Genomic DNA, 101,295 nt, shown 5'->3' with positions numbered 1-101,295 from the left:
TCCGCCACTACGGCGTGTTCGGGACTTTCACCCGTTAGTCCGATGCGCTGCCAAGCGCACAAAAAATAAACTACTATCCTGTAGTAGTTTATTGGACAATCTATTATCTATTTTTGTGTTTGAAGTACCATTTCGTACATTTGTTTTGTTGGTTGCATTGGCTCTACTCCTAGTTCTTCCTCTAATGCCGCAACACATTTTCTATACCACTTGATTGCTTGGGGACGGTTGTTTTTATGATAGTAGCAAAACATCAATAATCGATATGCTTCTTCCCATGTACGATCCTTTGCTAGAATTTGTTCACACCAATAAATGGCTTCTTCAAATTCTTCCGTTTGAACAAAGCCTTGCGCAATGCGTTCAGCACCACGTAAAAATAATACTTGGAGCCTCTCCCTCTCACCCAAACACCAATCTTCATATCTTCGGTTTGGTAAATAATCACCTTCATAGTATTCTAATGCCCGCCGTAAGCATTTGATAATCTGGTCCGTATCCTTTTCATGCAAACCTACATGGATCCATTCTTCAAATTCGATAATATCTAACTGATAGCCAGCTTCCTGATTCAATCCATAAGATGATCCAATCCGTTGGATAAAAAACGGAGTCGATCTAGCGACACGGTTTGGCTCTAATGCATTGTTTAAGGCATTTAAAGCAACTTTAAAATCTCTCGCTGCTGCTGCTTCTTCATGCTCTGGCCAAAGCATCGCAAATATTTCTTCGCGTGCAATCATTCGATTTCGCATCGTTACAAAAAGCTCAAGCAACTCCTTAGCCTTTCCACGCTGCCAATCAGATTCTTCCACCTCTTGACTGCCAAGCCACACTCGAAATTTACCTAAAGTTTGAATTCGTAATGTGTAACCAGGATGAGATGTGATATTTGAATATCCTAGGTCATTTAGCAATTGATTTACATACGGAAGATGAATTCCTTCCTTCTGAGCTTCCAGTAATAAAGGCACAATATTATATAAATCTAGCGGTCCAAAAGTCGTTCGTTTTGTAAGGATAAAATCATATCCTCCGACCTGCAGTTTCTTGAGAAAGTTCGTAATGAAACCTTTAAAAGCTTCTCGGTTCTTCTGATGAAAATAGAGAAATGCAAACCAAAGCTGCGTTAGTACAATTCCATACTGGTCACCACAATTTGTATACAAAGCCTCGCATCTTGTTAAATATTGTTCAGCTTCCTCCCATTTTTCATTATGAACAGAAGATATTCCCATGCATAATAAAATTAGTGCAGAAAGCCATGCGTCCTTTACCTTTTCTGTCTCATCTAAGGCCCTATTGCCATATTCAATGGCCCGGTCATATAATCCTCGATTTCCATTTAAAAGACATAAGCCCATCAAGGGTTCTGCCTTTCCTCTTGATACATTTATTTCATCCATAATTTCAAGAGCTGTTTCATAGCATTGTAATGCTAATGAAGAATCATATTTATCGAGTAATTGCACCGCATGTCCCATGCGCATCCAGCCACAAGCCTCAACAAATGGTGCTTGAAATTGAACTCCTTGCTTTATCCCGGATTCTGCGAGCTCTTTTGCCGCTTGACCATTGCCCATAAAGGCTTCAATTAAGGATAACAGTAGATCTGTTTCGCGATGAGATTGCTGTAAATGAATGGTTTTCTGATTACTTTCAACCACTTTCTTTTGTGTAAGAATTTTTTTCGCTTCTACAAGTTTACCAGTTCGTAAATAAAGCCTAGATTCCAAGTTTCCATCTAATAGTGGAATATTTAAGCTTCTCCCTTTTTCAAACCATTTTTTCGCTTTATTTGCTTGGCCCGCATTTGCAAGGTTTTCAGCCATTAATTGGTATAATTTACTTTTATCTTCATTAGAGGAGGACTCATTTTCTTCAAGAGCCTCAATCGCCTGTAATAAATAGCGCTCGGCTTTACCCGGTTGGATTGTATCAAGATAGATTCTCGCTTGTCCCTCATATGCCTTGCTTAAACTCAGAAGGTCTCTCGCAGACTCTGCCAGGTGTATTGTTTTTATGTAACAAGCCTCAGCCTCTTCATAGGAGCACCGGTACCTCAATGCTTCCCCCTTATATAGCCATAATAGGTAATAATGATTCATAAGAGATTCTGGAATGTTTTTAATCCGGTCCAACAAACCCTCAAGTTGCCCGTTTTGAATCATTTTCTCTCCATAATGGTGGAGAATTTCTGCTATTCTCTCAAAATCTCGAATTGCCTCAAGATGATATATTGCTTGATTAAAATCACCAATTCGTTGATAATATCTTGCAGTTTGAATATGGAGGTTATAAAAGTGCCGATCATTCGTCGAGAATAACCTTTGCTCAAGAAACTCCTTAAACAAAGCATGGTAGCGATACTGCCCTTCTCCAATCGAAAGTAAAAAAAGATTATGGTCAGAAAGCTCTTTTAACATTTCTGCTGAACTTCGTATTCCTAATACCTCATCACATACTTTTCCATTTACTTCTTCAAAAATGCAGGTGTTCTCTAGAAATTGCTGGATCATTGGAGGTTGTTTCATAAACACTTCCATTGCAAGAAAACGAAATAACTCATCAAGTGATTTTGATTTATTATTGAGAATTGATTCCAATCCACCGTCAGAAGTTAGCTGTTGGCGAATCATGCCAATCGCGATAATCCATCCTTCTGTTAGTGAAAAGATTCTTTCAATATCTTTCTCAGTCATATCCCCTTCGTACATATCACTTAACAGGACTTCAACCTCATCATACGAAAACATAAGGTCGCGCTGCCGTATCTCTAAGAGTTCTTCTTTCACAATCATCGAAGTCAGAAAAGCCCAGGAAGGTTTTTTCCTACTTGAGATTACAAGATTTAGATTGGGTGGAAGATGTTGAATCAACCATGTCATCCACTGGTCAATTGAAGAAGAATGCTGAATCAAATGGTAATCATCGATGACAAGCATAATATCCGAATCTAGTATGGTAATTTCATTGATAAATAACGAGCAAAGGGTACGTATTTCTTCATCACGCACATACCGTTCAATATTTTCAACATAAAGCAGGAGTTCTGTTCCAAAACCTTGGTGATTTTTCCGTATAGCATAGACTACATATATTAAAAATGGAATAATGTCATCATCATTTGGTCCTACACTATACCAACACGACAACTTTTTTTGATCACGAATAAAAGATGCCAGTGCAGTTGTTTTACCATATCCCGCTCCAGAATGTAGAATGGTTAGTGGATACCTTGGAATCGTTTTCATTTTTTTCATTAATGTAGGTCTTCTTAATACGGTGTCCTTTAAGTTCGGTGGAGTAATTTTTGTTTGTAGAACTTGTATCTTGGTACCCATCCCAAAACCTCCCTTCTTCTAAAAATTGATAATTTTGGTACTATTTTATCATATCCAAGCTAAAAAAGAACTCGAATTTCGACTGAGTTCTTTGTGATGTTATAGATGATTTATTAAGTTCTTCTTAGTTTAATAGTTCCATTTTGTCGAAAGGCCAGTATTTAATATTAACCTTTCCCACAACTTGTTCCATCTTTACAAAACCAAAATGGCGACTATCCCAACTGTCTATACGATTATCGCCAATAACGAAAATATGATTTTCGGGAACTGTTGATTTTCCTGCCACTTCTTCAAGGGTAAAGTCACCGGTTAATTGCCCAACGAATAGTTCCTTTTTAAACGTATCTAAAAATGGTTCGGAAACACTCTTTCCGTTTACATAAAGTACATCGTCACGATACTCGATATGATCCCCTGGCAATCCAATAACCCGCTTAACAAAATCTTCTTCTTTATTTTTATGGAATACAACAATATCAAAGCGGTCAAGCTCCCCAATTTTCATCCCAATCTTGTTGACCATTAGGAGGTTTCCATCCTCGAGGGTTGGCATCATTGATTCACCCTCGACTATGTAGTTTGTAAAAAAGAAGGTTCGCAAAAAAACTACAATAACCAAACTGATTCCTAAAGATTTAACAAAAGAAAAATGATGTTTATTCTTTGCTGGGGTTTCCTCCACCAAAACTCCACCCTTCGCTTTAGCATTTTACGCCTCATCTTCTTTAAGACGAGTCGGCTTTACTTTTAACCTTGCTTCTACTCTTTTACCTACAATCCATAGGACAAATATAATAATAACTACAATTATCGTTCGAACTGGTTGTTGAAAAAGAGCTCGTATATCATAGCCTATGAAGCTAATAGTGAATATCATTACTAATTTTCCACTTAAAACTGCTAAAACAAATTGAGGTGTACTTACTCTTGAAAGCCCGGCTACTAAATTAATTGCCGCTGATGGGGTAAATGGAAAACATAATAGGAGGAAAATTGGACCAAATCCGTGCCGTTCAACCCAGTTAATAAGACCTTTCACCTTTTTATGGCGACTGACAAAAGAAAAGAATCTTTTTTGACCATACTTGCGAACTAGGAAAAAGACAAGGAGAGAACCACCAATTGCCCCTACCCATGAATACAAAAACCCAAGCCAAAGTCCAAATGCATTCGCATTCGCTACGACAAATGCAACAAGTGGTAGAAACGGGAGAAACGCTTCTAACATTGGAAGAAAAATTCCAGGCAATGGACCGAATGACCGATAATCCTTTAATAATTCTTCAATATTTTTTAGTGTAATGAGTTCTTTAATTGCTTCTATGTCCATAAGAATCTCCTTGTTAACTTACTACCCTTATTGTACACCCAATTGGGCATTACTACCAAAAATAATTTTCACATAGAAAAAGACACTAGCATTAAGGTCTAGTGTCTTTCCAATTCTTATACGAGATATTCTACAAACCAATCTTTTATATGGTCAAGGCGGGCCACTCTTAATTTTGGATTTCCGCTTCTAGATAATTCATGGTTTGCACCTGGGAAACGAACAAATTTTGTTGGTTTCTTTTGGTGTTTCAAAGCAACATAGAACTGCTCTGCCTGTTCGATTGGACAACGGAAATCACGTTCACCATGGATAATTAATAAAGGAGTTTCTACATTCCCAACATATTTGAGTGGTGAGTGATTCCATAACTTTTCAGGATCTACAAGGAAATTCCCTTTTAACTCCCATTCAGTAAAGAAGTATCCAATATCACTTACCCCATAAAAACTAAGCCAGTTTGAAATCGAACGCTGCGTAACCGCGGCTTTAAATCGATTTGTATGACCTACGATCCAATTCGTCATGAAACCACCATAGCTGCCACCTGTTACACCAAGCTTTATTTCATCAACAAAGTCAAAATGCTCTACAGCATAATCAGTTGCTGCCATCACATCTAAATAGTCCTTGCCGCCATAATCACCTCGAACAGCATCAACAAATTGTTGCCCATAGCCATGACTTCCACGTGGATTTGTAAAGACAACAACAAATCCCTTGCTAGTTAACACTTGAAACTCATGGAAATACGTATTGGCATACATCGCATGAGGACCACCATGTACTTCAATAATTGTTGGATACTTTTTACCTTCTTCATAACCAAACGGCTTCATCACCCAACCATTAATTTCCCAGCCATCTGGAGCATTAAATGTAAAGCTTTGCGCATCTGCTAATTCAATATCCTGTAAAAATACTTCATTTACATTTGTGAGTCGATTTATATCGCCAGTACTTAAATCTAAATAATATAGATCTCCTGGTTCTGTTGGTTTACTGATACCAACAACTGCCTTATGATTTTTTACTGTTAGTGCGTATACATGCTGGTTCTCGAATAAGGACGGATAGATTTCACCCTCAATTGAACCATAATAAACTCCTGTGCTGCCATGATTACTTAACAGAAAGTAGAAACTTCTGCTATCTTCATTCCAAATAACACCAGGATTTGAACCACCTAATTGGAAGTCGGCAGCAACACAATCCCCTACATATGCATCTAACTCACTTGTTAGACAAGAAAGCTCGGCACTATCATTTGAATATAACCAAATCTTTGGTAAAGTAGCCCCTACAAATTCTTGTTCATGTCCAATTAGTGCAATATATTTGCCATCCGGTGACCAAGAAGGGGTACTAAAATTGCCTGTGCTGTTCGTAATCTTTTGATAACTCTTATCTTGAAGCGACATCACATAGACATCAGAAATCAAGTTATAATCTGAATCCTCACTGATATCTCCTACAAATGTAAGTTTAGATCCATCTGGAGACCAACATCCTGCCGTATAATCATGTTCCCCTGATGTTAATTGCTCCACTACACCAGTAGCCACATCTACCAATGCAAGATGTTGACTTTTATTATCTAAAAATCCTGCTACATCAGATTTATAACGAACTCTTTCGACAACCATCGGTTCAAGTTTTTTCTCGTCTTCATCCTTCTTCTTCTTTTCTTTATCCGTGACGCTCTCGTCATGTGCTAATGAAGTAGTAAATAAGATCTTTGAACCATCCGGTGACCAGATCGGATTTCGTGCCCCGTTTGCACAATATGTAATTTGTTTTGGTTCACCACCGTTTGTATGTAAGCAATAGATTTGCTGTTTTCCTGAACGATTCGATACAAATGCAATTGATTCTCCATTCGGGGACCATCGTGGCGAACCGTCTTTCACATCGCCAAAAGTCCATTGAGTAACCTTACCTTCAACAGTACCAACATATAAATGTGAGTTATACTCGTGCTTATCCTTATTAATTTCAGTCTCCACAAACACATATTTGCTTCCATCTGGAGAAAACTGTGGATCATTGACTGTTTTTAATTCATATAAATCCTCTGCTACGATGCCTCTGCGTTTTATCTCTGTCATTCTTCTCCCGTCCTTTATTACGAATTGTCAAAGTAGTACCTCTTACATTATGCACTACTATTAAAAGTATTTCGACACTGGAAATAAATTTTCCTTCTCTCTTCTTGATTCTTCTAAAAATATGTTTTATTATATATACAAACATACGTTCTAAAAAAAGAGGGGTAATCATGACAAGAATACCTGAGGATGACCGAGCTATTTTTGAAAAAGCTGTCTTTTTACCAATGGTTCTTACCATCCTTAATCGTGATCTGACAGCAATAGAAACCGCTGGCTTTAAGTTAAAAAAGCCTTATCTCCATTTACTTGAACATACAATGAAGAAGGTTCAAAAAGACCTCTATACAATTAAACTACAAATGAAAAAGAAAAATATGAAGGTATGGGAAAAACAAAGAGATGAGGCATTCACATTATTTTCATTCATGTATCGAGGCTATGAAGAGGAACATAACTACTTTAACCCACGGATTCGAAATGAAGTTCAACAGTTGCTTGAATCTTATTTCATTGAAAAAAACGACAATGATTAAAAATGAACAAATGTAAGGCTGGGAAAACCAATTCATTATTGGCGATCTGTTTGATTTGGTATACTTTCATTGTTTTGAGGATTTAGTACAAAATTTATGCGTTTATTTGGTTTGTCCATTCTATTGGTAACAATCGTTCGCAGTTGTGCAGTTCTATGGAGTTGGTTTTGGAAGGATCCTTTCGAGATTTGCAATTTAATGGCTTGCTTATTTGTAAAAATAACAGTTGTGTTCTCATTCACACTATATCTACAATCTGAAACATAGTTATGAGATAGCCATGCGCAGTCTTGCTTTGTTGGCGATGCGGTTGGAAATAAAAAAATCTTATTAGACGCTTCAACAATAATCGGTGCTTTATGGGTCACTCCCATGATTTCACGTGTCCCTTCTTGCCTGCCCTTAAGTGAGCTTCCAAAATAACGGCAGCTTCGGTCGACGATCTCAGTCGGCTTCATGGCTACAACATATTCACCTTCAACTTCCAGTACCCTTGAGCAAGTATTTTTTCCTATTTCAATAGGTAATACTGCCATTGTGTCTGGATTAATTTCATATTCCATCAAATAATTCGTTTGCGTAACTTCCATCTATTCATCCCCTTCAAATTATTATAATATTTTACTAATGAAAGCACTTTCATATTATCACTTCTAGGTATTTATAACTATACAGTTCACAAAAAGTTCACAAAAAAAAGAGTGGAATTCTTAATCAAATACGCCTTGGCGTATTTGCGTCCGATTTTTTTCGAGCATGCTCGAAAACTTACCTTTGAAAAATCGTGACATCCGCCGGAGGCTTTAACTTATTCAGACGGGGTACCAACCCCGACTGTATATAGTTAAAATGCTCTTTTGAATGCAAAAACATTTTTAAAAGAAGACCACCAAATTCATTTCTATGAATTTTCATTTATTTGTCCAAGTTCTTTTTCGGCTAGATAGGAGTTTGCTTGTTCTAATTTCGTATGCTCATCAACCGAATTACCCGCATAGTCAGATTCAGAAAGAAAAGGATTATTTGTGTCTAGGGCGTTTGACATTCCGAATACCGGATTTAATGGTGTATTCTTTGGGATATCGTGATTTGAACCCTCATTTAAATTATTTTTCATATTTTTCCACCTCCATTATTATCATGCATGTAAATACAACTTATCATTCAAGAAATTACCTTAGTCAGTTGAAGTTTTCCTAGAAAAGATTAGTATTCCAAATAAATTTTTAAAAAGTCTAAAAATTCGGTTGATTTTACGTGTCCACCTAAATATACTATTAAAAAGGATTAGGAGTGAGCTTTCATGAAAAAAAGAAAAACATACTCTGAGATCATGAAGTCACGGGATACAAAAAATTTCAAAGCACCAAGGGAATCGGTATTAGACATATATATTCAAATGATTATCGATGAGAGCCTATTTAAACGAAGAAAAGAGCTATTGGAAACGAGGGTTAATGAAGCAATTGATTCAAACAATGAGGGCTTGTTTATGGAAGCTTCAGCAGAGTATCGGAAATTATTTAGCAAAACGTCATAATATACAATTGTAAAGTACAAAAAAACTGACTAACAATTTGTTAGCCAGTTTTTTATGAGCCGTATTATTTTGAAAACTGTGCTTCTTCAGTTGAGCCTTTTAAAGCGGTCGTAGAAGATGTTCCTCCTGTAATAACCTGTGCCACTTCATCGAAATATCCTGTTCCTACTTCACGTTGATGTCTTGTAGCTGTGTAACCATGCTTTTCACTTGCAAATTCAGCCTCCTGAAGCTCTGAATATGCCCCCATTCCTCTTTCTTTATAGCCTCTAGCTAACTCAAACATGCTGTGGTTTAGAGCATGGAATCCAGCTAACGTAACAAATTGGAATTTGTAACCCATTTTTCCGATTTCTTTTTGGAAATTCTCAATCGTCTTTTCATCTAGTTTCTTCTTCCAGTTAAAAGATGGAGAACAATTATAGGCTAATAGCTTACCAGGAAACTTCTCATGAATAGCATCTGCAAAACGCTGTGCTTGTTCTAAGTCTGGCTCAGACGTTTCACACCAAATCAAATCAGCATATGGTGCATATGCCAGACCGCGTGCAATTGCTTGGTCAATACCTGCCTTTGTCCGGAAGAACCCTTCTGGTGTTCGTTCACCTGTAATGAATTCCTGATCAACAGGATCGATATCACTTGTTATTAAGTCTGCAGCGTCAGCATCAGTTCTAGCTATTAAAATCGTAGGAACTCCCATTACGTCGGCAGCAAGTCGAGCGGAAATTAAGTTTCGTACGGCTGTTTGTGTTGGTAATAAAACCTTTCCACCTAAATGGCCACATTTTTTTTCTGACGAAAGTTGGTCTTCAAAATGTACACCAGCAGCACCCGCTTCGACCATGCCTTTCATTAATTCAAATACATTCAACTGTCCTCCAAAACCTGCCTCTGCATCTGCCACAATAGGAGCAAACCAGTCAGTGTCTCCTTGGCCCTCTAAATGTTGAATCTGATCTGCACGTTGTAGCGCTTGGTTAATACGCTTTACAACACTTGGTACACTGTTGGCTGGATATAGACTTTGGTCAGGGTACATGTGCCCTGAAAGGTTCGCATCAGCAGCTACCTGCCACCCACTTAAATAGATTGCCTTTAAACCTGCTTTTACTTGTTGAACAGCTTGATTGCCAGTTAATGCTCCTAGTGCATGAATATAATCCTCTGTATGAAGAAGGTTCCAAAGCTTTTCAGATCCTCTACGTGCCAATGTATGCTCGATATCAATTGAACCACGTAAGCGAATAACATCCTCAGCACTATAAGGCCTTTCAATTCCGTTCCATCTAGAATCCATTTCCCAGCTTTCTTGTAGTTTTTGAACTCTTTCGTTTGTCATTTTAATTTCCTCCTTGTATTCTACTCATTTTTTAATCTATAAGATTTCATATCCAGGTATAGTTAAAAATTCAACAAACTCATCATTCGTCACTAAGTCCTCAAACAGACGAGTTGCATCCGCAAACCGACCTGTTTCAAATGCTTCTGTCCCGATTTCTTGTTTAATGTTTTCAAGCTCTTCTTCTTTCAGTTGATGAACTAGCTCAAGTGTGACCTTTCTTCCATCCGTTAGTATTCCTTTTGGATGGCGGATCCACTGCCAAACCTGAGCTCTAGAGATTTCAGCTGTCGCTGCATCCTCCATGAGATTATGAATCGGTGCGGCACCATGCCCACGAAGCCATGATTCAATGTATTGAATGCCAACATTGATATTCGTACGAACTCCTTGCTCTGTAATAGCTCCTTCTGGAACAGCAATGAGTTCCTCGGCCGTCACTTGAACGTCTTCACGTTTTTTATGAATTTGGTTAGCTCCAAGCATGACTGTATTAAATACTTCCCTAGCAACCGGCACGAGACCTGGATGAGCCACCCAAGTGCCGTCATGACCATTGTTCGCTTCACGTTCCTTATCTGCTCTTACTTTATGAAAGGCTTCCTCATTAGCTTTTGTGTTATTTTTTACAGGTATTTGGGCAGCCATCCCACCAATAGCATGAACATTGCGTTTATGGCAGGTCTTAATGACATGCTGTGAATAAGCACTCATAAATGGGGCTGTCATCGTGACCACCGAGCGGTCTGGTAATATCACATCTTCTACATTCCGAAATCTTTTTAAATAGCTAAAAATATAATCCCATCTGCCACAATTTAGCCCTGCTGAGTGTTCTTTTAGTTCATATAAAATTTCATCCACTTCAAAGGTTGCTAAAATCGTTTCGATTAAAACCGTTGCCTTTATCGTTCCTTGAGGAATTCCAATCTCATTTTGTGCAAAGATAAAAACATCATTCCAGAGTCTTGCTTCAAGATGGCTCTCCATCTTTGGCAAATAATAATACGGTCCACTTCCATTCTCAATCAAATATTGCGCATTATGATAAAAATAAAGACCAAAGTCTAGTAAACTTGCAGAGACTCGGTTTCCATCAAGTTGTATATGTTTCTCTTCTAAATGCCAGCCACGTGGGCGGACAACAAGTGTTGCAGTTACATCGTGAAGCTGATATTTCTTTCCGTTTGGATTTTCAAATGTGATGGTCTTTCTTACGGCATCTCGTAGATTGATCTGCCCTTCGATAATGTTATTCCAAGTAGGAGAGGTAGCATCCTCAAAATCAGCCATAAATACTTTTGCCCCTGAATTTAATGCATTAATGATCATTTTTCGATCGACTGGGCCAGTAATTTCAACTCGCCGATCCTCTAGGTCTTTTGGAATCTGCGCAACTGTCCAATCTCCTTTTCGGATATGCTCTGTTTCAGGCAAAAATGTTGGCATCTTTCCATTATCGATTTCGTTTTGTCTTTGTTGTCTCTTTTCTACTAGTTGTTTCCTTCTTTCTCCAAAGTTTCGCTCTAGTTTTTCAATGAAGTTCAATGCCTGGGGTGTCAAAATTTCTTCATACTGCTCATTCATCTTTCCCAAGATCTGAATTCCTGAGGTTTGTGTCGTCATTTTGTCCCTAACACCTTCCTTGTATTGTTATAATACAGATTATTAATTCTAAAAGTATTATATAACACACTTTTCAAAATTGGAACATTTTTCTGTAAGTTTTTATATAACAATTAAAAAATAGTAATTCTGTACTATAACAACACTATAATAAAAAAAGCCTTGTTAACAGATTGCACTCTGAAAACAAGGCTATTTAGGTTATTTCTCACTCTTTTTAAATTCGTTCGTATACGTAATTCTTTCAAGCATTGTTGGGTGTCCATATCTAAACATCTTCACTAGGAATGGTGGATTCACTTGACTTAAACCAGCTTTTGATAATTCCTGGAATGACGAAACTGCTGCTTTGTTATCCTCCGTCATTTCAAGTGCGTACAGATCAGCTGACTTTTCCTGGTGTCTTGAAACAGCATTTGAGACTGGGTCAGAAACAAAACTTAAAACAGAGATTAATAATAGAAACACTGGAAGAACGGCAATATCTTTTACACTTGATATCTTAAACAAATAGCCCCATTTTCTAACCATAAAGGTCATAAGCTTGCTAATAATAAAGAGTCCTACTAAGGTTATAAGCAAATAGCCGGCAATGCCAATATAAATATGTTTCATTACGTAATGCCCCATCTCATGGGCCATAATAAATAAAATTTCATCTTCATTCAGACGTTGAAGTGTTGTATCCCATAGCACAATTCGCGAATTAGAGCCTATCCCCGTTACATATGCATTAAGGGCATTTGTTTTTTCAGACATATTTACTTCAAATACATGGTCCGCAGGAATTTCCGCACGATCTGCCATCTCAAGAATTTTTGTTTCTAACTCTTTATTGGTTAATGGAAAAAAGTCGTTGTAAAGTGGGTCTATAATAACTGGTTGTACAAACATGAGAAACATGGAGAATGGGATTGATAGAAGCCATGCATGGAACCACCATCTTTTCTCATTTCTTCGAATCAACCAGAACAAGACGCCCACAATTACAATCATTAACGCATAATTCACCCAAAAATCAATCAATAAATCCTTCATCCAGCCTTGAGTCGACTGTACAGTGATATTATATGTTTTTGAAACATTGTAGCTAATCCATGATAGTGGAAATGATAAAACTTCTACCAACAAGGAAAGCCAAAATAAATAAATCGCTGTCTGTAGGATTGAAAACTTAGCTGATACTTTTGACCAATCACGGAACTTTGCTGAAATCCCAATCACAAGGACGAGTATATAAATCAGCCATTCAAACGGTACTGACAGGAAAAACAATAGGTTTCTAATTTGTGAATACTCCTGACTTAATAAAAGCTCACGATCATTCATAAATGTCTGTGGGTCCGCTGGGCTCCCTTTTAGCTGTGCAGGGATGTCCGTATTTGCTCCAAAAAATAAATACCATGCTATAAATAAACCAAAAACGAGATAAATTCCAAGTGACCATCCGATTACTTTTTTCACTATGCTGTCCCCCTTTATGTACAACCCTCTTACTAGTATTTTAGTTTAAAGGAGGGCCAGATAGAACAATGACTTTCCTCATATCTTCATTTTTGACAATATAAGCGTATAAAAAACTCATTGATTTCTAATTCATAATTAGTTATCATGAATGAAATATAATCGAAATTCTGTGATGAAGAGAGTAGTCCTGATGTAACCGTTAGCGAGTTGGGGATGGTGAAAGCCCGATGGTGAAATCAAGATGAACCGCACTTCTGAGAAGCCCACCTGAAATAAGTAGGGTGTGCCGGGGGAACCCGTTACATATTAAGTTAGGTTCATCGTGAACAATTGGAGTGGTACCGCGGGTAAATCTCGTCTCTTTTATAGAGACGGGATTTTTTTTATCTTTAAAGGAGGGTTAGAAAAAATGAATGTTATACAAGTGTATGCCGAAGCTATATCAAAGCAACTACAAGATGTTTTATCATATGAAGAAGTAATAAAACTTATTGAAAAACCAAAATTTCAGGAACAAGGTGATTTAGCATTTCCTTGTTTTGCCCTTGCCAAGCACTTGCGAAAATCACCTGCTGTTATTGCACAAGAAATGGCACCTTTAATTCAAGGCTCCCTTTTTGAGGAGGTTGTTGCCGAGGGGCCATATATAAACTGTTTTCTAAACAAGCAAGTAGTGAGTAAACATATTCTTCAAACCATCCATGCCAAAGAGTCAAATTACGGAAGCCACAACTTTGGTCAAGGAGCGACAATTACCATTGATTTTTCTTCACCAAATATCGCAAAGCCTTTTTCGATGGGGCATTTGCGTTCCACTGTTATCGGTAACGCGCTTGCCAAGATTGTGGAGAAATGTGGCTATCAGCCACTCCGAATTAACCATCTTGGAGATTGGGGTACACAATTCGGAAAACTCATTGTTGCATATAAACTTTGGGGTAATGAAGAGGCCGTTAGAAACAACCCGATAACGGAGTTGCTCAAGCTTTATGTGCGTTTCCACGACGAAGCCCAGACAAATCCTCAACTTGAGAATGAGGCAAGAATGTGGTTCAAATGGCTTGAAGAAGGAAACGAAGAAGCCTTAAACCTTTGGCGCTGGTTTAGAGAGGAATCATTAAAGGAGTTCTCACGAATTTATTCCCTGCTAGATGTTGAATTTGATTCCTATCATGGAGAAGCATTTTATAATGACAAAATGGAAACTACAGTTGCAATGTTAAACGAAAAAAATCTTTTATCTACGTCAGAGGGTGCAGAGGTAGTCGATTTATCTGAACAAAATCTCCCTCCTTGCCTGATTAAAAAATCTGACGGTGCAACCCTTTATGCAACTAGAGATGTTACAGCAGCCATCTATCGGCAGGATCACTACCATTTTGCTAAAGCTATCTATGTAGTAGGACATGAGCAAAGCTTGCATTTTAAACAAATATTTCTAGTACTTGAAAAAATGGGTTATCAGTGGGCGAAGGAAATGGTCCATGTTCCATTTGGTTTTATCCTTAAAGATGGAAAGAAAATGTCGACACGAAAAGGAAAAATAGTTCTGTTGGAAGAGGTTATGAAGGAAGCAATCGAGCTCGCAAAGCAAAACATTGAACAGAAAAATCCAAGTCTCGTAAACAAAGACGAAATCTCGAAAATGGTCGGTTTGGGAGCAATCATCTTCCATGACTTAAAGAATGAACGACTCAACAATATTGAATTTTCACTAGAAGAAATGCTTAAATTTGAAGGAACTACCGGACCTTACGTTCAATATACTCATGCAAGAGCTTGTTCTATTTTACGAAAGGCGAAGCTTTCAGGGGAAACAACAAATGGACTTTCCGATTCGTATAGCTGGTCAATTGTGAAGCTTTTGATGGATTTCCCGGCAACCATCCAAAGAAGTATGCAGCAGTACGAGCCTTCAGTAATTGCAAAATATGTAATAGAGCTCTCTCAAGAATTCAACAAGTATTATAGCCATGTAAAGGTTCTTCAAGTGGATGAAGAAATGAATGATCGAATTGCATTGGTCCGTTCCGTTACCATTGTACTGAAAGAAGGATTACGATTGCTAGGAGTTAAAGCACCCGAGGAAATGTAGTAGGCCCAGGACGTTGTGTCCCGGGCTCTTATTCTGGATGATACTGATATTTTTTCAGGTCAATTATACCGTTTACAACCTCTATCCCTTCATCCTTAAGAAAGATGACTTGAGCAGCACGTGTTTCCTCATCTGCGATCGCAATTTCACCCTTGGAGTTGATAATCCGGAACCAAGGAAGGTTATATTTCTTACTCATCGAATGAAGGATCCTCACAACCTGCCTTGCACCTCTTGGACTTCCCGCGAGTTTTGCAATCTGTCCATAAGTCATAACCTTTCCAGACGGTATTTGCTTAATGATTCTAATAACACTTTCGGTAAATGGTTTCATATTAACTTTATCCTAACACTAAAAATAATTATTGTGAGCTCACTAAACTTATTTCCCTTTATAGTTCGGTTTTCTTTTTTCATTAAAGGCAGCTAGCGCTTCCACCCTGTCCTCCGTTGGGATGATCACTTCATACGCTTTGCGTTCAATCTTAAAGCCTGTATGTAGGTCCGTGTTTAACCCTTGCTTAATAGCAAATTTAGCTTGCTGTAAGGCAAGAGGACCGTTCTTTAACATATCATTTGCTAGCTTCATGGAAGCTTCCATTAGTTCTTCACGCGGTACAACACTTGATACAATCCCATATTCTTTCGCCTCTTCGGCGCTAATTCGTTTTGCCGTTAAAATTAGCTCCATTGCTTTTGTTTCACCAATAAGGCGGGGAAGTCGTTGCGTTCCACCCGCTCCAGGAATGATTGCCAGACTTGTTTCTGTCAACCCTATCTGTGTATTTTCAACCGAAATTCGGAAATCACAAGCTAGCGCAAGCTCCATTCCACCACCAAATGCATAGCCATTAATTGCAGCAATAGTTGGCTGTGGTAAATCTCCGATACTAGCAAAAACCTGACCTATTTTATATACATTTCTTCTAACCTGTGCTTCATTTAATGTTTTTCGTTCCTTTAAATCTGCACCCACACTAAATGCTTTTTCACCTGTTGCAGTTATGATAACAGCGCGAACACCGGCATTTGTACGGATATCCTCGACAACCTCATCAAGTGTTTTAAGCATCTCATAATTAAAGCAGTTCAACGCTTCTGGGCGATTCAATGTGACAGTTGCAACGTGATTTTCAACTTGGTATAAAACTGTAGTCATAGTTCCACCTCTTCTATAATTTTAATATCGCTTACATCCTATTTCGCTTCAAACTAAAAAATTCCTTTAACAATTTTTATCAGCGTCGACATACTAAAAAGAACAGGCCGTTTGACCTGTTCGTCTACCTTATTTATTCGCAACTAAATCCTTTAAGGCACGACGGAGAATCTTTCCGGTCGTATTTTTAGGAAGTTCTTCTAGGAATTCTATTTTACTAGGAAGCTTGTATTTAGCTAAATGCTCACGACAATAATCAAGAAGATTCTCTTCTGTTAGCTCTTCTACCTTCTTCACAACATAACAGACAACTGCCTCACCCAGATTCGGGTCTGGCACCCCAAAAACAGCAACTTCAACAACACCAGGATGATTATAAAGGACTTCTTCTACTTCTCTTGGATAAACATTATATCCACCAACATTGATCATATCTTTCTTGCGGTCAACGATATAATAATAGCCTTCTTCATCCATTTTGGCTAAATCACCCGTATAAAGCCAGCCATTGCGTAATGTTGCAGCACTTTCTTCAGGCATTTTATAATAGCCCTTCATGACATTTGGGCCACGAACAATCAACTCTCCAACCTGACCAACAGGAACTTCCTCACCATTTTCGTCGACAACCTTATTCTCAACATTGACAATGTTTGTCCCAATTGAGCCTGGTTTTCGAGGCCGATCTAACGGATTAAAGCAGGTTACAGGTGATGCTTCAGATAAACCATAACCTTCAGATACAAGAACATTGAACTTCTGCTCAAAGCTCTTTAAAAGTGCAACAGGCATTGCTGCCCCTCCTGAAATACATAAGCGTAAAGAGCTTAGATCCTCAGGATTTCCATCAGGATATTGGAGGAGAAAATTATACATCGTTGGTACCCCCGCAAAAACAGTTGCCTGATGCTCAATTGCGATTTGGAATATTTCCTTTGGGCTAAACTTAGGTACAATCAGCATTGTTCCACCGCTCATTAATGGTGCATTTAATGCGACTGTCATGCAGAAAACATGGAACATCGGTAAGGTTGTAATAACCCTATCCTGATCAGAAATTTTTAGGTATTCCGCAACATCCCTTGCATTGCTGTACAAGTTCATGTGGGTCAACATGGCTCCTTTTGGTTTACCCGTTGTACCAGATGTGTACAAGATTACGGCAACATCCTCATCTTCAAGCGTTGGTCCATCGTATGAGAGTTGACCTGAGCTAACAACCTCTGTAAACGATTTCAATTTTGGGTAGATTGATAGTTTTGTGACATCGACGCCACTATTTGTACCCTCTGGTGTTTCGCAAACAATGAGATGTTCAACTTTCGGAAGGTGTTCATTCATCTTTTCAAAAAGTGGGACAAGCAAGTCTAACGTAATAGCAGCCCTTACATCTCCGTTGTTAATAATATATCCGATTTCATCCGGAGTATATATCGGATTAATTGGGATAACTGTTGCCCCTACACGTAGTGCACCGTAAAATCCAATAACAAAATGTGGAGTGTTGCCTAGTACTAGAGCAATGTGATCACCCTTTTTAATTCCCAACTTCTCCAAGCCATTTGCAAACTTTGTAACTGCACCATCTAATTCAGCATATGTACTTACATTCCCTTGAAAAATATATGCTGGTTTTTCGAAGTATTTCTGCGCTGTTTCCCCTAGTCGTGACGATAGATTCAATTTTCTCCCTCCCTCAGCCAATATTATGAATGAATAATCATTCATTTATTGACAAAAAATAAAATTCTAAATATATTATATTGAAAGAAAGTTTTACTATCAAGATGGTATTGCATATTTTTATAAAAAGCGGACTAGATTGTATGAATCTAATCCGCTTTGTCATTCATTTAATAAATTAAATTGATAAAATCATCTTTTGTAATTTTACCGAAATAATGCTGAATATCAACATTCTTCAATGCTTGCTCTAGCTCCGCTTTTTCATATTTTGTTCCAATTAAACGTTTTTCAATATCTTCTACATCACCCACACCAAAGAAGTCACCAAAAATTTTACAGTTTTCTATCATTCCCCTTTGTACTTCTAGTCGCACATCAATCGAACCTACAGGGAAGCGATGAGTATGCTGGTAATTGAATTTTGGAGATTTTCCGTAGTTCCAATCCCAGTTTTGATAGCGTTCTTTTGAAAGTTCATGGATGTTTTCCCAATCCTTCTCTGTTAGTACATATTCAGGAATATCACCATCGGTGTTAAAAATGTAACGTAGCAGCATTTGTCTAAATTCTTCGATTGTAATTTTTTCATTTAGGAATTCACTAATATTCGCAACTCTACTTCTTACAGATTTAATCCCCTTCGACTCAATCTTATCCTTTTTCACTTTAAGTGCTGATACTACATGGTCAATTTCTGAATCGAACATTAGTGTTCCGTGGCTGAACATTCTACCCCTTGTTGAAAATTGAGCGTTTCCTGAAATTTTTCTTCCTTCCACCTCAATATCATTTCGGCCACTTAACTGGGCATTTACCCCAAGTTTATGTAATGCTTCAATTACCGGCTCCGTAAACTTTTTATAGTTGTGGAAGCTTTCTCCGTCGTCCTTCGTAATAAAACTAAAATTTAAATTTCCTAGGTCATGGTAAACAGCTCCACCACCCGATAAGCGTCTCACTACTTTAATCCCATTGTCTTCTACATACTGCGTATTGATTTCCTCAATTGTGTTCTGATTTTTTCCAATGATAATGGATGGAGCATTTATATAAAATAATAAGTAAGTCTCATTTATATCTAGATTTTTTAGTGCATACTCCTCAATGGCTAAGTTAATTTGTGGATCATGTATTCCTTTATTATCGATAAATAACATCGTTTTTCACTCCCAAGTTAGTCCTGATTTTGCTAATTTGATACGACCATTAAATTGCGCTGAAGCTTGATTGACAAGGTCTTCATGATTACCGTAATGAGGCAGATGTGTTAACCAAAGTTCCCTTACATTAGCTGCTTTAGCAATCTTACCTACTTCCGAACTATTCATATGGCCCATATTTGAACCATCTTGATCCGCATACAGATTACATTCACAAACAAATAGGTCTGCATCTCGTGTAAACGGAATAAACTCTTCTAGAAAGCTTGAGTCTGCTGAAAATACAACAGTCTGTCCACCTGCAGTAATTCTCATTGCATAGCATACAACTGGATGCTTCGTCTTCATAAATGAAATTGAAAATGGACCTATTTTGATAGTTTCATCTGGATTGTATGCAATCGCTTTTGTATGTCCTTTATGTTCCAATTTTGAAAAACCTTCTTTATCAGCCGTATGGCCATATATCGGCAGTTCCTTATGGAGATTATGTATTGCACTTGTTACAAGTCTTGCATACTGCATCGGACCAATATCTGCTATATGGTCATGATGGTAATGAGATATTATCATCGCATCAAGCTCATCAATTGTTAGATAGTTTTGAAGCTGTGCTAGTACACCACTTCCGCAATCAACGAGTAACCGAAAACCGTCATGCTCAAATAAATAACCAGATGTAGCTTCATTCACTGCTGGAAATCCACCCCAAAATCCAACTACCGTAACCTTCATAGGATCACCTTTCTCTCCCTTAAATTAACAACTCTTCAATGGTTTACCCTACCCACTACCACTATAATCGATACGCAAAAAAATTTCACTTTTTTAATAAATTGTTACAAAACAGTTATTGACATATTTTCATCTGTTATAGTACACTATAAATAACAAAGAAACGGAGGGGTTGTAAATGTTAGTAAAAAGTACAGAATTTTTTAAAAACCTACCACCCAAAAAATGTGTAGAGTGTGGGCATGATATCGACGAACAGCATGAGTGCTACGGCAACAAATGCGACCACTGTAACGAAATTAAATAACAAAAGGAAGGCCTCGGCCTTCCTTTTCTTTTTACACTAAAACTGGTGTAGTTTCTTTTAAATATTCCAATACCTTGTTAACCGCTTCTTCACCTTGATCAATACAGTCAGGTAGTCCTAGACCCTCATAAGAGCTTCCAGCTAAAAAGACACCTGGTAGTTGTTCGGCAACATTGTTCTTAACAGATTCAATCCTATCCTTATGCCCAACTGTGTATTGCGGCATTGCATCTTTCCATCTTGTTACAATTGAAAATTCAGGTTGGTCTGTAATATTCATTGTTTTGTTTAAATCATCAAGAACCACTTTGACAATTTCTTCATCTGATTGATCAACGATTGCTTCGTCTCCCGCTTTACCAACATAGCAACGAAGAAGGACTTTACCTTCAGGGGTCGTATGCGGCCATTTTTTATGGGTCCAAGTAACTGCCGTAATAATATAATCATTATTCCGTGATACAACAAAGCCAGTTCCATCAATATCTTTTTTAATGGCTTCTTCAGGGAAAGCCATTGCTACAGTAGCTACTGATGTAGAAGGCATTTCCTTAAAGGAATCAAAAAATGAGTATTGGTTAAAAATGGATTGGGTTACATGATGTGGTGTGGCAACAACTACACTATCCGCCGTAATCTCTTTTCCGTTGTTCAGTTTAATGACATAATGGCTACTTTGTTTTTCAATACCTTCAACCTTTATTCCCTTAAAAACGGTCCCAGGCTCAAGTTTTTCTTCAATTGCATCAATAAATGACTGTAATCCAGATGTCACAGTTAAGAACTGTCCCTTTGGAGCAGAATTTGTTTCCCCACTTGGCTTTGGTTTTGGTGGTGTTGTTTGCTTCATGCCTAAAATTAAGCTCCGGTATTTCTGCTCAACTTGATAGAATTGAGGGAAAGTCGACATTAGGCTTAGTTGGTCAATATCTCCAGCATATATCCCTGAAAGCAATGGTTCAATAAGGTTTTCAACGACCTCATCGCCCAGTCTTCTTCTAAAAAATTGACCGAGTGACTGGTCACCTTCACCAGGTGTACGAGGTAACACAAAATCCATTGCCGCACGAAGTTTACCAAACGGGGTAAACAAACCTGTAGTGATGAATGGACCAATTTGAGTAGGAATACCCATGATAGACCCACCTGGCATCGGATGAAGCTTGCCGTTCACAAGTACATATGATTTACCAGCAGTATTGTTAACCAATTTATCCCCTAGACCAACCTCATTGACAAGACGAGAGGCACTCTTTTTCCTAGCTAAAAAGGAATCTGGACCTCTTTCAATGACAAAACCATCTCGTTCCACGGTTTGTACTTTTCCACCAAGTCGATGGCTTGCTTCTAAAAGGGTACATTTTATGTCTAAGCCCTTCTCCCTTGCCTCTTTCTGGAGATAATAAGCTACAGTTAAACCAGTAATCCCGCCACCTATTACAACTACCTTTTGATTACTCACTTAACATCGCCTTCTTTCAATAGGATGTCAAAAAATCGGATGAAAATGACACATCGATAGCGGAGCTTCGACTAAGGGCCGACACGTCCTGTGTCGAACGTCGAAGTCACCACATCCTGTGGAAGCTCGTTGGCTTGCTTTTCCGTTCCTTGGAAAGGAAAAACACCCTTTCCGGCGTGCGAAGGGGATTCACTGAAGCAATTCTTATGCTCACGTATTAACTGCATACGTTCCGCTACTCAAAGCTGCACCGCCTCGAACTTTCGACGCACAGGATGTGCTAGTGTCGACAATGCCACAGGACGTGGCGTTTTTGTCGACGCGGTCCTTTTCATCCTCCTTTTGAACACTCATTTAAATGTATAAATTCACTGACCATTTATTTTTTAAGTTCTTTTAAAACCACTGTTGCCAAACAATCGATAAATTCTGGCTTTGCATTTGGCATTTCAGGACGGTAATAGCTTACACCTAGTTCTTCTGTAACAACTTTACATTCGTAATCATTGTCATAGAGAACCTCTAAGTGATCTGCTACAAATCCAACTGGAATGTAGACAAAAGCTTTGTAGCCTTTTTCATTGTAAAGGTCTCTCGTTAGGTCCTGAACATCTGGACCCAACCATGGTTCAGGTGTGTTTCCTGCACTTTGCCAGCCTATTTCATAATTCTTGATACCGGCTGCTTCAGCAATTAAATCAGCAGTTTCTTGTAACTGACTAGGATAAGGGTCGCCAGCAGCAATAATTTTTTCAGGCAGACTATGTGCTGAAACGATTAATACTGCATTCTCACGTTCTTCTTCTGGCATTGAAGTAAATACCTGTTTCACCTGTTTTGCCCAGTAATCAATAAACTTAGGCTCTTTATACCAACTTTCTACAGAAGTAATGGTTGGCCCCCCAAGCTTTTCTGCCTCTTCTTTCGCACGGCCATTATAAGCTTTTACACTAAAGGTTGAAAAATGAGGTGCAAGAACGAGACTCACTGCTTCCTCTATTCCATCCTGATTCATTTGAGCTACTGCATCCTCAATGAATGGCTCGATATGCTTTAAACCTTGATACAATTTAAACTCAATTTCATCTTGTATTTGATTTAAATGCTCTTCAAGTTTTTTCCCTTGTTCAGTCGTAATTTTTGCAAGAGGTGAAATTCCACCAATTGCTTCATAACGACTACGTAGGTCTTCGAGCATTTCCGGTGAGGGCTTACGACCATGACGTATATGTGTATAATATCGTTCGATATCCTCTTCTTTATATGGAGTACCGTATGCCATTACAAGTAATCCCATTTTCTTTTTTGTCATTTAATACACCTCTAAAGCTAGATTAGTTTTTACTTGAATACTCATGTATGAATGTAGTTAGACGCTTTAGTGTCTCTGGTTTCACATCTGGGAAAACACCATGTCCAAGGTTGAATATATAACCCGGTTGTTGCATTCCTTGGTCTAGGATTTCTTTTGCTTTTTCTTCGATGACTTCCCAAGGAGCTAGTAGAATTGCTGGATCAAGATTTCCTTGAACTGCTTTTGTAATTCCAAGCTCTCTTGCTTGCATAATTGGCAAGCGCCAATCAAGTCCTACAACATCGAGCGGTAAGTCATGCCATTCTAATGCTAAATGGCTTGCTCCTACTCCGAACATGATTAATGGTACATTCTCCTCACGAAGTGCAGTAAAGATACGATGCATGACTGGTTTAATGAAATGACGGTAGTCTGCCACATTTAATGCTCCTACCCAAGAGTCAAAAATTTGTACAGCTTTTGCACCTGCAGCTATTTGTGACTTCACATATGTAATTGTCATTTCAGCTAGTTTATCCATTAGTGCAAACCATGCATCAGGTTGTGCGTACATGAAAGCTTTCGTTTTATTATAGTTTTTTGAAGGTCCACCTTCAATCATATAGCTTGCTAGAGTAAATGGTGCTCCTGCAAATCCAATCAATGGAACGGAGAGTTGCTCAGTCGTTAATAGCTTAATTGTATCAAGCACATACGGAACATCTTCTTCAGGATGTATTTCACCAAGTTTCTCAACGTCCTTTACGGAACGGATTGGGTTACTGATGACAGGTCCAACTCCTGCTTTGATTTCAACATCTACCCCAAGTGCAGGAAGTGGAGACATGATGTCTTTATATAGAATTGCTGCGTCCACATCATATTGCTCAACTGGTAGTCTTGTCACATATGCACATAACTCAGGCTGATGTGTAATTTCAAACAGTCCGTATTTTTCTTTGATTTTTCTGTATTCTGGTTGGGATCGTCCCGCTTGACGCATATACCAAACAGGTACATGTTCCGTCTTTTCCCCCCTTGCCGCTCTTAATAATGTATCGTTAAAACCCTTTTGCATATGTATTTACCTTCCTTTCAACATCTTCACACAATAGTCTTTATAATAGCATAAGTAAGTATTATTTATTAAATAGAAGAACATTTCATATCCTCACTTTATCACTATAATTGTTTCTACTATCCTTGTATACAAAACCGGGGCAAATGTCAAAAATTTGACGAACATTCACAGATAAAGGGTGGTGAAAGTATACACCACCCTTTAACATGTTTTATTTACTAGAGAAAAAGGTAGGCTTAACTGCTTGAGATTTTGTTCCTTCTTCTTTCGTCTGGGAGTTAAAAGGGACTATAAAATAAGATGGTATCGAAAATATATTTACATTTTCAATCTCAAAGTCCCCACTACCTCTAACAGAACCCACATATTTTACAGACTTTGAATTCTCCTCATATATTCGATATTCAACCCGTTCATCTGCTGCAGGTGTCCATTTTAGGGAAACCGTAAATAGTCCAAGTGGTTTAAAGGTTAAGCTAGCTTTAACATCATCAATTTCCGCGAGCCGTATCGGTGGCTCAAGTTCCTCTACATCCTTTGGAGCCGAAAAAGCAGTTGCTTTCTTGAGTTCAGATTGATCAAGAATCTTTTTAAAGAGTTTCGTCGGAGATGCACTTCCACCTTTTAAATAATGAGTGGCATCTGTAGAATCATAGCCCATCCAAATTGCCCCTACCACGGACGGTGTGAATCCGACAAACCAAGCATCCTTGATTCCATTTTCTACACCAGGTAAATTGGTTGTCCCAGTTTTCCCTGCTAGTGCACCCGGATAAGTTCCCACCCTTGCAGTACCATTATCGACAACGCCTTCAAGCATTCTTGTCATATACCAAGCCGTTTGTTTTGAAAAGGCTTCAGTCTCATGTGTCGATGCCTCTCCAATCACTTTTCCTTCACGGTTTACGATTTTGCTAATGACATGTGGTTCAATCACTTTTCCATCACGGGCAAAGGCGCGATAGGCTTTTGCCATTGCAATAGGAGAAATGCCTTCTTTAAGTCCACCTAAAGCGATTGATAAACCTTGGTCGGGAATTGTGATACCTGCTTTCGTTAAATATTTTTTAGCTGTATCAATACCAACTCTATCAAGCATCCAAACAGCTGGAGCATTTGATGACTCAACTAAAGCATCATACATTGAAATTTCACCTTTATAAATACCTGAATAATTGCTTGGTTCATATTCACCATAGGTTAATTTTTTATCAACCAACATGGAATAGGGTTCAAATTCATCTTCTTCCAATGCCGGTCCGTAAACTGCCAACGGTTTAATCGTTGATCCCGGCTGTCGTTTAATTACAACACGATTAATGCCTCGACTTACATAATGCCTACCACCAATACTAGCTAAAACGCCACCTGTATCATTATCTAATAGTACAAAAGCACCTTCTACATTTTCATCAACACCCGGAAAGTTCTTTTGATCCTTAAATAGCTCGAAAGCTGTTTTTTGAATCTCCAAGTGAAGAGGAACAGTAATTGTATAGCCACCTCTAAGCAATTCTTCATTTGATAATTGATAGCGTGTCTTCGCTTCATCAAATACCATATCGATATAGGTTACTAATGCTGGGTCCCGCTCTACCTCATGGACATTTAGTGAAAGAGTCTTTCCTTGGACTCTAACAGCTTCCTCTGGCTGTAAAAACCCTCTTTTCTCCATTAAGTTAATGACCAAGTCCCGTCTTTGTTTACTTTTTTCAGGATTTAAGATGGGTGAATAAGTTGATGGTGCTTTCGGTATTGCTGCAAGTAGCGCACCTTCTTCAACCGATAATTCACTTACATTTTTATTAAAATAAAATTTTGATGCAGATTGAATTCCGTATGCACCGTGACCAAAATAAATTTGATTTAAATACATTTCTAAGAGCTCTTGCTTACTGTACTCTTCCTCTAAATTAATGGCTATGATCAATTCTTTCGTTTTACGCAAGAATGTTTTTTCATTTGTTAGGAAGACATTCTTAGCGAGCTGCTGAGTAATCGTACTTCCACCTTCTACCTTTCCACCGGCAATAATATCTTTGTATACGGCTCTAGCAATTGCTTGAAGATCGATACCATGATGTTGATAAAACCGAGTATCTTCTACTGCAACAAATGCCTGCTGTACATATTCCGGAATTTCCTTAATCGGTACAATATCCCGATTCTCATAATATAATTTCGTAATAAACTGCCCATCTTCATCAACAAGTTTTGTTGCTGAATTCATAACAAGTTTTTTGTCATCAATGACATAGTCACCTGCATATATGATAAGCAAATACCCACACAATCCAAGGACAAACGAACCGATAATAATAAACAATGAGAGAAATAATTTTCTTTTCATACTGTGACCTCCTTGGAATAAAGAATTTACGGCATTCAAACATTTTTCACGTTTAGTTGGTTATGTTATCTTTTAGTATAACTGTAAAAGATTCTCACTATGTATGCCTTATTAATAAAGGAGGAGTTACATGAACTTTTATATGGCGTTCGGTACCATTGATTTTTTGAAAAAACTCCAGGAAAAGCACAAAAAAGAAAACATGACTGCGTTTTATAATAACGAAACAGCGATTCTGCTCCATGAAACAACGAAGAAATCTATTTTTGCCGCCCCACGAAAATATGAAGTTCTCAATGCTACAGGAGACATTAAGAGTGGGAAATTTTCTGCCTTCACATATATCCCGGTAACAGAGGAAGGTAAACCGTTATTTGAATACAATATCACCCAAATGGGTTCCGTGTTTCAGAACACTCCAGGATTTATTGCCTTTCGCGCACTAAAGCCAATAAAAAGTGATACTTTTGTAGTTGTAAGCTTTTGGGAAAAAGAATCTTTTTATTTAGATTGGACACGCTCGGAAGGTTTTGAACAGCTTGAACAAGTTATTGAAAAAACGAAAGCAGGCTTAAACCAAACAATCTTTTCAGGACCTGTTTATACAAAAACTTTTCACTCATTAACAGATGATTAAAATTTGTGTGCACTTCTCACACCTAATCCCCAGCTACATATTCTGTAATACAAACATAGGTTAACGTGTAGTTACCTCTGCTTGAATTCGGAATTAGCGAATGGGGGTTTAACAATGTTAGTGGAATTAACCGCCCTGCATTGGATATATGTTTCGTTTATCCTCTTAATCATTGGTTTTATGGTGATGAGGAGGGACACTTCACTTATTTGTATTTTCGGTATCTTTCTTCTCGCCATTACAGCAACTGGTTCAATAAGCGCTTCCGTAAGTGGTGTCTTTAATAGCTTTATTTATGCAATAACCGAGTTACTCTCAACGATACTCGTCATATCGATTATTGTTTCGATGAGTAAAGCATTAACGGTGACGGGAATCAATGATATCATGATTGCTCCTTTTGCAAAACTTATCCGTTCCCCTGCTCTTGCTTATTGGACAATTGGTATTGTCATGATGGTGATCTCATGGTTTTTCTGGCCATCCCCAGCAGTGGCCCTTATTGGTGCGGTACTTTTACCGGTAGCAATGAGAGTAGGTTTGCCCGCTTTGGGTGTCGCAATGGCAATGAATTTGTTCGGTCACGGAATTGCATTGTCAAGTGATTTTATCATTCAAGCCGCCCCTAAGCTTACAGCAGATGCTGCTGGTCTTGAAGTTATGGAGGTTGTAAAAGCAAGTATACCTTTAGTTTTTGTGATGGGGATTGTAACAACAGTTGTAGCCTACTTTTTACTCCGTCGCGATATGCGAAAAGGAACTCTTTCTGTAGATGGTAATTCTGACTATTCAAATCCGTTGACACAGGATCTTTCAGAAAAAGAAGAAGAACGTTTAAGAGGCTTACTTTCTACAACCGCAAAACGTCTCTTTGCCATTTTAATCCCTATCCTTTTTGCCCTAGATGTTGTTGCCATGTCTGTCTTAAATCTTTCCGGTGGAGACGCAACAGCGCTTGTTGGTGGAACCTCTATCTTTATTCTTCTACTAATCTCACTTGTCGCTCATAAAAATGCTGGATTAGAAAAAACAACAACCTATTTAATTGAAGGCTTTCAATTTGGATTCAAAGTATTTGGTCCGGTCATTCCAATCGCCGCGTTTTTCTATCTTGGGGACTCTGGTTTTGTTAAAATCATTGGCGACTTCTTACCAGAGCATTCACAGGGAATTGTGAATGACCTTGGAGTTAGTCTTGCATCTGTCGTACCATTAAACGCCCCCGTCGGCGCGGTTACTTTAACCATTGTCGGTGCTATAACAGGGTTAGATGGTTCAGGCTTTTCAGGAATTTCGTTAGCTGGCTCACTTGCTGCATTATTCTCATCCGCTCTCGGGGCCGGTGCTGCGACATTAACCGCACTTGGTCAAATTGCCGCAATTTGGGTCGGCGGCGGAACCCTCGTTCCATGGGCGCTCATTCCTGCCGCTGCAATATGCGGTGTCGACCCATTTGAACTTGCTAGGAAGAACTTACTTCCCGTAACAATTGGATTGGTAGTAACAACAATTGTCGCGATGTTTTTAATCTAATCAATCGTTAAAGAAGCTCTTACAAGATAAGGGCTTCTTTTTTATTTTTTATAAAATAGTAAATTATAAAAGTTTCAATAAATTAAATGTTATGAATCTACGCCATTTTTCGATATAATACTAGTAGATTCTACATTTTCTTCCTATATTAATGTCATCGGAGAGAGACACATGTTAAAGCTTTTTAACATTACCTTACAAACTAAAATTATCACATTAATTCTTACTTTAATTGTGTTTGTGACATCAGTCTTAACAGGGATGTTTATTTATTATGAAGCAAAAGAAACCAATGAAGAAATGCAAAAGCTTTCTTTACAGGCATCACGTACACTTTCATTAATACCTGCCTTGAAAGATGGTTCTCATGAAGATTTACAATCTGGTTCGATGGAAGCAATTACACAGCAAATCAGCAACCAAGTTGGAGCTAATTTTATTTTTATCGAATATAAGGATGGGCTAAACTTCTCTTATCCCGATGTTAGTATCAACCATTCCGCCTTTGATGACGAAAACTATAAAGCGATTGTGTTTGGCAGCTTTTACACAGTCGAAACAGATAATGAACTAGGGAATATTTTGTGGGGAAAGGCACCGATTATTTCAGGAGAATCTGGACAACAAATCATTGGTGTTGTAAGTGTTGGTTTTTTAAAGAATGAGATAAAACAAAATATCAATAAGAAATTACTGAAAACCTTATTTGTTGCGATTATTGTTTTAATAGTTGGCTTATTTGGTGGGGTTCTATTAGCAAGGAGTATTCGCAATGACATAATGGGACTTGAACCACATGAAATTGCTTCCTTATATCGAGAAAGGAATGCAATCTTAAAATCGGTAAAAGAAGGAATTATTGCAATTGATAATAAGGGACATATTACATTACTTAATAAATCTGCAAAACAAATGCTTGGAATTTCAAATGACAGTATTAATAAACCAATTGCTGAGCTTCTGCCAAGCACAAGAATGCTCAGGGTATTAGATACAAATATGGTTGAGACCGATGATGAAATGATTATCAATAATCGTGTGTTAATTGTGAACCGTATGCCTATTATTGAGAATGGTAAAACAGTTGGAGTAGTTTCTAGTTTTAGAGATAAAACAGAAATTAAGAAAATGGTCGATACCTTAACAGAGATTAAAAACTACTCCGAAGATTTAAGGGCACAGACTCATGAATTCACAAATAAATTATATGTTTTATCCGGATTACTGCAGTTAAAACAGTATGAACAAGCAATTGCTATGATTCAGGAAGAAACAAATCAATTAAACTTTCAAAACGATATATTGTTTAATCAAATTAAAGATCCTAAGCTCCAAGCTATTATACTTGGAAAGGTAGGAAAGGCATCGGAAAAGAAGATTAGTTTGATAATCGATGAAAATAGCTATTTATCCAAATTACCAAACCATATCTCAATTACGGATTGTATCATCATAATTGGAAATCTGATTGACAATGCAATTGACGAAGTGATGCAAGACGAAGGCGAAGTAACATTTTTCGTAACCGACATCGGAAACGATATTGTCTTTGAAGTTAGTGATAATGGCAACGGGATTCCTACCGAAAAAATGTCCCTTCTCTTTGAAAAAGGAGTATCCTCTAAAGGTGAAGAAAACAGGGGCTTTGGACTGTGGAATGTGAAGACCGTAGTCGATAAGTTAAATGGTTCAATCGAAATATCAAATGGAAAGAATGGCGGAGCAATTTTTACGGTTTTTCTACCGATAAAAAGTCAGATTGATAAGGAGGAAGACTGATGATAAATGTACTTATTGCTGAGGATGACTTTAGGGTAGCCTCGATTCATGAACAATTCTTACAAAGAATTGAAGCTGTGAACCTGATGGGTAAATCCTCAAACGCAAAGGAAACCCTTGATTTGTTAAACCAACATCAAAATATAGACTTGCTTTTATTAGATGTTTATATGCCCGATAAAATGGGTACTGAAATTTTGCCGATCATTCGAAATCTGCATCCTGATGTAGACATCATTATGATAACTGCCGCGACGGAAAAGAAACATTTAGAAGAATCGCTCCGTGGCGGAGTTTTTCATTACCTCATAAAACCGGTAACATTTGAAAAGTTTACGGAAACGATAGAAAAATATATCGAAAAGAAAGAACTATTAAACAGCAGGAATGAAGTCGATCAGACGATTGTAGACCACTATTTCGGGGGCAAACAAATTCAGCCTGTCGAAAAGAAAATACATTATCCAAAAGGGATTGACCCCCTTTCCCTTGAAAAAGTACGAGATATTATCAACCGCTTGGATACAGGAATTACTGCTGAAGAAATGGGTGAACGCATGGGAGCATCCAGAACAACCGCAAGACGTTACTTAGAATACCTAGCATCAACTAATGAGGTAATTGCCGAACTTGAATATGGGATTGTCGGTAGGCCTGAACGTAAATATTCAAAACAAAAATGATCATAAAAGGTTATGCATCTTGAATCTCTTTCAAGATGCTTTTTCATGAACAAAATGAACAAAAAGTATTTATCGAATTTTATATTACTTATTTTGAAAACGGTTACAAATTTGTGTCTGAACTTTTAAAATAGTTTTAAGAGTTATATTAGAACAACTAAGAATTTTAACTACTATGAGGGGTGTTTAAAAGGTCAAGAAAATGAATCAATAATAAAAAAAGATTTAGAGAAAGGAAGGTTATTAAAATGGGGGCAACTAGATTAATTCTACCAATTATTTCAATTCTAATTAGCATTTTCTACTTTATTTCAACTCTTAATCTACCTAAAGCCAAATTGGGAGACCCAAATGGTCCACTCTATTTTCCAATGATGGTTAGTATTTTTCTATTTATTGTGAGTGTTATTTATCTCATAAAAGAACTTAAAAATCACTATCCTAAAAATGAAGAAATCAAATTATTGTTTAAGGGCAGAGTTCCCTTTCTAATCATTTCTACATTGGTATTATCATTGATTTACACGCTCATTTTTGAAAGAGTAGGATTCTTAATTTCAACAATGCTGTTCATGGCAGCTGTTTTATTCATCGTTAATGGTAAAGAAAAATGGAAGGTTAATATTAGTGTAGCTGTTTTATTTAGTTTGGGATCATGGTACGCCTTTTCTCAACTTTTAGCCGTCAGCTTACCATAGATTAAGGGGGGATAACATGGATATCCAAGGAATTCTTGAAGGATTTGCAACGGTACTTAGGCCGGAAAATATACTATTTGTCGTATTTGGAGGATTTTTAGGAACCATTGTTGGGATGCTTCCAGGTTTAGGACCGGCAACAGCAATTGCGGTTTTAATCCCAGTTACATTCGGAATGGATCCAACAAGTGCATTAATTTTAATGGCAACTATTTACTATGGTGCCATGTATGGTGGTTCATTAAGTTCAATCTTGATTAACACTCCTGGTGACGGATCAGCTGTTGCCGCTACATTTGATGGTTACCAAATGGCAAAAGCAGGTCGTGCGGGCCCAGCAATTGCGATTACGGCAATCGGTTCACTCATCGGTGGTTTTGTCGCAGTTATTGGCTTTATGTTTTTAGCAAAGCCACTATCTAATTTCGCTCTACAATTTGGTCCAGCGGAATACTTTTTACTTATGCTTTTCACTTTATCAGCTGTCGTTTCCTTATCAATTGGAAATATGACTAAAGGATTCATTTCAATGGGGCTTGGTTTAGTACTAAGTACTGTCGGAATCGATTTACAAACAGGAGTACACCGTTTCACATATGGCAATGTTCATTTAAGTGATGGAATTAACTTCTTAGTTATTATTATTGGTATTTATGCAGTTGGGGAAATTCTCTATAACTACTTAACAATTGATAGACCAATTGGTAAGAAGAATAAACTTGGACGAATTTGGATTACAAAGGATGACTGGAAACGTTCAAAATGGCCAATGTTCCGTAGTTCGCCACTAGGCTTCATAGTTGGTATTCTACCTGGTGCTGGTGGCGCGATTGCTTCATTAATGGCATACAGTACTGAAAAACAACTTTCGAAGCGACCTGAAGAGTTCGGTAAAGGGGCAATTGAAGGATTAGCTGCACCCGAAACAGCTAACAACTCAGCAGCGGTTGGTGCTTTCGTTCCCCTATTAACAATGGGTATTCCTGGTTCTGGAACAACAGCCGTAATGCTAGGAGCTCTTGTCATGCTAGGTGTAAAACCGGGCCCACTTCTATTCGAAAGTGATCCAAATATGGTATGGAGTTTAATCGATAGTCTATTCTTAGGTAATATTTTCTTATTCTTAATTAACGTATTAATGGTTGGTGTTTTTGTAAAAATCTTAGATGTTCCGGCAAAGGTCTTATATCCAATTATTTTAGTCCTTGCATTTATCGGTGCATACACAATGAACTACACAATATTAGACTTCTATATCTTAATTATTTTCGGTGTCATCGGTTTATTCTTGAAGCTCTACGACTTCCCAATTGCTCCAATGATTTTAGCATTAATTGTTGGAACAGATATGGAACAAAACTTCAGAAAAAGCCTTGTAGCTGGTCATGGTAATTTAGATATCTTTGTTAGTTCACCTATTTCAATTACACTATTAATCTTGACACTTTTATCACTAACTTATCCATTATTCGTGAACAAAAGAAAAAAGAAAAAGACAGATCTAAACGAAAATACCTCCCTTTAGAATGAATAATCGATTAAGTTGTAGATTAAAACCCTTAGTACTTTTACTAAGGGTTTTAATCGTTTATGAAAGATTTTCAAGTACGGTTTGTAATATACCACCGTTTTGATAATATTCGATTTCAACTACACTATCTAAACGTACAGTAGCGGTGAATTCAATTTGTTCTAATTGGTCTTGTTTCCTTGCAATCACTTGAACCTTTTGTCCTGGTATGATTTCACCGTTTAGACCTTTTATTTCAAAGTCCTCTCTACCATCTAAATGTAGGGTATCTGCGTTCTCACCTTCATTAAATTGAAGTGGCAAAACTCCCATCCCTACTAGATTGCTACGATGAATGCGCTCGAAGCTCTGGGCTAGGACTACTTTAACACCTAATAACGCCGTTCCTTTTGCAGCCCAATCACGTGAACTTCCTGTGCCATACTCTTTACCTGCAATGATAAGTAGGTTTTGATTTTCCTCCTTATACTTCACTGCTGCATCATAAACTGGCATGATTTCACCAGTTGGCAGATATTTGGTGTATCCTCCTTCTATTCCGTCAGCTAATTTGTTTCGAATTCGGATATTCGCAAATGTCCCCCTTACCATCACATGATGATTTCCTCTTCTTGAGCCATATGCATTGAACTCCCGAACTGGAATACCTTTATCTGTTAGGAATATACCTGCTGGACTTTTTACTGGAATTTGCCCAACTGGAGAAATATGATCTGTTGTAATCGAGTCACCTAACATTAATAAGGCCTTCATGTTTTTAAAATCTGAGTCTGTCTTTACTGTTGAATGCTCATCAAGGAAATACGGCGCTTCCTGTATATAGGACGATTGATCATCCCATTTAAAAAGCATCCCTTCAGAAGATTCAATCGAAGACCATGCCTCATTTTCAAAAATATGTTCATACTCCTCTTTAAATAGCTCTTTCGTAATAGTCGAACGGATCACTTCATTTATTTCTTCTGTAGTTGGCCAAATATCTTTTAAATACACTAGATTTCCATTGTTGCCGGAACCAATTGGTTCTGAGTACATATCCACTTGAACTGAACCTGCTAGAGCATACGCAACCACCAATGGCGGCGAACTTAAGTAATTTGCTTTAATAAGTGGATGTACTCGTCCTTCAAAGTTTCGATTTCCACTTAAAACAGAAGCGACAAGAAGATTATTCTCTTTAATTGCCTCTTCAACAGATTCGAGGAGGGATCCACTATTTCCGCAGCATGTTGCACAACCATAACCATCAATATAAAATCCAATCTCTTCTAATGCCTTTAGTAAACCTGATGCTTCAAGGTATTTTGTAACTACCCGTGAGCCTGGTGTTAAGCTTGTTTTTACAAACTCGGGTTTCTTAAGGCCAAGTTCCAATGCCTTTTTGGCCACTAAGCCTGCTGCTACCATCACACTTGGATTTGAGGTATTGGTACAGCTTGTAATGGCTGCAAGTACGAGTGAACCAGTACTGATCACACTACCGTCCTTTAACTCCACTTTCTTATCCAGTTCTGCTTCATCTAAGCCATAGCCGCCACTTGCAACCGGCTGTGTTACAACTCTAGTAAACTCAACCTTCATCGAGTTTAATTCTATACTATCCTGTGGTCTTTTTGGACCCGCTACTGTTGGTTTAATTGAAGTTAAATTCAACTCCAGTGTTTCAGTAAACTTCGGATTAGGGGTGTCATCTGTTCTAAATAAACCTTGGGCCTCATAATACGCCTTAATCAATGATCGGTTGTCACCACGTCCTGTTAGCTCGAGATAATCTAATGTTACTTCATCTACCGGAAAATAACCCATAGTCGCCCCATATTCAGGAGCCATATTGGCAATTGTTGCTCGGTCAGTTAAAGAAATACTAGATAAACCTTTTCCAAAAAACTCAACAAACTTGCCTACTACTCCTTTTTTTCGAAGTAAATTTGTAATCGTTAATGCAAGGTCTGTTGCAGTAACACCTTCTTGAAGCTTACCTGAAAGCTTTATTCCTACTACCTCAGGAATCACGAAATATAGTGGTTGTCCAAGCATGGCTGCTTCTGCTTCAATTCCACCTACACCCCATCCTATTGTTCCAAGGCCATTAATCATCGGTGTATGAGAATCTGTTCCTACGAGTGAATCAGGATAAACAATGTTTTCTCCATTTTCATTTTTTGTGACAATCGAAGTAGCCAAATACTCTAAATTAACCTGGTGTACAATACCGTTTGAAGGTGGTACTGCCCTAAAATTAGAAAAGCTTTTTTGTGCCCACCTAACAAAGCGATACCTTTCTAAATTTCGTTCGTATTCAAGCTTAAGATTATCCGACAAGGATTCTTGATTTCCAAAATAATCGACAATCATTGAATGGTCAATTACTAAATCTACTGGAATTTGGGGATTTATGCGTGATACATCTCCACCTTTTCGTTTCACAGCATCTCTCATGGCAGCTAAATCCACGATGGCAGGAATTCCTGTAAAGTCCTGAAAGACAATTCTAGCTGGTTTGAATGGAACTTCTTTTTTCTCCCATTGTGTCTTCTCCCAGTTTGCAAGTTGTTCAATATGTGAAGTGGTGATTTGCTTTCCATCTAGATGGCGAACAGCAGCCTCTAGCAGCATTTTAATTGAATGAGGAAGTGATGAAATCGGATACCCATTCGTTTCTAGATCTTTTATTCTATAATATTGATATTCTTTTCCATCCACATATAATGTTCTTTTTAATGTAGATAGAGAATCCGTTACACTCATGTATTTTCGCCTCCCTTGTTGTTGTAAACATTGAAAAAATAGTCTAGATGATAGCAATCAGCTAGACTATTTATGATAAACCCTATTTTTCAGGAATATATAAATCACCTTTTATAATTCTTCGGGCTGTTCTATCTAAGCCAACAGAAGCAACATCAGCCTGCTCCTCGGTTAAAGCAACGCGAACCTCTGCGATACCCTCAGGATGACCGATTCGAATCATTTGTTCAACACTTCCGTCTTTCTTTCTAGCGTATTGATTTGGAACTGTTCCCTCAAGCAATGCAGTTGCAGCTAAGCTATATAACCCACTCCCTGCAAAAGTACGATGAAATTTCTTCATCGAAACCATTTTTGCGACAATATCAATATCGTTCGCTTTAATATGTTTACCCGCTGAAGTCACATAATCATGTGGACTAGCAACTAAAGCAATTTTCGGTATGGAAGGAATGTTTTTTGCTTCGTCTTCGTTTTTTGCGATACCGCCGGCAACTGCCATTTTCAAACGAATTTCCTCTAGTTCAGACAATAATTCATGATCCGCTCCTACAACATGATTTAGCTCTGAACCTGCTATCCCAAATTCACTAGCAGCTACATACACAAATGGATTAACAATATCGATAAATGATGCTTCATAGCTTCTTTTACTAGTAGCAATCGTTGTTTTTAGACCAATCGGAATTGTTTTCCCAGTCTTTCCCCCACCAGGCGAGAGAATATTAACCATGATCTTTGATCCTGGGGTAACAATTCCTGGCATTAAATAATCTCCTGATACCTTTGCTTTGCCGTTTGATAGTGGAACTCTCATTTTTATCATTTTATTTATATTCTTATTAAAAGCTGATACAGAAACAAAATCATCGTTTAAGCTCGTTGAAACAAGGCCTTCATCAACTGCGAATGCTCCTATAGCCGCCATTAGATTTCCACAAGTGCCTTTATCGTCAACAACTGACTCTCCAATTCCAATTTGATAGAATGTATAATCAAGGTCCGCACCTTCTACAGTTGGCTCTGAAATAACCATGATTTTACTTGTGTGAGATGTACCGCTTCCTAGGCCATTTACTTGTGAGGGATTGTATGCATCAATTCCTTCTAAAAAAATTCTGTGCTTCAATTCGTTATTTGTTGGTAAATCTTTTTCATGAAAAAAGATACCTCTACTTGTGCCACCTCTATAAACAACACAACGCACTGAGAATTGAGACATTATTCTTCCTCCTTACTTCATTTCAGGAACAATCGTTTTGGCTATTTCTTGATCTAGATCCTCATAGTCATGAAGTTTAATGGTTTCATATAGTTCTTTACGTGTTTGCATCTTATCTAACACATCACGCTGCGTCCCTTTCTCAAACACTTCAGAGAATATAATTTCATATGCTTTCGCTGCCGCTCTCAAAGAAGTCACCGGATAAATGACCATGGAGTAACCAAATGATTCAAATTCTTCAGCTGTAAAGTATGGGGTTTTCCCGAATTCGGTCATGTTTGCTAATAAAGGAACATCAAATTCTTTGCTGAAAGCCCTGAAGTCTTCTTCTGTAATTAAGGCTTCAGGGAATATTGCATCAGCGCCTGCTTCTACATATTTTTTTAGTCTCTGAACAGCAGCCTCTCTGCCTTCAACAGCAAGTGCATCTGTTCTGGCAACTACAACTAGTGAAGGAGCAACTTCTTTAATGATTTTAATTTTTTGTGCCATTTCATCTGCTGTGACCAACTTTTTCCCATTTAAATGACCACATTTTTTCGGTAAATCCTGATCCTCAATTTGAACGGCAGCCACACCAGCTTCAACCATTTCTTTAGCCGTTCTGGCAACATTCAAGATTCCTCCAAAGCCCGTGTCAATATCAGCTAATAAAGGCAAATTAGATGCACGGATAATTTCACGTGCTCTTTCGGCAACCTCTTGTGAATGTAGCACACCTAAATCTGGTAGTCCTCTACTTGCCGTATATGCCCCACCAGATAAGTACAATGCTTTAAAACCAACCTTTTTCGCCATTAAGGCAGCCATACCGTCATGTGTACCCATAATTTTCAAGATTGGTCCAGCCGTAATATAATTTATAAATTCCTCTGCTAATTCTTTTTGACTCTTTTGTTGTTCAACAAGCCATGTCATGATATTCCCTCTTTTCATTTTTCTAATTAATGCCAAGGTCATGAAAGAACGAAGGACCCTATAATAAATAGGGCCCCTTCTTTCTTTAGTCAACTAATCCAGATTCACTAATTAAATCTTTATACATTGTCGTTTGTTCCTCTAGGAATTTAGCTGCTTCACTACTATTCTTGTAGAATGAAGTCCAGTCATTATTTTTCACTAGGTCTTTCCAAGCATCGGTTTCAACCATTTCACCGATTACTTTATCCCAGTATGCAATTTCTTCTTCCGTCATATCTTTTGGTCCCATGATTCCTCTCCAGTGAGGGAATACCATATCTACACCTTGTTCCTTCCATGTAGGAACATCCTCTAAACCTTCTATTCTTTCATCAGAAGAAACGCTAATTACTCTGAAGTTACCTGCAATGTGCTGATCCTTAGACTCAGAAACTGCCATTGTTGCAACATCTACGTGGCCACCTAAAAGAGCCGTTACTACATCTCCGCCACTCTCATAAATCATGAAATTTAATTTAGATACGTCAACACCGTATGTTTTTGCAGCTTGTACAAATGATAGGTGATCGTTGTTACCTAATCCTGGCGCAACTGCAATAGTTAAAGAGCCTGGATCCTTTTTCAATTGTTCCATAACATCTTTTGCAGTTTTGAACTCGGAATCATTTCCAACTGCAATTGAAATCCACTCAGTTGTTAAAATGGCTAGTGGAGTAAAATCTTCATAAGTTAATTCACTTTGGCCTAATAAGTTATTTGTAATTAGCAGACTTGAGTTAATAGATAGATAGTGTGCATCTTTTGTAGAAAGATATTGCCAACCTACTTCTCCACTTCCCCCTGGTTTATTAACAACATTAATATTTTGGTCTACAATGCTTTCATCCTTAAGAATCTTTTGGATTGCTCTAGCAGTTGCATCCCAACCTCCCCCTGGAGTTGCTGGCGCTACAAACTCAATATTCCCCGTTGGAAATGATTCTTTATCACCTGATGCACCAGAAGAACATGCTGCAACAAATAGTAAAGATAAAATGGCTATAAACGAAATAATTTTTTTCATTTTCCCACCCCTTTTTTAAATTTTCACAACCTTATAATACTTTTAATACATAAAAATGTAATCGTTTTCAAATTAAAAGAAATTAACAACAATAACCTTATTTTGTTCATAAAGTTCACGATATTTACAAATCCCTCAAGTCTAAAGATGATATGAATGAAACGAATGCGTTAATGACATTTACCTCTAGTGATTCATTATGGTATAGCATCCATGTATTACGAATTAATGGATTATTTTCTTTATCCGTGATATACACTTTATGAATATCTTCATTTCCTTTTAAAATCATGCCTGGCATTATTGCATACCCTAGTCCATTTACAACCATTTCTTTACAAGTATCAACTTGGTCTACCTCCATCGTAACCATAGGAGGTCTTGTAAAATTCTCAATCCACCAATGATCCACAATAGATTTTAGTAAATTGTCCGTTTTATAATCAATTCGAGGGAGATTTGGTAAGTTGCTTATATCAATTTCTTCCTTCGAAGCTACACATAACTGGTCCTCAAATAATAAGTGTTTTTGCTCAATCCATGTGTATTCCCCGCGAACAAAAGCGATATGAATATCCTTTTTATAGAGTGAATGAAAAAGATCTCGACTCCATCCTGTCGTTACTTTGAACTCTACATTTGGATAGTTGTCCTTAAATGCCCTTAATAATTGAGGGAGTTTATATTTGGTGAAAAAACTGGATACTCCCAAATTAATCGTTCCAACAACCTTACTTTCCATATTAGTCAAATGATCCTTTATTTGTCTTAATTTTAGGATCATTTCCTCCGCACTTTTCGCCAAGTACTCACCTTGTGGAGTAAACTGGACACCTCGTCGGTCCCTATTAATTATTTTGATCCCAAATTCTTTTTCAATTTGTTTGATCCGATTTGTTAGGGCCGGTTGTGAGATGAATAATTGTTTACCTGTTCTTGTAATATTCTTGTTTTCATAGAGAACCTTTAGAATTTCCCAATCCTGACTTCGCATTTCATTCCCTCCTTTTGCACGTTAGATATTCATAAATCTTATGACGATTAATTCAAATACAATATTTTACTTATATCTATCAATATACTATATTTATCATTACAAAATAAGAAATTTTTGGTGAGGGAGAAACATGATTCTTTGGATAGTCATCATCATCTGCACTGGTTTTCAAACAATCTTAAATACAACAAGACCGATCATCACGTTATATGCCTCTGAAATGGGGGCAAATACATTTGATATTGGAATTCTTACAGCAGCATATGCTTTTTTTCCACTAATCTTCGCCATCCATGCGGGAAGAATCGCCGATAAAATCGGAGACCGATTACCTGTATTTCTTGGTTTAGTCGGAATATCACTGGGAATGGTCATTCCTTATTATTTTCCTTCAATGGCAAGCTTGTTTATCTCACAATTAATTGTCGGTACAGCTGCTGTTTTTATCACAGTTTCTTTACAAAACATACTCGGAAATATTGCGTCCGAGGAAAAACGTGATCAATATTACAGTCTATTCGGAATTGCGACCGCGATGGGAGCGATGATTGGTCCGATAATCGGGGGATATTTAGGAGAACACATATCCTATTCTTCTGTATTCCTTGCTTCGATTTTCATAAATATCATACCAATTTTGATTTCCTTTTTTATTCCTGTCCTAAGGAAGCAAAAAGCTAAGCAAAAAATGAGCATAGGTGCCTCAGTTGGATTATTAAAAATGCCTTTATTAAGAAAAGCATTAATATCAAGTGCACTTGTCCTATATTCAAAGGATATCTTCGTTGCTTATTTTCCACTGTTCGCAAAGCAGTATGGGATTTCCACCTCAACAATTGGCTGGATTATTTCAATACAGGGGTTAGCGATTATTCTCGTTCGGTTCTTATTGCCCGCATTAACAGAAAAAGTTGGAAGAGACAAAGTTTTAATTGCATCCGTTTTTATGGCAGGTATCTCATTTTTATTAGTTCCGTTTACTGGAAATGTGATTTTATTAAGTGCGCTAAGTGCGCTCATGGGACTTGGACTCGGTTGTGGTCAGCCTCTTTCAATGACCACTACCTATAATGCATCGCCAAAATCAAGAACAGGCGAAGTTCTGGGTTTACGACTTGCCTCTAATCGTTTGTCACAATTAATAGCCCCTGTCTTTTTTGGATTAGTTGGATCCTGGGCTGGTATTTTTTCCGTATTTTTTATTAGTGGGACATTTTTAATTGGTGGATTATTTGCTATTAAACCTGAAAAGAAAAGAAAATTAGCTTCATAGAAAAGGAAAGCCTACAGCTTGAATTATTCAAGCTGTAGGCCTTTTTCGTTTATAGTTTAAAAGATACAAATTTCATTTCTGTCATATCTTCTGTGGAATATTTAATACCTTCTTTTCCAACGCCACTGTTTTTAACTCCTCCATATGGCATATTATCAACTCTAAAGGTTGGAATATCATTAATGATGACTCCTCCTACCTCTAATTGGTCAGCAGCCTCAAATGCTTTTTGAATATTTGTTGTATATACTCCTGCCTGTAGCCCATATTCTGAATCATTTACGAGACTGATAGCCTCATCCCATGTTTTATACGAATTAACGGTCACAACCGGACCAAATGCTTCATTACAAGAAACAGAAAGTTTTTCATTCGTGTTTACTAAGATCGTTGGTTGGAAGACAGTTCCTTCTTGTTTTCCACCATAGACGAGTTTTGCGCCATCTGCTTTTGCCTCTTGGACCCAATTATCGATTCGATCCGTTTCGTTTGGATTAATGAGGGCTGATACATCTGTCGTTTCTGATTTTGGGTCGCCGAGAATTAATTGACTAGTATAGTACTTCAATTTTTCAACGAACTCTTCAAATACATTTTCATTCACATAGATACGCTGTACCGAAATACATACCTGCCCAGCAAAATTGAATGCCCCCTCTGCACAACGTGCTGCAACAGTCTCCAAATCATCTGTACTATCAATAATGACAGCAGCATTCGAGCCTAATTCGAGGGTAACGCGCTTAAGTCCTGCTTTCTCTTTAATTCGTGTTCCAACTGGTACACTACCTGTAAAAGTAATCATTTTTACACGATCGTCCTGAACAAGTAGATCACCTACCACACTACCTTTTCCTGTCACGACATTTAGAGCACCTTTTGGCAGTCCAGCTTCTTCAAATAGCTTCGCTGTCATAATTGCACTTAATGGTGTTTGTGATGCAGGCTTTAATACGACCGTATTTCCTGCCGCAAAGGCTGGGCCAAGCTTGTGTGCAACTAGGTTAAAAGGAAAGTTAAATGGTGTGATTGCCGCGACGACACCCAGCGGTTCTCTTTTTGTGTATCCAAATCTTCCTTTCCCGTTTTTGGCAGCATCAAGTGGTACAGTTTCCCCGTGAAGACGTTTGGCTTCTTCTGCAGCAAATTTGTAAGTTTCAGCAGTTCTTACAATTTCTGCCCTCGCAGCTTTTAATGGTTTGGCATTTTCAGAGGCTAGGATAAGAGCACATTCCTCGAGCCTTTCTGTAAATAGAGCAGATACCTTTTCGAGGATTTCTGCGCGCTCAAAAGCTGTTAAATTTCGCATTGTTTTTGTCGTTTGTTGGGCACTTGCAATTGCGTTTTCTACCTGTTCTTTTGTGGCTAAAGGGATCATTGCTATGATTTCTTGATTATAGGGTGAGTGCAATTCTTCGTACTGGACACCGTCTTCCCAGTTTCCATTGATAAATAATTGTTGTTTTTCCATTTATTACCCTCCTATAAAACACTTCATCTAATCGTATAACTATAAATATAATTTTTAATCTATAAGTAGATTATATTATATTTCTCTTATTCGAATAACTGTTATAAAATATAAGTTCAGTATCCTAATGATTGGAGAAACAAATATGAGAGGTATATTTGAAAAAATAATGCCGTATATAAAACGACTCTGGGAATCTATTAAACGTTTTTGGCGAGAGAAGCATATAACTAAAATTTTATTACTGATTGTATTGGTGTTTATCTTAGTGTCTATGCTCTTCTTTGCCTTTATGGCTAGTCAAGCAAACGTTCAATCGCTGAAAGATGGTTTGCGTCAAGCCACCGTTATTTATGATAAAGATGGTGAAGTAGCAACCAATATCTCGACGAATCGAACTGACGGTATCTCGGTAGAAGAACTTCCAGAGCATGTGAAAAATGCGGTTATTGCGATTGAAGATGAGCGCTTCTATTCCCATAATGGTTTTGATATTAAAGGAATCACGCGCGCCTTTTTTAATAATTTATTTGCTGGAAGAATTACAGGTGGAGGCAGTACGATTACTCAGCAGCTTACCAAAAATGCGCTTCTCTCTCCTGAACAAACCTATAAACGGAAAATCGAAGAACTCTTTTTAGCATTGGAAATTGAAAAGCATTATACCAAGGACGAGATTTTACAAATGTATTTAAATCAAGTCTTCTTCGGAAATGGTTCATGGGGCATTAGCCAAGCTTCGAAGAAGTATTTTAATACGGAAATTGAAAATGTATCAATCAGTGAAGCTGCTATGCTTGCTGGAATTCTCCAAGCACCATCAGCTTTAAATCCTTATAAAAATTATGATGGTGCGATTAAGCGAAGAAATACAGTTCTGTTAAAAATGCATGAGTTAAAGATGATTTCTGATGATGAATATGCACAAGCAAAAAAAGAAGAAATCAAGCTAGAGGATGGTGGCGGAAGCTATATAGAAAGAAGCTATCCTTATTATGTAGATGCTGTGCTAGATGAAGCCATAAAGAAATATGGGTTGACGCAAGAGGAGATTCTGACTCGTGGGTATCGCTTCTATACTGAGATGGATCAAGACGTTCAATCTGCCCTTGAAGCTGTTTATAAAAAGGACTATCTTTTCCCTAAAGGCAGGGATGTTCTTGTGCAAAGTGGTGCCGTTATGTTACATCCTAAGACTGGAGGTGTGATTGGTTTAGTCGGTGGTCGTGGTGAACATGTATTCCGTGGTTTTAATCGAGCGACTCATTTGCAGGCACAACCAGGGTCAACATTAAAGCCATTAGCAGTATATACTCCTGCACTAGAAGAAGGGTATGAAGTCACTTCCGTATTAGTGGATGAGTTAAAAACATATGGAGATTATACACCTGAAAACTTCTCAAGATCGTACCAAGGTGAAGTGAAGATGTATGAAGCCCTTGAGCACTCGTTAAATGCACCGACTGTTTGGCTGTTAGACCAAATTGGACTTAATAAAGGACTAGATTCTTTACGAAGATTTGGTATTCCATTTTCAGAAGAGGATAAATATCTTGGAATTGGACTTGGTGGTATGCATAAAGGGACTTCACCTTTACAACTAGCGGAGGCCTATTCAGTTTTTGCAAATGATGGGAAACGACCGGATGGACATCTGATCTCAAAAATAGTAGGACCAACCGGAAATGTCATTGCAGAACATAAGCATAAAACAACCAAGGTTACATCGAAACAAGTGGCTAATGATATGACTTCTATGCTACTAAACGTTGTTGAAACAGGTTCAGGTAGAGGCACAAAAATCCCTGGAGTTGACCTAGCAGGAAAAACAGGTTCAACCCAGCTCCCTTATAAAGATATTAATGGAACAAAGGACCAATGGTTTGTTGGATATACACCGAATTTCGTAGGTGCCGTTTGGATGGGCTATGACAAAACTGACAAAACACATTATATCCGCGGTAGTAGCTCTGACTATATAGTTCCTTTATATAAAGCAATCATGGACGAAGTGCTTCCTACAATGGAAGTCGACTCCTTTGATGTCGTTTCTGTTAATGCGAAACTATCGGGACAAGAGGACCGTAAAACGATTACAAAGGAAGAAATTAAAGAGCAAGCTGAAAAAATCGAAGAAACCTTAAAAGAAGAAAGTGCCAAATGGAAGGTAGTATTGGAAGAGGCAAAAAAAGACATTAAGAATGTCAGCGAAAAAGTTGAAAATAAGCTTAGAGATCTACTTGGAAACTGACATATAAACTTTGAAAGAGTATTGGGAGACCGATACTCTTTTTTTGTTTACACGATGGTTGGAGTGCTACCAACCTCCTAATTACTGGAATGTGATGTTTCTCCACGACGGTTAGATCGCTATCAACCTCCTAATTACTGGAATATGGTGTATCTCCACGATGGTTGAAGTGCTATCAACCTCCTAATTACTGGAATGTGGTGTGTCTCCACGATGGTTGGAGTGCTATCAACTTCCTAATTACTGGAATGTGATGTATCTCCACGAAGGTTGGAGTACTATCAATTTCCTAATTACTGGAATATGGTGTATCTCCACGACGGTTGGAGTGCTATCAGCTTCCTAATTACTGGAATGTGGTGTACCTCCACGACAGTTTGGGTGTCATCATCATCTATATGACATATACAAAATTTTCTAAAAAGTGTGATTAAACCCACAACATTCCGAAATACTCGTTGGTACACTATTACTATCAAATAATTGGGGGTATCTTTGTTGAGTATTCGGGGTCTTTCTATCTTATCTATTCTTCTAGCTTATTTTCTTATTGTGTTTGGTGGATATGTCGCTTCATCTCAATCAGGTATGGGGTGTGGGCCAGATTGGCCATTATGTAATGGTGTATTAGTTCCTGTATTAGAAGGAGAAACACTTATTGAATATGCACATCGTATAATCGGTGCTCTACTTTTTATTCTTTCTGCCATTTTGTTTTTAAAAATTAAGCGAACAGAAACTGAAAATCATGTAAAGACAACAGCAAATTGGATGATCCTTCTCCTTATCCTTCAGGTTATTCTTGGTGCGATTGTAGTTGTTCTTGATTTGCCAGCAATTGTTGTAACCATCCACCTACTAATTGCTATGGCCTATTTTGCATGCTTGCTATTTATATGGAAAAGCCAATCAAGTTCAACAGTCAGCGTTAGTCATGCAACAGCCTTACAAAAGCACTATTTCACCCTAATTTTACTGCTAACTATTACCTTAGGTTTTGGTGCGTATATTAAGCATCAGTCGTATGGAATAGCATGTGAATGGTTATCTTGTTCTAACACTTTCCTTCCTATAAGTAAAGCTCAGATTTTACAATCACTACATCGCTTCTTTGCGTTTGTTTCAGCTATTTACATACTTATTCTGACTTATTTTGCATTCACAAATAAATGGAGTACAAGCATTAAATTACGACTTTTGTTAACCTCACTAACTGTATTTTTACAAATTTTAGCAGGCATTTTTACGATCAATACCGCATTATCAATTCCATGGGCAGTTATTCATCTAGCACTTGGAACCGCCCTTTTTGGAATTATTGTAGAATCCTGGATTACCCTACGCTTTTCCCATACATCAATAAAAGTAACGAATTGGAGAAGCGCTAAATTTACAAAGTAAAACACAAAAAGCCCTTTATTTAGGGCTTTTTTCAATTACTTCTAAAAAGTGTTTTAGGATTCCCGCTGTTAAGCCCCAAATGACACGGTCTTCATAATAATAAAAGCATTCGTCCATGCCTCTAACCTGCCATTTGTAATTTTCCCCTCCAATGATATCGTTAAAAGGAAAGTTTTCTTCGGGCTCTACATGAAATTTCACTTTAAATATCTGTGGAGGATTTGACTGAAAGAATGACAATGGCACCGAAAATACTTCTCCAACTTCTGCTGGATTCGGTTGAATCTCATCAGGATTATTTATTACACCTACAAATGGATAAATAATCGTACCAAAAGGTGAAACAAAATAATCTAGTGGACTTACATTTGTAATATCACTTTCATTTAACCCTAGTTCCTCCATCGTTTCCCTAATTGCTGTATGTCGTTCATCTCTATCTGTTGGGTCCATTTTTCCACCTGGAAAGCATATCTCTCCTGGCTGCCGTCTTAATTGATTTGAACGAACCTCAAAAAGGATATGAACGTCATTATCTTTTTTAATTAAAGGAAGAAGAATGGAAAAACGCTTAAAATCCCCACGGCCTAATAGAGAGGGAGTACGTTCCTTAACTACATTGACAATTTTATCGATTTCCATAGTTCACCTCGAAACGTTATTTACTGTTTCAAACCTTTAAATGCTTTAATAAAATCAATTGGGTCTTCTTTAATATTATAGGAGAATACTCCTTGGTTTGTGTGGAGATATAAAAAGCTGGCTCTGTAGGAAACATCGTATACATGTTCTAGATGAAATTCATTTGCAGAAGAAAGGATTCGGTCCTCAAACAATCGCAACTGATGCTTGTTTTCAATATACTTTTGCACATTCCACTCTATTTTTCTTTGTATCGTAACATACGGATGAGATGCAATAATTTTCACAATTCTCCCCTTTCTTTTCCTATATTGTACCAGAATTGTGTATTTGAAAAAACCACAGTGGTTTTTACACACTGTGGTTTTCATAATTATTGTTGTACTAATTCTTTTTCAAGGGCTTGTAAACGTTCTGCTACTTCTTCCTCAGTTAACCCGTTCTCTTCTACATAACGGTTGCGTGGGTGAACGCGACATTCATGTGTACAGCCTCTTAGATATTTATGCTCATTTTCTTCAGAACAAAGTATTTGTTCATTACATTCTGGGTTTGCACAGTTTACATAGCGTTCACAAGGTTCTCCAGTAAAATGATCTTTCCCTACAATCACATGCTCTTTTTGGTTTACCGGAACAGCAATTCTTTCATCGAATACATAAAGCTGGCCGTCCCAAAGTTCACCTTGTACCTCAGGGTCTTTACCGTAAGTTGCAATTCCTCCATGAAGCTGACCAACATCCTCGAAGCCTTCTCTTACTAACCAACCAGAGAATTTTTCACAACGAATACCGCCAGTACAGTACGTTAGAATCTTTTTTCCTTCTAGCATGTCTTTGTTTTCACGTACCCATTGTGGTAAATCACGGAAAGTTTCTACGTCTGGTCTAATCGCGCCTCTGAAATGTCCTAAATCATATTCATACGTATTTCTTGCATCTAAAATAATTGTATTCTGATCTTGCATTTTTTCATAAAAGTCTTTTGGACTTAAATATTTCCCTGTTAATTCAAGTGGGTTGATATCATCCTCAAGGCTTAAGTTGACAAGCTCAGGACGAGGTCTAACATGCATTTTCTTAAACGCATGGCCATCTGCTTCATCAATTTTATAAACCATTGTTGTAAAGCGTGGATCTTTTCTCATTTCTTCCATATACTTGTCGGTTTGTTCAATAGTACCAGAGACCGTTCCATTGATACCTTCTGTCGCTACTAAAATACGACCTTTTAGACCAATTTCTTTACAGAAAGCAAGATGCTCTGATGCAAATTCTGGTGGATTTTCAATTGTTACATATTGATAGTAAAGTAATACTCGATAAGGTTTTGTTTCTGTCATTATTTTCGACCGCCTATCATTAATATTTGCAAGATATGAATGTGTTTAGGATCGAATTACACTTTTCTCTTACATCAAAGTATTGTATCAAATTCTTAATTACTAAATCAACATTTTATACCTTCCTTATATTGTAAAGTCGATTTTTTATTGCAATAATATATCTATTTTTATCAATTGATATATAATAAGTCTGTCAAACTTTTTAGATGGGGGTTTCAAACATGAGTTTACCAAAAGCATTAACGATTGCAGGTTCTGATAGTAGTGGTGGAGCTGGTCTCCAAGCTGACATAAAAACCTTCCAAGAACATGGAGTTTACGGCATGTCTGCCTTAACTGTAATTGTTGCGATGGACCCGCATAATCGTTGGAATCACCAAGTATTTCCGGTTGACCACGATATCATCAAGGCACAATTAGCAACAATCCTTGATGGAATTGGTGTCGATGCGGCAAAGACTGGTATGCTTCCTACTGTCGATATTATTGAAATTGCTGCAGACGCGGCTAAAAAACATAATCTTCAAAAATTTGTAGTGGATCCTGTAATGGTTTGTAAGGGAGAAGATGAAGTTCTGTTCCCAGATCATGCCGTTGCTCTTAGAGAAATTCTGACTCCACTTGCAACAGTCATTACTCCTAATTTATTTGAAGCAGGTCAATTAAGTGGAATCGGTTCTATTACAACTGTTGACCAAATGAAAGAAGCTGCTGTGAAGATACATGACCTTGGGGCGAAATATGTACTCGTAAAAGGTGGCGGAAAGCTAAAACATGATAAAGCAGTAGATGTTTTATACGATGGAAAAGAAATAGAGGTCCTTGAAAGCGACCGTTTTGAAACAACATTTACTCACGGCGCTGGTTGCACATCTTCAGCTGCTATCGCAGCAGGACTTGCAAAAGGATTAGAAGTGAAGGAAGCCATATATGAAGCAAAGAAATTCATAACAGCTGCCATTCGTCACTCTTTCCAACTAAATGAATATGTTGGCCCAACCAATCATGCTGCACGTCGACTTTATGGAGATAAGTAATTCCCTAAAACAGCTGTAGACAAGCTCTACAGCTTTTCTAATTCGTAGGCAATGGGAAAAGCGCAAGGCGCCCGTCTATCGGTGACAAGCATAAGACGAGCGCTGACAGAAGGTGTTTTTTACCTTCCGAAGCGATTGGCTTATGACCTCGAACCGATGGCGCCTGAAGCTGGACATCGTGAAAACCTGCCTAGACGAAATTTATATATGATGGTAATATTGTGATTATCATAGAATAATAGATACGCAATCATATATTCCCACATGTAAAAAGCCATAGGTAAGGAGTGTATAATATGCCTAGGATTAACAAAGATATTGTTAAATTTTTACGCAAAAAAAACAACATGACTCAACGTGATTTCGCTAAAGCTGTAAATTGTAGTTTTGCACTTATTGCCCTTGTTGAAGTTGGCAAACGTAGAATTACGAATAATCTTGAAACAAAAATCAAAGAGTCTTTCAACCTAGACGATCAACAAATCTCATCCCTTGCAAACATCGTACAGGAGATCGCAAAGGGTGTACAACCGTATATGTAAGAAAAAAAGCAATTGGACATTCATTCTCCAATTGCTTTTTTATTTTAGGTTTGAAAACCCATATTCCTCTAAAAGGGCAATGGCTTCATCGCTCAATAAATATTCATAAAATAATTTTGCTTCATTTAAATGCTCTGATGATTTTATAACGCCGATTGGATAGATAATCTCTGAATGATACTTAGTATCCACATCCATCACAATCTCAATTTGGTCTGAAAATTGGGCATCTGTTTTGTAGACAAACCCCGCATCTACATTTCCAGTTTCAACATATGTAAGGACTTGCCGAACATCTTTTGAGAGCACTAACTTATTTTCGATTTCATTCCACATATCCATGCTTTCAATTGCTTCCTTCGCATATTTCCCTGCAGGAACAGATTCTGGTATTCCGATTGATATCCGTTCAGCCTTTGTTTTCAAATCTTCTATTGCCGTAATCTGCTTTACATTTTCTTTTGGAGCAATTAACACAATCTCATTGCCAATTAGATTTTGCTGGAGTTTTTCGTCAATGAGTCCCCCATCAACTAGCAAATCGAACTTTTCTATGGAAGCTGATAAAAATAGATCGACCGGAGCTCCTTGAGAAACCTGTTGTGCAAGTGCACCTGATGCACCAAAATTAAAAACGATCTTAATTGTAGGATGTTCCTTTTCAAAATTGTTCTTTAATTCCTGTAAAACATTTTGCATACTTGTAGCAGCAGAAACCGTTAATTCTACCTCTCTAGTAGACTCTTGATCGGTACCTTGAGGCCCACAGCCATATAAAAAAAGAGCAAGAATGAGTAAAGGGATAAATTTATACATAAAAAACACCTTCCCTTAGCTAGTATAGCTAAAAGAAAGGTGTTTTGGAAATAGTCATTTTTTATAGGTTTAATAATTCAACGTGTTTGCCGATGTGTTTTACAAGGGCCTGACGGTATTCGTCTTCATTATCATTCAATGTACCGAAGAATTCATCCTTGAAGATGAAGTTTCCGTTTTCATCTTTTACAGTTAACAATAATCCATAAGTTACATGAATTACTTGTCTTGCTGCGTCATTGTTCATATATTCAGGAAGGTTTTCATCAGAAACCGTATCAAGCGGAACGATTGTGTTCATATCTGGTGTAATATGGTAATACTTAAGTGCCTCATTTAAATGTTCTAGTGCATATGCATGCATTCTTCTATAAAGACCAGGATTTACCTTTGCAATTACACGTACAGCTTCAAGCCAGTTTGTACCAGCTGTTTTAACATGAAGAACTCCATTCGTATACTTCGCGATAATTGGGAACGCTGTAAATTTGTCACTTCCAGAGTGGATACTTAATTTGTATTCAAAGTATTCAGCGATTAGTGCGTGTTCACTTAATTCTTTTTCGAATTGTTCAATATCACCGATATAATCGATTCCTTTTTGGAATTCACCACAGAATCTTGGAGCAAGGCTTGTTACTGTTACGCCACGCTTTTGTAATTCATTTGCTACAAAGAAATGTGCTGCTGGAGATGTAACTGTTTCAGTTTCATCAATTGAAATTTCAAAATCAATGTCACGGTCTGCTTTTTCGATATACGTGTCATGGACATGGACCATATAATCTAAAGCTTTTCCGTATAACAATACAAATTTCTTTAATGTATTTTCATCAAATCCGATTCCAAGACCTTTTACATCAAATTCTTTATTTAAATATAGCTCATTATAGTGATTCTTCGTTTCTTCAGGGAGGCTATCAAATTCAGCACTGATTTCCTCTACTGTTAAGCCCTCAACTCGGTTTTGGATATGGTCTGAACAATCTAATGTTAGCATTGACATACCAAGTGATAATGCCATTTTAATGTCTTCTTCTTCTTTTAAGTGGTCGCCATCTGCACCAAATCCACCTGTATAACCTTCTTGGAAAACAGCAAAGCTTGCTGCGTCAATTACATCATTCATTGTACGATTCGTTAATGTTAATTCACGAATACTTTGTTGAGCAAGAATTGGCTTTACATTATGGTCACGAACAGTTTCAATATGTCCTGGTGAAGCTAGACCTAAGCGGTCACCTAAACCCATTGTTGCAACTTTTGTACCGAATGCTCTTGGAACAGTATATTCAAAGTAACGATTTAATACTAAACGATTTTCATGTGTTAATGGACAAGCCTTTCCATTATCAGTAATTACTGTACCATTTAATTCCTCAAATAGTGCGCCTTCTCCTGATGCAAGAATCCACTTTTGCTGTTGGTCTTTTACCATGACAAGGCTTACATTATCATGATGAGTTACAGATTTTTCATAAACCTTAACTTCCCCCGAATTTTCGAAAACGTTTCCGTTTTTTAATGCTTCAACTAATTGCTTCATATGTTCCATGGATATAGCCTCCTAATTAATTGCCTTCTATTAAAATAATATCGTAATATACTAATATTGCAATAAAAAATCACTGTTTTTTGAATAAAATGTTAAAAACTTTTTCTATATTTTCTGTTCTTTTGGTATTTACAATTACACCCATTACCACATCTGGATCATCGATTGCTTCGTTAAATAGTGGCAAAGCTTGTGCATCGATTCCAGTAGCCTGATTTTTAGAATCATAATACATAAATTCCTTACCAACTGGTAATTCTCTATCTACTAATTTATCTAGGCTATAAAAATATTGTTCCCCATTCATAATCTCGAACTGTTCTTTGTCAATGAACAAAACATCGAGTTCTCCAGTAGATATTTCTCCAGTTACTCGTTGTAGAGCGGCCATGACAACATTTAAATCTGCAGCATCTGGTGCATATGGGATTACCTGTATCGATACTTCATGCGTTTTTCTTTCTTCCTCTGATAGAATTCCTTCATTTAGCTTTTCTTGAATATTTTCAATTTCATTTGAATCTACCAAATCTCCTAGAACAAGAATCGAAAGTGCAGAATCCTTTTTGGGTGAATAGTCGTTTACTAGAAAGATAGCGACAATACATACAATAAGAAAAGCAAATAGATAATATCTATAGTACTCCCAAATATACTTGGCTTTTTCAGCAGTACTCATGGCTGCAAATAATTCTTTAACCTTTCCTTTATCTCTCAAAGCCCTTTCATCCCTTCTGATGTGTATATAAGGGAAATATACTACGTATTATCCCATACTAAGCATTTTCGTATTTTTCTTGCAAAAATGCAATACTATCATCTATAAAAGGTTCGGTTGTACTTTCTAGAAGAAATTGGATATAAGGTTTTTTATGCTTGATCAGTTCCATGACTAAGTCATAGTTTAATAGCCCTTTACCAGGAGGAGCAAACTTCAACTTGCCATCCTCAATAACAAAATCTTTACAATGAATAATGATAATACGATCGCCAAATAGTTCGATAGCCTCTTTGAAAATTTCATCTTGATAAATGTAATTTTCAACAGTTAATAAATTTACCGGGTCAAAAATAATTTGTAAATTATTTGAATCTACTTCATCCAATAACCTTTTTAAGAGCATTGGGTTATAAACAGGATGATTGACTCCTGCTTCTATCCCAACAATAACTCCAAATTTTTCTGCTTCATTTACAAGTTCTTTCACACTTTCAACAACATCTAAAAAAGGTTTCTCTCGAAAATTATCTACAGTAAATCCCATTTTCGCATGGACATTTCCTGTTTCAGTTCCAACAACACTACAGCCAAAATCTCTTGCGTAACGGATATGCTCCTTGAAGCGGTCTAATGCTTTTTGACGTTCTTGTTGGTCTGGGTGAATCATATTAATGTAGCAGCCTAATACTGCGATTTCGATGTTCATTTGATGAAAAGCATTACCTATATTTTTTGCAAATCCAGGTGAAAGACTTCCTAAACTCGTGTTTAGTTCTGGAAATGATTTTGCTAAGGCCAATTGTACAGAGGATAACCCTTTATCTTTTACTGATTGCACAAGTTCATCTAAGGAGCTAGCCTTTACATCATGTGCGCGAATACCTAGATTAATCACATGAACACCTCACTTTAATCCATTAGAAGTATCGCTAAATCTGGGATTGTTTTTTTAATTTCTTTGGCAATAATTTCGGCAATTTTATTTGCCCCATCCTCTCGAAAATGCGTATCGTCACTAATTCCATCTGGGTAGTTTCGATGTTCACCCGGCTCAAACCATATAAAAAGATTTTTACATTCTTCAGGTCCTATAGATTCATATAAGTTCTTCGAATCATTCCATAAATCGATGAGGCTCACATGTTTTTCCTTTGCAAGGGCGATCATCGCTTCCGGATATTCTCCTAAACTATTTATTATTTTTCCGTTTTCATCGAAGGTTCTTCGATGCATCGAAGTTACTAAAATCGGGATGGCCTTTTTTGCTCTTGCGCCTTCGATATATTGGTTCAAATAGTCTTGGTATGTTGAATAAGGTTCTGTTCTTCGGTGATCCTGTTTTTGATCGTTATGCCCAAATTGAATAAAGAGGTAATCATTCGGTTGAATTTCGTTTAGTATTGCGTCTAACCTCTTTTCATCAATAAAACTTTTTGAACTTCGACCGCCAATTGCGAAATTGTGAATGATAACATTCTCATAAAAAAATTGGTTGATTACCTGTCCCCATCCTGCACGTGGTTCTTCATTAGGTGGGCAATCAGATACTGTTGAATCTCCGGCAATATATATATGAACGTTTTTCATTGAAACACCTTCATTTTGTCTATTTGCTAAAACTTGGTTCTCTTTCATTTGATTTTACTTCGTCTTTCCCATTTACTTTTTCTTCAATTCTTGCAAATACTTTTAGCGCAAGCCACATAATAAAATAGGCTAGTATACTAACACTAAGAAAAGGTATGAGAGATGGGACATAAGTAAATCCAATATAAAGTAGGATAATCCCTAATACCATCGCAAAAGTAACGAGTGGGTAGGATAGACCGTACATGACGGCATTTTTCAAATACGATTTTATATTCCCATTAAAATGTACATAGATTGGGAATATATATAGTAGAATTACGATGTAAACTGAACAAATTGCAATTAGTGCGTACCTCACCACGATAAAAAACAGGCTTGTGGTTGGAAGAAATACTAGATCGACATATAAGATATATCCAGCAATAATCAGGGTAAGCCCTAGGAGGTTGGATTTTAAAAATTCTTTTTTATATACGCTCCAAAATGTTGAAAAAACAGGGATATCTTCATCTCCCATGATCCACTTTCGAGTTACTGCAAAAAGCGCTACTGTCGCAGGTACAAATCCTACAACAACTAGCCCCATTATTGTAAATAGAAGCCATAGCATATTTAAATAAATCAAACGTGATATAGCCCCACACCAACGGTAAAATGGACTGTCCAATCCTCCTAGCATATGTCTTTCCCCTTTCTAATGTTTATCTTATAGTTGTCCTTGATAACTTTTTAGTAATTCTTCAATGGAAATTGGTTTCTTCTCTTCGACTGATTTCCAAACCGCTTCGCCAAGTGCGATTGAGTAGGCTCCAGCTTCGGCACCTGCAAGTATTTCATATTGGCGTCTTGGATCAATGCCTTGGTAAAGATCATGAATTAACACAGGATCTCCACCGCCATGGCCACCAGCAGTTTGGACAACATGAATAATTTCTTTTGAGCCAAATAAAGGATAGTAATCTATTGTTTGCTCAGGCACTTCGAAAGGTACCCGACTTGGTGCATGAAATTCTTGTGTTTCAATTCTTCCCTTTGTACCATTGATGGCTAAGCGATAGCCTTCAAATGGTGTAGAGAAATTAATAGAATAGCTTAATAGAGCACCTTTGTTGTATTTTACACTAGCCGTATACGTATCCTCAATGTTTATCTCCGAGTCAAAGATACATGCATCTGGTCGATAATCCGTATATTTATTTTCTTTTTTATCTCCCATGTTTAAGTGATCATCTTCAATTGCTTCCGAAAATTCACGAGGATTCCATCTTAGATAATAATCACATTTATCTTTTACATGGCATGTACCACAATATCTGTTATCTGTAGTTGGGTCTGGGTTAAGCTCTCCATTTGGCCCATAATATTGTAAAGCTCCATGTGCAAAAACCTCTTCTGGATATTGATCAATCCACCAATTGACAAGATCAAAATGATGTGTTGATTTATGGATTGAAAGTCCACCAGAAAGTTCCCTTTTCCGATTCCAGCGTTTAAAATAGCTCGCCCCGTGATATGTGTCGATATACCAATTCAAGTCAACCGAAGTCACTCTTCCTATTTTACCTTCTAAAACGAGTTCTTTGATCTTTCGATGGTATGGACTATAACGATAATTAAATGCTACAGTCACTTTGCCTTTACTATTTTGTTCTGCTTCAATGACTCTCTTTGCATCTTTTGCAGTCGTTACCATTGGTTTTTCTGTGATGACATCAACATCATGTTCAAGTGCTTTTAAAATGTAATCAATATGTGTGTTGTCGCGGCTTACAACAATAATACAATCCGGTCTTGTCTCCTCAATCATTTGATCAATTTGATTTGGAAGGTATGTCGGTGTTTGAGCTAAGACAGGAAATTTCTCTTTGCATAATTCAAGACGATATTCATCGCTGTCTAGTAAACCAACAATCTCACTTTGTTTTGCAAACTTTTCAACTAATGGTGGAATAAACATTTTAAGTGCTCTGTTACTCAATCCACAAACTGCATATTTTTTCATTGATTATTTAACCCCCGGATGTTCAGCAAGCAATTTTTCCATTTCCATACTTGCCATGATAAAAGCACCTGCACCATGTAAGTCATTATGGCTGCGCTCACGATTAATATAATAGTCATATACTCCAATTGAAGTACCGATTACAATATCATCGATAATAAGAGTGCCTTCTTCAGTTTCTTGAACTTTATACTTGAGCAGTCCTTCATATGCCTTTGTTGCATATTTCGCAAACTCCTCGCCCACATATTTCTTAGAAACAGCTTTGGCAATAACATAAACGAATAGACTGGAAGCAGATGTCTCAAGCCAGTTATCTTCATTGTCTCCCTTGTCCACAACTTGGTACCATAGGCCCGTCTTTTCATCCTGATATTTGACGACATCACGAACATAATCTTGAATGAATGCAATCCACTCTTCCTTATGTGGATGGCCCTCTGGTAAAATATCAATCATGTCTATAACTGCTAACCCATACCAACCAAGAGCACGACCCCAAATCTCTGGAGCTTTACCATCAGGACGAGCCCACGGCTGTACGGCCTTTTCGTCCCAACCATGATGATATAAACCGGTCGCTTCACACTTTGTATGCTTTCGCATTAAGTTTTCCTGGTGAATGACCATGTCGATTAGATTTGACTCATTAAAATCATTGGCATAGTGTAACGCAAATGGTCCACCCATGTATAAGCCATCTAGCCACATTTGGTACGGGTATTTATCCTTATGCCAGAATCCACCTTCGCTAGTAAGATTTAAAGTTGTAAAAATATTACGTAAGCGTTGAGCAGCTATTTTATATTTTTTAAGACCAGTAGCTTTATATAATGGGAATAATAAGAGTCCTGCTTGAATTGAATCTAACTCATCTCTAGCAAATAATAAGTTCCCATTTTCATCGATATTGTGATCAACATATGCCTTTAAGTAATCAAAATATTTGTCTTCACCTGTTTTGTTGTAAACTAAATCCATTCCACATAAAAATACGCCTTGGTGATAGTGCCAACGTCCACCCGGTGGAAGCTCCTCTGGAGTAAACTTTGTCATTAACGTGTCACACATTTTTTTTGCAAAATATAAAGGTGATTTTTCAACTATCGTGTTATTCAAGATTATTCATCCTTCCTCACAATGAAATAGGTAATATTTGAAAACGGTAACAACTCTCCTACCTTTATGATAGGATACTATTATAATAATAACTATAATCATTTAATTTACTTTTAAATAGGTCAGTGGACCCTTGAACTTATAAGGAATGTTCTAATAATATGAACACAATGTAACAAAATGATTATTCAAATTATGTGCGCTTACATTTATAATAGAAGACATTCGAATATTACAGGGATGTTACAAACTTAATAATCATCCCCTCACATTTGAATAGATTTGGAGTGATTACATGAAACTTAAGCTACCAGGAACTTTCTTCCATAGGATGATTTTATTTGTAAGTATTTTGGCCATTATACCAGTCATTATTGTCGGAATATTTTCATTCCTTCGCTCAACCTCTGTTGTGGAGAATTATGTTGCAAAAGAAAAAGAACATAGTGTGTACCAAATCCAAACAAATGTCGAGCAGGTTATTAAGTCAGTGGACCAATCCCTGACACAGTTAGCAGCTTCATCAAAAATTATTGAATCATTAAGGGAACCGCTTACAACAAGACAATTCCAGCTATATAACCAGTTAAGGGACGATCTAAGTCATCAGCAAACATTCGATACACGTCTTACTGATATTGCTCTGATTAGTTTTCAAAATAACTGGCTTGTTAATAATTATGGACTTCAACGATTATCTGAGGGACAACTGAACGAAATCTCCGATCGGTATCTTTCACTAAAGACAAGCTCTGTCTGGCTTTTAGAAAAAAACACGAAGGACCCACTGTACAAACAAGCAGCTTCCCGTGCTTGCGGCTATAATTTAAACCTAATTAAGAAAATACCTGCGATTTCTTCTAATAAAACAGGGATGATTATTGCGAATATACCGACATGTAGTTTTCGCGATATTTTAAAGAAGGACAACTCTTTAGAAACATTTTATATTTTAGACAAAAATGGAACCGTTGTCTTACACAACGATACAAAAAATGTAGGACAAGCCTTTGAATATAAAGACGTATTGTCTGAAAATACCTCCATTGAAGAAGACACCGGGCAATTTACGATTGCATCTGATAGTACAGACTATCTCTTTACCTATCGAAAATCGTTCTATAATGGTTGGACTTATGTTTCTGTCGTTGAACTTGGTGAACTGACAGCACAATCAAGATCGATCGGATGGCTAACACTTGCCATCACCTTATTGATTGCTGGCCTTTCATTATTACTAGCTTTATTCGGTAGCAGATTGATCTATCAACCTATTAAACAATTACAAAATGTCATTTTACATTCATTAACCAATAAAGAAGAACAAAAAGATAAGAATGAATTTGTATTTATTGAAAACCATGTAAAAGACATGATGAAACAAAATGATATTTTAGAAAAATCATTGTCAAACCAAATTAATCAACTCAAACAATTTTTCATGCACCGTCTCTTAACTGGAAATGTTATAGATGAAGAGTTAGAAGGCAGAATGAAATATTTTGGCTATAACTTAGATTTTAAATGGCTCAGTGTTCTAACAGTTCAAATCGACAGTCTTGAGGGGACTTCTTATAAGCCAAAAGAAGAAGACGTTCTATTATTTGTTATTAATGGACTGGTTGAAGAAATGATTCCTAGTGATGAGCGTATGCTTCCAATAGTTAATAAGCAAACTCAAGTTACCCTGTTATTAAGCAACATAGAATCGAAGCATGAGTTTAATCAATATGTAAATGATCTTGCTGATCAAATTCAGAAAAAAATTAAAGAGGAATACAGTGTGCCTGTGAGTATTGGGGTAAGTGAACCATTCATTGATGTTCTTGAGACGAGAAATGGTTATAAGGAGAGTCTAGAAGCTCTCAAATACACGCTAAAATATGGTACTGAATCGATTATTTTCTTTGAAAACCTTGAAATTGGAAAAGGGTTGCACACATACTTCCCTAAGCGACTTGAAACTGAACTATTCGACTCGATCAAAGTGAACGACAAAGAGAAAGTTTATCGTTTACTCAATGAACTAATTGATGAAATTTTCTCTGAGGATTTGAATCATATCCAATACCAAATTTCATTAGTTAGATTATTAAGTGATTTAATAGAGCTAATGCACACATTAGCAATTAATGTATTAGATTTAGAAGACAATCGTTCAATTTTTGAAAAAATCTATGAACTGAAGTCAAGAGAAGAAGTAAAGGACTGGTTTATCACCGTTATCATTGATCCCCTTCTTCAAAAGATTGATGACCGTGCTGAATCCCAGTACAAAACCATTTCAGAAAACATTGTTCATATCATTCATGAGGAATTTGAATCCAATATTACACTCGATATGATTGCGAATAGGTTACATTACAATCCGAATTATTTAAGCAGTATTTTCAGGAAAGAAATGAACATTTCATTTAGTGAATATTTATCCATGTATCGGATTAATATGGCAAAAAAATGGCTTGCTGAAACTGATATTTCAGTGAAAGAAATTTCAGATCGACTTAACTTTAATAACTCCCAGAACTTTATTCGCTCCTTTAAGAAAATTGAAGGAACGACACCTGGTAAATATCGTGAGTCTATAAGAGCGACCTAAGAAAGGAAATGTGTTCATGCAAAAACTAGTAGTCTCTCAACATGGAGATGGTGATTATTCTACGATCCAAGCCGCTATTGATGCGGTTCGAGTCTTTCCACTGGAACCTGTAACCATTTTTGTAAAAGAAGGTTTATACGAGGAAATCATAACTGTACCTGAAAATAAACCCAATATTACCATTATTGGGGCTGGAGAATACGAAACGATTATTTCAGGTAGTAAATTTGCCAGAATAAAAAACTCAGATGGGAATGAAATTGGGACATTTGAAACAGCTACTTTCCATGCGTTTGCTGATTTATTCCAATTGAAGCATCTAACGATTCAAAATGTTGCCGGTTACGGTGACGAAATCGGCCAGGCACTTGCCCTTTATGTAGCTGGAGATAAATGTACATTTAAACATGTTAGGTTATTAGCAAATCAGGATACTCTTTACACATCTAAGGGAAGGCATTACTTCTCAGAATGCTATATTGAAGGACATGTAGATTTCATCTTTGGCTCTGCTGTCGCTGTTTTTGAGGATTGTACGATTCATAGTCTTCGCAAAGGCTATATTACCGCTGCGTCAACTCCTAAGGAAAATGAATATGGGTATGTTTTCAAAAATTGTAAGCTAACTGGAGCAAAGGATGTCTCTGAAGTATACTTAGGACGCCCTTGGCGCCCATTTGCCCATACAGTCTTTATCAATACATGGATGGGCCAGCATATTCATCCCCTTGGATGGGATAATTGGCGAAATGAAGAAAATGAAAAAACAGCTCGGTATTCCGAATGGAATAGCATGGGTCCTGGAAGTGATTCCCCACACAGAGTTAGCTGGGCAAAATCATTAAGTGAAGAGGAAGCTTCCAACTACTCTTTAGAAAAAATTTTCCATACGAATGATCAGTGGTTACCAAAATAAGCTCCCAAATAGGGAGCTTATTTTTTCATCATTTATCTAATCCGATGTACTCAAAATAATCAAAATCAGCATGGTTAAACGATTCGGAACCATTTGAACTAGCATACATTCCTAGATATGCTCCTGTAAAACCGCCTGCCACATCTGTGCTTAAAATTCTTCCATCCACATCTTCTTTTAAGACTTGCCACTGTTCTGGCTCTTTTGCTACATAGAAATGATAGGACTGACCATATGCCTCAACTTTTAAATAAACTTCATTTTGTTGGTAAGGACATGATGCAAGAATTTCTTCTTGCCCCGCTTCTCTCTTTATCAATTTGATCTCAGATTGTGTGTATTCTACCCGATAATGAAAATCACAGTTTTGTAATAATACAAGTCCTGCGGCTTCATACTTATTGTTTGGTGAGAATTCCATTTTTGTCCGAGCTGCAAAATTTAAATGGCGCTGTCTAAGACCAACAAAGGCAGGATTAACGGTTTCTGTGATTGTTTCAGCCTTCAATTGTAATCGCAAATAACCTGGACGTTCCGTTAATGACCAAAAATTACCTCGTGGTGTCCGGATGAAATTCCATTGCATCTGTAGTTCCGGTAAATCAAAATGGTCACATGCTGGTGTGGTTGGCCATTTTTTCTCCTCTATATTAGGTTTAGTTCCTTCCATTTCAACAATGCCTTTTCCTGGATTGACGACTGGCCACCCTTCCTCCCATTTGAGTGGAACAAGGAAGGACTCCCTACCTAGGTTTCGATATTCACCACCGTATGGACGTGAACCTAAACAAACCATCCACCATTCACCATTGTTTGTATCCACGATATCACCGTGACCCACATTGGAAATCGGGTATTCTCTTCCTAAATGACGGTGTGTCAATATCGGATTCGTTTTAGCACCTTCATATGGGCCCATAACGGATTCGCTTCGCGCGACCGTAATGGAATGAGTAAAACCAGTGCCACCTTCTGCAATGATTAAATAATACATACCATCGACCTTATATATATGTGGCGCTTCCTGAGCATGAACATTTTTTAATGCCCCATCCCAAAGACTGTATTTCTCACCGGTCAATTGCTTTGTTTCTAGGTCTAGTTCCTGCAACCAGATTTCCATATGTTTTGGGTAAAGCTGCCCTCCTGGAGGTCTTCGATTTGCTGTCACATATACTTTTCCATCATCATCAAAAAACAAGGATGTATCAATACCAGGGCAATCCTCTAACCAATATGGATCAGACCAAGGGCCTTCAGGATTTTCAGCTGTTACAAAAAAGTTTCTTCTTGCACCTGTTTGACTTTCTACGAAGGTTGTAATGACATAGAAGACACCCTCGTGGTAACGTATGGTTGCTGCATAGATTCCCTTTGAATTCGGTGTTCCATCAAGATTCAGTTGACTTGGTCTCGTGAGCACATGCCCGATTTGCCTCCAGTTTACCAAATCTTTGCTATGAAAGATGGGTATACCAGGAAAGTATTCAAATGTAGATGTGACTAAGTAATAATCATCATCTACTCGACAAATAGACGGATCTGGATAAAATCCTGGGATAATTGGATTTTTAAATGTACACAATTTGTTCTCCCCTTTCTTCAAAACAATAAAAGGGCATTGAATGCCCTTTTATTTGTGTACTGAAAAATAGTCGAAATCTGCGTATCCGTTGCTATTCTCACGGTTGTCGTTATAACAATAAATTCCGATTTGAGCACCCACCCATTTTCCTGGTGTAGCTTCAAAGATGTCTTCTGCTTGAACAAAGCTGATACCATCCTCACTAAAGCTAAATCTACAAATCGCTCCTTCATTTACTTCTACATGTAAAAATAGTTCATTTCCTTTGATTTTGCCGATACATTGTACATTTTGAAGTTCTTTCTCATCTCCCGTGACATAAAAAACACCCAGTTGATTTTCTAGTTTCCTTACTTCGATTGAAGCATACTGTTCTCCTAGTACAATCAAACCGCTGTGATCTTCATTAAATTCAGGAGAAAAAGTCAGTTTTGTTGTGACTTTAAACGTTTCTGCCGGGAATTTCTGTGTCATGACATTTGGAATATGATAAAGATTTGTTTCACCAGAATGGCCAACAGCATATAGTCTTAACGATTGGTCCTTCAATTTGTACCAATGTGATTTACGATTTGCTTGCCATTGCCACTGAAGCCCTAATGTATCCGAAGTAAAATCATCACTCATGTCCGGAACAACAACCTCTGAAGATACTTGTGCTTTTGGTTTTTCCCACTGGATCACAGGTTCTCCGATTCCTGCATCATTTTGGTTTTGCCCCATTACTGGCCAATCATTTACCCAATGCATTGGTTGAAGGTGAACAATACGACCGTATGCTTCCTTATCCTGAAAGTGGAGAAACCATGATTCACCCGTTTCCGTCTCAACCCAACCTCCTTGATGAGGACCATTAATATTCGTATTGCCTTGATGTAGAACAATCTTATCCTCATAAGGACCAAAGATATTTCTTGAACGCAGAATCGTTTGCCATCCAGTAGGTACCCCACCTGCTGGAGCAAAAATATAATAATAGCCATTTCGCTTGTAAAATTTCGGACCTTCAATTGTTGGATGGTGCTTGGTTCCGTCAAATACATGAACACCCTCATCTAGTAGTTCTGTTCCATCTGGTTTCATCCGACTTACATGGAGGATACTTTTGAAACCAGTTCTGCTTTTTGCAAATGCATTGACCAAATAAGCCTGACCATCATCATCCCAGAATGGGCATGGATCAATCCAGCCCTTAACCTTTTTCACTAAGTGTAATGGTGTCCATTCCCCCGCTGGGTCTACTGCAGTACTCATAAATATGCCTTCATCAGGTGCACTAAAAAACACCCAGAATTTCCCTTCGTGATAGCGAATACTAGGAGCCCATACGCCCTCGCCATGTCGTGGTTTATCGTAACTAGCGTAAGGTAATGTTTGTGCCACATGATTAATAATCTTCCAATTTACAAGATCAGTAGAATGTAAGATCGGTAAACACGGTGACATATGAAAGCTTGAAGAAACCATATAATAATCTTTACCTACTCGTACAACATCAGGGTCTGAATAATCTGCATGTAAAATAGGATTTTGATAAAAACCATTCTCTAAATCTGCTTGCCAAACAATCCGATCAGCAACACTTTTTTTTGCTTCCGTCATGTAAACAATCATCTCCATACCAATTATTTGGATTTATTGTTACCTTACATCCAAGGTTGAACAAAGCCATTCAAACGATTTCTCTCCACATATCTCATGACCACCGTCAAAAAGATGCGATTCTACTAGTTGTTCACTATTAAGTTCTGAATAGATTCTTTTAATTTCCTTAATTGCTTTTTCAGTTTCATTTATTGGAAAGAGATGATCTTGTTTTCCTGCTTCTATAAAGAGTGGCCTTGGAACAATTAATGAGATTAACTCAGGCATTTCCGCATCTTGCAAGATGCCTGGTACATAATTATCTAAACAGTGTCTTCTCTGTATGATGCTTCCTTTAAATGTATTCGTATAGCCAGAAATAACAGTTGCAGTGATTCGTTGATCGAGAATAGAGGTGTAGGCAGCAACAAGTCCGCCTCCCGAAATCCCCATACAGCCAATGCGGTTTGAGTCGATTTCTTCAAACCCCTCCATGAAATCTAAAACTTTTTGACATTCAAAAACACGAAGTCCTGCAAGTGTTTTTCCGTAAAGCAATAACTGACTCGCTAGTGAATAACAAGAATTATCAGATGGATTATCTCGGTCATCATGTGAATAGGTTCGTTCCCCAAAACCAATTAATTCTGGAGCCACAACGATAAATCCCCGTTTGACAAGTTCCACTGCAAAATCCTTATGCAATCCGGGATCCCCTTCTCGATCATTTCCAGATGGGTCTAGACCCACAATATCTTTGTTTCCATATCCATGACCATGTAAGGCAAGAATCGCTGGAGCTTTTTTTCCATTATTTTTTTTTGGTACCAACACATACATCTGCATCCTAACATTTGGTAGAGTTGTAATCTCAGCAGTATACCTTGTATATTGCTCATATTCCTTTTGTTCGACCAAAGTAGGCTGTAGAGGTTCGTCATTATTAAACGTTCCGATTCGTTCCTGAAATTTTGCCTTTAAAGCTGTTTGCCACTTTTCATCATAGGTTTTCCTATCACTTTTAACAGTGTCTTGATATAATTCATCCAAAAATCGATGGATTACCCACATGTAAATCCCCCCGTTCGAATTGATCTACATGTTTTATAGATCTTGTTTTAAAAAGTTGCTCTGCTCATCTATTTGTAGATAGCTCTTGTTTGCCATTTGTGAAGCATAACCATCAACATTTTTATCTTCCACTCGTTTTAAAATGACTACTGGGGTAGAGTCATGCTGCTTTCTCATAGTAAAATGATCAATGTTAACATGCTGACTATCTTCAATTTGAAGGCCAGTACCCTGGCGTGTTTCTACACGAACATGATGGATATCTAAATTTGAAATGTATTTTCCAAAAATTCCTGCTCCAGCCATTATTAATTCCTCTTGAACCATGTCTGGCTCTCCGCCCTCTTCATTTGGGTCCACCGTCATTTCGATGGTAGAATGAGAGATTGAAATATCGTTAATTGGTCTTTCTGGAAGCCCATATATAAAACCAGCAGCTGCTCGGCAGTTTCTAGCAGTGATATGACTAATTTGGATATGTTCAATTTCTGGTGTCTTTTCAGTGATTGGCTGTGCCTCAGGGCTATTTACTGTTGGATCGTTTTCATTTACACCATGGCGATAGAATGAATTAATCGCAATTGGACAGAATACATCCTCCATATAAATATTGTTCACAAGGATATTTTTCACGTATCCGCCGCGTTCACGGTTTGTTTTAATCCGTACTCCACGATCTGTTCCAATAAAAGTACAGTTAGATATCGTCACATTTTGGATACCGCCAGACATTTCACTACCAAGGACAATTCCACCATGTCCATGGTGCATAGTACAATTGGTTACAACCACATTTTCGGTCGGCTTACCCACTCTTCGTCCATCCTCATTAATGCCAGATTTTATGACAAGACAATCATCTCCAACGGCAAAATGGCAATCTGAAACACGTACATTTGTACAAGAATCAATGTCAAAGCCATCACCATTTGGTGTATCAGCTGGATTTTCAAATGTCACATTATGAACGGTTACATGATCGCAATAGACGAGGTGTGTATTCCAAAAAGGTGAATTTTTTAAAGTGACACCTTCAATTGTGACTTTTTTACAGTTCATCAATTGTAGTAAAGGTGGACGTAGGAATTGAGAATCCCATTCGACGAGATTCGTCTCAATAGGTTCCATAAAGTTCTGATTAAGTTGAGCGATTTTTTCTGTTGTTTTTGAAGCGTATGCTTTACTATCTACACGAAGCTGTCTATTAATCAACCACCATGCTTTTCCTTGTCCGTCAAAAGAACCTTCTCCTTTTATGGCCACATTCGTAAGGTTATCTCCGTAAATTAGTGGAGAATACCCATAACATTCATAGCCAGACCAACGTGTCTTGACAGGCCGATAACGATCAAATTCATCCGAAAAAGTAATCGTTGCGCCTGCTTCTAAATAAAGGGTAATATTACTTTTTAGTACAATTGGCCCCGTCAAATAGGTGCCAGATGGTACAAAAACAGTTCCCCCTCCGTTTTCTGCACACTGATTAATTGCCTGAGCAATAATTTCCGTGTTATCTGTACGATTATCTCCAATCGCTCCTAATTGTGTGATGTCTAAAAACGCCATTCTATTCCCTCCAACAATACCATTTATCGTTTTGCTTCTTGGTGATCTACAAATTACATGATTTGCGGTATAGCATTTATCGTTTTACGATTCGATGCTATACCGATTAGCCCGCTTGCGGTATACCATTTATCGTTTTACAGCTTGATGCTATTCCGATTAGCCCGCTTGCGTTATACCATTTATCGTTTTACGATTCGATGCTATTCCGATTAACCCGCTTGCGGTATACCATTTATCGTTTTACGGATCGATGCTATACCGATTACATCATTTAATTATTTGCTATACTTGTAATCTATTTTTTAATAGGTTGTAAAAATTCTCAGAACCCTTTATTGGTTCTGCTGTTTTCCCTACCAGCTTGTGCAATTGCAAACGAATGAGTGTAGCTTGCGTACTAGCATTCATATCCCCTTCGTATAATCCTTTACCGAGATGAACCGCCACAGGCATATCTGGATAATACTCATCAGATTTAACTTGGGCTACATTTGGTGCAGTCGGTGAATGCTCTATTTCCCTTGAAAACCCGCCATCCGGACGTTTAAGCTTTTCCATATTATCCACTGTAATTTGAATGATTTCCTCAAGTTCCTGAATCGGTATATCAAGATTAATATAGGATAATAGATCAATAGGATTTCGAATGTAGCACATATCCTTTGCTATTTCAGTTCGTAAACAATGAAGAATACTTTGATACATCTTTTCAACTCTCGGCATAGGTAAACCAAACTTATGATAGAAGGTATGTAGTTTAAATGTCCCTGAGATGCGCACATACATACTACCTTCTCCCCAAAGCCCTGTTTCTGGATCTTGTATGCTCTCTAAATAATTTGCAGCTACCTGAATCATTTTTTCCTGTCTGTTTTTATCCATTTGCCCGATATACATGCAAGAGGATGCTAATAAATCACAGCCACGCCAACTATTCACTAAACTAATGCTTTTCCATTTATTTAGATATGCTTCTTCGGAATACACATAAATTGGTGCTTTATTGAGGTCTACTGGTGACGGATAGAGTGGCTCTCCACCCAATCGCTGTAGAGAATTTAATGAATAATTGATGGCTCTGCTTACCATTACTTCATCATGCTTCATATTAGGATCTTCATCCAAGAAATAACCTGTTTCTGGGTCTTGTTTATCTTGGAAAAAAGAAACAAATTTTGCCCGTACTTCTACGGGCATTTTAGTAAATAATTCATTTCTTGATAAGATGTTTAAAGCTTGGGCAGTTGATTCGATATCAGGCGTAAAGGAGCTATCAGAAACAGAACTTTTTGCATAATAAAAACCGCCTGTGACCGGATCATATTGTCCTGCCAGCCACTCAAAGAATCCATCGAATAAAGAATCTAATTTGTTAAAGGATTTGGTATAATACATTTCTGTAGCTCTCCTTCTATATTTAGTTTAAATTGACTACTCCTTCATTGAGCCAAGCATAGCTCCCTTTGTGAAGTATTTTTGTAGGAATGGGTAAACCATTAATACAGGTATTGTAGCGACAACAATTACTGCCATTTTGATTGTAATGTCTGGCGGTGGAATATTTGTAAATTCAGAGCTATCGTAGCTAAGCCCACTCGCAAGAACAACAATTTGTCTTAGCAATACTTGAATTGGCCATTTTGCCGCATCATTGATATAAAGGATTGCATGCATATAAGTGTTCCAGTATGCAACAGCGTAGAACAAGGAAACGGTTGCAAGAGCTGGCTTTGAAATTGGCATTACGATTCTAAATAGTACTCCAAAATCGTTACAGCCATCAATTTTAGCTGATTCAATTAATCCTTCCGGTAATCCCATGATGAAGCTTCGTAAAATTATCATGTTAAATACGTTGATTGTGACCGGTACAATTAATGCTGCATAACTATCAAGTAAACCTGTTTCTTTTACAATTAAGAATGTTGGTATCATTCCACCACTAAATAGCATTGTGAATACGAATAGGAACAAGATTTGCCTTCTACCAACCAGATCTCTACGTGACAATCCGTAAGCTGTTAATAATGAAATGAACATACTCCATAACGTTCCGATGAGGGTAACCCCTATTGAAACGAACAATGCTTTAAAAATTGTATTAGTTGAGAATATATACTTATAAGCATCTAAACTAAAAACAGTTGGAAATAAGACAAAACGTTTATCTGCTAACTCTGCACTTGTTGTAAATGATGCCGCAATTACATGTATAAAGGGCAGGACCATTGTTAGTGCAATTACAACAAGTAGTAAATAATTTCCCCATCGAAAGATACGACTTCCGAGCTGTTTTTCTCCAACCATGCTCTCACTCCTTTTGTCTTAATAGATACCTTCTTCTCCAAATTTCTTAGCCATTCTGTTTGCAAAGACAACTAGAACTAAACCAACTAGACCTTTAAATAAACCGACTGCTGTACTATAGCTGTATTGTCCTTGTAATAATCCAGTTGTATATACATACGTATCAAAAATTTCTGCAACATTTCGGTTTGATGCATTTAATAATAGGTATACATGTTCAAAACCAAGCTCTAGAACGTCACCGATTTTTAGGATAAGAAGAACAATAATAACTGGGCGAATTGCAGGTAAAGTAATATGCCAAATTTGACGTAGTTTACTTGCACCATCCATTTTTGCTGCTTCATATAAACCAGGATCTACCCCAGAGATTGCAGCTAAGTAAATAATGGTTCCCCAACCAGCACTTTGCCACACAACTTGTGTGATATAAATCGGTCTGAACCAATCCGAATTCATTAAGAAGTTCACCTTATCTAATCCTAAACTCACTAATAATTCGTTTATTAGCCCGCCATCCATTGTTAAAAGCACAAAGCTAATTGAAACAATAATTACCCAACTCATAAAGTGTGGAATATAGATGAGTGACTGTATCGTTCTTTTAAAGAAAAGATTTTTGACCTCGTTTAACATTAATGCCAAAATAATCGGAATTGGAAACGCTATAAAAATATGCAATCCAAAAAGTACAAGTGTATTTCTAAAAATCATCCAGAAGTCTGAATCTGTAAAGAGGCGTGTAAAGTGTTCAAATCCGACCCAATCACTTCCAAGGATCCCTTGATATGGTTTGTAATCTTGGAATGAAATCACGAGACCTAACATTGGAACGTACTTGTAAATAAGTAAGTACAACAAACCTGGAAGGATCATCAAATATAATAATTTATTTTTGAATATGCGCCTTTTTAATTCGGCCTTAAAACTTCTTTGCAAATCGGTACTAGAAACTTGCTTTGTTTTGTTTAATGCTAGTTCCGTTTGACTGTTTTGTTCAACAACTGTTTCTGACTTCACCCTCATCTTCCTTTCATCTTATAATCGTAATCTTGAATGCATTTGCTTTTAAAGGCTTGTCATGCAAATACATTGGGAGATATTCATGTTACCGTTTTTGGAACAAACCTTATACTTGTATTGTGTAAATCTTTTTACATTTCGTAAATAATCAAAGTTTCATATACTCAGTAGATTATGAGAGTATATGAGACTTTGAAGACTTATCTTAGATTATGATTATACTGTCCACTTCTTTTTTTCGTTAAAAATGATTGTTTATTTGCAGTTAAATATGGGATGAGCCATTGTAAAACCGCAAGTGTAAACAGAACGATTGGAATACTCTCTGCTTCAATGCCATTAACAAAAGTTAAGAATATGATTATTCCAAAACCCCTACCTAAATTGATAATTGTCTCCCTTAAAACAACTGCTTCTGTTCTAAAGTTTGATTTTAACGGGAGCTGGCCTATCATGTTATAGTAATAGGCCTCATATGAATTTCCTTGCAATGGCTTGAATATGGAATAGATGGACATGAACAAAATCACCGTTAAGGCAGATAAATCAGTTAGTAAGAATATGGTCGAAAGTGTGAAACCAGCTGCAGAAATAACCAAATACTTCACAGTTCCTTCAGCATGGGCAAACCTTGAAATTAAATAGCTTGATATAATTGATAATGTTAGGAAAACAATGTTTAAGTAAGCTACTGTCTGTTCCTTTAGAAAGATCTCATATAACAAAATGGACGGAATGAACGATAATATTCCATGAGGAAAACCTAAAACAAACCATCCAAGTAACGATTTCTTAAACCCTGGTTCCCTTTTTGCGATTAATGGTAGATACTTCATGTAATAGGATGTATGATGATTTTCTTCTTTTTTCAACTTCAAGCTTCCCATTGCAGCAATTGCAAACATTACAAATGCAGCACCAAAGACAATCATATAACCTTCAAATCCCGAGTATAAGCCAATGATAAATCCTGCAATTGCCGGTCCTGAAAGATTTGTTCCATTCATTACAATGGTGTTTATTCCTAGAACCCGTAGGCGATTTTCGTCCGTTGAAACCTCATGAACAATTGTAAAATATCCCAACCAATATAAAGCCTGCGAAATTCCTTTCATGATTGCAAATAGAAGATAGAAAGTCACGATTTGTTCTTGAGCCAATAAAATAAAGAGATAAAAGAATGCGGTGATAAAGATACCTAATCGATACGCGAGTAGTTTTCCTTTTCTTTTGGCAAATTTACCTATTGAGAATGTTGTAAATGCCTGGGCAAGAATAGCTACTAAATTGAAGATTGCATTAATAAATAAACTATTGGTTAATCTCCATAAATAAATATTGAGAAAGATTAAAGACATCGAATTTCCGAATTGGTAAATCGCATGATTCACCAGGGAAATTACCGCTTGCTCATTTAATCTCCTCGCCTTTTCAATGCGGAACATATGGTACACTTCCCTAAAATACAGATTAATAGAATAGCAGGTAGAGTTACCCATTTATTCAGTTAGATGATGTAATAAAATAAAAGGCTGTATGGACAGCCTTTTATTTTAGCATTAAGAGTTCGATGAATTATTTAGACTTTTTATAAGACTCGTTAAATTCTTTAATTACATCGTTCCCGCCAGACTTTTTCCAATCTTCAATTGCTTTTTCAAAGCCTGCTTTATCAAGATCTCCTAAGATATACTGATATGTCGCATCTTTGATTTTTTGACCGAGAAGCTCACCTTTTTCTGCAAAAGTAGCAGAGTCAAGAGCATTTGTTGGATTATGAATTAAGTATTTCTCATTGTCGATGATTAACTCTTCTGCTTTTTCCTTAGCAGGTAATGTGAATACTCCTTCATATCTTCCGTTTGTCTTAGGCTCACCAATTTCAATTGCTTGGTAAGGTTTTACTTCACGATTTGTTAAATCTTGGTCCTCAGATGCTAAAGCTCTACCATCTTGTACTTCGTAGTGTTCACCTTCAATACCCCAGAAAATTAGATTAGCAATTTCAGGAGTAGCTAATTTATCAAAGAAACCTAGAATTCCTTTTAATTCTTCTTCTGATTCAACAGCAGATTTAGGGAATAATACTACGTTACCGTAACCAGGAATTGCCCATACGCCAAATTCTCCATTTGGACCTTTAATGTTATTATGAACATCGTACTCAATGTCAGGATTTAGGGCTACTGCATCCTTGTGAAGACTTACAACGTCAGCCATTGAACCAATATACATTCCTGCAGTACCATTTTTAAAGAATGCTTGTTGATCTTCTTTACTTGTTACAGGGAAGTCTTGGTTAATATACCCATTGTCACGAAGGTCTTTAAAGAAATCCATTGTTTGGACATATTCATCAAACATAAATTCCGGAAGAAGTTCTCCGTCCTTTTCGCCCCACTCATTTGGTGTTCCAAACCAAGATGAAACTGTTTTAAATGCTCCATATACTAAATCACTTCGGTCAGTTAATCCAAATGTATCATCTTTACCATTACCATCTGGATCTTTTTCAGTAAATGCTTTAGCCATTTCATAAATATCCTCAGTTGTTTCAGGAGTTCCTAGACCTAAATTCTTAGCCCAGTCGCTTCTATAAATTAAACCTTGGCGAGATAATGGTCTTCCTTGATAGATTGAATAAATTTTTCCATCAACAGCTGTATTAGCTAAAATTTGTTCATTTAGTTTACTTAAGTTTGGAAACTCGTCTAAGTATGGACCGATTTCCCAGAACTGGCCATCACGAATTGCTTCTTTAAATTGGACGAATGTAGTCTGGTTTTTTAAGAATACTGCTTCTGGTAACGTTTCTGTTGCAAACGCTGTATTCAGTTTTTCCTCATAGCTAGTATCAGGAGTCCACTGAATGGTTAGATCCACTCCTGTTTTTTCCTCTAACAGCTTTTCAATCTTGTCAGATGGAACCTCAGGTGTGTGAAGGTTAGCCATAAGTGTAAAACTAACTTTCTCATTTGATTCTTTTGGCTTGTCAGAGTCTTTCGCATCTGAAGCGCTTTCATTCGAACAAGCAGCTAATCCGCCAACCCCTAACATCAATGCAAGGGACAAGCCTAAAAACTTCTTCTTACTTTGTTTCAAAGTAATTCCCCCTATTTATTTTTTTGGTACATCTTAAATTTATCTCCATGATCGTATGATGTGAATAATCAATTTCTCACATGTCCTTATAATATCAAGGTTTGTAAACACTTACATTGATGATTATTAGAAAATGATTATCACATTTACAAAAGTTTCGAAACTTTCACAAAGTGGATAAAAAAAGTGAAGGCATAATTTCAGCCCTCACCTTACTATCTTTGAAACTACTTATTTAACTTTCTGGTAAGCTTCATTGTACTCTTTAATTACATTTTCCCCACCAGATTTTTTCCAATCCTCAATCGCTTTCTCAAATCCAGCCTCATCAAGATCACCGAGAATATATTGATATGTTGCATCAATCATTTTTTGATTCAGAAGTTCTCCTCTTTCTGCAAAAGTAGGTGAATCAAGTGGAATTGTTGGGTCATGAATTAAATAATTTTCATTTTCTACTATTAGTTTTTCAGCCTTTTGTTTTGCTGGAAGAGTATGGACTCCTTCATATCTTCCGTTAGTCTTTGGTTCACCAATTTCAAGTGACTGATATGGTTTTACTTCTCTTGTTGTTAATTCAGTATCCTCTGAGTTAAGTGCTCCACCATCCTGAACGGTATAGTGTTCTCCCTCGATTCCCCAGAATATCATGTTTGAGATTTCAGGTGTAACTAATTTATCGAAGAAACCAAGGATATCTTTTATTTCTTCTTCACTTTTAACTGCTGATTTCGGGAATAATACAACGTTTCCGTATCCTGGGATAGCCCAGATACCGAATTCTCCATTAGGACCTACAATTTTATTATGAACATCAAATTCTACATCTGGGTTAAGTTGTTTCGCATCTTTATCAATACTAATGACGTCTGACATTGATCCAATGTACATACCAGCCGTTCCGTTTTTAAAGAATGCTTGCTGATCTTCTTTACTTGTTACCGGGAAGTCTTGGTTAATATAGCCGTTATCACGTAGCTTTTTCATAAAGTCCATCGTTTGTTTATACTCATCAAACATAAACTCTGGAAGAAGTTTTCCATCCTTTTCACCCCAGTTGTTTGGAGTTCCAAACCAAGATGCTACAGTTTTAAATGCACCATATGATAAGTCAGCACGGTCAGTTATTCCAAATGTGTCATCTTTACCATTTCCGTCTGGATCATCTTCCGTAAATGCTCTTGCCATTTCATAAATATCATCTATTGTTTCTGGGGTTCCTAAGCCTAAGTTTTCTGCCCAATCTTTTCTATAAATCAAACCTTGGCGAGATAATGATCTACCTTGATATAACGAATAGATTTTTCCATCAACAGCAGTGTTTTCTAAGATTTGTTCATTTAACTTACTTAGGTTTGGAAACTCGTCTAAATATGGGCCAATTTCCCAAAACTGTCCATCACGGATTGCTTCCTTAAATTGAATGAATGTTGTTTGATTCTTTAGGAAAACAGCCTCTGGCAGTGTTTCAGTCGCAAATGCTGTATTTAACTTTTCTTCATAACTCGTATCTGGAGTCCATTGGATAGTCAAATCAACATCTGTCTTTTCCTCTAGGAGCTTTTCGATCCTATCAGATGGAACTTCTGGGGTGTAAAGGTTTGCCATAATCGTGAAACTAGTTTTACCATCTTTATTTGTGTTGTTAGAAGCACCAGAGCTTGAACATGCAGCCAGACCACCTGCTCCTAGCATAAATGCTAAAGACAAACCTAAAAGTTTCTTTTTACTATTTTTCAAAACTATTTACCTCCTAACAGGAATGTTTATTACTCTCTCAATCTATTTGAATTAAGGGGTTCCGTAAATAATCACTATCTTAGTTACTCTTATTATATATGGCTCTATAGGCATTTACGAGATGGGATAGTAAGAAATTGATTACCTATTTATAGGAAAAAATATTATTCTAGTCAACTTATTTTAACTCTAAAATTAATAAAAGTAGCCGCGAACAGCGACTACTTTCTCATTTAGATAGATAAATTTATTTTTCCATTTCTTTAAATGCTTGATCCGCTAATTTTGCAATTGTCATGTCATCCATTGGGGGATTATGAAGTCCCGCTCTTACATCTCGATAATAGCGTTGTAACGGATTTGATTTTTGAAGGCTCTTGGCTCCAACAATCCGCATTGCTTTATCTACAACGGAAATAGCGCTATTTGTAGCAATATATTTCGCAAGCCCGAGCTCTGGACCAAGCTGACTTCGATCAGCAGTCCTGTCCCATTTATCAGCAATTGCATAAAGAATATGGCGGGCCTTTAAAAGCTCTGCTTCCATTTCTCCCACATTCCGCCTGACATTTGGAATCGCTTTAATCGGTCCATTTAGGCTGTTAGGTGAATATTCATTTGCAAATTTCACAGCATAATTTCTTGCTGCAATTGCAATTCCTAAGTAGCATGCCGGTATATGAAGCAGCCAACCATTTGGAATTGCTTTTTGCTCAGGGGTTACCATTTCAACTAAATCATCTTCATTCAACTCAACATTTGTTAGAACAAGGTCGTGACTCCCTGTACCTCTCATCGAAATTGTGTTCCAGGTTTCTTCGATTGCAACTCCAGCCTTAGACCTTTCAACTAAAAACTCCCCAATTTGGTCCGTCCCTTCTATTGAGGCAATTACACCAAAATAATCGAGGACTGGTGACATTGTTGTAAAAGATTTTCTTCCAGACAGGACCCACTTATCCCCATCTTTTCTAGCTGATGTTTGAGGTTTACCTCCCCTCGTTGGGCTTCCTGTTTGAGGTTCAGTTGCCGCTCGATTATAAAGAGCACCTTGTAAAACCTCTTTTGCATAAAATGATCGCTTCTCTTCCGTCCAACGCTTTTTATCAAACAAATCCATAGTTGCGCCTAAATGCCATCCGATTGATAAAGTGGTTGAGCCATCTCCTACAGCAAGTCGTTCTTGAAGTAATACGAAGTCATATAAGGAAAGCCCTTCTTTCCCACCATATTCCTTTGGAACGGAAAGGCTAGTATATCCTGTATTTATTAGTTCCTCTATATTTAATAGAGGGAACTCACCTGTTTCATCATACTCTGCCGCTCTTTCGTTAAATTTATCAGCTAATTTACTTGCCAGATTATATAAGCGTTCTTGTTTCTCTGTTTTAATAAATGAAATGGGCATTTTCACCTCTCCTTTTTTGAACACCCTTACGTTATTTACTTTTTATTATACTATTCCTATTGGAATAAATAAAAAAGGATGCCTTAATATGAGGATGTGATACTTAATGAGATAATGATTATTTCTGATTTAATAAAAAAAACTAGATAAAACAGGACTTGTTTTACCTAGCTTATTATTATCGATTTAGTCATTATCATTTTTATCGTCATCATCTTCGTGCTTTTTATGACGATGCATTGGAATATATCCGTGTTCTTTGATCTTCTGGTAATGTTCGTCTAACCAGTTCAGTTTTTTATCTGCTTTTTCTTTTGTAAGGACACCATATTCAACATATTTATTTATTATCTCTTTTTTTGTTTCAAGAAGATCAAGATACAGCTTATCAAGCTCTTGCTTTTGCTGATCCGTTAGTTCCACCTTTGGCTTTTGGTCAACGTTCCCCATTTCAGCAGATGCTTGAATTTCACCTACTAACAAAAAGCTTAGAAATAAAGCTAAACCAGTAAAAATTATTCTTTTCATTATGATACTCCCTTTCTTCTCATGTACAAAACTCGTTTATAGTATCCATTATTATCCACTTTTTATACTAAATATTTTGCATATCAAAAGGCAGCCAAATGGCTGCCTTTTTTTAAGATACTTTTTGCTTTTCTTTAATTGACTGTGCTTTTGTTCTTTTCGCCTTTGTTCCAATCAGTACAAGAGCAATTACGATTAGTGCTTCAAATGTGTACCTAAACCATGGATTATCAAAGAAGTCTTGTAGAAAGGGCTCTCCTACAATCATTTTTGCTGCTGTATAGGAAAGGATGGCTGCACCGAATGTAACAATGATTGGGAAACGGTCAATTAATTTAATGAACAACGTACTTCCCCAAACCATGATTGGGACCGATATGATTAGCCCAGTTATGACCAGAACAAAGCTACCATGTGCTGCACCCGCTACTCCTAGAACATTATCGAGTCCCATTAAAGCATCTGCTACAATAATCGTCCTTACTGCAGCTGCAAAAGATCCCTTGGCCTCTATATTATGTTCGTCTTGGTCATCAACAAGAAGCTTATACGCAATCCAAATGAGTAGTACTCCACCTACTAGATGTAATCCAGGTAACTCAAGGAGCCAAACAACAACTAATGTAGCTGCAGCACGAATGATGATTGCTCCAACAGTTCCCCAAATGATTGCTTTTTTTTGCTGTTCCTTTGGTAAATTTCTTGCGGCTAAACCGATAACAATCGCATTATCGCCTGCTAAGACGAGATCAATTACTATTATCGAAAATAGAGCTGAAAAAAACTCTGCTGAAAACAATTCCATAAGTAATTCACCTCGGGATTAGGTTTCCCTAATCTTTCATGAAATTGTTCTTTAAATAATGGTATCACATTGGAAAAATATATTATAATCATTACAACGATTCATCTTAACCACATATAGTATTAGTAGGATATTTATTTTTCCTTGAGGAAATGGGGAGTATGAAATGAAGAAGTTGATTCCTTTTGGTTACTTCGCTTCGATTGTTTTGATATTATCTGGAATTCTTTACTTTTTTGCTGCTAACTGGCCTGAATTTTCACGGTATGAAAAACTTTCACTTTCGGTTGCTGCAATGCTTTTGTTTTATTTGTTATCTGTGCTTTCCACAAAACTTCTGTCCCAACAAGTATTTTTAGGGAAATGGTTGTTAGTGGCCGGTGCAATTACCTTTGGTTTATCTATTGCATTAATTGGTCAAATTTATAATTCTCATGCAGACAGTTATGTCCTATTTCTTGTTTGGCTAGTACCAGTTTTACTGCTTGCAATAAGCACAAATTATGCTCCTTTTTCCATTATGAGCTTTATCCTTTTTCATCTCGCATATTGGTTCTATATGAATCCCTCATCGTACTTCATTGTTCGCACAGACTTTCAAGAGTGGCTCATATATCTTGTAATTGCTGTACTTAATCTTATCCTCTTTATCCTTACCTTTACTCCGGTATTGGATAATAAGGCAATTCGCTATATGTCTTATACGATGACCCATATTATGTTAATCGGAATGAGTATTTTCGAACTGTATGAACCATATAGTGGCTGGACGAATGTCTTATATATTTTGTTTGCTGCCATTTGTTATTTTTATCTGGCAACGAAGAAAATTGATAAGTATCTTTCCATTATTCTATTCACAATGGTCAGTATATACGTTTGTACAAAGATTATTGAAATCCCGTTTTTATTCGGAGATTCAATAGGATATCTTGGCTTGCAAATAGTAGGTTCGATTGCCTCGATCGCTCTAATTATCGGCGGAATCTTGTTGGCTAGGCATTTATCATCTAAACATTCAGAAGCTCCAATAGGTCAAGCGATTAAAGGCACATTAATCGTGATTGTTACACTCATTGGTTCTTTCATGTTTTCGATTAGCTTTGGAGGAGTTCTCTTCCTGTTATTCTCTAGCTTCTATGCTACAGTTGTTTTGAGCTTATTATTTATTTCTACAGGTTTATTTGTGAAAAAGCTTGGGCCATATGTCCGAAACACGCTACTGTTTATCGGATTTTTCTCAGGTCTACTGGAAGCATTTTTCCTGTCTACACCCATTACAATTTTCTTTTTAATCGTATCTATTGTCGTAACTGTGGTCATGAAAGATGGAATCATAAGATTCTTGAGTTACACAACAACCATTGGTTGTTTAGTGAACCTAATTTTAGATGAATTAGAAATGTGGGTTCATTTAGAATCCGTATTCATATGTTTTGCACTAGTCAATGCCATCATTTATTATTTTGTTCGACAGCAAGTTGCATTAAAACGAATAAGTTTGTTTTACGCTTTACTTTTTTTCTACGCTCTTACCTTTTTAGATAATTTGGTTTGGCAGGAAATTATCTATAGCTTATTGTTTTTTATCATAACAACAATACTTGTTCTTTTCTTCTCTCGAATAGATGATTTATTTCTATTTAGAATGACATTATTGTTCTGGATTGCTCTATTTATTTCAACTTATTATGACCTTGTTTGGTCACTTGTACACAAATCACTATCACTGCTTCTGATCGGCCTAATTTTCTTCGTAATCACACAATTCTTTGAACGAAGGACTGGAAAAAATGAATTAAAGAAAGAAAAGGTTTTTACGAAAAAGCAGTGGAGTCTTCTTGGACTCATTCTTCTTTTGCAGTTGGCAATTGTGGGATACCAAATTGGGACTAGTGAATCATTATTAAATAACGGTAAAGAAATTACACTTGAGTTAGCACCTGTTGACCCACGTTCGATGCTTCAGGGTGACTATGTTGTCTTGCGTTATGAAATTGCAGAAGTCAATGAATTAAAAAATGTACATTCAGGTAATAAAGTGTTTATTATTGCGAAAGAAGACCAAGATGGTATCTATCAACGGGAGAAAATACTCACTTCTATTGATCCTCGTGACTATAAACTTGCTCAAGATGAGGTTCTTATTGCCGGTAAGTATAATGGTTATAATGGTATTATCATCGGTATAGAAAGTTATTTTGTTAAAGAAGGTACAGGATTAGACTTACAGCGTCATGCAAAGTACGCTAAAGTGAAAGTTTCGAAAAACGGAAATGCATTACTACATTCGATTGAGTAGGAGGCCACCTGGCCTCCTTTTTTCATGAAAAATACGATACTATACAACTTATCATGATATAATTTATACGTATTATAAAGTGAAGGGGAGAATCGAGAAATGTTACAAAACCTATATGAATCTTTAGACAAAAAATATACTGAAATGGTTGATATTCGACGTTATTTACACCAACACCCAGAAGTTTCATTTAAAGAATATAAAACTGCTGAATACATCTCGAATTTTTATAAGAATTTGGGAATTGAAGTGCGTACAAATGTAGGCGGCAATGGTGTTGTAGCGAAAATCCATGGAAACAAACCAGGTCCAACTGTAGCTTTACGCGCTGATTTCGATGCCCTTCCAATTCAGGATGAAAAGGATGTACCTTATAAATCAACTGTCCCTGGTGTCATGCATGCTTGTGGACATGATGGACATACCGCTACATTGCTAGTTTTAGCAAAAACACTTCATGAAATGAAGGAACAACTCGCAGGAACAGTGGTCCTCATCCACCAACATGCAGAAGAATTTGCTCCAGGTGGTGCTATTTCTATGATTGAAGATGGATGTCTTGAAGGTGTAGATGTCGTATTCGGTACTCATTTATGGGCAACAACACCTACTGGTTCGATTGAATACCGCGTTGGACCTATCATGGCTGCTGCAGATCGTTTTGAAGTTAAAATTCAAGGCTCAGGTGGCCATGGAGCACATCCACATACAACGAAGGATGCCGTTGTTATTGGGTCTCAGTTAGTTATGAACTTACAACAAATTGTGAGCAGACGTGTTGATCCAGTTGAATCTGCAGTTGTGTCAATTGGTTCGTTCGTTGCAGAAAATCCGTTTAACGTAATTGCAGACTCCGTAAAACTTGGAGGAACAGTAAGAACATTTAGTGAAGATGTCAGAGACCAAATCGAGCATGAAATTGAGCGAATTGTAAAAGGAACATGTATTGCAGCTGATTCCACTTACTCCTATGCCTTTCATCGTGGTTATCCTGCTGTCGTCAATCATAAAGAACAAACCGATTTCCTAGTTAAGGCTGCAGAAAATGTACCGGGAGTGACAAATGTTACGGAAACTGCACCTCAAATGGGTGGCGAGGATTTTGCTTATTATTTACAACATGTACCTGGAACTTTCTTCTTTACAGGTGCGAAGCCTGCTGATGTAACAGAAGCCTATCCACATCATCATCCAAAATTCGATATTGATGAAAAAGCAATGCTAATAGCTGCCAAAACATTAGGATCAGCAACATTAAATTATCTATCAGTTGCAAAATCAGAAGAAGCAACAGTATAAAAATAAAACGCAAGAATGTTATGTTTTCACAGCATTCTTGCGTTTTTATTATTGTAGTATTCGAATACGATAACAATTTTTTGCGACTTCACCTAAGTGATCGAGTAAATTGTAATTAGCATATGCCCCAACAACAGCTCCAACACCTGGAAGTAATTGAAGCATTTTTACGAAATCAATATAGTCACGGTATTCTTGTTGGAAGACACGCCAATCCATTTCCACTAGGCTCTCTTTCTCTACTTCCCAATTCTCGATAATTCCAAATGTTTTCTTCTTATGTTCATCACTAGAAAAAGCCAACTGGAACACATACAACAAGAAAAGACGTTCCTCATAATTTTTCGTATCGAACCCATGTATCGCTGCTACTTCAAATAAAAACTTCATCTTAATTGAAAGAAGCAAAGGAAAGTCGGCCAAGGCTAAAAAAAATCCTCCCGCCCCTGTTCCAGCCCCTTCTGCAGCTGCAGTTCGTCTATAGACTGTTAATTTTTCTTCTATTAGCTTTTCTTTTACCTGCAATGTCATTTCATCCGGATAGTTTCCCTTTGTAGTGTATTCTGAACCAACTAATGTAGCTTGAACCATCTTCTTGATGCTTTCGGTAACGACCGTGTGGGCCTTTTCAGGAATCATTTCGTTCACTTTTGTTTGAGCTTTTTTTGAAACACGTTGGAGCATAGTAGATTTTTTAATCAGCTTTTTTCGCCATTGAAATAATTCCTCTTCCACCTTTAACAGATATGAATCATCCATGCGCCTCTACCCTCTTTTCATTTAATACTTACTACGATTTAAAATAGGGATAGGTTTCAAATGATTAACTATACATCCGGTCAAGCCTTTGTACCTTCCCCTTTGTATAAACAAATACAAAAAGATAGACGAACACTAGACCTACAACCAATAATAAGAATGTTGTCGAGATTCCAACTGTTAGTAAAAGGATTACTGTAAATAAAACACATTGAACAACTAGTAACTGGAATAGAAACTGCAAATAAGAGGCTAACTTCGATTCTTCACTTACCGGATATAATCGAACCCATATTTTCAAGCTATGATGTCTCCATAATGTGATAAGCTGGTAGCCTGTTAAATACAAAAACAATAACATAACAAACGCTTTACCATATTGAAATGGGACGAAATAAATAATCAATCCGCCAATGATGGTTAGCCTCGTATACATTCCTAAGTAATCGCTTGTCCGCAAAAAGGTACGCGTATATAAATAGCGGAATGTATTTTTCTTAGAGTATGTAATTAGACCGGTAACCCAGTTAAGCCATGGCCGTTTTTTCACCCGCTCCTTTAGTTTAGGAACATCTGTGAATAAATTAGCAATTCGATAAAAAGTAAGCATTCTCTTTGACTCTAACTCGATTAATGTATTCCATTTCAAGCCTTTTCCTTCAACTGCCTTATGAAAATAAAGAAGCAGCCCGAGCATGAGTATTACGACACAACCGATAACTATGATCGATGCACCAGAAAATAATAAATACATAAGTACGATATTTAAAATCAGCCTGATTACGGTATCAGTATAATAAGTTGAGTTCTCCTGGTCATGCTGAGTTAACCATGTCAATAGCAGGTTCCATGCTTTGCTTAAAAGAACAATTACAAAAATAGCTGCTAAAGACGAAAAGGATTTATCTGAAACAGCAAGATATAAAGGCGCTGCAATTGCAAACACAATTAACAATAAGTAAATTTGAGAAAACAAGCTATACCAAAATGCCTTTTGAAAATAAGCAGTTAACTTCGTTTCTATAGGCAATAAGAAAACAAGGTCAGGCTCTTTCACTAAGGTTTGAACTCGACTTCTTGTCAATATAACCCCTAAAACAAGTGCAATTATTATCGCGTAAGGAAATTCCTTAGGAACATCCTGCAACCAATAATTATAGTAGTATGCCCCTCCCCCACCTAAAAAGAGAAGAGCGATTAGCAAATGGTCATTTAACATATACCGCATATAACGGCTTATTTCCTTAAAATGTTGGACCTGGCGCTTTTTCCATAGTTCTTTGATATCAATCATTTTCTTCTTCCTTTGTCAGGCTGATATATATATCATCGAGTGATGCATTCTCCATTTTAAATTGTCTGCGGAGATCTTCTAAGGCGCCTGAAGCCTTTACCTTTCCGTTATGTAAAATGATAAAGGAATCGCAATACTTTTCGGCAGTCGCTAAAATATGCGTGGACATTAAGATGCCCGCTCCTTGATTTTTCTTCTTATTCATTAGTTCTAACAAGGATTGAATACCAAGTGGGTCCAAACCTACAAAAGGTTCATCAATAATATAAACATCCGGCTCAACTAAAAAGGCACACATAATCATGACCTTTTGCTTCATTCCTTTTGAAAAATGAGCTGGGAAAAACTTTACCTTTTTTTCCATTCGAAATTCTCTTAATAAAGGTTCAAGCCTAGCTTCAAATACTTTCTTTTCAAGTCCATAGGCCATTGCTGTTAATTCAAGATGTTCATAGAGGGTTAACTCATCATAAAGGATTGGTGTTTCTGGAATAAAACTAAACTTGGATCGATAAGCTTCCATGTCCTCTTGAATCGTTTTCCCTTGAATATGGATAGACCCTTTTTTTGGCTCCATTAGGCCAATAATATGTTTAATTGTCGTGCTTTTCCCCGCACCGTTTAATCCGATTAATCCTACAATTTCGTTTTGATTAACTTTGAAGGAAACATCCTTAAGAACAGGATTTTGAGTGTAACCACCGGTTAGATTTTTTATCTCTAGTAGTGCCATGTAAAGCTCCCTTCTTACCTACTTATATTTCCTATATCATATCAAAAATTGCCATTTTTACATAGTTAAAAAAATTTGAATAGAACATATAAAAACGGCCATACTAATTTTTGAAGAGGGCAAGAAAAAAGCCTTTGATGTTAATCATCTACCTGGAATGAGGTGTTTGTTAAAGACAATATCCTTGTTTTAGACGACAGCTTTTTATACCTGTTATAAGGGGATGGTTACTTTGGGAAATGTGAGAGAAAAGTAAGTTCGAAACAAATTACCACTAACAAAATAAACATTATTTTGTAAATGAGGTGTTTGTTAAAGGCTACCTAGTCGCTTTATAAGTTGTATTAACTTATAAACATTAGACAAGGGGATGGTCCGCTTGAACTACGGAATTGACTCACTCCATTAGATAAAGACTTTCATTCCTAAAAAAAATGAGGTGTTTATCAAAGATACCGTTAACCTATAACAAAAGCCTTCTTCAAAAACAGGATGCATCCTTTGCGATCGCATCCTGTTTTCTTTTTTTAAAAATTTATTACAACATGAAAATTTTAACATCGAAAGAACATGTGATAAAATACTAGTTATTAACTGAATTTTGAAAGGAATGGACGTAAATGAGTGATTGTATTTTTTGTAAAATCATCAATGGAGAAATTCCAAGTGCAAAAGTTTTTGAAAATGAACACGTGTATGCCTTCCTAGACATCAGCCAAGTATCAAAAGGACATACTCTTGTTATCCCAAAAGTACATAAAGAAAATGTATTTGAATTAACGCCAGAAATTGCCCAAAATATCTTTGAAGTTGTTCCATCCATTGCAAATGCCATAAAAAAAGAATTCAATCCAATCGGTATGAATCTTTTGCAAAATAACGGTGAGCAAGCTGGACAATCTGTATTCCACTTCCACTTACACCTCATTCCTCGTTATGGAAAAGGCGATGGATTTGGCATTGTATGGAAGTCTCATGAAAGTCAGTACTCAGCCGATGATTTACAAAATATTGCCTCTAGCATTTCAAAATCAATCGAACAGAATTAACCCTAAAAAGGCAAGACTTACGGTCTTGTCTTTCTTTATGTCTTGAAAGCGCTATTTCGTGTTTTTTCTAAAAATTTCACTTTTTTTTTCATAAAAACATGATAAGATAACTTTATTCAACTAAAGCGACAAAATAGGAGGATTCAATCATGCAACGAGCATACAATTTTAATGCCGGTCCCTCTGCTCTCCCAATTGAAGTGTTAATTCGAGCCCAAGCCGAACTTAATAATTTCAAAGGAACTGGCATGTCTGTAATGGAATTAAGTCATCGTAGTAAAGAATATGACCAAGTACATCAACAAGCTATTTCTGATTTACGTAGTCTAATGCGTATTCCAGATGACTACCATGTATTATTTTTACAGGGTGGCGCTAGTTTACAATTCTCAATGATTCCCATGAACTTTCTAACTCCAGGTAAAAAAGGTGACTACATATTAACTGGTTCATGGTCTCAAAAAGCACTTGATGAGGCAAATAAACTTGGAGAAACCAATATAGTCGCATCCAGTAAAGAAGACAAATACAACTACATCCCTGAAATAGGTGAGAACGCTCATTCAGAGAACTCTGCTTACGTTCATATAACATCAAACAACACCATTTATGGGACACAATGGGAAAAGTACCCAACCTACACCAATGTGCCATTAATTGCAGATATGTCCAGTGATATTTTATGTAGAGAAATTAATGTGGAACAATTTGGGATGATCTATGCTGGTGCTCAAAAAAACCTTGGTCCATCTGGGGTAACTGTTGCTATCATTAAAGATTCCATATTAAAAGAAGGCAATAGTGATCTACCTACCATGCTGGATTACAAAACACATGTAAAATCTAATTCACTTTATAATACACCACCTACTTTTTCAATTTACATGCTTTCACTTGTGCTTGAATGGGTCAAGGAGCAAGGTGGCGTACCTGCGATTGAAGCGAAGAATAATGAAAAAGCAGCTCTTTTATATCATACAATTGATGAATCAGATGGTTTCTATAAAGCACATGCTAAAAAAGGCAGCCGTTCCACGATGAATGTGTCATACACACTTCCAAGCGAAGAGCTTACGAAAAAGTTTTTAGCACAAGCAAAGGAAAAAGGATTCGTAGGGTTAAATGGACATCGCTCAATTGGTGGTTGTCGTGCTTCTATATACAATGCGGTCCCTTATGATTCTGTTGAGGCCCTTGCCTCATTTATGAAGGCTTTTAAATCAGTTAATTAGAACTGTAAAATGGTCTAATAGTCTGGTATACTAATAGATAAGATTCTTGCAATAGGCAATGAGTGCACTATTGGAGAATCCAAAAATATAGCTTAGAAAAGCTGAGGAGAGATGAGAAATGAATACAAAAGTTTTAGTATTTTTAGCATTATTAGTTGGAATGGGTGCTGTACTGCACACAGTTATGCCGGGAATTTACCTAGGAATGAAGCCTGACTTATTGTTAATCTTCATGTTTTTAGGAATTATGTTATTCCCTGAAAAGAAATACGTGTTGCTTGTGGCAATTGTCGGCGGTGTGATTTCAGCATTAACAACAACCTTCCCAGGTGGTCAAATTGCGAACCCTGTCGATAAATTAATATCAGCATTCGTATTCTATGGCATGTTTACAGTTGCAAGAAAGCAGACACAATCACTAGTAATGGTATGTGCTATTACTGCAGTAGGAATTTTAGTTTCTGGATTTGTTTTCTTAAACACTGCACTTATTATTGCTGGTCTACCTGGAACATTCATCGGATTGTTCATCGGTGTAGTCATCCCAGCAACTGTAATGGGTACAATTGCAATGGCGATTATTTATCCAGTTGCACAACAAATTATAAGACGTACAAACTTTACAGTTAGTGCATAATCATGAATTTCTGGTGTCCGACCATTTGGCGGGCACCCTTTTTCTGTCCATTTTTTTGTGAAATAGTTAAAATCGATAGAACTGAATGAAGACTAATAGAATGAAAAAAAATTGATAGAAATGAAATAACGTTGATAGAATCAAGTGATCCACCATTTCTACTCTTCATCTCCAACAAAAATCTATGAAATTAAGTGATATCTAGTCATTTTTCATCATATAGTAGAAGTAAAAAGTGGGACAAGGAGTGGAATTCTATGTTAACAGTACCTTGGTTTGTATATGTAGCGTTATTTGGAGTTCTTTTTAGTGCATATATGGTGATTAGGACATCTAGAGAGGAAAAGCAAATTGAAGACTCCTATATTGAGCAAGAAGGCAATGTATATATCGAACGTATGAATAGCGAAAAAGAGAAACGTTCTAAGCAAATGAATAAACCAGAGGCTATGTAAAAAACGGCACATAAAAAGGACCGTTCAATCAACGGTCCTTTCACATTATTCTGCTGCTGGAGCTTTGAATAAGTCTTTAAAATCGTCATCCTTCACTTTCACATCTGCATTATCAATTGCTTTGTCTAAAGCAGTTTGAAGAGCAGTTTGGTCTGCTTGAAGTAAAGCTTTACGAATTTCGTCCTTTTTCTCTTGATCCATCTTATCGAAACCTTCAGTTGTTCCGGTTACTTTAATGATGTGATAGCCAAATTGGGATTCAACAATATCACTTGTTTCGCCTTCTTTAAGGGTAAAGGCAACTTCTTCAAATTCAGGAACCATACGTCCTTTTCCAAACCAACCAAGATCGCCGCCATTTTGAGCAGAGCCATCTTCAGAATATTCCTTTGCTACATCTTCGAATTTTTCACCACTATCAAGCTTAGCTTTGGCTTCTTCAATTTTCTTTTTAGCTTCTGCTTTTTGCTCTTCTGTTGCATCCTGTGGAACTTGAGCTAAGATATGGCTGGCTTTAACCACTTCGCCTTCTTTCACTTCAACTTCTTCCAATGCTGCTTTTTCTTTTAACATGTCAGACTTAAGAAGTTCACGAACGAATTCCTCACCATTTTGCTCAACAATTGCATCAAACTGAGCACCTAGAGCAGCTTGCATTTCTTCATATTTTGCATCTATTTCTTTATCTGTTACTTCATATTTCTCTGATAGTACTTTAGTATAAACTAAATCTTTAAGGATCACTGCGCCGGCTTGATCCTTCATGGCATTATATAATTCGTCTTTTGTTACATTTCCAGCTTTTGTTTCTACAAGTACTGCTGAATCGTCGGCATTATTACATGCACTTAGACCAAAAATACCTACAGCAGCTGTTAAAGCAATTATTGATTTTTTCATTACACACACTCCTACTATGTACGTTTTTTATATACGGTTTGTCCAAGGGTACAAAAATTACTATAACATACTTTTAAAAAAGAAAGAAAACATTTTCGCAAGATTATTCAAAAATCTGGGACATTCGCACAGTCATATAGGCTTTATGCGAATAGGATATAGTGAACTGAATAACAAGGCTTTAGCCTTTCAAGTTCAAAAATTCAGTTGATTGTGAAAAAGAATTCCTAAAGGCGAGACACTCGCCTATTCGTTCACAAATGATTTCGCATAAAATACCGTACTAAGATATTGGAGGTGTTACTATGGGTCACGGATACGCTGGTGGATTCGCGCTAATCGTCGTGTTATTCATCCTTCTAATCATCGTTGGTGCTGCTTGGTTCTAAGAAAAGCTTAAGCTTATTGATCGTCCACTAAAAACAGCCACGTCCTGTGGCTAACGTGGACGTCAGCACTTCCTGCGCAAGTCCGACAAGCATAAGTAAAGCTTTCAAGAAGGATGCCTTTTATCCTTCTTGACAGGTTGGCTAGACCAGAGAGGGGCTAGGCGCTTAAGCTAGACAATTTAGAAAACCATATTCAAAAAAGAAAAAGGATGGCCGAAAAAATCGGTCATCCTTTTTCCATTTACGTAAACAAGACCTCTACATAGGAGGAAATAAGTAAAATGGTAATTAAAATATTAATTGTTCGATAAACTTTTGGCTGGCGGTCATCAGGAATTTCTTTTTGCTCACATAGCCGGTAAGTCATTTGATTAATGTAAAACAAAATAAAAGCAGCAAATGGAATATAAAATAAGAGCACTCCTCATCCCCCCATCTAAAATCAAATATGCCGTGGCATTTTTTCCCCTAGATTTTGTTCAATCATGAAAATCTAAGACTCCCAGAAGGCTCAACTTTATTCATTACTTCAAAATCCCAAATAAATAAAGTTATTTATGAATTAAAATATCATAGCCATCCTCTACTTCTTCAACAGTACAAGATCTTGGTGCCTTAATAAACTGACCTAAATAGATAAAATCAGGAACACATAATCCAAAATTGATCGCTGCAATAATGGAAAAATAATGTATATAGACCGGAAATGCAATACACGCACCAAGCATAAGAGTAGTAATCAATAAAAATGGTGTACTCATTACAAAAATGATAAACGGTTTAGAAAGTGCATCTTTTGAACGAGTAGAAACAATTGGAATGATTCCGTACATCCATTTAAATGTTACTTTTAGTTTTTTACCAGTTACCCAAAACGGTAAAACATGCAGGGCTGCATGTAATGGATAAATCAACAATAAAGCTAATAAAAAATAAATTGATCCATCTTCATTTAGTTTAATTGAAGAATACATAAGATTCATTGGCAAATAAAAAAGAATAAATGCAATGAACATTGATATCAAGGATACCAACACAATTCGATGGAATCCATAATCCTTTGAAAGATTAATGGTTTTCCAACAAGTCATACCTAATCACCATCCGCAATCATAAGAAGTAAATAATTGGAAGTCGTATCCAAATCAAAGTAAAAAAAATTTCTAAATTAGTTACTCTAAACTTACTAAACTACTTTACTTTGTTTCTAACAAAAATGCAATAGGTATCCAAAAGAACGATAAAATACATGTTTTTTCGACTTTTTTCGCGGTTTTTGGGCATATTATTTAAAAACAATTTCATTCAAAAAAGAATTTGAGGTGTTAACTATGGAGTCAATTGAAGAGCGTTTGGAGCGACTTGAATATTATCAGTCACTCATCTTACCGTTGTTAGGGGATCAGTTACCACCGTTTCATCAATTAATTATGGAAGCAAAATTAACAAAAAAAGACGTTGAAGACTTATTAGACCTTTGTGAAGAGATGAGCATTAAATATAAAAAACAAAAAGCGGAGGGATTTATATGTTTCACGCCGCTTTTAACTCAATTTGTTGGGATGCTTCATCCCCACTTAGATCCAAAAACAACAATCGACGTATTAGCTAAAGAAAGAAAATATACCCCTTTAATGTACGAGTTTAAAGGGATAATCAACAAAATAAACTAATCGAGATTACAACTCTATTTTTTCCTCTACTCGTTTGTAAAGCTTTCCATCTACTTCAATAAAATCATCTTCAATGTTTCGGAATGATTTCTCGAAGATTTCCATATAATCGTCTCCATATATGTTACGGACAATGCTCATAACTTCAACGATTTCTGGGAACTTACCGTAAAGCTTCTTAAGTGGAATTGCTCCTTCCAAAACTCCATTTTTACTAGGATTATAGCTTTCCACAATTTTTAAAAAGATTTCTTCTCCTTTGGGTGTCAACTCGATATACGTGTTACGCTTATCATTTTCCTTTTTTGAAAATTGTAAAAGTCCACGTTCCTCTAACTTTTTAGAAAAGTTAAATGCAGTTGAAACATGCATAACTCCAAACTTAGCAATCTCTGAAATTGAAGCACCTTTCAAATGATACGCTATCCAAATAATATGATGTTCATTAATATTTAAATCATAAGGCTTGATCCATTGTTGCCAGTCCTTTTCAATAGATTTCCATAATGCCTTACTTAGCTGTGCGATTCTCTGACTAAAAAGGAGCGCTTCTTTGATGGAGGCCATTTTTTCTTCATGTTTCATAGATTCACCCACTTTTCTATTTTCTCTTATTACTATTATGCCAATAAAATAAAAATTAATAAAGATGTAAATTTACGAAATTTTTAAATTAGGTTAAAAAATTTTGATTCTATGGGGTTGTAACCGTTTTTTCTAATTTTTCTAAAGCGCTTTCTATTTCCGAAAGCTCTTTTTGAATATTTTTTTGATTACCTTCAATCTCTTGTTTCCAATGATTTAGTGAATACTTAATATCACTGGATACCTCTGCTATTGTATTCACCGCCTGTTTCGTTGACTTAGAAACCTGTTCTGTTAAGGATTTACCATCGGAAACAACCTGTGACAGGGAATTAGAGATTTGCTTTTGATTATTTCTTAAGGCCCTTCTAAATTCCTTACCTGAAGTAGGTGAACTTAAAAGGACTGATACACCACCGATCACACTTCCAATTAATACTCCATATAATAGAGACTTTGTTGATGTCATCTTAATCACTCCAAATCAGAACTAGTATTTACAGAATTCTACAAAAAATGAAGAAATCCTTTTTCATTTTCATATTTTTTACAAAATTACAGTTGCTGTAATAAGTCCTTTTGTTGGATATACCAACGGTCAACAATACTATTGCGGACCAATACAAAAACGATTTGTTTTCGTTCCTTCCCTTGGTTTTCCCAGTATATTTCGACTTCAACTGGGACTTCCATACTTAATAGTCCTTTTAAATCGCTTAGCGGTAAATAAGACATGTTTGTGATTGAAAAAACAGTAATTTGATTTAAGGTTTTGTACAGCTTCTTATTTTTTGAATTCGGTATAACGGTTTGTTTGATTATTTTTTGATCTGATTGGTTAATACCCGCTACAAATATTTCAATTAGGTGATACGGGTCCGCATTATCAATGTAATCGTCTAACCTTCCTCCCGCCTTTAATAACATGAGTTTATGTGCAAAATCTGGTTCTTTTGAACTGTGGGTGGTACTCCCTAAGAAATGCACACAAAAATGGCCAGGAAAGCCGTTTTTTAATGCACCTGCACCATGTGGCATACCGTGCATAGAGGCGGCAATCATTTGATCTCCATATTTCACGATAATCGCCCTTCGCTTCCAGCTCCATTTCCCACTGTAAATTTTCTTCATGATTTTAGTGTCCTCAATTGTGAGTGGTTGAACATCGGCATGTCTGCTTCCAGCCCTTCTTTGCACACGAAATTGAAGACCCGTTTCAACGTCAATAATCGTAAAGAAGGATTTTCTAGGAAGAATCTCATTCACGATATCCCAAGGAACCATTTCTACTTTAAAGCTTAATGGGCTATCTTTCTCGTCATATTCACTTGTAACCGCAATGGCTGTATTATGAAAGCTAAATAAAAAAAGAAAAAATAGAAGTATTGCTTTTGTCATTCTTCAGGACCTCTTTTTTTACATAGCTTTCCATAAATGATGAAAATCTATTTATAAAAAAACTCGACTCATCAAAAAAAGTGAGTCGAGTTTTGTTTGATTATTTATGAAAGGTTGGTTTATAGAAACTTCGATTATCCAAGGCAAAGACACGGTCTGAGAATTCGCCTGGTTTTACACGTTCTAAAGCACGATCCAACATATTCATCTTTGCATCGAGGTTATCTATATAATGGAGAATTTCCGCTTCCTTAATCATTGGTGGCTTAGGGCTACCCCATTCTGCTTTTCCATGGTGGCTTAAGATAATATGCTGCAATACCGTAACTTCTTCACCTTCAATACCAAGCTCTTTTGCGGCTTGTCCGATTTCATTTACCATAATTGAAATATGGCCTAATAAATTTCCCTCTACTGTATATGTTGTTGAAATAGGGCCTGACAGCTCGGTAACCTTGCCTAAGTCATGCAAAATGATCCCTGCGTACAATAAGTCGGTATCAAGTGATGGATATAGATGAGCGATTGCTTTTGCTAAGTCAAGCATTGAGACAACATGATAGGCTAAGCCAGATACGAATTCATGGTGGTTCTTGGTTGCTGCTGGATATTCATAAAAGGCAGCTTGATGCTTTTTCAGTAAATGTCTCGTAATTCTCTGGATATTCGAGTTGTTCATTTCAAAAATATATTGTGTGATCTTTGAAGCCATCTCATCCTGCGGTACAGGTGCAACTTCAAGAAAATCGGAAATAGTAACCCCATCTAAATCAGTTATAGGTCGGATATTTCTGATTTTCAACTGATTTCGTCCTCGGTAGCTATTAATTTCACCAGCAAGTCTTACTATTTGTTGAGCAGCATAGTTTGTCTCATCTTCAGGTGTTGCATCCCAAAGTTTTGCTTCAATTTCTCCACTTTTATCCTGAAATACTAAAGTTAAGAATGGTTTTCCATTACTTGCAATGCCTTTTGTTGATGATTTAATAAATAAATAGACGTCAACCTGCTGTCCCACCTCATAATGTACAATGCCTTTCACCATATTTTCTCCCCCTGCTTATCTATTTACTCTCACTTCTATCAAAATGAGGACTATGAAAATAACAAATTTCTTAGAAAAATTATAGCATACTTTTATGGTTTTCTATGATACCTTCATTACCTAGTATAATAGGTTTGACTTCACCAAATCCTTCCAACACATGTTGATGACAAGTAAATAGGAGGACTTGATTTTCTCTTGATAGCTCTTTAATTAACGAGATGGCATTTGATAAACGGCCTGAATCAAAATTAACAAAGCTATCATCAATAATAAATGGAAATGATTGACTGGGATGCATCGTATTAGCAAGCGAAAATCTGAGCGCAATGTACAATTGCTCTGAAGTGGCCTGGCTAAGTTCATTCGGCTTATAGCGTACACCCTTATCATTCTCGACAATAAAACCATCGATTTCATTGTCAATGTAGATTCTTTTGTACTTCTTATCTGTGAGAATAGAAAAATAATGCTCAGCCCTTTTTATTACCTTAGGCAAGCGGAGCGTTCGATAGTGGTCAACAGTTTTAGCTAGTATATCTTTTGCAACTGCTAGCGTTGCCCAGTTTTTAGCGTAGTTTTTTACTAACGAATTACTTGCCTCATAAGAATGAAGTAAATCTGCATAGGTTCCACCTTCTTCTAGTTCTTGTATTCGGTGGTTTATTGCTGACAGTTGACCTTGCCTTTCTTTTTCAATTGCCTGAAGTCGAGTGATTTCAGCTGACATCTCCTCAATTAGAACTTCATAATTTGTTTCTATATTACAACTCTTTACTAACTCTCCAAAGCGTTCGAGTTGCGCCAAAAGTAGATTCATTCGTTCTTTAAGTTCTCGTGCGGTATCGTTTGCTTGTCCCTTTGCCCGAAACTCTTCTTCATCCGAAACTTTCGCGATATCCCATAGAACTTGAATTTCCTTTTGAAGATGTTCGATTTCCATACTAAGCTTTAAAATCTGTTCTTCTGAATCCTTTATTTTCGCATCGATCTGTAAAAGCTGTTCATATTTCTTTTTTTCTTCTTGCAATCGGATTGCCATCTGGTCAACTTTGATGGAACTTTGGTCTTCTATGTTTATCTGTTTTGCAACTGTATAAATTTTAGATTGGAAGTTAGAAATTTCATTTTGAAGCTTTACTTTTGCTTCAGTAAGTTTTTGTTTATTTAATACTTTCTCCTTGATGGCTTCAAGAATTTGAAAAGCATCCAATAATCGTTCATTTGATATTTGCATTGGAAGTCCATATGTTTTCTTGATGTTTGTAGCTTTTTCCTCTAAGGCGTACTCAGATTTCTCCCATTCCTCAAAGTCTTTAAATACCTTATCTAATGCACGCTCGTTTTGAAGATGTGAGGCTTTTTCTATTTCAATCTGCTGCCTTGCATGCGTATCACGAATAAGAATTGCTGTTAGTTCTTCTTGATCTGAATAGTTGCTATGTGTTAGTTGCTCTTTAATAGCCTCCAGTTTTTTCAGTAGTCTTTCTCTATCTTCCTGGAATTCATTAATAAATGAGGAAGACATCTGGGAGGTTACTGTTTTCCCAACTGGCCACATGAGAACACCTAGGACAGTTAATATCCCACCAATTATCCATTCTTTTGTAACATAGAAATAAATCGATATGATCAATAATGTAAAACCAATTCCATAAAACAATCGAGTATACTTGTGTTTGTTTTCGGATTCTCTTGCTGTCATTCCTTGTATTTTTTGATCGATTCTTTTTACCTCTTCCTCAATCAACAGCTTTTCACTTTCTAGATTATCCTTAGAAGTATATTGGCTTTTCTTTTTTTCATAGCGTTTTCGTTGATCCTCTGGGAGAAGCTGTTGCTTTAAATCACTTAACTTTTGTTCGCTAAGATCTAGCGCTTCTTTTACTTGAGTAAAGTTATTATCTAAGAAATGCTTCTTTTGCCTATGTCGTACAGTTTCAGAAACAATTTCAGAAAACATATCTTTTGCAGTAATTCCTAGATTTAATTTCAAAACATCTGTCTCTGTTAATGTAAAATTAATTCGATCTATTAGTTGATTCAATTCATCTTCTATCTCTTGAAGTTCTTTAGAAACGAGCTGGAATCTGTTTTCTTTTTCAGTAAATAGGCTTTTATTTTCTACCAATTCCAAAATCCGTTGTTCGTTTTCAATGTATTGTTTGGCAAATCGGATTTCACTATTTTCCTTGTTCCATTCTAGAATTTGGCCATTTATGGCAGTTAATTGAGCCTGATACGGTTTTATCTGCGCATGCAGTTGTTCTAAGCGTTTCAGCCCATCCTCAGGGTAAGGCTCAAACGCTGGTAAACTTTGCAATCGATTTTGTAAGGTTTGGTATTCTTCTACGATTGGTTGAATTGATTGTAGTTTCTCTGATTCTTGAATTTTTTGCTTTATAGAATGTATCTGGGAATCATAGGATACAAGTTCCTTTTCAATCTGTTGTTGTTCGTTTAGGAGAGATTCATATTCACTATTTTTCTCCTGCCACCTCGTAACTTTTGCATGTTCCTCCTTTAGTCCGCTAAGTTCCATATTAAGTGGTGGATTCTTTCCTTTTGGTTTATATAAACCATCCATTTCCTTTACTAATTTATTTTGTAATTCAAGTAAGGCGTCTGTTCCAACTGTCCCCGCAGAAAATAAAAATCTTCCTACATCCTCACTCTTTAAATTATGTACACCTTGTAGTCCATGAATATTGAAGGAATAAACATTTTGAAAAAGATTTTTATCCATTCCTTGGAAGAGCTCTGATATAAATTCTTCTCCTTTGACAGTTCCATCTGGCATATATACAGATACGTCTCCAGCAGCCTTTCCTGGCAATCTTTCAATCATAATTGTTCCATATTCGTCGGTTTGGAGAATGAGCTTTCCACCATATTTGGTTCCCGTTTTTGGGATATAACGTTGCTCATTTTGTTGTTTCGTAGGAAATCCAAATATAACGCTATGTATAAACGACATAAGCGTTGATTTTCCAGCTTCATTTTGACCAAAAAAGACCTGAATATTTGGGGATAAGTTTCCAAGTTCCAAGTTATCCAGTTTTCCATATCCATAGACCTGAACACCAATGATTTTCATATCGTCACCTCCTATTGGAAAAATAGAGTTCTCGTAAAATTAAGTTCTCCGCATCATGAAGTATTTCCTGAAGTTCTTCACTTGTAAAAGTATCAATATGCCTTCGAAAACTTTGATTGTTCCGTAAAGGGAGTAGTGCTTGATCAAAGTCCTGATAGGTTTCCATATTCTCCAATAAATCACCAATAAAATGAGAATCCTGTTTTAATTTTTGACGATTGATTTCTATTTGGAAGTTATGTTTAAGTCCTACCACATAAACAAAATTCTTTTCTTCTATATCATCGTTTAGAAGAGATAAGAGATCTGCTTTTATCGCATTTTCTTGAAGTTGTGCATGCAGTGGTCCGGTTCCTATATATTCAATCGTTACAAATAAGCCTTGGGTTTCTTTACGGAGGGAATCAAGATGAGAAAGTGATCTGTCAACAAGTTGGTCAAAACTAATAAGCTCAGAAATATCGATAGTCGTATTTTCAAAAATTAAATCCGATGTTGGAAAAAATGTATATTCTGTTTTAGCTTTTGAAAGCTTTACAAGATAGCCACCCTTTTCACCTGTTTCCTTTTTATGTCTACCTTGAATATTGCCAGGATAAATAATAGGAGGGTCTTCAGCTAAAATCTCCCTTGTGTGAATATGTCCAAGAGCCCAATAGTCAAATCCTTTTTGCTGGAGATCTGATAACAAAAACGGCGCATAACGGCTATGGGAACTCTCCCCTTCTTTACTTCCATGTAAGATGCCGATATGATATGTAGCACCGTCTTTCTTTTCATAGAATTTGGTTTTGTTTTCGAGCACAGCTTTTTGTGCATAGCTAAACCCATAAATATTCGCAACGGTTTCTCCATCTTTTATATAAGGAATGACCTCGACATTTTCATTTTGAAACACATGGACATTGCTTGGCCATTCAAAATGCGGCCAATTTCCACCAAGATGGTCATGGTTCCCATGGACGATAAAAGCTTCTATGTTATGAACTTGAAGTCGTTCCATTTCTTTACGAAATCGGGATTGTGCACGAAGGCTTCGGTCTTCTCCATCGAATAAATCACCGGCGATGATGATAAAATCAACCTTTTGCTCAATCGCAATATTAATTAATCTAGCCAAGGAGGTAAAAGTACTATCTTGTACACGTTTAAAAACTTTCGTTGGCAGATTGGTTAACCCTGAAAACGGGCTGTCCAAATGTAAATCCGCAATATGTAAAAAAGTAAGTGCATCCATTAAATAGCTCCTTTAGACTCTTTTACCTATATTCTATCACCTACTTGATACGAATGCACGTTCTTATTTTTATGAATTTATCAGGTAGTTTATAGGTTTTAAAACAAATAAAAACCGAGGGGAATAACCCTCGGTTTTTATCTGGCAAGCTTATTTATCATTCTTTGTAAGTTGTAATGCTTTTTTGATGTCTTTGAAAGATGAAGATTTACCGTACATTAGAACTCCTCCGCGGTAGACTCTAGCTCCAAAGATCGCTAATAGAGTAATTGTTAAAACAAGTAGCCCAATTGATAATGCAATTTCCCAAGTTGGAAGTGTTAGCATGCCAACCCGAAGGAACATGATCATTGGTGCGAAAAATGGAATATAAGAAGTAATTGTAATCACGGATGATTCTGGTTTTGTTAGCCCAAACATAGCAATCATAAATGCTGCTACGATTAACAAGGTCATCGGTGTAATCATTTGTTGAACATCTTCGATTCGACTTACTAGAGAGCCTAAGAAGGCTGCAAGTGTTGCATATAAGAAATAGCCTAAAATGAAGAAAACACCAGCGTATACAAAGGTTGATACAGGCAAATCGCCAAAACCAAACACTTCAAAAAATCCGCCTTCCATTCCACTCATGCTTTGCTTCAAGGAGCCATATCCAACCAATAAAATCACAGCAAATTGAGTTAAACTCAATAGTGCAATTCCAAGAATCTTACCGAACATTTGCTTAATCGGAGAAACACTTGAAATCAAAATTTCCATAACACGAGAAGATTTTTCAGTAGCCACTTCCATCGCAATCATATTTGCATACATGATGACTGCAAAATAGATAACAAATAAAAGGACATAAACTAAACCACGTGCTTGATTAAGTTCTTCTTCCGATTTTGCATTTTCTTGAAGGGCCACTTTATCAAATTGGACCGGTGCATACAATTGATTAATCTGATCTGGCGTTAATCCCGCTTTTGTGGTTGCGATTGTCACCTTCAACTGTTGAAGAGCCTGTTCAAGTTGCCCAGTGATTTCTGAATCAGTTATCGACGGTGCTTTATAAACTCCCTCTGGTAGACCTTCAGGTGTTTCCGTTAGGATAAGATAACCGGTTAATTCTTCTGCAGTAACCCGTTCTTGCGCATTCTCTTCTGACCCTTCCATTTTTTCAATGACGATATCACTAGTCATTCCGGTTAAAGTCTGTTCATAAGCTTGATAAAGATCCTCTGACTCGCTTAGAACCGCTACATGGTTTATTTCATCTTCATCAAATTTTTCGATGATGGTTTGAATATTTGCCAGACCAAAGATAATGAGTGCAGTTATCAATGTCGTAATAATAAATGATTTTGTTTTTAATTTACTCACATATGTGTGAAAAAGGATAATCCAAAACTTATTCATAAGAAGCACCTACCTTTTCGATAAAAATATCATTTAAGGAAGGTTCCTCTAATACAAACTTTCGAACAAAGCCTTTTCCTGCAATAGAATCTAGTATTTTTTGTGAAATTTGTTCACTTTCAACCTGTAAATGGAGGCCCTCCGCAGTTTCCTTCGCTCTTGTAACACCTGCTAATGTTTTTAAATGACTGATATCAAAATCGGCATGTACAATTACATTTTTCTTTCCAAAAGAACGCTTAATTTCTTTTAGAGAACCATGTACAACCGGTTTACCATGATGCATAATGCATAAATGCTCACATAATTCCTCAACATGTTCCATCCGGTGACTTGAAAATACAATTGAGGTCCCTTCATTTTTCAAATCCACAACGGCTTCTTTTAGAAGCTCTACATTCACAGGGTCAAGTCCGCTGAATGGTTCATCAAGAATTAGTAACTTTGGCTTATGAATAACAGATGCAATAAATTGTATTTTTTGTTGGTTCCCTTTTGATAATTCCTCAACTTTTTTCGTTGCATATTCTGGAACCTTAAATCGCTCTAACCAGTAATCAATTTGTTTTAAAATATCCTGTTTTTGCATACCGCGTAGTCTCGCTAGGTACACAAGTTGTTCACGCACCTTCATTTTTGGGTACAGTCCTCTTTCTTCTGGTAAGTACCCAATCATGTGGCTAGTATCATAATTAATCTTTTTTCCATCCCAACTAATTCGGCCATCACTGGCATCTAATAACCCGAGTATCATCCGAAATGTTGTTGTCTTCCCTGCCCCATTGGCGCCTAAAAAACCAAACATTTCACGCTCAGGAATTTCGATTGATAGGTTGTCTACTGCTGTGAAGCTACCGAATCGTTTTGTCACATTTTCTAGCTGTAATGCCATTTCGACTCCTCCTTCTCCTGTTGTTTTTTACGAATGAGTTAGGAAAAAGTTTCAAAAATAATCATAACACATTTATTTAGTATTTTTATTGCGCTGAAACTTGCAATCAACTACACTTTAAGTATCTGAATTTTAACTTTATTTATGGGGGACTCTGACATGAACTATGTGTTAACAGTGTTTGATAAAACGGGAGAAAAGTTACTAGAAGAAACATTTGAAGCTGCTACTGAAAAAGAGGCAAAGGAAACTGGCGAAAGAATTCTGAAGGAAAAAAACTATATAGAAACGACACATCGCTGCACAAGCTCATCAGGAAAATTAGTGTTATTTCATCGTTAAGCTGGTACCTAATTCTGGGTACCTGTTTTTATTAATTAAAAAATCCCGTTGTGTTTCAACGGGATTCAGAGTGTAGACAAAAGGCATTTGGGAATCCTCTTATTCCCAAATGCCTTTTATTTTTTTCTATT

The 101,295-nt window shown here is 36.9% G+C and carries 88 protein-coding genes and 1 other annotated feature; of the genes, 26 read left to right on the top strand and 62 right to left on the bottom strand.

Annotation, left to right across the window (positions count from 1 at the left end; genetic code table 11):
- Positions 1-107: 107 nt before the first annotated feature.
- The 4 genes from ACFSFW_RS14320 to ACFSFW_RS14305 form a co-directional block, all read right to left on the bottom strand.
- Positions 108-3,344 carry an AfsR/SARP family transcriptional regulator gene (locus ACFSFW_RS14320; protein ID WP_388039221.1) on the bottom strand — a complete coding sequence of 1,079 codons (3,237 nt, stop codon included), beginning with the start codon at positions 3,342-3,344 and terminating at the stop codon, positions 108-110.
- Between the two features lie 124 nt (positions 3,345-3,468).
- Positions 3,469-4,029, bottom strand: coding sequence for a signal peptidase I (gene lepB, locus ACFSFW_RS14315; RefSeq protein WP_388039220.1), 561 nt, complete (start codon positions 4,027-4,029; stop codon positions 3,469-3,471).
- Positions 4,030-4,056: 27 nt separating this feature from the next.
- On the bottom strand, positions 4,057-4,677 hold the full coding sequence (locus ACFSFW_RS14310) for a TVP38/TMEM64 family protein (RefSeq protein WP_099353466.1): 621 nt from the start codon (positions 4,675-4,677) through the stop codon (positions 4,057-4,059).
- A 116-nt stretch (positions 4,678-4,793) separates the two neighbouring features.
- A complete protein-coding gene (locus ACFSFW_RS14305) occupies positions 4,794-6,785 on the bottom strand; it encodes a S9 family peptidase (protein ID WP_388039218.1) in 1,992 nt (663 codons plus the stop codon).
- Positions 6,786-6,955: 170 nt separating this feature from the next.
- Between ACFSFW_RS14305 and ACFSFW_RS14300 the strand changes: the two genes are divergently transcribed.
- A complete protein-coding gene (locus tag ACFSFW_RS14300) occupies positions 6,956-7,321 on the top strand; it encodes a YhjD family protein (RefSeq protein WP_099362399.1) in 366 nt (121 codons plus the stop codon).
- Between the two features lie 35 nt (positions 7,322-7,356).
- On the opposite strand, the gene ACFSFW_RS14295 is transcribed toward ACFSFW_RS14300, so the two are convergent.
- Positions 7,357-7,911, bottom strand: a complete 555-nt coding sequence (locus ACFSFW_RS14295; RefSeq protein ID WP_304214447.1) for a competence protein ComK — start codon at positions 7,909-7,911, stop codon at positions 7,357-7,359.
- A 311-nt stretch (positions 7,912-8,222) separates the two neighbouring features.
- On the bottom strand, positions 8,223-8,438 hold the full coding sequence (locus tag ACFSFW_RS14290; protein WP_388039216.1) for a hypothetical protein: 216 nt from the start codon (positions 8,436-8,438) through the stop codon (positions 8,223-8,225).
- Between the two features lie 186 nt (positions 8,439-8,624).
- Between ACFSFW_RS14290 and ACFSFW_RS14285 the strand changes: the two genes are divergently transcribed.
- Complete coding sequence (locus ACFSFW_RS14285) at positions 8,625-8,861, top strand: IDEAL domain-containing protein (RefSeq protein ID WP_304214449.1); 237 nt, start codon at positions 8,625-8,627, stop codon at positions 8,859-8,861.
- A 64-nt stretch (positions 8,862-8,925) separates the two neighbouring features.
- Here the strand turns inward: ACFSFW_RS14285 and aceA are convergent, their stop codons facing one another.
- The 3 genes from aceA to ACFSFW_RS14270 form a co-directional block, all read right to left on the bottom strand.
- Complete coding sequence (gene aceA / locus ACFSFW_RS14280) at positions 8,926-10,203, bottom strand: isocitrate lyase (RefSeq protein WP_388039214.1); 1,278 nt, start codon at positions 10,201-10,203, stop codon at positions 8,926-8,928.
- A 36-nt stretch (positions 10,204-10,239) separates the two neighbouring features.
- On the bottom strand, positions 10,240-11,829 hold the full coding sequence (gene aceB / locus ACFSFW_RS14275; RefSeq protein WP_388039212.1) for a malate synthase A: 1,590 nt from the start codon (positions 11,827-11,829) through the stop codon (positions 10,240-10,242).
- Positions 11,830-12,030: 201 nt separating this feature from the next.
- The gene (locus ACFSFW_RS14270) at positions 12,031-13,293 is read right to left on the bottom strand and encodes a M48 family metallopeptidase (RefSeq protein ID WP_388039210.1); all 1,263 of its coding nucleotides are present in this window, start codon (positions 13,291-13,293) and stop codon (positions 12,031-12,033) included.
- Positions 13,294-13,456: 163 nt separating this feature from the next.
- Positions 13,457-13,661, top strand: a binding site (T-box leader).
- Positions 13,662-13,705: 44 nt separating this feature from the next.
- Between ACFSFW_RS14270 and argS the strand changes: the two genes are divergently transcribed.
- Entirely contained in the window at positions 13,706-15,391 is a 1,686-nt protein-coding gene (gene argS / locus ACFSFW_RS14265) for an arginine--tRNA ligase (RefSeq protein ID WP_388039209.1), read from the top strand.
- Positions 15,392-15,419: 28 nt separating this feature from the next.
- Here argS and ACFSFW_RS14260 read toward each other — a convergent pair whose 3' ends face one another.
- The 5 genes from ACFSFW_RS14260 to ACFSFW_RS14240 all read right to left on the bottom strand — a co-directional run bounded on the left by ACFSFW_RS14260 (position 15,420) and on the right by ACFSFW_RS14240 (position 20,131).
- Entirely contained in the window at positions 15,420-15,725 is a 306-nt protein-coding gene (locus ACFSFW_RS14260; protein ID WP_388039208.1) for an MGMT family protein, read from the bottom strand.
- 48 nt (positions 15,726-15,773) lie between these two features.
- Entirely contained in the window at positions 15,774-16,550 is a 777-nt protein-coding gene (locus tag ACFSFW_RS14255) for an enoyl-CoA hydratase (protein WP_388039206.1), read from the bottom strand.
- Between the two features lie 129 nt (positions 16,551-16,679).
- Entirely contained in the window at positions 16,680-18,233 is a 1,554-nt protein-coding gene (locus ACFSFW_RS14250; protein ID WP_388039205.1) for a fatty acid--CoA ligase family protein, read from the bottom strand.
- Positions 18,234-18,403: 170 nt separating this feature from the next.
- Positions 18,404-19,393, bottom strand: a complete 990-nt coding sequence (lplA, locus tag ACFSFW_RS14245) for a lipoate--protein ligase (protein ID WP_304214459.1) — start codon at positions 19,391-19,393, stop codon at positions 18,404-18,406.
- A 6-nt stretch (positions 19,394-19,399) separates the two neighbouring features.
- The gene (locus tag ACFSFW_RS14240; protein WP_388039203.1) at positions 19,400-20,131 is read right to left on the bottom strand and encodes an MBL fold metallo-hydrolase; all 732 of its coding nucleotides are present in this window, start codon (positions 20,129-20,131) and stop codon (positions 19,400-19,402) included.
- 178 nt (positions 20,132-20,309) lie between these two features.
- Here ACFSFW_RS14240 and yhfH point away from each other — a divergent pair, with 178 nt between their 5' ends.
- Positions 20,310-20,438, top strand: a complete 129-nt coding sequence (gene yhfH, locus ACFSFW_RS14235; RefSeq protein WP_010283487.1) for a protein YhfH — start codon at positions 20,310-20,312, stop codon at positions 20,436-20,438.
- A gap of 31 nt (positions 20,439-20,469) precedes the next feature.
- On the opposite strand, the gene hemY is transcribed toward yhfH, so the two are convergent.
- From hemY to ACFSFW_RS14215, 4 genes are all read right to left on the bottom strand, one after another.
- Entirely contained in the window at positions 20,470-21,900 is a 1,431-nt protein-coding gene (gene hemY, locus ACFSFW_RS14230; protein WP_304214464.1) for a protoporphyrinogen oxidase, read from the bottom strand.
- Between the two features lie 379 nt (positions 21,901-22,279).
- Positions 22,280-23,212, bottom strand: coding sequence for a ferrochelatase (gene hemH, locus ACFSFW_RS14225; protein WP_304214466.1), 933 nt, complete (start codon positions 23,210-23,212; stop codon positions 22,280-22,282).
- A 22-nt stretch (positions 23,213-23,234) separates the two neighbouring features.
- Positions 23,235-24,272: a uroporphyrinogen decarboxylase gene (gene hemE, locus ACFSFW_RS14220; protein WP_304214468.1), complete on the bottom strand. Its 1,038-nt coding sequence runs from the start codon at positions 24,270-24,272 to the stop codon at positions 23,235-23,237.
- Positions 24,273-24,486: 214 nt separating this feature from the next.
- A complete protein-coding gene (locus tag ACFSFW_RS14215; RefSeq protein ID WP_388039200.1) occupies positions 24,487-26,625 on the bottom strand; it encodes a transglycosylase domain-containing protein in 2,139 nt (712 codons plus the stop codon).
- 130 nt (positions 26,626-26,755) lie between these two features.
- Between ACFSFW_RS14215 and ACFSFW_RS14210 the strand changes: the two genes are divergently transcribed.
- The 6 genes from ACFSFW_RS14210 to ACFSFW_RS14185 all read left to right on the top strand — a co-directional run bounded on the left by ACFSFW_RS14210 (position 26,756) and on the right by ACFSFW_RS14185 (position 33,480).
- Entirely contained in the window at positions 26,756-27,262 is a 507-nt protein-coding gene (locus ACFSFW_RS14210; RefSeq protein ID WP_304214471.1) for an antibiotic biosynthesis monooxygenase family protein, read from the top strand.
- A gap of 114 nt (positions 27,263-27,376) precedes the next feature.
- The gene (locus tag ACFSFW_RS14205) at positions 27,377-28,795 is read left to right on the top strand and encodes a hypothetical protein (protein ID WP_388039198.1); all 1,419 of its coding nucleotides are present in this window, start codon (positions 27,377-27,379) and stop codon (positions 28,793-28,795) included.
- A 171-nt stretch (positions 28,796-28,966) separates the two neighbouring features.
- Entirely contained in the window at positions 28,967-30,574 is a 1,608-nt protein-coding gene (locus ACFSFW_RS14200) for an ATP-binding protein (RefSeq protein WP_388039197.1), read from the top strand.
- Positions 30,574-31,257, top strand: a complete 684-nt coding sequence (locus tag ACFSFW_RS14195; protein WP_388039195.1) for a response regulator — start codon at positions 30,574-30,576, stop codon at positions 31,255-31,257. Before ACFSFW_RS14200 ends, ACFSFW_RS14195 begins: the two co-directional genes overlap by 1 nt.
- Before the next feature lie 248 nt (positions 31,258-31,505).
- Positions 31,506-31,955, top strand: coding sequence for a tripartite tricarboxylate transporter TctB family protein (locus tag ACFSFW_RS14190; RefSeq protein WP_304214479.1), 450 nt, complete (start codon positions 31,506-31,508; stop codon positions 31,953-31,955).
- Between the two features lie 16 nt (positions 31,956-31,971).
- Positions 31,972-33,480: a tripartite tricarboxylate transporter permease gene (locus tag ACFSFW_RS14185; protein ID WP_388039193.1), complete on the top strand. Its 1,509-nt coding sequence runs from the start codon at positions 31,972-31,974 to the stop codon at positions 33,478-33,480.
- Positions 33,481-33,543: 63 nt separating this feature from the next.
- Here the strand turns inward: ACFSFW_RS14185 and acnA are convergent, their stop codons facing one another.
- The 5 genes from acnA to ACFSFW_RS14160 all read right to left on the bottom strand — a co-directional run bounded on the left by acnA (position 33,544) and on the right by ACFSFW_RS14160 (position 40,437).
- Positions 33,544-36,234 (bottom strand): aconitate hydratase AcnA, encoded by a 2,691-nt coding sequence (gene acnA, locus ACFSFW_RS14180; RefSeq protein WP_388039192.1) that lies wholly within the window; start codon positions 36,232-36,234, stop codon positions 33,544-33,546.
- Between the two features lie 82 nt (positions 36,235-36,316).
- On the bottom strand, positions 36,317-37,456 hold the full coding sequence (locus ACFSFW_RS14175; protein WP_388039190.1) for a PrpF domain-containing protein: 1,140 nt from the start codon (positions 37,454-37,456) through the stop codon (positions 36,317-36,319).
- A gap of 12 nt (positions 37,457-37,468) precedes the next feature.
- Positions 37,469-38,377, bottom strand: a complete 909-nt coding sequence (gene prpB, locus ACFSFW_RS14170) for a methylisocitrate lyase (protein ID WP_304214936.1) — start codon at positions 38,375-38,377, stop codon at positions 37,469-37,471.
- Positions 38,378-38,462: 85 nt separating this feature from the next.
- Positions 38,463-39,443 carry a tripartite tricarboxylate transporter substrate binding protein gene (locus ACFSFW_RS14165; RefSeq protein ID WP_304214486.1) on the bottom strand — a complete coding sequence of 327 codons (981 nt, stop codon included), beginning with the start codon at positions 39,441-39,443 and terminating at the stop codon, positions 38,463-38,465.
- A gap of 124 nt (positions 39,444-39,567) precedes the next feature.
- Positions 39,568-40,437: a LysR family transcriptional regulator gene (locus ACFSFW_RS14160; RefSeq protein WP_304214487.1), complete on the bottom strand. Its 870-nt coding sequence runs from the start codon at positions 40,435-40,437 to the stop codon at positions 39,568-39,570.
- Between the two features lie 133 nt (positions 40,438-40,570).
- Between ACFSFW_RS14160 and ACFSFW_RS14155 the strand changes: the two genes are divergently transcribed.
- A complete protein-coding gene (locus ACFSFW_RS14155; protein ID WP_388039187.1) occupies positions 40,571-41,713 on the top strand; it encodes an MFS transporter in 1,143 nt (380 codons plus the stop codon).
- A gap of 49 nt (positions 41,714-41,762) precedes the next feature.
- On the opposite strand, the gene ACFSFW_RS14150 is transcribed toward ACFSFW_RS14155, so the two are convergent.
- Entirely contained in the window at positions 41,763-43,184 is a 1,422-nt protein-coding gene (locus ACFSFW_RS14150; protein ID WP_304214490.1) for an aldehyde dehydrogenase family protein, read from the bottom strand.
- 169 nt (positions 43,185-43,353) lie between these two features.
- Here ACFSFW_RS14150 and ACFSFW_RS14145 point away from each other — a divergent pair, with 169 nt between their 5' ends.
- Positions 43,354-45,435 (top strand): transglycosylase domain-containing protein, encoded by a 2,082-nt coding sequence (locus ACFSFW_RS14145; protein WP_388039229.1) that lies wholly within the window; start codon positions 43,354-43,356, stop codon positions 45,433-45,435.
- A 498-nt stretch (positions 45,436-45,933) separates the two neighbouring features.
- Complete coding sequence (locus ACFSFW_RS14140; RefSeq protein ID WP_388039185.1) at positions 45,934-46,836, top strand: COX15/CtaA family protein; 903 nt, start codon at positions 45,934-45,936, stop codon at positions 46,834-46,836.
- Positions 46,837-46,851: 15 nt separating this feature from the next.
- Here ACFSFW_RS14140 and ACFSFW_RS14135 read toward each other — a convergent pair whose 3' ends face one another.
- The 3 genes from ACFSFW_RS14135 to trhO all read right to left on the bottom strand — a co-directional run bounded on the left by ACFSFW_RS14135 (position 46,852) and on the right by trhO (position 48,820).
- Positions 46,852-47,478, bottom strand: a complete 627-nt coding sequence (locus tag ACFSFW_RS14135) for an NUDIX hydrolase (RefSeq protein ID WP_388039183.1) — start codon at positions 47,476-47,478, stop codon at positions 46,852-46,854.
- Positions 47,479-47,498: 20 nt separating this feature from the next.
- Complete coding sequence (locus tag ACFSFW_RS14130) at positions 47,499-47,765, bottom strand: hypothetical protein (RefSeq protein ID WP_388039182.1); 267 nt, start codon at positions 47,763-47,765, stop codon at positions 47,499-47,501.
- A gap of 86 nt (positions 47,766-47,851) precedes the next feature.
- Positions 47,852-48,820, bottom strand: coding sequence for an oxygen-dependent tRNA uridine(34) hydroxylase TrhO (trhO, locus tag ACFSFW_RS14125; protein WP_388039180.1), 969 nt, complete (start codon positions 48,818-48,820; stop codon positions 47,852-47,854).
- 224 nt (positions 48,821-49,044) lie between these two features.
- Here trhO and ACFSFW_RS14120 point away from each other — a divergent pair, with 224 nt between their 5' ends.
- Both ACFSFW_RS14120 and ACFSFW_RS14115 read left to right on the top strand, forming a co-directional pair.
- Complete coding sequence (locus tag ACFSFW_RS14120; protein WP_388039178.1) at positions 49,045-49,860, top strand: bifunctional hydroxymethylpyrimidine kinase/phosphomethylpyrimidine kinase; 816 nt, start codon at positions 49,045-49,047, stop codon at positions 49,858-49,860.
- Between the two features lie 296 nt (positions 49,861-50,156).
- Complete coding sequence (locus ACFSFW_RS14115; protein WP_245864082.1) at positions 50,157-50,402, top strand: helix-turn-helix domain-containing protein; 246 nt, start codon at positions 50,157-50,159, stop codon at positions 50,400-50,402.
- Between the two features lie 39 nt (positions 50,403-50,441).
- Here ACFSFW_RS14115 and modA read toward each other — a convergent pair whose 3' ends face one another.
- The 8 genes from modA to ACFSFW_RS14075 form a co-directional block, all read right to left on the bottom strand.
- Complete coding sequence (gene modA, locus ACFSFW_RS14110) at positions 50,442-51,218, bottom strand: molybdate ABC transporter substrate-binding protein (RefSeq protein WP_388039176.1); 777 nt, start codon at positions 51,216-51,218, stop codon at positions 50,442-50,444.
- Between the two features lie 61 nt (positions 51,219-51,279).
- On the bottom strand, positions 51,280-52,773 hold the full coding sequence (locus ACFSFW_RS14105) for a tagaturonate epimerase family protein (RefSeq protein ID WP_388039174.1): 1,494 nt from the start codon (positions 52,771-52,773) through the stop codon (positions 51,280-51,282).
- Positions 52,774-52,843: 70 nt separating this feature from the next.
- The gene (locus tag ACFSFW_RS14100; RefSeq protein ID WP_388039172.1) at positions 52,844-53,491 is read right to left on the bottom strand and encodes a hypothetical protein; all 648 of its coding nucleotides are present in this window, start codon (positions 53,489-53,491) and stop codon (positions 52,844-52,846) included.
- Positions 53,492-53,549: 58 nt separating this feature from the next.
- Positions 53,550-54,386, bottom strand: a complete 837-nt coding sequence (locus tag ACFSFW_RS14095) for a sugar phosphate isomerase/epimerase family protein (RefSeq protein WP_388039227.1) — start codon at positions 54,384-54,386, stop codon at positions 53,550-53,552.
- Positions 54,387-54,403: 17 nt separating this feature from the next.
- Positions 54,404-55,129 (bottom strand): rhamnogalacturonan acetylesterase, encoded by a 726-nt coding sequence (locus ACFSFW_RS14090; RefSeq protein ID WP_388039171.1) that lies wholly within the window; start codon positions 55,127-55,129, stop codon positions 54,404-54,406.
- A complete protein-coding gene (locus ACFSFW_RS14085) occupies positions 55,101-55,763 on the bottom strand; it encodes a YesL family protein (RefSeq protein WP_304214516.1) in 663 nt (220 codons plus the stop codon). Before ACFSFW_RS14085 ends, ACFSFW_RS14090 begins: the two co-directional genes overlap by 29 nt.
- A gap of 27 nt (positions 55,764-55,790) precedes the next feature.
- Entirely contained in the window at positions 55,791-57,086 is a 1,296-nt protein-coding gene (locus ACFSFW_RS14080) for a Gfo/Idh/MocA family protein (RefSeq protein WP_388039169.1), read from the bottom strand.
- Between the two features lie 3 nt (positions 57,087-57,089).
- On the bottom strand, positions 57,090-58,205 hold the full coding sequence (locus ACFSFW_RS14075; protein ID WP_304214520.1) for a glycoside hydrolase family 88/105 protein: 1,116 nt from the start codon (positions 58,203-58,205) through the stop codon (positions 57,090-57,092).
- Positions 58,206-58,500: 295 nt separating this feature from the next.
- Between ACFSFW_RS14075 and ACFSFW_RS14070 the strand changes: the two genes are divergently transcribed.
- On the top strand, positions 58,501-60,804 hold the full coding sequence (locus ACFSFW_RS14070; RefSeq protein WP_388039167.1) for a helix-turn-helix domain-containing protein: 2,304 nt from the start codon (positions 58,501-58,503) through the stop codon (positions 60,802-60,804).
- A 16-nt stretch (positions 60,805-60,820) separates the two neighbouring features.
- Positions 60,821-61,720 (top strand): pectinesterase family protein, encoded by a 900-nt coding sequence (locus ACFSFW_RS14065; protein WP_388039165.1) that lies wholly within the window; start codon positions 60,821-60,823, stop codon positions 61,718-61,720.
- Between the two features lie 28 nt (positions 61,721-61,748).
- On the opposite strand, the gene ACFSFW_RS14060 is transcribed toward ACFSFW_RS14065, so the two are convergent.
- The 13 genes from ACFSFW_RS14060 to ACFSFW_RS14000 all read right to left on the bottom strand — a co-directional run bounded on the left by ACFSFW_RS14060 (position 61,749) and on the right by ACFSFW_RS14000 (position 78,442).
- On the bottom strand, positions 61,749-63,305 hold the full coding sequence (locus tag ACFSFW_RS14060; protein ID WP_388039163.1) for a glycoside hydrolase family 43 protein: 1,557 nt from the start codon (positions 63,303-63,305) through the stop codon (positions 61,749-61,751).
- A gap of 48 nt (positions 63,306-63,353) precedes the next feature.
- Positions 63,354-64,907, bottom strand: coding sequence for a glycoside hydrolase family 43 protein (locus ACFSFW_RS14055; protein WP_388039162.1), 1,554 nt, complete (start codon positions 64,905-64,907; stop codon positions 63,354-63,356).
- Positions 64,908-64,946: 39 nt separating this feature from the next.
- Entirely contained in the window at positions 64,947-65,960 is a 1,014-nt protein-coding gene (locus ACFSFW_RS14050; RefSeq protein WP_304214529.1) for an alpha/beta hydrolase family protein, read from the bottom strand.
- A 33-nt stretch (positions 65,961-65,993) separates the two neighbouring features.
- Positions 65,994-67,526: a glycoside hydrolase family 28 protein gene (locus tag ACFSFW_RS14045; RefSeq protein WP_388039160.1), complete on the bottom strand. Its 1,533-nt coding sequence runs from the start codon at positions 67,524-67,526 to the stop codon at positions 65,994-65,996.
- A 285-nt stretch (positions 67,527-67,811) separates the two neighbouring features.
- Entirely contained in the window at positions 67,812-68,924 is a 1,113-nt protein-coding gene (locus ACFSFW_RS14040; protein ID WP_388039159.1) for a prenyltransferase/squalene oxidase repeat-containing protein, read from the bottom strand.
- A gap of 36 nt (positions 68,925-68,960) precedes the next feature.
- Complete coding sequence (locus tag ACFSFW_RS14035; protein ID WP_099353404.1) at positions 68,961-69,836, bottom strand: carbohydrate ABC transporter permease; 876 nt, start codon at positions 69,834-69,836, stop codon at positions 68,961-68,963.
- Positions 69,837-69,854: 18 nt separating this feature from the next.
- Positions 69,855-70,862 carry an ABC transporter permease gene (locus ACFSFW_RS14030; RefSeq protein ID WP_388039157.1) on the bottom strand — a complete coding sequence of 336 codons (1,008 nt, stop codon included), beginning with the start codon at positions 70,860-70,862 and terminating at the stop codon, positions 69,855-69,857.
- A 197-nt stretch (positions 70,863-71,059) separates the two neighbouring features.
- Positions 71,060-72,304 (bottom strand): MFS transporter, encoded by a 1,245-nt coding sequence (locus ACFSFW_RS14025; protein ID WP_388039155.1) that lies wholly within the window; start codon positions 72,302-72,304, stop codon positions 71,060-71,062.
- Positions 72,305-72,434: 130 nt separating this feature from the next.
- Positions 72,435-73,916 (bottom strand): extracellular solute-binding protein, encoded by a 1,482-nt coding sequence (locus ACFSFW_RS14020; protein WP_388039225.1) that lies wholly within the window; start codon positions 73,914-73,916, stop codon positions 72,435-72,437.
- Positions 73,917-74,192: 276 nt separating this feature from the next.
- Positions 74,193-75,656 carry an extracellular solute-binding protein gene (locus ACFSFW_RS14015; RefSeq protein WP_388039223.1) on the bottom strand — a complete coding sequence of 488 codons (1,464 nt, stop codon included), beginning with the start codon at positions 75,654-75,656 and terminating at the stop codon, positions 74,193-74,195.
- Positions 75,657-75,948: 292 nt separating this feature from the next.
- Positions 75,949-77,109, bottom strand: coding sequence for an acyl-CoA dehydrogenase family protein (locus tag ACFSFW_RS14010; protein WP_388039153.1), 1,161 nt, complete (start codon positions 77,107-77,109; stop codon positions 75,949-75,951).
- 186 nt (positions 77,110-77,295) lie between these two features.
- Entirely contained in the window at positions 77,296-77,637 is a 342-nt protein-coding gene (locus ACFSFW_RS14005; RefSeq protein ID WP_304214539.1) for a YckD family protein, read from the bottom strand.
- A 112-nt stretch (positions 77,638-77,749) separates the two neighbouring features.
- Positions 77,750-78,442, bottom strand: a complete 693-nt coding sequence (locus tag ACFSFW_RS14000) for a TerC family protein (RefSeq protein ID WP_388039151.1) — start codon at positions 78,440-78,442, stop codon at positions 77,750-77,752.
- Positions 78,443-78,608: 166 nt separating this feature from the next.
- Here ACFSFW_RS14000 and ACFSFW_RS13995 point away from each other — a divergent pair, with 166 nt between their 5' ends.
- The gene (locus ACFSFW_RS13995; protein ID WP_388039149.1) at positions 78,609-80,744 is read left to right on the top strand and encodes a GDYXXLXY domain-containing protein; all 2,136 of its coding nucleotides are present in this window, start codon (positions 78,609-78,611) and stop codon (positions 80,742-80,744) included.
- Between the two features lie 99 nt (positions 80,745-80,843).
- Positions 80,844-82,043: a M20 family metallopeptidase gene (locus ACFSFW_RS13990; RefSeq protein ID WP_304214542.1), complete on the top strand. Its 1,200-nt coding sequence runs from the start codon at positions 80,844-80,846 to the stop codon at positions 82,041-82,043.
- A 48-nt stretch (positions 82,044-82,091) separates the two neighbouring features.
- Here ACFSFW_RS13990 and ACFSFW_RS13985 read toward each other — a convergent pair whose 3' ends face one another.
- The 3 genes from ACFSFW_RS13985 to ACFSFW_RS13975 all read right to left on the bottom strand — a co-directional run bounded on the left by ACFSFW_RS13985 (position 82,092) and on the right by ACFSFW_RS13975 (position 84,829).
- Positions 82,092-82,802 (bottom strand): EcsC family protein, encoded by a 711-nt coding sequence (locus ACFSFW_RS13985; protein ID WP_388039147.1) that lies wholly within the window; start codon positions 82,800-82,802, stop codon positions 82,092-82,094.
- A gap of 64 nt (positions 82,803-82,866) precedes the next feature.
- Complete coding sequence (locus ACFSFW_RS13980; RefSeq protein ID WP_388039146.1) at positions 82,867-84,096, bottom strand: ABC transporter permease; 1,230 nt, start codon at positions 84,094-84,096, stop codon at positions 82,867-82,869.
- Positions 84,089-84,829, bottom strand: coding sequence for an ABC transporter ATP-binding protein (locus ACFSFW_RS13975; protein ID WP_099362456.1), 741 nt, complete (start codon positions 84,827-84,829; stop codon positions 84,089-84,091). The genes ACFSFW_RS13980 and ACFSFW_RS13975 overlap by 8 nt, the downstream gene beginning before the upstream one ends.
- A gap of 620 nt (positions 84,830-85,449) precedes the next feature.
- Between ACFSFW_RS13975 and ACFSFW_RS13970 the strand changes: the two genes are divergently transcribed.
- From ACFSFW_RS13970 to ACFSFW_RS13955, 4 genes are all read left to right on the top strand, one after another.
- The gene (locus ACFSFW_RS13970) at positions 85,450-85,878 is read left to right on the top strand and encodes an HIT family protein (protein ID WP_099362457.1); all 429 of its coding nucleotides are present in this window, start codon (positions 85,450-85,452) and stop codon (positions 85,876-85,878) included.
- A gap of 149 nt (positions 85,879-86,027) precedes the next feature.
- Positions 86,028-87,110 carry a 3-phosphoserine/phosphohydroxythreonine transaminase gene (serC, locus tag ACFSFW_RS13965; RefSeq protein ID WP_388039144.1) on the top strand — a complete coding sequence of 361 codons (1,083 nt, stop codon included), beginning with the start codon at positions 86,028-86,030 and terminating at the stop codon, positions 87,108-87,110.
- A 118-nt stretch (positions 87,111-87,228) separates the two neighbouring features.
- Positions 87,229-87,747: a tryptophan transporter gene (locus tag ACFSFW_RS13960; RefSeq protein WP_304214550.1), complete on the top strand. Its 519-nt coding sequence runs from the start codon at positions 87,229-87,231 to the stop codon at positions 87,745-87,747.
- A 257-nt stretch (positions 87,748-88,004) separates the two neighbouring features.
- Positions 88,005-88,202 carry a sporulation YhaL family protein gene (locus ACFSFW_RS13955; protein ID WP_099362460.1) on the top strand — a complete coding sequence of 66 codons (198 nt, stop codon included), beginning with the start codon at positions 88,005-88,007 and terminating at the stop codon, positions 88,200-88,202.
- A 45-nt stretch (positions 88,203-88,247) separates the two neighbouring features.
- Here the strand turns inward: ACFSFW_RS13955 and ACFSFW_RS13950 are convergent, their stop codons facing one another.
- Positions 88,248-89,102 (bottom strand): peptidylprolyl isomerase, encoded by an 855-nt coding sequence (locus tag ACFSFW_RS13950; protein WP_388039142.1) that lies wholly within the window; start codon positions 89,100-89,102, stop codon positions 88,248-88,250.
- 305 nt (positions 89,103-89,407) lie between these two features.
- Here ACFSFW_RS13950 and ACFSFW_RS13945 point away from each other — a divergent pair, with 305 nt between their 5' ends.
- Positions 89,408-89,491 (top strand): YjcZ family sporulation protein, encoded by an 84-nt coding sequence (locus tag ACFSFW_RS13945; RefSeq protein ID WP_099362462.1) that lies wholly within the window; start codon positions 89,408-89,410, stop codon positions 89,489-89,491.
- Between the two features lie 241 nt (positions 89,492-89,732).
- On the opposite strand, the gene ACFSFW_RS13940 is transcribed toward ACFSFW_RS13945, so the two are convergent.
- Together ACFSFW_RS13940 and ACFSFW_RS13935 are read right to left on the bottom strand one after the other, a co-directional pair.
- Positions 89,733-89,912: a hypothetical protein gene (locus ACFSFW_RS13940; protein ID WP_099362463.1), complete on the bottom strand. Its 180-nt coding sequence runs from the start codon at positions 89,910-89,912 to the stop codon at positions 89,733-89,735.
- Positions 89,913-90,042: 130 nt separating this feature from the next.
- Complete coding sequence (locus ACFSFW_RS13935) at positions 90,043-90,582, bottom strand: DUF3267 domain-containing protein (protein ID WP_388039140.1); 540 nt, start codon at positions 90,580-90,582, stop codon at positions 90,043-90,045.
- 240 nt (positions 90,583-90,822) lie between these two features.
- Between ACFSFW_RS13935 and ACFSFW_RS13930 the strand changes: the two genes are divergently transcribed.
- Positions 90,823-91,164: a DUF1878 family protein gene (locus tag ACFSFW_RS13930; RefSeq protein ID WP_304214556.1), complete on the top strand. Its 342-nt coding sequence runs from the start codon at positions 90,823-90,825 to the stop codon at positions 91,162-91,164.
- A 6-nt stretch (positions 91,165-91,170) separates the two neighbouring features.
- On the opposite strand, the gene ACFSFW_RS13925 is transcribed toward ACFSFW_RS13930, so the two are convergent.
- From ACFSFW_RS13925 to ACFSFW_RS13890, 8 genes are all read right to left on the bottom strand, one after another.
- The gene (locus ACFSFW_RS13925; RefSeq protein WP_180271217.1) at positions 91,171-91,749 is read right to left on the bottom strand and encodes an HTH-type transcriptional regulator Hpr; all 579 of its coding nucleotides are present in this window, start codon (positions 91,747-91,749) and stop codon (positions 91,171-91,173) included.
- 109 nt (positions 91,750-91,858) lie between these two features.
- Positions 91,859-92,218 carry a YtxH domain-containing protein gene (locus tag ACFSFW_RS13920; RefSeq protein WP_388039138.1) on the bottom strand — a complete coding sequence of 120 codons (360 nt, stop codon included), beginning with the start codon at positions 92,216-92,218 and terminating at the stop codon, positions 91,859-91,861.
- A gap of 86 nt (positions 92,219-92,304) precedes the next feature.
- The gene (locus ACFSFW_RS13915; RefSeq protein WP_388039136.1) at positions 92,305-93,147 is read right to left on the bottom strand and encodes a hypothetical protein; all 843 of its coding nucleotides are present in this window, start codon (positions 93,145-93,147) and stop codon (positions 92,305-92,307) included.
- Positions 93,148-93,247: 100 nt separating this feature from the next.
- Entirely contained in the window at positions 93,248-94,192 is a 945-nt protein-coding gene (yhaM, locus tag ACFSFW_RS13910) for a 3'-5' exoribonuclease YhaM (protein WP_099353381.1), read from the bottom strand.
- 79 nt (positions 94,193-94,271) lie between these two features.
- Positions 94,272-97,289, bottom strand: a complete 3,018-nt coding sequence (locus ACFSFW_RS13905) for an ATP-binding protein (protein ID WP_388039134.1) — start codon at positions 97,287-97,289, stop codon at positions 94,272-94,274.
- A 4-nt stretch (positions 97,290-97,293) separates the two neighbouring features.
- Entirely contained in the window at positions 97,294-98,526 is a 1,233-nt protein-coding gene (locus tag ACFSFW_RS13900) for a metallophosphoesterase family protein (protein ID WP_388039132.1), read from the bottom strand.
- Between the two features lie 150 nt (positions 98,527-98,676).
- Positions 98,677-99,930 carry an ABC transporter permease gene (locus ACFSFW_RS13895; RefSeq protein WP_388039130.1) on the bottom strand — a complete coding sequence of 418 codons (1,254 nt, stop codon included), beginning with the start codon at positions 99,928-99,930 and terminating at the stop codon, positions 98,677-98,679.
- Positions 99,923-100,822 (bottom strand): ABC transporter ATP-binding protein, encoded by a 900-nt coding sequence (locus ACFSFW_RS13890; protein ID WP_099362472.1) that lies wholly within the window; start codon positions 100,820-100,822, stop codon positions 99,923-99,925. Before ACFSFW_RS13890 ends, ACFSFW_RS13895 begins: the two co-directional genes overlap by 8 nt.
- A 159-nt stretch (positions 100,823-100,981) precedes the next feature.
- On the opposite strand from ACFSFW_RS13890, the gene ACFSFW_RS13885 reads away from it, so the two are divergent.
- A complete protein-coding gene (locus ACFSFW_RS13885) occupies positions 100,982-101,164 on the top strand; it encodes a YhzD family protein (protein ID WP_304214573.1) in 183 nt (60 codons plus the stop codon).
- Positions 101,165-101,295: the final 131 nt, after the last annotated feature.

The organism is Ferdinandcohnia salidurans (assembly GCF_042680725.1).
GTDB lineage: Bacteria > Bacillota > Bacilli > Bacillales > Bacillaceae_L > Ferdinandcohnia > Ferdinandcohnia salidurans.
This window is presented reverse-complemented; position numbering and strand designations above follow the sequence as displayed.

What these genes read in the sequence shown, in the direction of transcription:
- ACFSFW_RS14165 (WP_304214486.1), bottom strand. Translation starts at nt 39,443, where the DNA reads ATGAAAAAAATTATTTCGTTTATAGCCATTTTATCTTTACTATTTGTT.
- ACFSFW_RS13945 (WP_099362462.1), top strand. Translation starts at nt 89,408, where the DNA reads ATGGGTCACGGATACGCTGGTGGATTCGCGCTAATCGTCGTGTTATTC.
- ACFSFW_RS14065 (WP_388039165.1), top strand. Translation starts at nt 60,821, where the DNA reads ATGCAAAAACTAGTAGTCTCTCAACATGGAGATGGTGATTATTCTACG.
- ACFSFW_RS14240 (WP_388039203.1), bottom strand. Translation starts at nt 20,131, where the DNA reads ATGAAGGTTACGGTAGTTGGATTTTGGGGTGGATTTCCAGCAGTGAAT.
- ACFSFW_RS14030 (WP_388039157.1), bottom strand. Translation starts at nt 70,862, where the DNA reads ATGAGGGTGAAGTCAGAAACAGTTGTTGAACAAAACAGTCAAACGGAA.
- ACFSFW_RS14305 (WP_388039218.1), bottom strand. Translation starts at nt 6,785, where the DNA reads ATGACAGAGATAAAACGCAGAGGCATCGTAGCAGAGGATTTATATGAA.
- ACFSFW_RS14135 (WP_388039183.1), bottom strand. Translation starts at nt 47,478, where the DNA reads ATGGAAATCGATAAAATTGTCAATGTAGTTAAGGAACGTACTCCCTCT.
- ACFSFW_RS14120 (WP_388039178.1), top strand. Translation starts at nt 49,045, where the DNA reads ATGAGTTTACCAAAAGCATTAACGATTGCAGGTTCTGATAGTAGTGGT.
- hemE (WP_304214468.1), bottom strand. Translation starts at nt 24,272, where the DNA reads ATGCAAAAGGGTTTTAACGATACATTATTAAGAGCGGCAAGGGGGGAA.
- argS (WP_388039209.1), top strand. Translation starts at nt 13,706, where the DNA reads ATGAATGTTATACAAGTGTATGCCGAAGCTATATCAAAGCAACTACAA.
- modA (WP_388039176.1), bottom strand. Translation starts at nt 51,218, where the DNA reads ATGTATAAATTTATCCCTTTACTCATTCTTGCTCTTTTTTTATATGGC.
- prpB (WP_304214936.1), bottom strand. Translation starts at nt 38,377, where the DNA reads ATGACATGGCTTGTTGAACAACAAAAGAGTCAAAAAGAATTAGCAGAG.
- ACFSFW_RS14190 (WP_304214479.1), top strand. Translation starts at nt 31,506, where the DNA reads ATGGGGGCAACTAGATTAATTCTACCAATTATTTCAATTCTAATTAGC.
- ACFSFW_RS14295 (WP_304214447.1), bottom strand. Translation starts at nt 7,911, where the DNA reads ATGGAAGTTACGCAAACGAATTATTTGATGGAATATGAAATTAATCCA.
- ACFSFW_RS14255 (WP_388039206.1), bottom strand. Translation starts at nt 16,550, where the DNA reads ATGACTACAGTTTTATACCAAGTTGAAAATCACGTTGCAACTGTCACA.
- ACFSFW_RS14310 (WP_099353466.1), bottom strand. Translation starts at nt 4,677, where the DNA reads ATGGACATAGAAGCAATTAAAGAACTCATTACACTAAAAAATATTGAA.
- ACFSFW_RS14085 (WP_304214516.1), bottom strand. Translation starts at nt 55,763, where the DNA reads ATGCTAGGAGGATTGGACAGTCCATTTTACCGTTGGTGTGGGGCTATA.
- ACFSFW_RS14285 (WP_304214449.1), top strand. Translation starts at nt 8,625, where the DNA reads ATGAAAAAAAGAAAAACATACTCTGAGATCATGAAGTCACGGGATACA.
- ACFSFW_RS13995 (WP_388039149.1), top strand. Translation starts at nt 78,609, where the DNA reads ATGAAGAAGTTGATTCCTTTTGGTTACTTCGCTTCGATTGTTTTGATA.
- ACFSFW_RS13905 (WP_388039134.1), bottom strand. Translation starts at nt 97,289, where the DNA reads ATGAAAATCATTGGTGTTCAGGTCTATGGATATGGAAAACTGGATAAC.
- ACFSFW_RS14175 (WP_388039190.1), bottom strand. Translation starts at nt 37,456, where the DNA reads ATGTCTCAATTCTCAGTGCGTTGTGTTGTTTATAGAGGTGGCACAAGT.
- ACFSFW_RS14045 (WP_388039160.1), bottom strand. Translation starts at nt 67,526, where the DNA reads ATGGCGTTTTTAGACATCACACAATTAGGAGCGATTGGAGATAATCGT.
- yhaM (WP_099353381.1), bottom strand. Translation starts at nt 94,192, where the DNA reads ATGGTGAAAGGCATTGTACATTATGAGGTGGGACAGCAGGTTGACGTC.
- ACFSFW_RS14015 (WP_388039223.1), bottom strand. Translation starts at nt 75,656, where the DNA reads ATGCTAGGAGCAGGTGGTCTGGCTGCATGTTCAAGCTCTGGTGCTTCT.
- ACFSFW_RS13955 (WP_099362460.1), top strand. Translation starts at nt 88,005, where the DNA reads ATGTTAACAGTACCTTGGTTTGTATATGTAGCGTTATTTGGAGTTCTT.
- ACFSFW_RS14215 (WP_388039200.1), bottom strand. Translation starts at nt 26,625, where the DNA reads ATGAAAAGAAAATTATTTCTCTCATTGTTTATTATTATCGGTTCGTTT.
- ACFSFW_RS14150 (WP_304214490.1), bottom strand. Translation starts at nt 43,184, where the DNA reads ATGGAAAAACAACAATTATTTATCAATGGAAACTGGGAAGACGGTGTC.
- ACFSFW_RS13960 (WP_304214550.1), top strand. Translation starts at nt 87,229, where the DNA reads ATGAATACAAAAGTTTTAGTATTTTTAGCATTATTAGTTGGAATGGGT.
- ACFSFW_RS13950 (WP_388039142.1), bottom strand. Translation starts at nt 89,102, where the DNA reads ATGAAAAAATCAATAATTGCTTTAACAGCTGCTGTAGGTATTTTTGGT.
- ACFSFW_RS14055 (WP_388039162.1), bottom strand. Translation starts at nt 64,907, where the DNA reads ATGACGGAAGCAAAAAAAAGTGTTGCTGATCGGATTGTTTGGCAAGCA.
- ACFSFW_RS14010 (WP_388039153.1), bottom strand. Translation starts at nt 77,109, where the DNA reads ATGCCCATTTCATTTATTAAAACAGAGAAACAAGAACGCTTATATAAT.
- acnA (WP_388039192.1), bottom strand. Translation starts at nt 36,234, where the DNA reads ATGAGTGTAACGGATTCTCTATCTACATTAAAAAGAACATTATATGTG.
- ACFSFW_RS14050 (WP_304214529.1), bottom strand. Translation starts at nt 65,960, where the DNA reads ATGTGGGTAATCCATCGATTTTTGGATGAATTATATCAAGACACTGTT.
- ACFSFW_RS14200 (WP_388039197.1), top strand. Translation starts at nt 28,967, where the DNA reads ATGTTAAAGCTTTTTAACATTACCTTACAAACTAAAATTATCACATTA.
- ACFSFW_RS14005 (WP_304214539.1), bottom strand. Translation starts at nt 77,637, where the DNA reads ATGAAAAGAATAATTTTTACTGGTTTAGCTTTATTTCTAAGCTTTTTG.
- ACFSFW_RS14000 (WP_388039151.1), bottom strand. Translation starts at nt 78,442, where the DNA reads ATGGAATTGTTTTCAGCAGAGTTTTTTTCAGCTCTATTTTCGATAATA.
- aceB (WP_388039212.1), bottom strand. Translation starts at nt 11,829, where the DNA reads ATGACGACACAAACCTCAGGAATTCAGATCTTGGGAAAGATGAATGAG.
- ACFSFW_RS13990 (WP_304214542.1), top strand. Translation starts at nt 80,844, where the DNA reads ATGTTACAAAACCTATATGAATCTTTAGACAAAAAATATACTGAAATG.
- ACFSFW_RS13890 (WP_099362472.1), bottom strand. Translation starts at nt 100,822, where the DNA reads ATGGCATTACAGCTAGAAAATGTGACAAAACGATTCGGTAGCTTCACA.
- ACFSFW_RS13975 (WP_099362456.1), bottom strand. Translation starts at nt 84,829, where the DNA reads ATGGCACTACTAGAGATAAAAAATCTAACCGGTGGTTACACTCAAAAT.
- ACFSFW_RS14160 (WP_304214487.1), bottom strand. Translation starts at nt 40,437, where the DNA reads ATGCGAAGTCAGGATTGGGAAATTCTAAAGGTTCTCTATGAAAACAAG.
- ACFSFW_RS14210 (WP_304214471.1), top strand. Translation starts at nt 26,756, where the DNA reads ATGAACTTTTATATGGCGTTCGGTACCATTGATTTTTTGAAAAAACTC.
- ACFSFW_RS14320 (WP_388039221.1), bottom strand. Translation starts at nt 3,344, where the DNA reads ATGGGTACCAAGATACAAGTTCTACAAACAAAAATTACTCCACCGAAC.
- ACFSFW_RS14070 (WP_388039167.1), top strand. Translation starts at nt 58,501, where the DNA reads ATGAAACTTAAGCTACCAGGAACTTTCTTCCATAGGATGATTTTATTT.
- ACFSFW_RS14300 (WP_099362399.1), top strand. Translation starts at nt 6,956, where the DNA reads ATGACAAGAATACCTGAGGATGACCGAGCTATTTTTGAAAAAGCTGTC.
- trhO (WP_388039180.1), bottom strand. Translation starts at nt 48,820, where the DNA reads ATGACAGAAACAAAACCTTATCGAGTATTACTTTACTATCAATATGTA.
- ACFSFW_RS13985 (WP_388039147.1), bottom strand. Translation starts at nt 82,802, where the DNA reads ATGGATGATTCATATCTGTTAAAGGTGGAAGAGGAATTATTTCAATGG.
- ACFSFW_RS14115 (WP_245864082.1), top strand. Translation starts at nt 50,157, where the DNA reads ATGCCTAGGATTAACAAAGATATTGTTAAATTTTTACGCAAAAAAAAC.
- ACFSFW_RS13970 (WP_099362457.1), top strand. Translation starts at nt 85,450, where the DNA reads ATGAGTGATTGTATTTTTTGTAAAATCATCAATGGAGAAATTCCAAGT.
- ACFSFW_RS14105 (WP_388039174.1), bottom strand. Translation starts at nt 52,773, where the DNA reads ATGGAACATATGAAGCAATTAGTTGAAGCATTAAAAAACGGAAACGTT.
- ACFSFW_RS14185 (WP_388039193.1), top strand. Translation starts at nt 31,972, where the DNA reads ATGGATATCCAAGGAATTCTTGAAGGATTTGCAACGGTACTTAGGCCG.
- hemH (WP_304214466.1), bottom strand. Translation starts at nt 23,212, where the DNA reads ATGACAAAAAAGAAAATGGGATTACTTGTAATGGCATACGGTACTCCA.
- ACFSFW_RS13935 (WP_388039140.1), bottom strand. Translation starts at nt 90,582, where the DNA reads ATGACTTGTTGGAAAACCATTAATCTTTCAAAGGATTATGGATTCCAT.
- ACFSFW_RS14020 (WP_388039225.1), bottom strand. Translation starts at nt 73,916, where the DNA reads ATGTTAGGGGTTGGCGGATTAGCTGCTTGTTCGAATGAAAGCGCTTCA.
- ACFSFW_RS14145 (WP_388039229.1), top strand. Translation starts at nt 43,354, where the DNA reads ATGCCGTATATAAAACGACTCTGGGAATCTATTAAACGTTTTTGGCGA.
- ACFSFW_RS13925 (WP_180271217.1), bottom strand. Translation starts at nt 91,749, where the DNA reads ATGAAACATGAAGAAAAAATGGCCTCCATCAAAGAAGCGCTCCTTTTT.
- ACFSFW_RS14090 (WP_388039171.1), bottom strand. Translation starts at nt 55,129, where the DNA reads ATGAAAGAGAACCAAGTTTTAGCAAATAGACAAAATGAAGGTGTTTCA.
- ACFSFW_RS13920 (WP_388039138.1), bottom strand. Translation starts at nt 92,218, where the DNA reads ATGACATCAACAAAGTCTCTATTATATGGAGTATTAATTGGAAGTGTG.
- lplA (WP_304214459.1), bottom strand. Translation starts at nt 19,393, where the DNA reads ATGTTATTTATCGATAATAAAGGAATACATGATCCACAAATTAACTTA.
- ACFSFW_RS14205 (WP_388039198.1), top strand. Translation starts at nt 27,377, where the DNA reads ATGTTAGTGGAATTAACCGCCCTGCATTGGATATATGTTTCGTTTATC.
- ACFSFW_RS14080 (WP_388039169.1), bottom strand. Translation starts at nt 57,086, where the DNA reads ATGAAAAAATATGCAGTTTGTGGATTGAGTAACAGAGCACTTAAAATG.
- ACFSFW_RS14155 (WP_388039187.1), top strand. Translation starts at nt 40,571, where the DNA reads ATGATTCTTTGGATAGTCATCATCATCTGCACTGGTTTTCAAACAATC.
- ACFSFW_RS13915 (WP_388039136.1), bottom strand. Translation starts at nt 93,147, where the DNA reads ATGACAAAAGCAATACTTCTATTTTTTCTTTTTTTATTTAGCTTTCAT.
- ACFSFW_RS13895 (WP_388039130.1), bottom strand. Translation starts at nt 99,930, where the DNA reads ATGAATAAGTTTTGGATTATCCTTTTTCACACATATGTGAGTAAATTA.
- ACFSFW_RS13930 (WP_304214556.1), top strand. Translation starts at nt 90,823, where the DNA reads ATGGAGTCAATTGAAGAGCGTTTGGAGCGACTTGAATATTATCAGTCA.
- ACFSFW_RS14040 (WP_388039159.1), bottom strand. Translation starts at nt 68,924, where the DNA reads ATGTATTATACCAAATCCTTTAACAAATTAGATTCTTTATTCGATGGA.
- ACFSFW_RS14290 (WP_388039216.1), bottom strand. Translation starts at nt 8,438, where the DNA reads ATGAAAAATAATTTAAATGAGGGTTCAAATCACGATATCCCAAAGAAT.
- serC (WP_388039144.1), top strand. Translation starts at nt 86,028, where the DNA reads ATGCAACGAGCATACAATTTTAATGCCGGTCCCTCTGCTCTCCCAATT.
- ACFSFW_RS14035 (WP_099353404.1), bottom strand. Translation starts at nt 69,836, where the DNA reads ATGGTTGGAGAAAAACAGCTCGGAAGTCGTATCTTTCGATGGGGAAAT.
- aceA (WP_388039214.1), bottom strand. Translation starts at nt 10,203, where the DNA reads ATGACAAACGAAAGAGTTCAAAAACTACAAGAAAGCTGGGAAATGGAT.
- yhfH (WP_010283487.1), top strand. Translation starts at nt 20,310, where the DNA reads ATGTTAGTAAAAAGTACAGAATTTTTTAAAAACCTACCACCCAAAAAA.
- ACFSFW_RS13980 (WP_388039146.1), bottom strand. Translation starts at nt 84,096, where the DNA reads ATGATTGATATCAAAGAACTATGGAAAAAGCGCCAGGTCCAACATTTT.
- ACFSFW_RS13900 (WP_388039132.1), bottom strand. Translation starts at nt 98,526, where the DNA reads ATGGATGCACTTACTTTTTTACATATTGCGGATTTACATTTGGACAGC.
- ACFSFW_RS13885 (WP_304214573.1), top strand. Translation starts at nt 100,982, where the DNA reads ATGAACTATGTGTTAACAGTGTTTGATAAAACGGGAGAAAAGTTACTA.
- ACFSFW_RS14195 (WP_388039195.1), top strand. Translation starts at nt 30,574, where the DNA reads ATGATAAATGTACTTATTGCTGAGGATGACTTTAGGGTAGCCTCGATT.
- ACFSFW_RS14025 (WP_388039155.1), bottom strand. Translation starts at nt 72,304, where the DNA reads ATGTTCCGCATTGAAAAGGCGAGGAGATTAAATGAGCAAGCGGTAATT.
- ACFSFW_RS14260 (WP_388039208.1), bottom strand. Translation starts at nt 15,725, where the DNA reads ATGAAACCATTTACCGAAAGTGTTATTAGAATCATTAAGCAAATACCG.